Origin of the sequence: Cupriavidus sp. DF5525 (assembly GCF_040149425.2) — a bacterium.
Classification (GTDB): domain Bacteria; phylum Pseudomonadota; class Gammaproteobacteria; order Burkholderiales; family Burkholderiaceae; genus Cupriavidus; species Cupriavidus pickettii_A.
In genome coordinates this window covers 1,302,445-1,412,929 of the sequence record NZ_CP168266.1, presented here as the reverse complement: position 1 = coordinate 1,412,929, position 110,485 = coordinate 1,302,445, and the positions used below count along the sequence as shown (strand labels likewise).

The 110,485-nt window shown below is 65.6% G+C and carries 106 protein-coding genes and 2 pseudogenes (2 of these 108 running past the window's edge); 54 read left to right on the top strand and 54 right to left on the bottom strand.

Translation table 11 applies throughout. The features are described from left to right. Positions 1-225: the 5' end (the start) of a tripartite tricarboxylate transporter substrate binding protein gene (locus ABNX08_RS27755; RefSeq protein WP_022538911.1), read on the bottom strand. It extends 765 nt beyond the left edge of the window; only the first 225 of its 990 coding nucleotides appear in the window; it begins with the start codon at positions 223-225; its stop codon lies beyond the left edge, outside the window. 109 nt (positions 226-334) lie between these two features. Then, positions 335-2,329, bottom strand: a complete 1,995-nt coding sequence (locus tag ABNX08_RS27750) for a PAS domain S-box protein (RefSeq protein ID WP_349607038.1) — start codon at positions 2,327-2,329, stop codon at positions 335-337. 381 nt (positions 2,330-2,710) lie between these two features. Here ABNX08_RS27750 and ABNX08_RS27745 point away from each other — a divergent pair, with 381 nt between their 5' ends. The 3 genes from ABNX08_RS27745 (at position 2,711) to ABNX08_RS27735 (ending at position 4,725) form a co-directional block, all read left to right on the top strand. Next, positions 2,711-3,418 carry a helix-turn-helix domain-containing protein gene (locus tag ABNX08_RS27745; protein ID WP_349607039.1) on the top strand — a complete coding sequence of 236 codons (708 nt, stop codon included), beginning with the start codon at positions 2,711-2,713 and terminating at the stop codon, positions 3,416-3,418. 38 nt (positions 3,419-3,456) lie between these two features. Then, the gene (gene flhD, locus ABNX08_RS27740) at positions 3,457-3,786 is read left to right on the top strand and encodes a flagellar transcriptional regulator FlhD (protein WP_041682123.1); all 330 of its coding nucleotides are present in this window, start codon (positions 3,457-3,459) and stop codon (positions 3,784-3,786) included. 165 nt (positions 3,787-3,951) lie between these two features. Next, positions 3,952-4,725 (top strand): hypothetical protein, encoded by a 774-nt coding sequence (locus ABNX08_RS27735; RefSeq protein ID WP_349607040.1) that lies wholly within the window; start codon positions 3,952-3,954, stop codon positions 4,723-4,725. A gap of 25 nt (positions 4,726-4,750) precedes the next feature. On the opposite strand, the gene gabD is transcribed toward ABNX08_RS27735, so the two are convergent. Continuing rightward, positions 4,751-6,199 carry an NADP-dependent succinate-semialdehyde dehydrogenase gene (gabD, locus tag ABNX08_RS27730; protein WP_022538906.1) on the bottom strand — a complete coding sequence of 483 codons (1,449 nt, stop codon included), beginning with the start codon at positions 6,197-6,199 and terminating at the stop codon, positions 4,751-4,753. Between the two features lie 245 nt (positions 6,200-6,444). Between gabD and ABNX08_RS27725 the strand changes: the two genes are divergently transcribed. After that, positions 6,445-7,617 carry a zinc-dependent alcohol dehydrogenase gene (locus ABNX08_RS27725; RefSeq protein ID WP_022538905.1) on the top strand — a complete coding sequence of 391 codons (1,173 nt, stop codon included), beginning with the start codon at positions 6,445-6,447 and terminating at the stop codon, positions 7,615-7,617. 31 nt (positions 7,618-7,648) lie between these two features. Here ABNX08_RS27725 and ABNX08_RS27720 read toward each other — a convergent pair whose 3' ends face one another. The 3 genes from ABNX08_RS27720 to ABNX08_RS27710 form a co-directional block, all read right to left on the bottom strand. Further along, positions 7,649-7,849, bottom strand: a complete 201-nt coding sequence (locus ABNX08_RS27720) for a DUF3079 domain-containing protein (protein ID WP_022538904.1) — start codon at positions 7,847-7,849, stop codon at positions 7,649-7,651. 114 nt (positions 7,850-7,963) lie between these two features. After that, positions 7,964-8,179 (bottom strand): hypothetical protein, encoded by a 216-nt coding sequence (locus ABNX08_RS27715; protein WP_022538903.1) that lies wholly within the window; start codon positions 8,177-8,179, stop codon positions 7,964-7,966. A 121-nt stretch (positions 8,180-8,300) separates the two neighbouring features. Then, on the bottom strand, positions 8,301-9,581 hold the full coding sequence (locus ABNX08_RS27710; RefSeq protein WP_041681809.1) for an AI-2E family transporter: 1,281 nt from the start codon (positions 9,579-9,581) through the stop codon (positions 8,301-8,303). A gap of 398 nt (positions 9,582-9,979) precedes the next feature. On the opposite strand from ABNX08_RS27710, the gene ABNX08_RS27705 reads away from it, so the two are divergent. Beyond that, positions 9,980-10,603, top strand: a complete 624-nt coding sequence (locus ABNX08_RS27705; protein WP_349607042.1) for a GntR family transcriptional regulator — start codon at positions 9,980-9,982, stop codon at positions 10,601-10,603. After that, complete coding sequence (locus tag ABNX08_RS27700) at positions 10,579-10,758, top strand: hypothetical protein (RefSeq protein WP_349607043.1); 180 nt, start codon at positions 10,579-10,581, stop codon at positions 10,756-10,758. Before ABNX08_RS27705 ends, ABNX08_RS27700 begins: the two co-directional genes overlap by 25 nt. A 212-nt stretch (positions 10,759-10,970) precedes the next feature. On the opposite strand, the gene ABNX08_RS27695 is transcribed toward ABNX08_RS27700, so the two are convergent. The 3 genes and pseudogenes from ABNX08_RS27695 to ABNX08_RS27685 form a co-directional block, all read right to left on the bottom strand. Further along, positions 10,971-12,392: an aldehyde dehydrogenase family protein gene (locus tag ABNX08_RS27695; RefSeq protein WP_349607044.1), complete on the bottom strand. Its 1,422-nt coding sequence runs from the start codon at positions 12,390-12,392 to the stop codon at positions 10,971-10,973. 35 nt (positions 12,393-12,427) lie between these two features. Beyond that, positions 12,428-13,336, bottom strand: coding sequence for a TauD/TfdA family dioxygenase (locus ABNX08_RS27690; protein WP_022538900.1), 909 nt, complete (start codon positions 13,334-13,336; stop codon positions 12,428-12,430). Positions 13,337-13,405: 69 nt separating this feature from the next. After that, positions 13,406-15,105, bottom strand: a pseudogene (locus ABNX08_RS27685) (GMC family oxidoreductase). Positions 15,106-15,253: 148 nt separating this feature from the next. Between ABNX08_RS27685 and ABNX08_RS27680 the strand changes: the two are divergent. Next, positions 15,254-15,964 (top strand): GntR family transcriptional regulator, encoded by a 711-nt coding sequence (locus tag ABNX08_RS27680; protein WP_041681807.1) that lies wholly within the window; start codon positions 15,254-15,256, stop codon positions 15,962-15,964. A gap of 207 nt (positions 15,965-16,171) precedes the next feature. On the opposite strand, the gene ABNX08_RS27675 is transcribed toward ABNX08_RS27680, so the two are convergent. The 4 genes from ABNX08_RS27675 to ABNX08_RS27660 form a co-directional block, all read right to left on the bottom strand. Next, a complete protein-coding gene (locus ABNX08_RS27675) occupies positions 16,172-16,696 on the bottom strand; it encodes a host attachment protein (protein WP_041681806.1) in 525 nt (174 codons plus the stop codon). A 167-nt stretch (positions 16,697-16,863) separates the two neighbouring features. Continuing rightward, positions 16,864-17,796 (bottom strand): arginase, encoded by a 933-nt coding sequence (gene rocF / locus ABNX08_RS27670; protein WP_022538896.1) that lies wholly within the window; start codon positions 17,794-17,796, stop codon positions 16,864-16,866. A 67-nt stretch (positions 17,797-17,863) separates the two neighbouring features. Further along, positions 17,864-19,420: a sulfatase-like hydrolase/transferase gene (locus tag ABNX08_RS27665; RefSeq protein ID WP_022538895.1), complete on the bottom strand. Its 1,557-nt coding sequence runs from the start codon at positions 19,418-19,420 to the stop codon at positions 17,864-17,866. 25 nt (positions 19,421-19,445) lie between these two features. Beyond that, positions 19,446-20,423, bottom strand: a complete 978-nt coding sequence (locus ABNX08_RS27660; protein WP_022538894.1) for a Bug family tripartite tricarboxylate transporter substrate binding protein — start codon at positions 20,421-20,423, stop codon at positions 19,446-19,448. Positions 20,424-20,516: 93 nt separating this feature from the next. On the opposite strand from ABNX08_RS27660, the gene ABNX08_RS27655 reads away from it, so the two are divergent. From ABNX08_RS27655 to ABNX08_RS27635, 5 genes are all read left to right on the top strand, one after another. Next, positions 20,517-21,089 (top strand): MarR family winged helix-turn-helix transcriptional regulator, encoded by a 573-nt coding sequence (locus tag ABNX08_RS27655; protein WP_022538893.1) that lies wholly within the window; start codon positions 20,517-20,519, stop codon positions 21,087-21,089. 242 nt (positions 21,090-21,331) lie between these two features. Beyond that, on the top strand, positions 21,332-22,882 hold the full coding sequence (locus ABNX08_RS27650) for a 4-hydroxyphenylacetate 3-hydroxylase N-terminal domain-containing protein (protein ID WP_041681805.1): 1,551 nt from the start codon (positions 21,332-21,334) through the stop codon (positions 22,880-22,882). Between the two features lie 196 nt (positions 22,883-23,078). Further along, the gene (locus tag ABNX08_RS27645; RefSeq protein ID WP_022538891.1) at positions 23,079-24,533 is read left to right on the top strand and encodes a sorbosone dehydrogenase family protein; all 1,455 of its coding nucleotides are present in this window, start codon (positions 23,079-23,081) and stop codon (positions 24,531-24,533) included. A gap of 230 nt (positions 24,534-24,763) precedes the next feature. Further along, entirely contained in the window at positions 24,764-27,670 is a 2,907-nt protein-coding gene (dctP, locus tag ABNX08_RS27640) for a TRAP transporter substrate-binding protein DctP (RefSeq protein WP_022538890.1), read from the top strand. Between the two features lie 26 nt (positions 27,671-27,696). After that, the gene (locus ABNX08_RS27635) at positions 27,697-29,373 is read left to right on the top strand and encodes an amidohydrolase family protein (protein ID WP_022538889.1); all 1,677 of its coding nucleotides are present in this window, start codon (positions 27,697-27,699) and stop codon (positions 29,371-29,373) included. A gap of 52 nt (positions 29,374-29,425) precedes the next feature. Here ABNX08_RS27635 and ABNX08_RS27630 read toward each other — a convergent pair whose 3' ends face one another. Then, on the bottom strand, positions 29,426-30,205 hold the full coding sequence (locus ABNX08_RS27630; RefSeq protein ID WP_022538888.1) for a class II aldolase/adducin family protein: 780 nt from the start codon (positions 30,203-30,205) through the stop codon (positions 29,426-29,428). Continuing rightward, positions 30,202-31,185, bottom strand: coding sequence for a tripartite tricarboxylate transporter substrate binding protein (locus tag ABNX08_RS27625; protein WP_022538887.1), 984 nt, complete (start codon positions 31,183-31,185; stop codon positions 30,202-30,204). Before ABNX08_RS27625 ends, ABNX08_RS27630 begins: the two co-directional genes overlap by 4 nt. Positions 31,186-31,382: 197 nt before the next feature. On the opposite strand from ABNX08_RS27625, the gene ABNX08_RS27620 reads away from it, so the two are divergent. Beyond that, positions 31,383-32,282 carry a LysR substrate-binding domain-containing protein gene (locus ABNX08_RS27620; RefSeq protein ID WP_022538886.1) on the top strand — a complete coding sequence of 300 codons (900 nt, stop codon included), beginning with the start codon at positions 31,383-31,385 and terminating at the stop codon, positions 32,280-32,282. A 78-nt stretch (positions 32,283-32,360) separates the two neighbouring features. Here ABNX08_RS27620 and ABNX08_RS27615 read toward each other — a convergent pair whose 3' ends face one another. The 7 genes from ABNX08_RS27615 to ABNX08_RS27585 all read right to left on the bottom strand — a co-directional run bounded on the left by ABNX08_RS27615 (position 32,361) and on the right by ABNX08_RS27585 (position 38,624). Beyond that, the gene (locus tag ABNX08_RS27615; RefSeq protein ID WP_022538885.1) at positions 32,361-33,569 is read right to left on the bottom strand and encodes an aminotransferase class I/II-fold pyridoxal phosphate-dependent enzyme; all 1,209 of its coding nucleotides are present in this window, start codon (positions 33,567-33,569) and stop codon (positions 32,361-32,363) included. 37 nt (positions 33,570-33,606) lie between these two features. Next, complete coding sequence (locus ABNX08_RS27610) at positions 33,607-34,251, bottom strand: 4-carboxy-4-hydroxy-2-oxoadipate aldolase/oxaloacetate decarboxylase (protein ID WP_022538884.1); 645 nt, start codon at positions 34,249-34,251, stop codon at positions 33,607-33,609. A gap of 70 nt (positions 34,252-34,321) precedes the next feature. After that, positions 34,322-35,596 (bottom strand): NAD(P)/FAD-dependent oxidoreductase, encoded by a 1,275-nt coding sequence (locus ABNX08_RS27605; protein ID WP_374063724.1) that lies wholly within the window; start codon positions 35,594-35,596, stop codon positions 34,322-34,324. Then, positions 35,593-36,321 (bottom strand): amino acid ABC transporter ATP-binding protein, encoded by a 729-nt coding sequence (locus ABNX08_RS27600; protein ID WP_041681803.1) that lies wholly within the window; start codon positions 36,319-36,321, stop codon positions 35,593-35,595. Before ABNX08_RS27600 ends, ABNX08_RS27605 begins: the two co-directional genes overlap by 4 nt. Beyond that, complete coding sequence (locus tag ABNX08_RS27595) at positions 36,296-37,045, bottom strand: amino acid ABC transporter permease (protein WP_022538881.1); 750 nt, start codon at positions 37,043-37,045, stop codon at positions 36,296-36,298. Before ABNX08_RS27595 ends, ABNX08_RS27600 begins: the two co-directional genes overlap by 26 nt. 3 nt (positions 37,046-37,048) lie before the next feature. Next, a complete protein-coding gene (locus tag ABNX08_RS27590) occupies positions 37,049-37,747 on the bottom strand; it encodes an amino acid ABC transporter permease (protein ID WP_022538880.1) in 699 nt (232 codons plus the stop codon). Between the two features lie 55 nt (positions 37,748-37,802). Then, positions 37,803-38,624 (bottom strand): ABC transporter substrate-binding protein, encoded by an 822-nt coding sequence (locus ABNX08_RS27585; protein ID WP_022538879.1) that lies wholly within the window; start codon positions 38,622-38,624, stop codon positions 37,803-37,805. 165 nt (positions 38,625-38,789) lie between these two features. Here ABNX08_RS27585 and ABNX08_RS27580 point away from each other — a divergent pair, with 165 nt between their 5' ends. Genes ABNX08_RS27580 through ABNX08_RS27570 form a run of 3 tightly spaced genes read left to right on the top strand, consistent with a single transcriptional unit; the run spans position 38,790 to position 40,826 of the window. After that, complete coding sequence (locus tag ABNX08_RS27580; RefSeq protein WP_022538878.1) at positions 38,790-39,710, top strand: LysR family transcriptional regulator; 921 nt, start codon at positions 38,790-38,792, stop codon at positions 39,708-39,710. A 13-nt stretch (positions 39,711-39,723) separates the two neighbouring features. Beyond that, complete coding sequence (locus ABNX08_RS27575) at positions 39,724-40,644, top strand: LysR family transcriptional regulator (protein WP_022538877.1); 921 nt, start codon at positions 39,724-39,726, stop codon at positions 40,642-40,644. Then, positions 40,644-40,826: a hypothetical protein gene (locus ABNX08_RS27570; RefSeq protein ID WP_022538876.1), complete on the top strand. Its 183-nt coding sequence runs from the start codon at positions 40,644-40,646 to the stop codon at positions 40,824-40,826. Before ABNX08_RS27575 ends, ABNX08_RS27570 begins: the two co-directional genes overlap by 1 nt. 63 nt (positions 40,827-40,889) lie before the next feature. Here the strand turns inward: ABNX08_RS27570 and ABNX08_RS27565 are convergent, their stop codons facing one another. The 6 genes and pseudogenes from ABNX08_RS27565 to ABNX08_RS27540 all read right to left on the bottom strand — a co-directional run. Beyond that, positions 40,890-41,591, bottom strand: a complete 702-nt coding sequence (locus ABNX08_RS27565) for an RraA family protein (protein WP_022538875.1) — start codon at positions 41,589-41,591, stop codon at positions 40,890-40,892. A gap of 10 nt (positions 41,592-41,601) precedes the next feature. Further along, positions 41,602-42,594, bottom strand: a complete 993-nt coding sequence (locus tag ABNX08_RS27560; RefSeq protein WP_022538874.1) for a tripartite tricarboxylate transporter substrate binding protein — start codon at positions 42,592-42,594, stop codon at positions 41,602-41,604. A 33-nt stretch (positions 42,595-42,627) separates the two neighbouring features. Further along, positions 42,628-43,188, bottom strand: a complete 561-nt coding sequence (locus tag ABNX08_RS27555) for an aminotransferase class I/II-fold pyridoxal phosphate-dependent enzyme (protein WP_374063723.1) — start codon at positions 43,186-43,188, stop codon at positions 42,628-42,630. Then, complete coding sequence (locus ABNX08_RS27550; RefSeq protein WP_374063722.1) at positions 43,188-43,448, bottom strand: hypothetical protein; 261 nt, start codon at positions 43,446-43,448, stop codon at positions 43,188-43,190. Before ABNX08_RS27550 ends, ABNX08_RS27555 begins: the two co-directional genes overlap by 1 nt. 174 nt (positions 43,449-43,622) lie before the next feature. Then, positions 43,623-44,639 carry an IS110 family transposase gene (locus ABNX08_RS27545; protein ID WP_374063721.1) on the bottom strand — a complete coding sequence of 339 codons (1,017 nt, stop codon included), beginning with the start codon at positions 44,637-44,639 and terminating at the stop codon, positions 43,623-43,625. A 59-nt stretch (positions 44,640-44,698) separates the two neighbouring features. Continuing rightward, positions 44,699-45,382, bottom strand: a pseudogene (locus tag ABNX08_RS27540) (aminotransferase class I/II-fold pyridoxal phosphate-dependent enzyme); the annotation flags it as partial. A gap of 155 nt (positions 45,383-45,537) precedes the next feature. On the opposite strand from ABNX08_RS27540, the gene ABNX08_RS27535 reads away from it, so the two are divergent. The 3 genes from ABNX08_RS27535 to ABNX08_RS27525 all read left to right on the top strand — a co-directional run bounded on the left by ABNX08_RS27535 (position 45,538) and on the right by ABNX08_RS27525 (position 48,901). Then, positions 45,538-46,458 (top strand): LysR family transcriptional regulator, encoded by a 921-nt coding sequence (locus ABNX08_RS27535; RefSeq protein ID WP_349608191.1) that lies wholly within the window; start codon positions 45,538-45,540, stop codon positions 46,456-46,458. A 196-nt stretch (positions 46,459-46,654) separates the two neighbouring features. Then, positions 46,655-47,659, top strand: a complete 1,005-nt coding sequence (locus tag ABNX08_RS27530; protein ID WP_022538871.1) for a tripartite tricarboxylate transporter substrate-binding protein — start codon at positions 46,655-46,657, stop codon at positions 47,657-47,659. Between the two features lie 201 nt (positions 47,660-47,860). Continuing rightward, positions 47,861-48,901 (top strand): tripartite tricarboxylate transporter substrate binding protein, encoded by a 1,041-nt coding sequence (locus tag ABNX08_RS27525; protein WP_349608193.1) that lies wholly within the window; start codon positions 47,861-47,863, stop codon positions 48,899-48,901. A 21-nt stretch (positions 48,902-48,922) separates the two neighbouring features. On the opposite strand, the gene ABNX08_RS27520 is transcribed toward ABNX08_RS27525, so the two are convergent. Then, positions 48,923-49,852 (bottom strand): LysR substrate-binding domain-containing protein, encoded by a 930-nt coding sequence (locus ABNX08_RS27520; protein ID WP_022538869.1) that lies wholly within the window; start codon positions 49,850-49,852, stop codon positions 48,923-48,925. Between the two features lie 135 nt (positions 49,853-49,987). Here ABNX08_RS27520 and ABNX08_RS27515 point away from each other — a divergent pair, with 135 nt between their 5' ends. The 9 genes from ABNX08_RS27515 (at position 49,988) to ABNX08_RS27475 (ending at position 57,423) form a co-directional block, all read left to right on the top strand. Then, complete coding sequence (locus tag ABNX08_RS27515) at positions 49,988-50,521, top strand: thiamine pyrophosphate-binding protein (RefSeq protein ID WP_022538868.1); 534 nt, start codon at positions 49,988-49,990, stop codon at positions 50,519-50,521. A 4-nt stretch (positions 50,522-50,525) separates the two neighbouring features. Next, positions 50,526-51,131, top strand: coding sequence for a thiamine pyrophosphate-dependent enzyme (locus ABNX08_RS27510; protein ID WP_022538867.1), 606 nt, complete (start codon positions 50,526-50,528; stop codon positions 51,129-51,131). Between the two features lie 32 nt (positions 51,132-51,163). Beyond that, positions 51,164-52,633 (top strand): aldehyde dehydrogenase, encoded by a 1,470-nt coding sequence (locus tag ABNX08_RS27505; RefSeq protein WP_022538866.1) that lies wholly within the window; start codon positions 51,164-51,166, stop codon positions 52,631-52,633. Positions 52,634-52,683: 50 nt separating this feature from the next. Continuing rightward, the gene (locus tag ABNX08_RS27500; RefSeq protein ID WP_022538865.1) at positions 52,684-53,574 is read left to right on the top strand and encodes an amino acid ABC transporter substrate-binding protein; all 891 of its coding nucleotides are present in this window, start codon (positions 52,684-52,686) and stop codon (positions 53,572-53,574) included. Positions 53,575-53,661: 87 nt separating this feature from the next. Then, positions 53,662-54,372 carry an amino acid ABC transporter permease gene (locus tag ABNX08_RS27495; protein WP_022538864.1) on the top strand — a complete coding sequence of 237 codons (711 nt, stop codon included), beginning with the start codon at positions 53,662-53,664 and terminating at the stop codon, positions 54,370-54,372. Then, positions 54,369-55,037, top strand: coding sequence for an amino acid ABC transporter permease (locus tag ABNX08_RS27490; RefSeq protein ID WP_022538863.1), 669 nt, complete (start codon positions 54,369-54,371; stop codon positions 55,035-55,037). The genes ABNX08_RS27495 and ABNX08_RS27490 overlap by 4 nt, the downstream gene beginning before the upstream one ends. Before the next feature lie 11 nt (positions 55,038-55,048). Beyond that, entirely contained in the window at positions 55,049-55,783 is a 735-nt protein-coding gene (locus tag ABNX08_RS27485) for an amino acid ABC transporter ATP-binding protein (RefSeq protein WP_022538862.1), read from the top strand. Between the two features lie 110 nt (positions 55,784-55,893). Continuing rightward, positions 55,894-56,874, top strand: a complete 981-nt coding sequence (locus ABNX08_RS27480; protein WP_022538861.1) for a threonine/serine dehydratase — start codon at positions 55,894-55,896, stop codon at positions 56,872-56,874. An 87-nt stretch (positions 56,875-56,961) separates the two neighbouring features. Next, on the top strand, positions 56,962-57,423 hold the full coding sequence (locus ABNX08_RS27475) for a RidA family protein (RefSeq protein ID WP_022538860.1): 462 nt from the start codon (positions 56,962-56,964) through the stop codon (positions 57,421-57,423). On the opposite strand, the gene ABNX08_RS27470 is transcribed toward ABNX08_RS27475, so the two are convergent. Then, entirely contained in the window at positions 57,413-58,336 is a 924-nt protein-coding gene (locus ABNX08_RS27470; RefSeq protein ID WP_022538859.1) for a LysR family transcriptional regulator, read from the bottom strand. The two genes, ABNX08_RS27475 and ABNX08_RS27470, sit on opposite strands and share 11 nt — an antisense overlap. 236 nt (positions 58,337-58,572) lie before the next feature. Here ABNX08_RS27470 and ABNX08_RS27465 point away from each other — a divergent pair, with 236 nt between their 5' ends. The 3 genes from ABNX08_RS27465 (at position 58,573) to ABNX08_RS27455 (ending at position 64,156) form a co-directional block, all read left to right on the top strand. Next, positions 58,573-59,751: a CaiB/BaiF CoA-transferase family protein gene (locus tag ABNX08_RS27465; protein ID WP_022538858.1), complete on the top strand. Its 1,179-nt coding sequence runs from the start codon at positions 58,573-58,575 to the stop codon at positions 59,749-59,751. Positions 59,752-59,846: 95 nt separating this feature from the next. Then, positions 59,847-60,665 (top strand): CoA ester lyase, encoded by an 819-nt coding sequence (locus ABNX08_RS27460; protein ID WP_022538857.1) that lies wholly within the window; start codon positions 59,847-59,849, stop codon positions 60,663-60,665. A 44-nt stretch (positions 60,666-60,709) separates the two neighbouring features. Then, entirely contained in the window at positions 60,710-64,156 is a 3,447-nt protein-coding gene (locus ABNX08_RS27455; protein WP_022538856.1) for a pyruvate carboxylase, read from the top strand. A 13-nt stretch (positions 64,157-64,169) separates the two neighbouring features. On the opposite strand, the gene ABNX08_RS27450 is transcribed toward ABNX08_RS27455, so the two are convergent. Beyond that, entirely contained in the window at positions 64,170-64,775 is a 606-nt protein-coding gene (locus tag ABNX08_RS27450) for a hypothetical protein (protein WP_022538855.1), read from the bottom strand. Positions 64,776-64,982: 207 nt separating this feature from the next. Between ABNX08_RS27450 and ABNX08_RS27445 the strand changes: the two genes are divergently transcribed. Together ABNX08_RS27445 and ABNX08_RS27440 are read left to right on the top strand one after the other, a co-directional pair. Next, a complete protein-coding gene (locus ABNX08_RS27445) occupies positions 64,983-65,831 on the top strand; it encodes a MaoC family dehydratase N-terminal domain-containing protein (RefSeq protein ID WP_022538854.1) in 849 nt (282 codons plus the stop codon). Between the two features lie 28 nt (positions 65,832-65,859). Beyond that, complete coding sequence (locus tag ABNX08_RS27440; RefSeq protein ID WP_022538853.1) at positions 65,860-67,020, top strand: acyl-CoA dehydrogenase family protein; 1,161 nt, start codon at positions 65,860-65,862, stop codon at positions 67,018-67,020. Between the two features lie 69 nt (positions 67,021-67,089). Here ABNX08_RS27440 and ABNX08_RS27435 read toward each other — a convergent pair whose 3' ends face one another. Beyond that, a complete protein-coding gene (locus ABNX08_RS27435; protein WP_349608200.1) occupies positions 67,090-67,683 on the bottom strand; it encodes a TetR/AcrR family transcriptional regulator in 594 nt (197 codons plus the stop codon). Positions 67,684-67,857: 174 nt separating this feature from the next. Here ABNX08_RS27435 and ABNX08_RS27430 point away from each other — a divergent pair, with 174 nt between their 5' ends. The 17 genes from ABNX08_RS27430 to ABNX08_RS27350 all read left to right on the top strand — a co-directional run bounded on the left by ABNX08_RS27430 (position 67,858) and on the right by ABNX08_RS27350 (position 84,817). Beyond that, positions 67,858-68,679 carry an alpha/beta fold hydrolase gene (locus ABNX08_RS27430; RefSeq protein WP_022538851.1) on the top strand — a complete coding sequence of 274 codons (822 nt, stop codon included), beginning with the start codon at positions 67,858-67,860 and terminating at the stop codon, positions 68,677-68,679. Between the two features lie 4 nt (positions 68,680-68,683). After that, on the top strand, positions 68,684-68,980 hold the full coding sequence (locus tag ABNX08_RS27425) for a hypothetical protein (RefSeq protein WP_022538850.1): 297 nt from the start codon (positions 68,684-68,686) through the stop codon (positions 68,978-68,980). Between the two features lie 10 nt (positions 68,981-68,990). After that, entirely contained in the window at positions 68,991-69,830 is an 840-nt protein-coding gene (locus ABNX08_RS27420; protein ID WP_022538849.1) for a hypothetical protein, read from the top strand. Between the two features lie 22 nt (positions 69,831-69,852). After that, on the top strand, positions 69,853-70,197 hold the full coding sequence (locus ABNX08_RS27415; RefSeq protein WP_022538848.1) for a non-heme iron oxygenase ferredoxin subunit: 345 nt from the start codon (positions 69,853-69,855) through the stop codon (positions 70,195-70,197). A 12-nt stretch (positions 70,198-70,209) separates the two neighbouring features. Beyond that, positions 70,210-71,613 (top strand): aromatic ring-hydroxylating dioxygenase subunit alpha, encoded by a 1,404-nt coding sequence (locus ABNX08_RS27410; protein WP_022538847.1) that lies wholly within the window; start codon positions 70,210-70,212, stop codon positions 71,611-71,613. Next, the gene (locus ABNX08_RS27405) at positions 71,610-72,161 is read left to right on the top strand and encodes a 3-phenylpropionate/cinnamic acid dioxygenase subunit beta (protein ID WP_022538846.1); all 552 of its coding nucleotides are present in this window, start codon (positions 71,610-71,612) and stop codon (positions 72,159-72,161) included. Before ABNX08_RS27410 ends, ABNX08_RS27405 begins: the two co-directional genes overlap by 4 nt. A 2-nt stretch (positions 72,162-72,163) precedes the next feature. Further along, positions 72,164-72,979 carry a 3-(cis-5,6-dihydroxycyclohexa-1,3-dien-1-yl)propanoate dehydrogenase gene (hcaB, locus tag ABNX08_RS27400; RefSeq protein WP_041681802.1) on the top strand — a complete coding sequence of 272 codons (816 nt, stop codon included), beginning with the start codon at positions 72,164-72,166 and terminating at the stop codon, positions 72,977-72,979. 14 nt (positions 72,980-72,993) lie between these two features. Next, positions 72,994-74,010, top strand: a complete 1,017-nt coding sequence (locus ABNX08_RS27395; protein WP_022538844.1) for a nitronate monooxygenase family protein — start codon at positions 72,994-72,996, stop codon at positions 74,008-74,010. An 82-nt stretch (positions 74,011-74,092) separates the two neighbouring features. Further along, positions 74,093-74,872, top strand: a complete 780-nt coding sequence (locus ABNX08_RS27390) for a 2-keto-4-pentenoate hydratase (RefSeq protein ID WP_022538843.1) — start codon at positions 74,093-74,095, stop codon at positions 74,870-74,872. Positions 74,873-74,926: 54 nt separating this feature from the next. After that, positions 74,927-76,090 (top strand): ABC transporter substrate-binding protein, encoded by a 1,164-nt coding sequence (locus ABNX08_RS27385; protein WP_022538842.1) that lies wholly within the window; start codon positions 74,927-74,929, stop codon positions 76,088-76,090. After that, positions 76,087-77,940: a feruloyl-CoA synthase gene (locus ABNX08_RS27380; RefSeq protein WP_022538841.1), complete on the top strand. Its 1,854-nt coding sequence runs from the start codon at positions 76,087-76,089 to the stop codon at positions 77,938-77,940. The genes ABNX08_RS27385 and ABNX08_RS27380 overlap by 4 nt, the downstream gene beginning before the upstream one ends. Positions 77,941-77,973: 33 nt before the next feature. Then, a complete protein-coding gene (locus ABNX08_RS27375) occupies positions 77,974-78,927 on the top strand; it encodes an acetaldehyde dehydrogenase (acetylating) (protein WP_022538840.1) in 954 nt (317 codons plus the stop codon). A 21-nt stretch (positions 78,928-78,948) separates the two neighbouring features. Further along, a complete protein-coding gene (gene dmpG / locus ABNX08_RS27370) occupies positions 78,949-79,971 on the top strand; it encodes a 4-hydroxy-2-oxovalerate aldolase (RefSeq protein WP_022538839.1) in 1,023 nt (340 codons plus the stop codon). A gap of 4 nt (positions 79,972-79,975) precedes the next feature. Then, on the top strand, positions 79,976-81,046 hold the full coding sequence (locus ABNX08_RS27365) for an FAD-binding oxidoreductase (protein WP_022538838.1): 1,071 nt from the start codon (positions 79,976-79,978) through the stop codon (positions 81,044-81,046). Positions 81,047-81,169: 123 nt separating this feature from the next. Beyond that, on the top strand, positions 81,170-82,219 hold the full coding sequence (locus ABNX08_RS27360) for a branched-chain amino acid ABC transporter permease (RefSeq protein ID WP_022538837.1): 1,050 nt from the start codon (positions 81,170-81,172) through the stop codon (positions 82,217-82,219). 105 nt (positions 82,220-82,324) lie between these two features. Beyond that, positions 82,325-84,064 (top strand): ATP-binding cassette domain-containing protein, encoded by a 1,740-nt coding sequence (locus ABNX08_RS27355; RefSeq protein ID WP_374063729.1) that lies wholly within the window; start codon positions 82,325-82,327, stop codon positions 84,062-84,064. A 9-nt stretch (positions 84,065-84,073) separates the two neighbouring features. Then, positions 84,074-84,817: an ABC transporter ATP-binding protein gene (locus tag ABNX08_RS27350; protein ID WP_022538835.1), complete on the top strand. Its 744-nt coding sequence runs from the start codon at positions 84,074-84,076 to the stop codon at positions 84,815-84,817. 81 nt (positions 84,818-84,898) lie between these two features. Here the strand turns inward: ABNX08_RS27350 and ABNX08_RS27345 are convergent, their stop codons facing one another. Then, a complete protein-coding gene (locus ABNX08_RS27345; protein ID WP_041681801.1) occupies positions 84,899-85,846 on the bottom strand; it encodes a PDR/VanB family oxidoreductase in 948 nt (315 codons plus the stop codon). A gap of 4 nt (positions 85,847-85,850) precedes the next feature. Then, positions 85,851-86,906: an aromatic ring-hydroxylating dioxygenase subunit alpha gene (locus ABNX08_RS27340; RefSeq protein ID WP_022538833.1), complete on the bottom strand. Its 1,056-nt coding sequence runs from the start codon at positions 86,904-86,906 to the stop codon at positions 85,851-85,853. Positions 86,907-87,006: 100 nt separating this feature from the next. On the opposite strand from ABNX08_RS27340, the gene ABNX08_RS27335 reads away from it, so the two are divergent. After that, positions 87,007-88,011: a LysR family transcriptional regulator gene (locus ABNX08_RS27335; protein WP_022538832.1), complete on the top strand. Its 1,005-nt coding sequence runs from the start codon at positions 87,007-87,009 to the stop codon at positions 88,009-88,011. A 12-nt stretch (positions 88,012-88,023) separates the two neighbouring features. Here ABNX08_RS27335 and ABNX08_RS27330 read toward each other — a convergent pair whose 3' ends face one another. From ABNX08_RS27330 to ABNX08_RS27315, 4 genes are all read right to left on the bottom strand, one after another. Next, positions 88,024-89,028, bottom strand: coding sequence for a tripartite tricarboxylate transporter substrate binding protein (locus tag ABNX08_RS27330; protein WP_022538831.1), 1,005 nt, complete (start codon positions 89,026-89,028; stop codon positions 88,024-88,026). 69 nt (positions 89,029-89,097) lie between these two features. Further along, a complete protein-coding gene (locus ABNX08_RS27325) occupies positions 89,098-90,168 on the bottom strand; it encodes a hydroxyacid dehydrogenase (RefSeq protein WP_022538830.1) in 1,071 nt (356 codons plus the stop codon). Beyond that, positions 90,165-90,842, bottom strand: coding sequence for an RraA family protein (locus ABNX08_RS27320; protein ID WP_022538829.1), 678 nt, complete (start codon positions 90,840-90,842; stop codon positions 90,165-90,167). Before ABNX08_RS27320 ends, ABNX08_RS27325 begins: the two co-directional genes overlap by 4 nt. Then, on the bottom strand, positions 90,839-92,011 hold the full coding sequence (locus ABNX08_RS27315) for an alpha-hydroxy acid oxidase (RefSeq protein ID WP_022538828.1): 1,173 nt from the start codon (positions 92,009-92,011) through the stop codon (positions 90,839-90,841). The genes ABNX08_RS27320 and ABNX08_RS27315 overlap by 4 nt, the downstream gene beginning before the upstream one ends. 247 nt (positions 92,012-92,258) lie before the next feature. Here ABNX08_RS27315 and ABNX08_RS27310 point away from each other — a divergent pair, with 247 nt between their 5' ends. Continuing rightward, the gene (locus ABNX08_RS27310) at positions 92,259-93,161 is read left to right on the top strand and encodes a LysR family transcriptional regulator (RefSeq protein WP_022538827.1); all 903 of its coding nucleotides are present in this window, start codon (positions 92,259-92,261) and stop codon (positions 93,159-93,161) included. A gap of 229 nt (positions 93,162-93,390) precedes the next feature. Here the strand turns inward: ABNX08_RS27310 and ABNX08_RS27305 are convergent, their stop codons facing one another. The 10 genes from ABNX08_RS27305 to ABNX08_RS27260 form a co-directional block, all read right to left on the bottom strand. After that, positions 93,391-93,810, bottom strand: coding sequence for a hypothetical protein (locus tag ABNX08_RS27305; protein WP_022538826.1), 420 nt, complete (start codon positions 93,808-93,810; stop codon positions 93,391-93,393). 1 nt (position 93,811) lies between these two features. Beyond that, a complete protein-coding gene (gene accC, locus ABNX08_RS27300; RefSeq protein ID WP_022538825.1) occupies positions 93,812-95,170 on the bottom strand; it encodes an acetyl-CoA carboxylase biotin carboxylase subunit in 1,359 nt (452 codons plus the stop codon). After that, positions 95,163-95,630 (bottom strand): acetyl-CoA carboxylase biotin carboxyl carrier protein, encoded by a 468-nt coding sequence (gene accB / locus ABNX08_RS27295; protein ID WP_022538824.1) that lies wholly within the window; start codon positions 95,628-95,630, stop codon positions 95,163-95,165. The genes accC and accB overlap by 8 nt, the downstream gene beginning before the upstream one ends. A 7-nt stretch (positions 95,631-95,637) precedes the next feature. Beyond that, positions 95,638-96,417 carry a 5-oxoprolinase subunit PxpA gene (locus ABNX08_RS27290; protein WP_041681799.1) on the bottom strand — a complete coding sequence of 260 codons (780 nt, stop codon included), beginning with the start codon at positions 96,415-96,417 and terminating at the stop codon, positions 95,638-95,640. 44 nt (positions 96,418-96,461) lie between these two features. Continuing rightward, positions 96,462-97,439, bottom strand: coding sequence for a biotin-dependent carboxyltransferase family protein (locus tag ABNX08_RS27285; RefSeq protein ID WP_022538822.1), 978 nt, complete (start codon positions 97,437-97,439; stop codon positions 96,462-96,464). Continuing rightward, complete coding sequence (gene pxpB / locus ABNX08_RS27280; protein ID WP_349606697.1) at positions 97,436-98,143, bottom strand: 5-oxoprolinase subunit PxpB; 708 nt, start codon at positions 98,141-98,143, stop codon at positions 97,436-97,438. The genes ABNX08_RS27285 and pxpB overlap by 4 nt, the downstream gene beginning before the upstream one ends. A 44-nt stretch (positions 98,144-98,187) precedes the next feature. Then, complete coding sequence (locus tag ABNX08_RS27275) at positions 98,188-99,159, bottom strand: tripartite tricarboxylate transporter substrate binding protein (RefSeq protein ID WP_022538820.1); 972 nt, start codon at positions 99,157-99,159, stop codon at positions 98,188-98,190. Between the two features lie 187 nt (positions 99,160-99,346). Beyond that, on the bottom strand, positions 99,347-100,159 hold the full coding sequence (locus ABNX08_RS27270) for an alpha/beta fold hydrolase (RefSeq protein WP_041682105.1): 813 nt from the start codon (positions 100,157-100,159) through the stop codon (positions 99,347-99,349). A gap of 65 nt (positions 100,160-100,224) precedes the next feature. Then, positions 100,225-101,472: a pyridoxal phosphate-dependent aminotransferase gene (locus ABNX08_RS27265; RefSeq protein ID WP_022538818.1), complete on the bottom strand. Its 1,248-nt coding sequence runs from the start codon at positions 101,470-101,472 to the stop codon at positions 100,225-100,227. Then, a complete protein-coding gene (locus ABNX08_RS27260; RefSeq protein ID WP_022538817.1) occupies positions 101,469-102,137 on the bottom strand; it encodes an RraA family protein in 669 nt (222 codons plus the stop codon). Before ABNX08_RS27260 ends, ABNX08_RS27265 begins: the two co-directional genes overlap by 4 nt. Before the next feature lie 103 nt (positions 102,138-102,240). On the opposite strand from ABNX08_RS27260, the gene ABNX08_RS27255 reads away from it, so the two are divergent. Then, a complete protein-coding gene (locus tag ABNX08_RS27255; RefSeq protein WP_022538816.1) occupies positions 102,241-103,182 on the top strand; it encodes a LysR family transcriptional regulator in 942 nt (313 codons plus the stop codon). A 34-nt stretch (positions 103,183-103,216) separates the two neighbouring features. Here the strand turns inward: ABNX08_RS27255 and ABNX08_RS27250 are convergent, their stop codons facing one another. From ABNX08_RS27250 to ABNX08_RS27230, 5 genes are all read right to left on the bottom strand, one after another. Next, complete coding sequence (locus ABNX08_RS27250) at positions 103,217-104,653, bottom strand: sensor domain-containing diguanylate cyclase (protein WP_349606701.1); 1,437 nt, start codon at positions 104,651-104,653, stop codon at positions 103,217-103,219. Positions 104,654-104,879: 226 nt separating this feature from the next. Further along, a complete protein-coding gene (locus ABNX08_RS27245; RefSeq protein ID WP_022538814.1) occupies positions 104,880-105,857 on the bottom strand; it encodes a tripartite tricarboxylate transporter substrate binding protein in 978 nt (325 codons plus the stop codon). A gap of 95 nt (positions 105,858-105,952) precedes the next feature. Beyond that, a complete protein-coding gene (locus tag ABNX08_RS27240) occupies positions 105,953-106,339 on the bottom strand; it encodes a VOC family protein (protein ID WP_022538813.1) in 387 nt (128 codons plus the stop codon). Between the two features lie 22 nt (positions 106,340-106,361). Beyond that, positions 106,362-107,324 carry a hydroxymethylglutaryl-CoA lyase gene (locus ABNX08_RS27235; protein WP_022538812.1) on the bottom strand — a complete coding sequence of 321 codons (963 nt, stop codon included), beginning with the start codon at positions 107,322-107,324 and terminating at the stop codon, positions 106,362-106,364. Positions 107,325-107,337: 13 nt separating this feature from the next. Beyond that, positions 107,338-108,540, bottom strand: a complete 1,203-nt coding sequence (locus ABNX08_RS27230; protein ID WP_041682104.1) for a CoA transferase — start codon at positions 108,538-108,540, stop codon at positions 107,338-107,340. A gap of 224 nt (positions 108,541-108,764) precedes the next feature. Between ABNX08_RS27230 and ABNX08_RS27225 the strand changes: the two genes are divergently transcribed. Then, complete coding sequence (locus ABNX08_RS27225; RefSeq protein ID WP_022538810.1) at positions 108,765-109,667, top strand: LysR family transcriptional regulator; 903 nt, start codon at positions 108,765-108,767, stop codon at positions 109,665-109,667. A gap of 18 nt (positions 109,668-109,685) precedes the next feature. Here the strand turns inward: ABNX08_RS27225 and ABNX08_RS27220 are convergent, their stop codons facing one another. Then, positions 109,686-110,485: the 3' portion of a LysR family transcriptional regulator gene (locus ABNX08_RS27220; protein WP_022538809.1), read on the bottom strand. 94 nt of this gene lie beyond the right edge of the window; only the last 800 of its 894 coding nucleotides appear in the window; its start codon lies off the right edge, out of view; its stop codon occupies positions 109,686-109,688.

Genomic DNA, 110,485 nt, shown 5'->3' with positions numbered 1-110,485 from the left:
GGCGCCAGGCCGATTGTCGATCACGACCGGCTGGTGCAGGCGCACCGACAGCGCATTGCCAATCTCGCGCGCGAGCAGGTCGGTGGCGCCGCCCGGCGGGAACGGCACCACCAGCCGCACCGGCTTGTCCGGATAGTCCGCCAGCGCGGTCCCCGCCGCGGTGGCGGCGAACGCCAACAGCAGCCCCGTGGCTGCGCGCCTGATCCCAACCTTCCAACCCTGCATCGCTGTCTCCTTTCTGTGTCTTGTGCGATGGAACGGCTGTCAGTGTGTCGCAGCGCGAGCGGCCGCGGGTTTGGCATTGGCGAAGGTGGGGTTTGGCGCGTGGGACGCGTCACTCCGGATGCTGCAGCCGGGCAATGGTGCCGAACAGCGTTTCCAGCTCCACCGGCTTGACCAGGTGCGCGTCAAAGCCTGCCTTTTCGGTTTGCTTCCGGTCGGCCGGCTGGCCAAAGCCGGTCAGCGCCACGAAGCGGGTATGCTCGGTCCCGGCCGCGCCGCGCATGGCGCGCACCACCTCGAAGCCGTCCATGCCCGGCATGGCCAGGTCGATCAGCGCGATTTGCGGGCGGCAGCGCCTCGCCACGTGCAGCGCCTCGGCGCCGTCGTAGGCGATGGTCACTTCGTGGCCGCACATCTCCAGCAGCATGGCCAGGCTGTCGGCGGCGTCGCGGTTGTCGTCGACCAGCAGGATGCGTTGCGCCTGCAGCGCCTGCGCGGCGGGTTGGGACGGCTGCGGCGCAGAGCTGTCATGTTGGGCCGGCAGCGGCAGGCGCAGCGTGAAGGTGCTGCCCAGCCCCGGGCCGGCACTGCTGGCGGCAATGGTGCCACCGTGCAGCTCGACCAGCGAGCGGCACAGCGACAGGCCGATGCCCAGCCCGCCCTGCGTGTCTGTGCCCGGCCGGCTTTCCTGTACGAACAGGTTGAAGATGTCTTCGAGCGCCTCCGGTGCGATACCGCGGCCCTGGTCGATCACCTGCACCAGCAGCGTCCGCTTTTGCATGGTGGTGACGATCGCAATCGACGATCCCGGCGGCGAGAACTTCGATGCGTTGAGCACCAGGTTCTGCATCACCTGCACCAGCCGGGTCGTGTCGGCGTTCATCGGGATGGCGCTGGCATGAGTCTGCACATCCACTCGCTGCGACTTGGCTTCCAGCGCCGGCAGCGCGGCCTCGATGCCGAGCGCGACGATCTCGTTGAATTCGACCGGCTCGGTGCGCAGCTCGATCCGCCCGGAGGTGATGCGGCCGATATCGAGCAGGTCGTCGACCAGTCGGCTCAGGTGGCCCACCTGCCGTTCGATCAGGCGCAGGCTCTTGTCGGCGACCGAGTCGTCGTCGGGGGCCAGGCGCATTGCGCCCAGCGCGCTACGCACCGGCGCCAGCGGGTTGCGCAACTCGTGCGAGAGCGTGGCGAGGAACTCGTTCATGCGCTGGCTGGAGCGCTCCAGCTCCTCGCGGCGACGGCGCTCGCTCATGTCGCGCGTGACCTTGGCAAAGCCGCGCAGCGAGCGCGATTCGTCGTAGACGGCGGTCAGCGTGACATTGGCCCAGAACAGCGAACCGTCCTTGCGCACGCGCCAGCCCTCGTCTTCCATGCGCCCGCCGCGCCGGGCCCGTTCCAGGTGCCGGGCCGGCTTGCCGGCGGCGACGTCCTCGGGCGGGTAGAACAATGAGAAATGGCGGCCGATGATCTCGTCGCGGCGGTAGCCCTTGATGTACGACGCGCCGGCGTTCCAGCTGATGACATGGCCGCCGGGGTCGAGCATGAAGATCGCGTAGTCCTTCACGCCTTCGACCAGCAGGCGCAGCGTCTCTTCGCTCTGGCGCAGCGCCTCGGCATTGCGGCGCTGCTCGGTCATGTCGCGCGTGACCTTGCCGAAGCCGATCAGGCGGCCGTCGGCGTCCCTCAACGCGGTGATCACCACGTTGGCCCAGAAGCGGGTGCCGTCCTTGCGCACGCGCCAGCCTTCGTCCTCGAAGCGGCCCATTTCCGCGGCGGCCTTCAGTTCGGCCTGGGGCCAGCGCCGCGCGATCGCGTCCGGCGTGTAGAACTGCGAGAAGTGCTTGCCCAGGATCTCTTTGCGGGTGTAGCCCTTGATGCGTGCCGCGCCCTTGTTCCAGCTGGACACGTGGCCGTCGACGTCGAGCGTGAAGATGGCGTAGTCCTGGATGGATTCCACCAGGGTCCGATAGGACGCATCGGCGGACAGATCCGGTTGCGCATTGTGCGGCGCGTCGGCCGGGATCTCCGCCGACACCGAGCCGGTGGCTTGACCCCGGGCGGTTCCGGCAAGGTCCTGCGGGTCGGCGGGGGCTTTTTTCATGGCATGTCCTGAACGGCGTTTTCCCGACATGTGTTCGCGGGAGGGCGCCCGGTGCGCGATCCTCGTCGTGCTGCAAGCATACGCCAGCCGAAACCCGGCAGGGCTAGCGCTGCGCCCTGGTGACTGCAGTGACGCAGCATGATTCGCGCCAGGTGTCCCCGGCGTTTGCCGCGCGGGGCGGGATTCGCGGCCTCCGCGCAAAGTCGGACGATTCCGAATGGAGATTGGGAATGTACAGATTGTTCCGAATTCCTCCGTCCGCAAGAATGCGTCACAGGTTTTTTACGCTGTCAATATTTGTCACGGAATGATGCATCCGATCCCGCACCCTGTCAGAAACATGTCATTTATCCGCCCTCCGGGCGCTTGCAAGAGGCGCCAATGACCCAGCTCCGCGAACGCCCCCTGCTGCGCAAGCGCCAGTCGCTGTACCTGCTCGGCGACCCCGTTAGCGCGCTGTACGCGATCCGTGTCGGTACGGTGAAGACGCATGTCACGACCGAGGACGGGCGCACCCAGGTGGTCGGCTTCCACTTCCCCGGCGATATGGTGGGCATGGATAGCCTGGCCCGTCCGCAATACGCGTCTTATGCAACAGCGCTGGAAGACACCAAGTTGTGCCGGATCCCGGTGGCGGTGCTGCGCGCCGCTACCGCGCACACGCCCGCCCTGGGCAACCAGCTGTTCCTGGTGCTCGACCGCCAGGCGCAGCGTGCGCGGGCGCTGCAGACCATGCTGGCACTGATGACGGCCGAGGAGCGGCTGGTGACCTTCCTGCTGTGGCTGGCCGACGGCTTCGCGGCGCGGGGCTTCTCGTCGACGGCGTTCCTGCTGCGCATGAGCCGGGAGGAGATCGGCAGTTATATCGGGCTGACGCTCGAGACCGTCAGCCGCCAGTTCTCTCGGCTGGCTGACGGCGGGCTGGTGCGGGTGCGCCACCGCAGCGTCGAGCTGCTCGACAAGCACGCGTTGCGGGCCATCGCCGAGCGCCCGACGATCTCGGCGCGTACGCTTGCGCCGGGGCACGGGGCCGCCGCCCTGCCATCGGGGCCCGTCGCGTGTGCCGGCAACGGATCGCGCCTCGAATGACGGCGCCGGTCAGCCAGAGCGGGGCGATGGGTATCGCCATGGAGCCCGGGCCAGGCGCCAGCGGGATCGTCAGCGAAATCAAGGCGCTGAACCTGTCCTACCTGATGCTGGTGCAGCGGCTGATGCGCGAGAACGAGGCCGAAGCCCTGTTCCGGCTCGGTCTCGGGCGGGAGATGGGCTGCGCGCTGGCGGCGCTGACGCCGGCGCAGATGGTGGCGCTGGCGCGCTCGAACCTGGTGCTGTGCCGCTTCCGGCTGGATGACAGCCGGCTGCTGGCGGGCCTGACCGGGACCGGATCGCCGCACGCCCTGCAGAACATGCATGCGGCGATCGTGACGACGTCGCAAGACAGCGGCGATCACGCATGACGCCGCTGCCGTCGGCAGGCGTGCTGGTCAACATCGGAACATCGCCCGGCAGGCCGGGCACAGGACTCGACTTCGGAGGGCTATATGACGGGCAATGCGATCACCCATGTCGGGATGAACCTGCATGCAGCCTTGGCGGGCCGGTGCGGGCGCGGAGGCGCCTTCATGCCCGCGGCGATCCGTACGGAAATCGTCGGCCCGCTGCAGGCCGAGGACATCGTGCAGGCGCTGTGCGGCGAGGGCGACGCCCACGCCCACGGCTGCGCCGACGCCGCGCTGGCAGTGCTGGCCACGGCCAGGCGCCTGCCCGCGCGTACCGTGGTGTCGAAGGGGCAGGGCCAGCCGGCGTTGCTGGAGTTCTACGTCGACGCGGACGTGCCCACCTGCTGCGAACTCGACGGTGCGCTGCAGCGGGCCATCGCCAGCCACTACAGCAGCGTGCTGCCGCCGGGGCTGGCGGCCTCGGTGCGGCCGCTGGCCGCTTATGCCGCTTCTGCGCAGGAAACCGTCAGCGGCGGCGAGCCGTATGCGGCCGAGCACTTTCGCGCGTGCGCGCAGCAGTTGCTGCGGCTCGGCGGAGAGATGAACCAGCGGTTGTCGGCCGTGTGCGCCTACCTGTCGGCACTGCATGACGCGCTGGAAACGGCCGAACGGCTTGGCTACCTCGACCAGAGCCTGCTGGGACCGGGCCAGGAGTCCTTGTCGTGGCGGCTGCGCCGGCACCGCAGCGTGGAAGGGCGCGCACTGGCGCAAGCGCTGGAAGCGCTGTCGCGCGGCGCCGATGACGCGCTGCACGGGTTCGGCACGCGCTACAGCTTCGAGCGGGCCAGCTACCAGTTCGAGCAGATGCAGCGCTTCCACGACCAGGTCGCGCGCTTACGCGGCGACAGCCGGCCCGGGCCGGTCGGCAGCGCTGCCGGTCCGCGCGCCGCGCGCTGAGGGCAGGCGCGGCGCGGCGGCGGCCTCAGATCCCCGCCATGCAGGTGTACTTGATGACCAGGTAGTCGTCGATGCCGTAGTGCGAGCCCTCGCGCCCCACGCCCGATTGCTTGACGCCGCCGAACGGCGCCACCTCGGTGGAGATCAGCCCGGTGTTCACGCCGACGATGCCGTATTCCAGCCGTTCGGACACGCGCCAGACACGGCCCAGGTCGCGCGCGTAGAAATAGCTGGCCAGGCCGAACTCGGTATCGTTGGCCATGGCCACGACCTCGTCCTCGGTGTCGAAGCGGAACAGCGGCGCCAGCGGACCGAAGGTTTCCTCGCGCGCCACCAGCATGCCGGGGGCCACGTCCGCCAGCACGGTGGGCTGGAAGAACGAATGGCCGAGCGCGTGGCGTTGCCCGCCCTGCAGCACGCGCGCGCCCTTGCCGATGGCATCGGCAATATGCTCCTCCACCTTGGCCACGGCCTTGTCGTCGATCAGCGGGCCGATGCGCACGCCGTCCTCCATGCCGTTGCCGACCTTGAGCGCCGCCACTGCGGCCACAAGCTTCTGCGCGAAGGCCTCGTACACGCCGGACTGCACGTAGATGCGGTTGGCGCAGACGCAGGTCTGGCCGGCGTTGCGGTACTTCGAAACGATCGCGCCTTCCACGGCGGCGTCGAGATCGGCATCGTCGAACACGATGAAGGGCGCGTTGCCGCCCAGCTCCATCGACACCTTCTTGATCGTCGACGCGGTCTGCGTCATCAGCACGCGGCCGACCTCGGTCGAGCCGGTAAAGGTCAGCTTGCGCACCAGCGGGTTGCTGCTCATCTCGCCGCCGATGGCGCCGGCCGAACCGGTCACCACCGACAGCACGCCGGCCGGAATGCCGGCGCGCTCGGCCAGCGCCACCAGCGCCAGCGCGGACAGCGGCGTCTGCGAGGCGGGCTTGAGCACCATGGTGCAGCCCACCGCCAGCGCGGGGCCCGCCTTGCGCGTGATCATCGCCGCGGGGAAGTTCCAGGGCGTGATGGCCGCGCACACGCCCACCGGCTCCTTGGTAACGACGATGCGCTGGCTGTTGACCGGTGCGGGGATGGTGTCGCCGTAGACGCGCTTGCCTTCCTCGGCAAACCATTCGATGAACGAGGCCGCGTAGGCGATCTCGCCGCGCGCCTCGGCGATGGGCTTGCCCTGTTCCGCCGTCATGATGCGCGCCAGGTCTTCCTGGTTGGCCATGATCAGCTCGAACCATTTGCGCAGCAGCGCCGAGCGTTCCTTGGCGGTGCGCGCGCGCCAGGCCGGCTGCGCGCGGTTGGCGGCCTCGATGGCCTGGCGGGTTTCTTCCGCGCCCAGTTGCGGCACCTGGCCCACGCGCTCGCCGGTGGCGGGGTTGGTCACGTCGATGCGGCGCTCGCCATCGATCCAGCGGCCGTCGATATAGCACTGCTGCCGCAGCAGTGAAGCATCTGTGAGGTTCAGCATGGTCGTCTCGGTGGATCCCCGGTGCGTATGCCCGGTGTCTCGGTGAAAAGGTGTGAAGAGGATTGTAGTCCTCCTGTGCGTTGTAGTTCTTTCTGCGACCCGCGTGTAAAACCTCAGGGCCGGCCACGCGCCGGCACGCATGTGAGCTTGCCGCGCCTGCGGCGGCGCATTGGAACAGAGCTTGCGTCAGCCCGCATCATTGGCACGGCCACCGGCTGCGAGCCCGGACTACGCAAGGAATCCCAATGAAAGCACTCTGCTGGCATGGCAAGCACGACATCCGCTGCGACACGGTTCCCGACCCCGTCATCGAGCATCCGCGTGATGCCATCGTCAAGGTATCGAGCTGTGCCATCTGCGGCTCAGACCTGCACCTGTACAACGGCTTCGTGCCGGGCATGGAAAAGGGCGACATCCTGGGCCACGAGTTCATGGGCCAAGTGGTCGAGGTCGGGCCGGAGAACCGGCGCCTGCGCGTGGGTGACCGCGTGGTGGTGCCCTTCACGATCTGCTGCGGCGAATGCGACCAGTGCCGCCGCGGCAACTTCTCGGTGTGCGAGCGCACCAACCGCAACAAGGCGAGCGCGGAGAAGGTGTTTGGCCACAGCACCGCCGGCCTGTTCGGCTACACCCACCTGACCGGCGGCTATGCCGGCGGCCAGGCGGAATATGTTCGCGTGCCCTATGCCGACGTCGCGCCGGTGAAGATACCGGACGGGCTTTCGGACGAATCGGTGCTGTTCCTGGGCGATATCCTGCCCACCGGCTGGCAGGCTGCGGCGCAGTGCGATATCCAGCCCGAGGACATTGTCGCGGTGTGGGGCGCGGGCCCGGTGGGGCAGTTCTGCATCCTGAGCGCGTTGCTGCAGGGTGCGCGGCGCGTGATCGCGATCGACCGAGTGCCCGAGCGGCTGGCCATGGCCGAGGAGCTGGGCGCGACGCCGCTGAACTTTGAGCAGGTCAGCATCCCGGAAGCCCTCAACGAGCAGACCAAGGGCAAGGGCCCGGACAAGTGCATCGACGCGGTCGGGCTGGAGGCGCATGCCACCGGCTCGCTCGATTCGGCCTATGACCGGGTCAAGCAGGCCGTGATGATGGAGTACGACCGGCCCCATGTGCTGCGCGAGATGATCTACGTCTGCCGCCCCGCCGGCGTGTTATCGGTGCCGGGCGTCTATGGCGGGCTGATCGACAAGGTCCCGATGGGCGCGCTGATGAACAAGGGCCTGACCGTGCGCACCGGGCAGACCCACGTCAACCGCTGGACCGACGACCTGCTGCGGCGCATCCAGCGTGGCGAGTTCGATCCATCGTTTGTGATCAGCCATCGCGTGACGCTGGAGGAGGGCCCGGGCATGTACCAGATCTTCCGCGAAAAGCAGGACGGCTGCGTCAAGGTGGTGATGCGCGTCGGCTAGCAGCTAGCGGCACCAGGCCGGCGGCCGGGGCTCAGGCGCCGGTGCTGGTCTTGGCCGGGGCCTCGATGCCCCAGTCGCCGAATTCCAGCCAGTCCTCGCCGAGCAGTTCGATGGGATGCTGCGTGCGGCTGGAGCCGTTGCCGCATCCCATGGCGTCGGTGGGGCAGTACTTGTCGCAGCCCCAGCAGACGCGCTCGGGGTGGCTGGGATGCAGGGGGAATTTCTTGGCCATGGCGTGTGGTGGGCGGCCGGTGGATGGTCGCTGGGGCCATTATGTCCAAGCGCGCGCGACGGGGTCTTGCGCGCCGTCAAGGCGGCCCGCAAGGCCCACCCTCCTGGGCGCTCGTCAATTCCATCCATCCGCGTCCAGACGCGTCCAGCGGTCGGGTGCTACGCCATCTTCCGACGCCAGCAGCAAGGTCTGGCCGCAGTGATCGCACCGGTACACGAACGCGTTCTGGCCGCTGGCGGTGCTCAGCGTCGCGGATATTGCCAGGTTCGGATGGGGCGGCACATGGCCCGGCCGGTCCAGTTGCGACAGGCAAAGGTCGCACAAAGACATATTGGTTTCCTCCAGCGCGAATTCCACAGCAAGAAATGCTGTGGTGCAGCATTCACGATTCCAGTATAGGTGCGGCGAGCGCGGGGGACAGGCCGATAGGGGAGCGACTAAAGGGCAAGGGCTATTCGCCTAGGAACTCCGCCACCATTTCCAGCCCTTCGATGTGATCGGCAACCACCTTGACGATGGTGATCAGCGGGATCGCGAGCAGCATGCCCCACACACCCCATAGCCAGGTGAACAGAAGGAGTGCGACGAAGACCGCGACGGCGTTCATCTTGGCCATGCGCCCCGTCATCCACGTGGTGATGACCGAACCGATCAGCGTCGCAATCAGCAAGGAGCCGCCCGCCGCCGCGGCGGCCATGCCCAGCGTGCCGAACTGCATGAAGGTCACCACGCCCAGGCACACCGCGATCGCCATCGCCCCGAAGTAAGGCACCAGGTGCAGCGCCGCCGCCGCGATCGACCAGCTGCCGGCGTTGTCCACGCCCAGCCATTTGAGCAACAGCCAGGTGCAGAAGCCCAGGCCGACATTGGTCGCCAGCAGCATGCCCATGTAGCGGCGGATCGACAGGTTGACCTCATCCAGCATATGCACGCTGATTTTCTTCTCCGAGATGGTGCCGCCCACCATCTTGATGAACTTGCGCTTGAAGGTGTCGCCGGCCAGCAGCAGGAAGTACAGCAGAAACACCACCACCACCGCCTGTCCGGCCATGGTGAAGACGCTGACTGAGCCGGCCAGCAGCATGTTGTTGATCTGGTCCGGATGCTCCACCACCACACGCGCGCCGCGTGCCGGCGGCTGCCCGGTGCCGCTGAGCACGGTGGCGGCGCGCCTTATCTTCTGCCACATCGAGTCGTCGCCGCTGAGCAGCGCGCCGACCGAGCGCGAGATCTTGCTGGCCGCCTCCGGCAGGCTGTTGACGATGGACTCCACCTGCCCCTGCAGCAGGTAGGCGCCGCTGAGCAGCGCGCACAGCAAGGCCAGCACCACCACGGTGCCGGCCAGCACGCGCGGCAGGCCCAGCCGCTGCAGCGCGCATACCAGCGGATCGAGCAGGTAGGCCATTACGATGGCGATGACCACCGGCACCAGGAAGTCGCGCGCAATGTGCAGCGCATACAGCGAGAACAGGCAGGCCAGCACCACCAGCGCCGTGCTGGCGCGGTGCAGCGCCGCGCTGACCGCGTCGGAGGGGGCCACCACCACCGCCGGCGTTTCGACCGGAAGCCCGGCGGTGCCTTCCGCGTCATCTGCGGCCGCTTCCGCAACGGCGGCGGCCGCATCATCGCCGTTGCCGGCTACGCGCACGCGCAGGGCGTTATCGGCTGACATGGGTTCCGTTGGCGGGGCGGGCGGCAGCGGGGAGGGATTGGGATCGGGAATGCTCGACATAGCCAGGCGCCGGCAAAAGGCCTGGCGCTGTCTATGAAGCTTAGCTGGCCCGCAGCCGCCGGCTGTCGGACGCCGCCGCCAGCTGGTGTCAGACAAGTGCGGCAGGTGTCCGCCCATGGCCCGCCGGGTAATTCCGCAAACCGGTGCAGCCATTGCCTGGCATGCCATTTTCGCGTGAAGTATTTAATAAAAATCAACGCCAGGGAATATGGCAGGATTCTCCATTTCTGTTGTATTTCCGAAAACTATGAAAATGTTCCATTTAATGTCCCATTGAGGCCAACGGAAATCCTGCGATATCGTTCGGGCTACTTCGGACCTTGCCCCGTAGGCGCCGCCGTCCCAACGGACAATTCTTACAGATCAAGGCGTTGCAATCAGGTTTCATCCGGACGACCATGGCGAAATCCAGTTCTCCTGTGCCACGTTATCACCAGATCTACCTCATACTGCGCCAGCAAATTGCCAGCGGCATTTTCGACCAGACCGGTCTGCCCCCTGAATTAAAGCTGGTGGACCAATATAAAGTGGCGCGGGTAACCATGCGGCGCGCGCTTTCCGAACTGGTCAAGGAAGGGCTGGTATATCGGCGCGCCGACCACGGAACCTTCGTCAACAAGGACCATGGCAGCCGCGCGCCTGGCCTGGCGCGGACCTGGCGGCTGGCGGACAACATGGTGGAGGACAACGGCGAAACCGCGATCCGGCTGATCGAGTACGGCATGCTGCCTTGCCCGGCCGAAGTGGCGCCCCTGCTGGATGTGCCGCCACAGCAGGCGGTGTTGCGCATCGTGCGCGTGCGCAGCCGGGAAGGGCGCCCGGTTTCGTGCGTGACCATGTACACCCCGCCGGAACTGGCGTCCCTGCGAACGCCGCAGGCGATTACCCAGACCTCGGTGCTGGCCTTGCTCGAGCGCGGCGGCGTGCGCATCAGCCAGGCGGACCAGAGCATCTCCAGGGGGCCGACGCGCACGTGGCGCCGCTGCTGGAAGAGCCCATGGGCGCCGCACTGCTGTCGGTGATGCGGCTGGTGCGCGACGGCGACGGGCGTCCGGTGCAGTGGCTGCGCGGCGTGTACCCGCCGCACTACTACGACCACCACATGGTGCTGGCCCGTGCCGGCGAAGACAGTGCGCGCATCTGGATCCCGCGCGACATCACGACCTCCGTGCGCTGAGGCGTGACCATGCTGGCACTGCTTGCCGCCCATGGCGTTTCCCTGCGCTTCGGCGGCTTGCCGCGGTGCAGGACATCAGCCTGCAAGTGGTGCCCGCCAGCATCACCGCGCTGGTCGGATGACAGCCGGGGGCAACGAGAAATCGCCCGGCCGGCAGCAGGGTGCTGCCTGGCCGGGGGGCGGCTGCGACGACAGTGATTTCTGCCCGCCGGTCAGCCGGTCACCGTCTTGGTCTCAAGGAACTCGGCAATGCCTTCCGGGCCGAACTCGCGCCCGTTGCCGGAGGTCTTGTAGCCGCCGAACGGGGCGGTGATATCCAGCATCGCGCCATTGATGCGCACGCAGCCGGCGCGCAGTTGCGCGGCCAGCCTGCGCGTGCGCGCCGGGTCGGACGAGGCGATGTAGGCCGCCAGCCCGTACTCGGTGTCGTTGGCGATCGCCACGGCCTCTTCCTCGGTGTCGTACGGCAGCATGCACAGCACCGGCCCGAAGATTTCCTCGCGCGCGATGGTCATGTCGCTGCGTACGTCGGCAAAGATGGTGGGGCGGGCATAGAAGCCGCGCTCCAGCCCCTTGGGGCGGCCCGGGCCACCCGCCGCCACGCGCGCCCCTTCTTCGATGCCCACGCCGATCAGGCGCTGCACCTTGTCGTACTGGCCGCGGTTGGAGATCGGACCCATCTTGGTCTCCGGATCGGAGGGATCGCCGACCTTGACCGCATTGGCGACGGCGGCCGCGATCTGCACGGCCTGCTCGTACTGCGCGCGCGGCACCAGCATGCGCGTCGGCGCGATGCAGGTCTGTCCAGTGTTGGACATGACCTGCGCCACGCCGCTGGTCACCGCGGCCCGCAGGTCGGCATCGTCCAGGATGATCAGCGGCGACTTGCCGCCGAGTTCCTGCGCCACGCGCTTGACCGTGGGCGCGGCGCTGATCGCAACTTCCACGCCGGCGCGGGTCGAGCCGGTGATCGACACCATGTCGACGTCGCGGTGCGCCGACAGCGCGGCGCCGACCACGCGGCCCTCGCCGAAGACCATGTTGAACACGCCCGGCGGCGCACCGGCCGCGTCCATGATCTCGGCAAAGATCTGCGCATCCAGCGGCGCGATCTCGGACGGCTTGAGCACTACGGTGCAGCCCGCCGCCAGCGCCGGCGCGACCTTGGCGGTGATCTGGTTCAGCGGCCAGTTCCAGGGCGTGATCAGCACCGCCACGCCGATGGCCTCGCGCAGGAGGTAGCTCTTGCCGCGCGCGGTCTCGAACTCGAACTCGCGCAGCGCCTGCAGCGTGCCCTGCAGCTGCGCCAGGCCGATTGCGGCCTGCACGTTGGTGGCCAGCGTGACCGGCGCGCCGATCTCCTCGCGCACCGCCACGGCCAGGTCGGGCAGGCGCGCCTGGTAGGCGGCGATGATGCGCTCGAGCAGCGCGATGCGGTCTTCGCGGCTCGACGCGGACCATGCCGGGAAGGCCGCGTGCGCGGCGGCCACGGCGTGGTCCACGTCCGCGGCGGTGCCCATGGCGAGTTTGCCGGCGACGGCTTCGGTGGTCGGGTCGATGATGTCGGCCTGGGTCGCCCCCGCTGCGGGCTGCACCCAGCGGCCGTTGATGTAGAACTTGTCGACGATTTTCATGTGCGTTATGTCAAGGGTCGGTGGATTGGCGCGGCTCATACCGGGCGGTCGCCGATGATGGTGGCGCGGTTCATGTGGCGTACTGCCGGGAAGTAGTCCTGCACGGCGTAGTGCTGCGTGGAACGGTTGTCCCACAACGCGATCGTGTCCGGCTGCCAGCGCAGGCGCACCTGGTATTCCGGCGCGGCGGCCTGGCGATACAGGTACTGCAGCAGGTCGAGCTCGGCCGGGCGGTAGTCCGAGCCGATGCGATACGGCTCCTCCTTGGCGAAGTTGGCGAAATGCGTGGTGAAGCCCTCGTTGACGAAGAGTATCTTCTCGCCGGTCTCTGGATGGGTGCGCACCACCGGATGCACCATCGGCGGGTACTTGGCACGCATTTCCGCGTACTTTCCCTCGCTCAGCTTGCTGCCGAAGGTCGGCATCGCGTCATGCACCGCCTTCAGGCTGGCGATACGGGCCTTCACGTGCTCCGGCAGGTTCTCGTAGGCCGCGGCCATGTTGATCCAGATGGTGTCGCCACCCACCTCGGGACACGTCACGCAGCGCAGCATCGAGCCCATCGACGGGATCTCGCGCCAGCTCACGTCAGAGTGATACAGGTTCTCGCGACCGCGCTGCTCGCCGTCGCGGCCGAAGACCACCAGTTCCGGGTGCTCAGGATGGCTGGCGAGCATCGGGTGTACTTCCAGTTCGCCGAAGCGGCGTGCCGCGGCCACGTGCTGCGCCGGCGAGATCGCCTGCTTGCGGAAGAACAGCACCTTGTACTTCAGCAGCGCGGCGCGCAGCGCCAGGTAGGTGTCGTCATCCAGCGGCTCGCGGAAGTCGATGCCGTCGACTTCCGCGCCGATGGCCGGGGTGCAGCGGCGCACGGAGAACGGCCAGGATTCCCGAGCCTGCGCGCGGAATGCTTCCGGGTTGAGGGTGAGGGCGGTGGCTTGCATGTGTTGTCTCCTTGGTTGGTGTCTGGCGATGCAGGAATGCCGCCCGTGCCCCGGGCGGCGGAGGGCGACTCAGCGCAGCGAGGCCTTGATCAGGTCCGCCGCCTTCTCGCCGATCATGATGGCGGGCGCGTTGGTGTTGCCGCCGACCAGCGTCGGCATGATCGAGGCATCCGCTACGCGCAGGCCTTGCACGCCGTGCACGCGCAGCTCCGGATCGACCACCGCCATGCTGTCGACGCCCATCTTGCAGGTGCCGGCCGGCTGGTAGACCGTGTCCGCATGCGTGCGCACGAAATGGCGGATGGCGTCTTCATTGCCGCTGTCGGGGCCGAACGCGTCGGTCAGCACTTCGCGCCCGCCGTACTGCGCCAGCGCTGGCTGGGCAAAGATGCGCCGGATCGCGCGCACGCCCTCGACCATGCCCGCCATGTCTTCCTCGGCGGACAGGAAGCGCGGGTCGATCAGCGGCGCCTCGCGCATGTCGGCGCTGCGCAGGCGCACATGGCTGTGGCTCTTGGGGCGCAGCACGCAGGCGTGGCAGGAATAGCCGTGGCCGAGGTTGCCCAGGTTTCGGTTGCCGAGCAGCGCCACCGCGAAGTGCAGCTGCACGTCGGGAATCTCCAGGTCCGGGCGGCTGCGCAGGAACGCGCCGGCCTCGGCGATGTTGGATGACTCCATGCCCGTGCGCGTGCGGCGGTAGCGCATCACCTCGCGCGCCAGGCGCAGCATGCCGCGTGGGGTCTTGCCGAACAGCTCGGTGGTCTGCAGTTGCTTGTTGACGATGATGTCGAGATGGTCCTGCAGGTTCTCGCCGACGCCAGGCAGGTCATGGACCACGTCGATGCCGAGGCTGCGCAGTTGCGTGGCCGGGCCGATGCCAGATGCGAGCAGCAACTGTGGCGAGTTGAAGGCGCCGCCGCTGACCACGATCTCGCGGCGGGCGCGCAGCACTTGCATCGTGCCGTCGCGCACCACCTGCACGCCGACCGCGCGCTTGCCCTCGAACACAATGCGCAGCGCCTGCGTGTCCGTCAGCACCGCCAGTCCGGAGCGGCCGCCGTTCAGCGCCTTGTCGGCCGCGTTGCCGCTGTGCAGGAAGGCGCGCGCGGTGTTCCAGCGTTCGCCGTTGCGCTGCGTCACCTGGAACATCCCGACGCCTTCCTGGCTGTGGCCGTTGAAGTCGTCGTTGCGCGGCAGTCCGGCCTGGATCGCGGCCTCGATGAAGCGCTGCGAGAACGGATTGGGCGAGCGCAGGTCGCTCACGTGCAGCGGCCCGTCGTTGCCGTGCAGGGTGGTGTCGGTGCCGGCAAGGCGCGCGTTGCGCTCGCTGCGGCGGAAGTAGGGCAGCACGTCGTCGAAACCCCAGCCGCGGCAGCCCAGCGCGGCCCAGTCATCGTAGTCGCGGCGATGGCCGCGAATATAGACCATGCCGTTGATCGAGGAGCTGCCGCCCAGCCCGCGCCCGCGCGGCTGGTACGAGCGGCGGCCGTTCAGGCCGTCCTGCGGCTCGGTGTAGTAGGCATAGTTGCGGGGCCGGCCTTCGGCACGACCGCGGCAATGCCCACCGGCGCCCAGATCGAGAAGTGATGGTCATGCGGCCCCGCCTCGAGCAGCACCACCGTTGCGTTTGGTTCCTCCTCCAGCCGCCCTGCTACGGCGCATCCCGCCGACCCTGCGCCGATCACGATGTAGTCGAACTCCGCCTGTTGGCTGGTGATGCCTTGTGATGCCTTTTTGCTCACTTTCCGAGTCTCCTGTGTAGCTCGCATGCAGTGGTCGTCGGGGGCGCGCGCATGCGATGACGTCGGATACTGCCATTACCTGTTATAACAGGTCAATGGATTCGCTCGGCAACCTGTCATGATAGGTATAATCCCGAATCCCCCGCATCGGAGCCGCCGCCAGGCGGAAAGCAACGTGGCGCTGCCCAGGTTCAAAGAGATCGAGAACGAGATCCGTCAGCGGATCGTCAGCAATACCCTGGGCCCCGGCGCCAAGCTGCCGTCCGAGGCGGAGCTGATGACGGAGTTTTCCGTCAGCCGCATCACCGTGCGCCAGGCCCTGGCGGGGCTGCACAACGCGGGGCTGATCGAGAAGGTCAACGGTAAGGGCAGTTTCGTCACGCGGCCCACCGATACGCCCAGCCTGGGCGCGCTCGCCGGCTTCTACGAGACCGCGCGCGCCCGCGGCAAGCTTGCCTACGGCAAGCTGGTTGCGGTGCGGCTGGTGCGCGCGCCGGCCTTCGTGGCGGCGGCGCTGGACCTGGATGCCTCAGAAAAGGTGCTGAGCGTTGCCACAGTGCGCTACTGGGACGATGCGCCGGTGGCCTACTTCAACCTGATGGGACGCGAGCCGCTGATGCGGCGCCTGGCCCAGGAGGACCTGGAAACCAACGACGCGATGTCGTTGTTCGAAAGCCGGCTGGGCTACCGCTTCAAGGAAGTGACGATGGAATCCAGCGCCGTGGCCGCGCCCGCCGAAGTGGCGCGGCGCCTCGGCGTTGCCGAGGGCGATCCGTTGCTGCGCCTGCGCAGCACGCCGTATGACATCGAGGGCGCGCCGCTGTTCTGCGGGGAACTGCTGTTCCGTCCGGACCGCTATGCCTACAAGTGGACCCTGAGGCGCTAGGCGGAGGGCGCGCACGTCGCAACGCCAGCGTGCCTGCCGGCGCTTTCAGCACGCATTGAACATCGCTGCCGGTGCCGGGAGCCGCTACCAGCACCACCACCCGAGCGGCACCTCCAGCGGTTCCACTGGCTCCAGCAGCGGCGCCGCGGGCAGCCGCTGATATCGTTGCGGCCGCCCACGCAGTGGCGTGGCGGCCGCGCACCCGTGCTATCGATCGCGGCCCATATTGATGCGTTCCACCCGGAGCGCGGGCACGACGCCCTCATCGGTCAGCCGCTGGTGCAGGTTGTTGTGGGGCACGTGGGCAAAGTCCTTGTCGATTTCCTTGGTGACAGTGTCGCTTACGGCGCTGGGCAGGGTCTTGCGCAGCAGGCCCAGGAAGCGCGGCGCAGCGATCAGCACCAGCTCCTCGTAACGTTGCTTGTTGCGCGCATCGGAAAGGTAGTCCGACACGCGGTGCGCAAACAACTGCGCCTCCTGGTGCAGTTCATCCTCGCCCGCGGATGAGGTGACCGTGGACGGCCCGCTCTGGTGAGTGCCGGGGCGGCCTGCGCCGCCCTGCATGGATGCATGCCCGCGGCGGCCATAGGCATCGCGGCGCAGGTCGGCACGGTCTGCGTGCGCGGCGGCATCGGTGATTTCCTCGACCACCGCCAGCGGCGCGCCGTCGCCATGCGAGGCAAGAATGCGGGCGACGGATTCGTCCGCCACAAGAATCCAGATGTTCTTCATGATCGCTCCGGTTGCGGGCCCGAATGCCGGGCCTTGTTGACCACGTTGTAAGGCGTACGCCATCGCCACACGCATCGCCGGACTGGTTGCCCGCGCCACCGCCGCGTCACCCGCGTGGCGCATGCGCCATGCGGTTGCAGTATCGACAGGCACGCTGTGCAACTTTTTCAGGCAGATGTATCGGGCGCAGGCGGGCGCCACAAGGTGGATTTTCCGAACACGCTTTCAATCAAGTCTACTGCGAGGTGCGCAGTCTGGTTGCGCACGTCGCAGGCCGGATTGAGTTCCATCACGTCGAGCGAAGCCAGGCGGCCGGTGTCGGCGATCATCTCCATGCACAACTGGGTTTCACGGTAGGTAGGCCCGCCCGGCACAGTGGTGCCAACGCCGGGTGCGATCGCGCAGTCGAGGAAGTCCACGTCGAAGCTGACGTGCAGGTGTGTATTGGCGTCGATGCCGGCCAGCGCCTGCTGCATGGTGTGGCGCATGCCGTTCTCGTCGATGTAGCGCATGTCGAAAACGGCCAGCTGCAGTTCGTGCAGGCGGCGCTTCTCCTCGGCGTCGACGCTGCGGATGCCGATCTGCCGGATCGCGCTGGGCGGCACCGCCGGCGCCTCGCCCGCCAGTGTGGTCAGCGATTGCGGGCCGTGGCCGCACAGGCAGGCCACCGGCATGCCGTGCAGATTGCCGGTCGGGGTGGTGGTGCCGATATTGGCATCGGCGTGCGCATCGAGCCACAGCACCATCAAAGTCTTGCCGGTGGCCCGGCAATGCCGCGCCACCGCGCTGATCGAGCCGATCGCCAGGCAGTGGTCGCCGCCCAGCAGCAGCGGCACGCGCCCCGCCTGCAGCACACGCAGGCTGGCATCATGGACGGCGTGGTTCCATGCCACCACTTCGTCCAGGTGGCGCAGGCCGTCGCGCGGCGGTTGCCAGGGGTTGTCGGGGCCGGCGAGGTTGCCGCCGTCTTCGACGTCCAGGCCGGTGCGCACCAGCGCCGGCACGAGGCCGGCTACGCGCAGGGCCTCCGGCCCCATCGAACAACCGCGCGTGCCGGCCCCGACGTCGGTGGGGGCGCCAATCAGCGTGACAGGTTTCATGGCGGGTTATCGTGAGTACGGACGTAATCTCTTTGCAGGTTCCGTACCCGACGGGTTCGCCACACCTTCACCACACGCCGAAGAACACGCCTGCCTGCTTGTACACGTTGGTCTTGGCCGCGACTTCCGCATTGGTCACGGTCACGCGCGGCTTGAGCGTGCAGAACCAGTCCAGCAGCCGCAGGCGCATGGCGCTGCGCACAGCCTCGTGGCCGGGATCGCTGCCCAGGTCGAAGTACTCGTCCGGGTCGTTCCGCAGATCGAAGAGCTGCGGCCGGAAGCCCTGCCAATGCACGTACTTCCAGCGTGTATCGCGCACCATCCATGCGCGGCATTCGCCGGGATGGCGGCCCAGCGCCACGCGCGCGCCGCGGTAGGCGTAGTCCAGCTCCGATACGACAAAATCCCGCCAGCCATTGCCTCGCCCGCGCGTCAGGTCGAGCAGCGAGCGGCCCTCGATGCGGTGGTCCGCCGGCGGCAGCTCCAGCGCGTCAAGCACGGTCGGCACCACGTCGACCGCCGAAACCATGTCCGCCTGCGCGGTGCCACGCGTCGCATCGGCCTCGGGCGAAGGGTCGTAGACGATCAGCGGGATGTTCTGCACGGTGTCGTAGAACTGCTCCTTCTCGCCCAGCCAGTGGTCGCCGAGAAAGTCGCCATGGTCGGCGGTAAAGACGATCAGCGTGTCCTGCCAGCGGCCCAGGCGCTCCAGTTGCTCCCACAGCAGGCCGAGCCGGTCGTCGATCTGCTGGATCAGGCCCTGGTAGGCGGGGCGCACGGTGTCGGACACCTCCTGCCGCATGAAGTTGGCGCATTCCTCCTGCGTGCGGTAGGCCGACAGCACCGGGTGCGGGTCTTCCAGCTCGGCCTCGTGGCGGCGCAGCGGCAGGCAGTCGTCGAGCTTGTAGGCAGCGTGGTAGGGCGCGGGCGCCAGGTAGGGCCAGTGTGGCTTGACCAGCGACAGGTGCAGCACCCACGGCTCGTCGCCGCGCGCGCCGATGTACTGCATCGCCTGGTCGACGGTGTAGGCGGTCTCGGAATGTGGCTCGTCCACGCGTGCGGGCAGGCCGGCGTTGCGCATCTGCCAGCCGGAGACGATCTCGCCGCGCTCGTTCTCGGCGCTGATCACGTAGTCAGTCCACGGGTCGGCGCTGTCGTAGCCTTGCCGGCGCAGCCACTCGGCATAGGCGCTGCGCGGCTCGGCGTGGTGGCCGTCATGGCGGTCGACCTCGCTGAAATGCCCGCTGCGCAGCAGCATTTCCAGTTCGGTGCCGCCGTCCAGGTGCAGGCGCTTCAGGTTGGCGTTGTCGGGCATCACATGGGTCTTGCCCGCCAGCGCCAGTGCGCGGCCGCTGTCCTTCAGGTATTCGCCCAGCGTGACTTCGTCCACCGACAGCGGCACGCGGTTCCAGGTGGCGCCGTGGCTGCTGACGTAGCGGCCGGTGTAGAAGCTCATGCGGCTGGGGCCGCAGACACCGGAGGTGACGAAGGCGAGGTCGAAGCGCACGCCACGTGCGGCGAGTGCGTCGATATTGCGCGTGCGCAGCGTGGGGTGCCCGTAGCAACCGAGGTGGTCGCGACGCAACTGGTCGCACATGATGAAGAGGGTATTGCGGATCGCCATGGTCGGTCGCCGGCCCGGTTGCTGATCAATCGCCGGTATAGCCGGAGGCCTTGACTACCGGCGCCCACCGGGCCGCATCCGCTTTCAGCACGCCTGCGAAAGCTTCGGCCGGGCCGGTGGCGGGTTCCAGCCCCAGCTTCAGGAACTTGTCGCGCACCTCGGGCGACTGCACCGCCTTGACGATGGCGGCGTTGAGCTTGTCCAGCACCGCGCGTGGCGCGCCCGCCGGCGCGAGCAGGCCGTAGCGGCCTTCGCCCTCGATGCCCTTGTAGCCCAGTTCGGTAAACGTCGGCACGTCCGGCAGCGCCACCGAGCGGTGCGTGCCCGAGGTTGCCAGTACGCGCACCTTGCCGGCGCGGTGCATCTCGGTCAGGTCGGCCAGCGTGTCGACCGAGGCCGGCACCTGCCCGCCGACCAGCGCGCTCATCAGCGGCGCCGAGCCGTTGAACGGCACGTGCAGCATCTCCACGCCGACCTGTTTGCCGATCATCAGTCCGAAGAAATGCGGGATGCTGCCGAGCGCTGGCGAGGCATAGGAGTTGTTCTGCGGACCGGCCTTCAGCCACGCCACGTAGTCCTTCAGCGTACGCGCCGGGCTGCCCGGACCGGTGGCCAGCGCCAGCTGGAAGTTGGCCGCCTGCGCCACCGGCGCGAAATCGCGCTGGATGTCGTAGTTCAGCTTGCGGTAGACCAGCGGCGCGATGGTCATCACCGCCGAATTGGCCACCACCAGCGTATTGCCGTCGGCCGGCTGCGTGCGCGCGTAATCCATCACCAGCCTGCCGCCCGCGCCGGGCTTGTTCTCGATCACCACAGTCTGGTTCAGCGTCTCGCGCAGCTTGTCGCCGACCAGGCGCGCGGCCAGGTCGGCGGTGCCGCCGGCGGGGTAGCCGACCAGGATGCGCAGCGGACGCTCGGACTGGGCGCCGACGGGGGCGGCCCAGGCAGCGGCCGCGGCCACCAGGCAGGCAAGCAGGCGGGGAAGGAAGGGGCGAGGGCTCACGATGTCTCCTGTTTATGTGCCGGCGGCCGGCATGGATGGCAAGCTAACACCCGTCGATATAATTAACAAAATCAACTAATTCGTGGGCGTGGCATGGCGCAAGGACAAACGCAGGGCAAGGCAACCGACGGCGGCGTGCGGCTGCAGCGGCCGAGGCGGCTGGCCGACTTCATCAACTACCGGGTCTATCACCTGAACCGCGTCGCGCTGGGCGCGGCGGGGCTGCACCTGCGCGCCACCGCGGGCGTCACCCGACGCGAATGGCGCATGATCGCCTTCCTTGGCGAGCAGCCGGGCACCCGGCTGACCGAGCTGGCCGCCAGCGCCGGCCTGGACAAGGTGCTGGCCAGCCGCGCTGTGCATGCGCTGGTCGAACGCGGGCTGGTGCGCCGCGACACACGCGCACAGGACCGGCGCGCGGCCGCCTTCACGCTCACGGAGGAAGGCGAAGCGGTCTACCGCACCGCCTTCAGGCAAGCCAGGGGCTTCAATACCAGGCTGGCCGCATGCCTGACGGCGGAAGAAGCGCGCGTGCTGTCGCGCTGCCTGGACAAGCTGCAGGCGCAAGCGCAGGCGATGCTGGCCGAAGCGCAGGCGCTGCCGCAGCCGCAAGACGCTGCGCCGGCGTGGGATCCGCTGCAGGTGTGGCGAGGAAGCCGGGCGTAGCGCGGCGCTGAGCCGCCGGCTGGGACAGGTGTCCGCATCACGTGGCGTGCGCGCCAGATCCTGGTCGGTTTGCCGGCACACCTACATTCATCCGTTTCAGTGGGGTAGGTCACAGAGCCGCGGTGGCGTGCGTGTATCTTCAATGCAGCGCCCGGCGCGGGTTTTTCCCGCGTGACCGGAGACGCCTGAGCGCCCGGAGGCATCGCGCCGCCGGGGCCGACGCGTTCCTGCAAGGTTCACACATGTCCGACGATCTGCGCAGTACATACAACAAGGCGTACGTCCCCTTCAACGCCAGCGAATACCTGCAAAGCCTCGACGATGAACGCGAGGTCTGGATCTATGGCGAACGCGTGAAAAACGTGGCCGAGCACCCGGCGTTCCGAAACGCGGCGCGGATGATCGCGCGGATGTACGAGGCGCTGCACGATCCCGTGCGCCAGCCGGTGCTGACCATGCCGACCGAGTGGGGCGGCTTTACCCAGCGCTTCTTCCGCGCCCCCCGCGACGTGGCCGAGCAGGTGGCGCAGCGCGATGCCATCGCCGACTGGCAGCAGTGCGCCTGGGGCTGGATGGGCCGCTCGCCCGACTACAAGGGCTCGTTCCTGGGCACGCTCGGTGCCAATGCGGAGTTCTACAAGGGCTACGAGGACAATGCCCGCTACTGGTACCGCAAGGCGCAGGAGAAGACCTGGTACATGGGCCACGCGGTGGTCAACCCGCCGGTGGACCGCGAACTGCCGCCCTCGGCCACCTCGGACGTGTTCGTGCGCGTGGCGCGCGAGACCGATGCCGGCATCTACGTCAGCGGCGCCAAGGTGGTGGCCACCGGGTCGGCGCTGACGCATTACACCTACGTGGCGCATGTCGACACCGTGCCCGCGCGCGGGCCCAAGTTCATCGTGGCCACCAATGCGCCGGGTGTGAAGCTGTTGTGCCGGGTCTCCAACGAGTACCGCGCGGCGGTGCTGGGCAGCCCGTTCGACTATCCGCTGTCGTCGCGCCTGGACGAGAACGACGCCATCCTGGTGATGGACAACGTGTTCGTGCCGTGGGAGAACGTGTTCATGCACGGCGAGGTGGAGCTCGGCGAGAACGCGCAGAGCGGCTCGGGCTACCTGGAGCGCGCCTCGTTGCACGGTTGCACCCGGGTGGCGGTCAAGCTGGACTTTATCGTCGGCCTGCTGGCGCGCGCGCTGGAAATCACCGGCAGCAAGAGCTTCTACGGTGTGCAGGTGCAACTGGGCGAGGTCATCGCCTGGCGCAACGCCTTCTGGGCCTTGTCCGACGCCATGGCCAAGAGCGATGTGCCGTGGCACGGCAATGTCCGCCCCGATTCGCATTTTGCCGGCGCTTACCGCGTGCTGAACCAGGAAGCGCTGCCGCGCGTGCGCAATATCATCGAGCAGGTGGTGGCCAGCGGCCTGATCTACCTGAACTCGCACGCGTGCGACTTCAACGTGCCGGAGATCCGCGCCTACCTGGACAAGTATGTGCGCGGCTCCGGCGGCGCCAGTGCCGAAGAGCGCGTCAAGGTGATGAAGATGCTGTGGGACGCCATCGGCACTGAATTCGGCGCGCGCCATGAGCTGTACGAGATCAACTACATCGGCAGCAACGATGCCACGCGGCTGACCAACCTGTCGGCGGCGCAGTCCAGCGGCAACCTGGAGCGGATGAAGGCGTTCGCGCGCTCGGCCATGGACGAGTACGACCTGAACGGCTGGACCGTACCCGACCTGGTAAATCCGGACGATGTCAGCGTGCTGCGCCGCGGCGGCCCCCTGCGCTAGTTGCGCGTCAGCACCCGGACCGGCCCCTGCCGGTCCAGCACGTCTACCACCGCACACTCGCCGATGCCGCGCGCATGAAGTATCTTTTACAAAGGCGAGGCGCGCCTGCCGCAGGAAAGGCCGGCGGGACTTGTGCGGGCGCCGTGGATCGGTTCTTGCATGGCAGCCAGTGCCGCAGCCGTGACAGGAGCGCGCTATGTCCGACGCACTACGATCCTCGCTATGCCGATTCTTCATCGCCTGTTGCCTGGGCGTCGCAGCCTGCGGTGGGGGCGGGGGAGACGGGGGCAGTGACGGCGCCAGCGGCACGGGCACGCTGACGCTCTCCATCTCCGGCCTGCCGTCCGGGACGTCGGCGGCCGTCACGGTATTGGGGCCCGGCCAGTTCCGCCAGACCGTGACCCAGTCGACCACGCTGTCCAACCTGCCTGCCGGCAGCTATACGGTCAGTGCCGCCAGCGTGCTGACGAGCACCGCGCTCTTCGAGCCGCAGCCGCCCTCGCAGACCGTGGCGGTGAGCGCGGGCGCCGGTGCTTTGGCCAGCGTGGCCTACGGTGCGCCGGAGACGTTGCAGTTGTCGCTGACGCAGGTTGCCGGCGGGTTGTCCGCACCGATCTTCCTGACCGCGCCCGCCGGCGATTCGCGCCTGTTCGTGGTCGAGCGCGCCGGTCGCATCCGGATCGTGCGCAACGGCGCGCTGGTCGCCACGCCGTTCCTCGATATCGCTGCGCTGACGACGACCGATGGCGAGCGCGGGCTGCTGTCGATGGCGTTCGATCCCGGCTATGGGACCAACCGCCGCTTCTACGTCTATTACACCGACGCCAACGGTGCCATCACCATCGCCCGCTACAACGTGTCGGCCGCGAACCCGGATATCGCCGAGGTATCGGGCACCGTGCTGCTGTCGATCCCGCACGGCACCTTCTCCAACCATAACGGCGGCCAGCTCGCGTTCGGCCCGGACGGCATGCTCTATATCGGCACGGGCGACGGCGGCGGCGGTGGCGATCCGGCGGGCAACGCCCAGAACCCGGGAACGCTGCTCGGCAAGATGCTGCGGATCGACGTCAGTGGTGCGTCCGGCTACGGCTTGCCTGCCGGCAATCCGTTCGTCGGCCAGTCCGGCCGTCGCGGTGAAATCTGGGCCCTCGGCATGCGCAACCCGTGGCGGTTCTCGTTCGACGCCGGGTTGTTGTATATCGCCGATGTCGGCCAGGACCAGCGCGAGGAAGTCGACGTGGCGCCGGCCACCAGCGCGGGCCTGAACTACGGCTGGAACCGGACCGAGGGCACCGCCTGCGTGGGTGCGGCCACGTGCGACAAGACCGCGCTGACCATGCCGGTCTTCGAATACGGCCGTGACGCGGGCGGCTGTGCCATTGTTGGCGGCTATGTGTACCGGGGCAGTGCCAATCCGGCGCTGCATGGCCGGTATTTCTATTCCGACCTTTGCTCGGGCAAGCTGTTGAGCTTCGTGTACCGCGATGGCGTTGCCGCCGAACAGGTCGACTGGAACGTGACCATTCCTGGCAGTGTGTTTTCCTTTGGCGTGGATGACGGGCAGGCGCTGTACGTGCTGGCCGATCCAGGCACGTCGGCGACGAGCGGGCGGGTGTATCGGATCGATGCGTCGGGCGCCACGCCGTGAAGCCATCCGGCCAGTCGACCAAGGCCATCGCGCCGCAATCTGAATCAAAACCTGTTGATTCGTGAGAGCGTCCGGCGAAACTGGCGGCAATTGCAAGGTTGTGCGACTGCCGCGCCAAAGCGCTGCCGGCAGCTTGATGCATGGCCGGCAAGACCGTAGCCTGTCCCACTCCCAAAGTTGGCATTGACACCGTTCTCCCCGTGAACGATCTATAAGAGGGGGAGGGCGAAATGAACCAAAGACACCGGGCCTGGCATCGGGCTTTCTGGGACTTCGTTCGCACCGGCAGAGCGTTCCTGGTCGGGTTGCTGCTGGCGCTCGCCGTTCCGGCGAGCATGGCGCAGGTCTACAGGTGGCGTGCCGAGATTCCTGCCGGGCTGCCAGACCCCGAAGTCGCGACTGTCGCGAAGCTCACGGCGCGCTTCCGCACGCGCCCCTCGCGTGCGCTCCGGATAACGCCAGCCACCGCTTCCACGGTCCCTCCCCAGCAACTGATGGAGCTGGTGAAGCGCGGTGACGTACAGCTGGCGGTGATCCCGATCGATGTGTTGGCCGCGCAAGTGCCTGACTTTGCCATCTTCGATTCGCTTTTCCTGTTCAAGAGCCTGGAGGCGGTGGAGCAATACGAGCGCAGCATGGATGGCCTGCACCTGCTGTCGCAGCTTGGGGCTCAGGGCTTGACCGGGCTCGGATACCTGCATGGCGGGATGCTGCAGATCGTGTCGAGCAAGCCCATACAGGCGCCAGCCAACCTGAAAGGACTAAGACTGGGTACCCGCAGGGCAGGCGACATGGCGCAGCAGTGGTCCCGGTTTGGTGTGTTTCCCGTCCCACTGTCGAAGGAGGCGTTCCCGTCTGCCTTGCGGCAAGGCATGGTCGATGCCGCTGAGGCACCGTGGTCAGAACTGATGAATGTGCCCGGCGGCGGGTGGACCATCACGGAAAGCAACCATCGGTATCGCGGCTATGTACTGGTCGTCAACCGCGCGGCACTCGATGCGCTTCCGGGCCTGGTGAAGCAAGGCTTGCTGGGTGACGCCCGTACGATCATCGACCGGCACAATGCCGGCGTCAGGTCCGCGCATGCCTTGGCGCGCAACAACGCACTCGGTGCCAGCCCGCGGCCAAATACGCTGTCGCGATCCGACTATGACCAGTACGTCGGTCGCCTGAAGGGCTATGTCAAGGACAGCCAACCCGATCGATCCCGGGTGGTGGCCAGGGCCCTTTCGGTGAGTAGCCTGCAGCTTGCCCAGAAGTACTTTCCTGATGATGCACCGGTGCTCGCGCTGGAGCCACTCAATCTCGTCTCGGTGGCGGTCGCGGCCACCAGCGTCCCGAATCCCACGCAGCCGCCTGCGGCGGGTGCATCGTCGCCGGGTCCTCCAACCCCTGTTTCCTACAACGCCAGCTTGTCGCCGCTGTCACCAAAGAACAGTGCCTATCCGCAGCGGCAATCACTGCAGTCGCGTCGGCTTGCCACGCTTCGATTTCATCTCGGACCCTACGACCCCGCATCGATCCTCGCCGCCAAGCCTGCGGCGGAGGATATCCTGCGCAGCAAGGTGGATGTCCCGCTGAGCGTGGTGCTGGACTGTTCATTCTGCGAGCCGCGTGCCGAGTCGCTCAAGCGCATCATCTATAAGCCCGGGGAACGCCGGTCGACGGAAGCCAGCTTCGCCTTCACGCCGGCACAGGATCCCGATGGAAAAACCTATGTCGGCACGCTGCAGATCCTGGTGCTCAATGACGCGACGGGAACGGTGCAAGATCGCATCCCGGTCGATGTCGTCATTGATGCGGCTGACGCCATGCCTGCAGCCGCACCACAGCCTGCGCGGCCCATCAAGGCGATCGAGCCATCGGTGGAATCAGCGTGGAAGCCGGATATCCTCTTGTATGCCAGCGAGGAACTGGGACGCGATGTCAGTATCGAGTTCGAGCCGGTGAGTGCGGAGATGAAGGCTTTGATCGGCAAGCTGGCCTTCGACGAACAAGGCAGGCGCAGGAAATTCCGCTCAGGGATCGAGGACAAGGCACTCGTAGAAGCCATGACCAGATCCGCCTACGGCGTGATGTCGGCGGTGAGCCTGCAAGGACCATTCCTCAAGCGATTGAGCGCCACGGGAACGGACGCTGCCGTCTCCAAGGCTTCGCAGGCGAGCCTCAGCCTGACGGATGCTGAAGCCGCAGCAGTCGCGGAGACGATTGGCGAGATCGGCATGCAGTTGTATCGGAACCTGTTCATTTCCTCAACAGAGGCGGACTTGCGCACCATCATCCGTAAGCTGGAAGATGCTGCCGATGCGCCGCGGACCGTTCCGTTGCGACTGAAGGTCGTGACGGACCGGATCTCGTTGCCATGGCAGTACCTCCACCACCTCGGCCAGGAAACCGACCCGAGGAAATTCTGGGGCATGCGCTTCAGCCTGAGCGTGTCGCGGGCAAGCAGCGGCGGGCCGGGCAGGGCGGCTCAGCCTGAGCAGATGCTGCCGCGCAAAGTGGTCTTTGCCCGCTATGGGAGCAACGCGGACCCAACCGTGCCGTTGGCCCGCGAGCAGATGCTGCAACTGCGCCAGATCCCGGTTCCGAACCTGATGGAGGTCGATTCAGGGCGGACGTTGCTGAACCAGGTGCTCACGCAGGACAGAAAGCGCATTTCGGCCATTGTTGCCTTTCTGCACGCGTCGACTGGCGAAGCCCAGCCCGGTGATCCCTATAGCGCCGGCCCGCAACTGAAGTTCAATGAGGGCGACCTGGTGACAAGCAACAAGCTCGAAATGCTGCTGAACAAGCAGTCTGAGGAGGAGCTGGTTGCGCGCCTCCCCTACCTGACGAGCGCCCCGCTGGTCATTCTCAACGCCTGCGAGACCGGGCCTTCTGCCCATCTTCCCCATGTCAGCCTGGGGGACGTCATCGTCCGGCTCGGCGCCCAGGGCGTGGTCGTCACGGAGGTCTCGATATGGATCCCTCTTGGACATGAGGTGGCGAAACGCCTGATCGGCAGGCTCGGCAAGGGCGAGGCGGTCAGTGACGCCCTGACGGCGATTCGTCGCGAGCTCTATGCCGAGAAGAAGAACCCGCTGGGCCTGCTGTATACCTACTACGGGGATCCGGCCGCCACGCTTCGCTACTGATTGCGCCACCACCGAGGATCACAATCATGCCGCTGAATCGCCGGAGCTTCCTGGCAACACTTGCCGCCGCCTTGTCCCCGCTTCCGTCAGGCGCGGATCCGCTGTGCCCGGGAGATCCGGCGATCTCTGACCGCAATGCGCCACTGACCATCGACGTGCATGCCCACATCTTCAACGGGCGCGACTTGCAGATCCGCGCGTTCCTGGCGAAGACGACGGTCGGCGAGGACTCCGAACTGTACCCGCTCGTCAACGGCGCGGGCGCGCTCTTGCAGGCGCTGGGCTGGCATTTCGCGCCAGACGCCCAGAGCGAACGCAGGGCCATTCAACGCTACGCGGCGCAGCTCATCCGGTGCAAGGATGCCGGGCAGATGCGAAGCCTGGCCGCGCCGGCATTCGAGGAGGGCTATGCCGTCGGCCGGCGTGAGCTGAAAGCTGCGTCGGACGCGGTCTACCAGACGCCGGAAGGGGCCGCCGTCCTCGGGCCGAGGGACGCAGGCGCGGTCGGGATGGGCGCTGCCATCGAAGCCTTGCCGCCTACCTACGATGAGTTCGAGCGACAGCAGTCCGATACGGCGAGCATCCTTGGCAGCCATCCCACCTTTCGCGGGTACATCCGGTTCATCCTGCACAACTTCAACCATCGCCATGTCAACGCGATCGACTACCTGACGACCTATTCCAGCAACCCGGTGCGCAAGGTGGACCTGGTCGTCGCCAGCATGGTGGACTATGACTGGTGGCTGGCGCAGGGTGCGCAAACGCCGACCACGCTGCTGGAGCAGGTGGAGCTGATGGGACAGATATCGGTGCTGATGGGCGGGCGAGTCCATGGTTTCGTGCCGTTCTGCCCGTTCCGGGAGTCCGTGACAAAGGGCGCCGACGGAAGCGGTGCGTCGCTGCGCCTGGTCAGGTACGCGATCGAAAAGCAAGGATTCCTGGGGGTCAAGCTCTATCCCCCGATGGGCTTTGCGGCATGGGGCAATGCCGGCAAGACAGTCTGGCAGGGCAAGGTGGGTTTACCGGCTGCCGCGTCGGATCCCCGTTTCGGAGCCCGGCTTGATGCCGCCATGGGTGCGCTGTTCCGCTATTGCCTGAAGAACGACGTGCCGATCATGGCGCACACGAATCACTCCAACGGACCATACGAAGAATTCCGGGAACTGGCAGGGAGCGAGTATTGGTTTCGGGCACTGCGCAGATTCCCGGGCCTGCGTGTTAGCTTTGGCCACTTCGGCGACACCGACCCGGAAGACCATCACGGCGACAAGTCGCGCAAGTTCCTCAACCTGATTACTGCCGCGAAGGGCTCTGCCGGCGCGAATACCTTCGCGGACAGCGGCTATTTTGCCGGCGTGCTGCTTAATCAGCCAAGGATGACTGAGCTGCTGCGGACGCTGTACGCTGCCTCGGACAATGAGATCCTGCGTGAACGGCTGATGTACGGCACCGACTGGACCATGATCCTGCCTCAGCACAACGTGGAGCGATACCTGTCGGATTTCATGGATGTGATGGCACGGGTCGAGGCGGCAGAGCCGGGTGTCGCCGTGCGCCAGACGTCCTTGTCGAACGCCTTCTTCGGCCAGAACGCGGCCAGCTTCCTCGGACTGCGACCGGGCATGCGGAACCGCAAGCGGCTTGAAGCCTTCTACGCGGCGAGGCAGGTTCCGCAGCCGGACTGGATGCACAAGCTGGGGTAGCCCTGGTTTCCGGCGAGCTTTCATCCCGGCCGCCGGCGTGGCGGCCAGTGAGTCAGGTCTTGTACGACGGATCGCGGCGGTCGAGATAGCGCCGCATCGCCGGCCACTCCATTTCGCCGAAGGGCCGCCTGACATGCGGCAGGTAGAGGTTGTAGGTCTTCTCGATGACCTCGGGCGGGGGCATGGTCAACTCGGCCCCCGTGCCCATGGCATCGAGCTGGATCTTGCAGGCCATTTCCAGCCAGTACATTAGGTTGAACGCCTGGGCGATACTCGCGCCGGCCGTCAGCAGGCCGTGGTTCCGGAGAATCAGCGCTTCATGGTTGCCCAGGTCGCGCACCAGGCGTTCGCGTTCGTCCAGCTCCAGCGCCACGCTCTCGTAGTCGTGATAGGCAATGTGCGCAAAGCGCATGGACGTCTGCGTAAGGGGCAGCAGCCCGCACTTCATCGCGGAAACCGCGGAGCCCGCGCGCGTATGCGTGTGCAGCACGCATTGCACGTCGTGGCGAGCGGCATGGACGGCACTGTGGATGACATAGCCTGCCTGGTTGACGCTGAACCGTCCGTCGCCGCCATCGTGCACGTTGCCGTCCAGGTCGATCTTGATCAGGCTGGAGGCGGTGATTTCCTCGTACATCATCCCGTACGGATTGATCAGCAGATGGTCGGGCGTTCCGGGGATGCGCGCGGTGATGTGGTTGTAGATGAGGTCGCTCATGCCGTACAGCGCCACGAGGCGGTAGCAGGCAGCCAGGTCGACGCGCGCCTGCCATTCGGCCGCGTCGAAGTCGCTCGGACGCCTGGCGCCGGCATTGATCTTGGGGGCGCTCATTTTTGGGTCACCTTCTGGGGTTCGCGCAGGGAATCTGCGATGGGTTGAAGTTCTTTCCGGTTGCCGGCCAGCGCTGCCGTCCAGGCGGCGCCGGACAGGTAGGCGAGCACTGGTGCGTCATTGCGGGCGGCCGCGATGAACTCGGGGTCGCGCAGGCTCTCTTCGATGGCCTTCTCAAGCCGTTGCGCGATGCCCGCGGGCAGGCGCGCCGGCGCGGCAACACCGCGTTCCGAACTCATGACGATGGGCACGCCGGCCTCGCCCGCGGTGGGCACGGTGTCGATGGGCTTCAGGCGTGCCTTGCTCATCTGTGCGACGCCCTTGAACGGGCCGCCCGCGAGGCTGAGTTCGCGCATCTCGCCCGCGCTGACATAGGTGAAGTCGACATGCCCGCCCATCAGCGCCGTCTTCGCCTCGGCTGCGCCCTTGAACGGGATGCTGTTCGCCTGCACACCGGCGATCCGCTGCAGTTGCTCCAGCGCCAGGTGGCCATTGGTGCCCACCCCGCTGTGACCGAAGGAGAGCGAGCCCGGCTGCTTCCTGAGCGCCTGGACCACGCTCCGCAGGTCGGTGTACTTGCTGTCTTTGCGCGCAATCAGCACCGTCGGGTCGTCGACGAGCCGGGCAATCAGGCGCAGGTCCTCGGCCTTGTACTGCGCATCCTTGTACATCGGCAGGAAGATAAAGCCGGGGACATTGACGATGCCGATGGTGTAGCCGTCGGGTTTGGCGCGGGCGACGTGGGCCACGGCCAGTTCGCCGGCCGCACCGGGCTTGTTGGTGACGACGATGCGGGCGTTGGCGCCGAGGCGCTTGGACACGAAGGGCGCGAGGACGCGGGCCATCTGGTCGGTGCCGCCGCCGGCGGCAAAGCCCACCACCAGCTCGATGGGGCGGTCGTCCGGCCAGGCGGCGAGCGCCGGGCCGCAAGCGACCATGGCAACGGAAAGCGCCAGTCGGCGCAGAAGGGGCATCTGCATTGCTGTCTCCATGGGTTGTAGTTGTGGGCCCCGGCCTGATCGGCGTCCTTATGTACTCCGCGCATGAAACCTTGGGAAGATCCGGCTGGTGCAGCGGGGCCGCCCTGAACGGTGAGGGCTATACTGTGTCGACATTTTGCGAGCTAGGCGGGGCGCTCACAAGCGACTATTTGTTGCCCTGTTGATGAGTTTTTGGAATGAATCCACGACGCCTTACCCCCTCGATGTCGTCCCTGCTGGCGTTCGAAGCCTCCGCCCGCACCGAGAGCTTTACCCGGGCCGCACAGCAACTGTCCCTGACCCAGAGCGCGGTCAGCCGGCAGGTGCAGACGCTGGAAGAACTGCTGGGCGTGGCGCTTTTCCAGCGGATTGGCCGGCGGGTGGTGTTGACCGATGTCGGCCGCATGTATCTGCGCGAGCTGACGGGGCCGCTGGAGCGAATCCGCAGCGCGACCATGCAGGCGATCGCGTTCCAGGCTGGCGGCGGTACGCTGCACCTGTCCGTGTTGCCGACCTTCGGGTCCAAATGGCTGATGCCCCGGCTGCCGGGTTTCTATGCCAGGCACCCCGAGGTGCTGATCCACATTCATTCGCGCACCTATCTCGACCTGGACCTGTCCGGCATGGACGCTGCCATCGTGGTGGGAGACGGGCAGTGGCCAGGGGCCGTGGCGTACCAGCTCGTCGCGGAAGAACTGGTCCCGATCATCGGTCCCAGGCAGGCAAAGCGGGACAAGATCAAGGGGATCGAGGAGTTGCTGCGGTATCCGCTGCTGCAGGTCGTCACGCGGCCGACGGCGTGGCGGGACTGGTTTGCCAGGCACGGCTATGCCGGCGATGCGCTCAAGCTGGGCCCCCAGTTTGAAATGACCTCCCACCTGATCCAGGCGGTGTCTGCGGGGATGGGCATCGGCCTGGTGCCCAGGGTGCTGGTCGAGGACGAACTCCGGGCCGGCACGCTGGCGGTGCCGGTCAAGGTCGGCAGTGATGCGAGTGGCAATGCCTACTACCTCGTCGTCGCAGCCAATCGCGAATCGTATCCGCCCTTTACGCTGTTCAGGGACTGGTTGCTTGGCGTGGCCGGCGATGCGCCATGAATGGCGCCCGCCGTTTGTGATTCTGTATGGGGGATGCCGCCGTACGTTGGCAGGTGCCAGCGCACGGCGGGAGTCGCATTACCGCAGCGTCGCCACGGCTCGCATCAGGCGCTCGCAGCCTTCTTCGATCACCTCCAGCGAGGTGGCGAAGGAGAACCGCAGATAGGGCGAGAGGCCATATGCCGTGCCGTCGAGCACCGCCACGCCGGCCTTGTTCAGGAAGAACATCACCACGTCCAGATCGGTCTCCAGGAACTTGCCCGTATCCGTCTGCTTGCCGAGCAGGCCCTTGACGGACGCGTAGAGATAGAAGGCGCCTGCCGACGGCGTGCAGGCAATGCCGGGGATCTCGTTCAATAGCGCCGCCATGCGATTGCGCCGATGCTCGAAGATGCCGACCATCTCGCCCACGCACGCCTGGTCGCCCTCCAGCGCCGCCACGGCGGCGGCCTGGGACACGGAGCTGGTGCACGTCGAGCTTTGCGACAGGATGGTGCTGATGGCCTTGACCAGTTCCCGCGGGCCGGCACCATAGCCGACGCGCCAGCCGGTCATGGCATAGGCCTTGGACATGCCGTTGATCAGCAACGAGCGCTGCTTCAGCGCCGGCATCAGCGTCAGCGGGGAAACGGCGGTGCCGCCGTCATACACATAGGGCTCGTAGATCTCGTCGCTCATCAGCCAGACGTGCGGATGGCGCTCCAGAACCGCGCACAGGTCGCGCAGTTCCGCGGCCGTGTAGACCGCGCCGGTCGGATTGTTGGGGCTGTTCAGGATCAGCCAGCGGGTGCGCGGCGTGAGGGCGGCTTCCAGCGCGGCCGCGGTCAGCTTGAAGGCGACGTCGGCATCGCACCTGACGATGACGGGCGTGCCGCCGTTCATCGTGACCATGTCGGGATAGGAGACCCAGTACGGCGCGCTGATGATGACCTCGTCGCCGTCTTCCAGCGATGCGGTCAGCGCGCTGAAGATCACCTGCTTGGCGCCGCAGCCCACCACGATCTCGTCCGCGCCGTAGTCCAGGCCGAGGGTGCGGCCGAGTTTGGCGGCGATGGCGCGCCGTAGCACGGGGGTGCCCAGCGTGCTGGTGTACCTGGTCTCGCCGCGGGCGATGGCGGCGTTGGCCGCGGCGCCGATATGCGCGGGCGTCGGCAGGTCGGGCTCGCCGATGGTGAAGTCGAGCACGTTCTGGCCCTGGGCGCGCAGATCGTCCACCAGTGCCTTGGCGGCGATGCTGGGCGACGGCTTGATCAGGCCCATGCGGCTGCTGATGATGGATTGATGCATTTGTGAGGGTCCTTGCGTTGGCGGTTGATCGAGGGCTTCAGGCGAGGCCATGGCGCCTGAGCGTTTCCTGCAGGCCCAGCAGTTCGACCATGGTCGCGCCGCTCTCCAGGCGCTCGCGGATGGCGGCTTCCTTGCGCTCGCGCTCTTCGCTGGCCGCGATCACTTGTTCGACCTCTTCATGTGCCACGGCAACGACGCCGTCGCGGTCGCCCATGATGATGTCGCCGGGACGCACGACCACGCCGCCGACGGTGACCGGCACATTGACCTTGCCCGGCTGGAACTTGTTGGTGCCCTTGATGCAAAGGCCGCGGCAGAACACGGGGAAGCCCATGTCGACAATCGCGCTGGCATCGCGTACCGCGCCGTCGATCACCAGCCCGGCGATGCCGATCTTCTGCGCCGCCAGCGTCAGCAGGTCGCCCCAGGGGCCGGCATCGACAAAGCCCTTGGCGTCGATGACCAGCACGTCGCCGCGCTTAGCCCTGGTCAGGGCATAGTGGATCATCAGGTTGTCGCTGGGCCGGATATCGATGGTCAGGGCAGGGCCGGCCACGCGCATCGACGGATCCAGCGGGGCGATGCGGGGATCGACGGCGCCGCGCTGGCCCTGGGCCTCGTGGATGGTGGCGGCGCCCAGGCGATTGAGCGTGTCGAGTTGCGATTGGGTGATTTCGGTCATGGTTGTCTCCGGGTGGTCGAGTGCGACCCTCCTGCGGGAGGGCGAGGCAGGTTTAATCGTCAGTGAGCGTTCAGTGAAAGCGTTCGAGCCGAAACGCCGAGAGTTCCAGCGGCGGCGGCATGTCGCGGACCAGGCTCGACATACACCGTGCGGTAATCGCCGAGGTCGTGAGGCCGCTATGGGCATGGCCGAAGGCATAGAACACGGACGGGGCGTGGCCGACGCGGCCGATCGCGGGCATGCCGTCCGGAAAGGACGGGCGCACGCCCATCCACGGCCTGGCGACGGTGCCGCGAATGCCGGGGAGGTATGCGCGGGCAAGCCGGAGCAGCATTGTGGCGCGACGCATATCCGGCTTTGCGTCGGCATGAGCGAATTCGGCAGTGCCGGCCAGCCTCAGTCCTTCGTCCATCGGCGTTGCAGCGAAGTAGGGTTCGCCGAAAACGACCGGGCGGCGCAGCGAGATGCCCGCGTCCGGCAGCATCAGGTGATAGCCGCGCTCCGCCGCCAGCGGTACCCGATAGCCGAGCTCGGCCAGCAAAGGTCCCGACCGGTAGCCCGCTGCCACCACGACGCTCGCGGCGGAATGGGTTCCGTGTGCGGTGACCACTTCCGCACGACCCGGAGCCGCCTGGCGGACAGCGCGCACTTCATCGCGCAGGATCGCGCCGCCCAGCTCAACCAGCCGCCGGGCGTAGTGCTCGCCCAGGGCGCGCGGGTTGCTGCAGCGCCCGGCGTTCGGGTAGAAGATCCCGCCTGCGATGTCCTGGCACAGCGCTGGCTCAAGCTCCCGAACGCTGGCAGCCGACACGCGTTCCGCAGCGAGGCCATAGCTGTTCCACACGGGCAGGGCGCGGCATTTCGCATCCAGGGCAGCTTCGCTTCGGAACGCGACCAGTCCGCCGTCACGGCTGACAAGATGCTGCGCCGATGCCTCCCGCGTCAGTTCGTCGAAAGCCGCGATGGCCTGGCCCGTGAGCGCTGCCATGTTCGACAGCACGGCCTGGTACGGTTGCGGCCGCAGCGCTGCCACGGCGCGCCACGCCCACGGCAACAGCCGCAGCGCATAACGCGGCTGCACGACCAGCGGACCGTCCTTGTCGAGCAGCAGCCGTGGCAGCCTGCGCAGCAGGTCCGGTGTCGCCGGCGGAAAGATGTTCGCTTCCGACAGATAGCCGGCGTTGCCGGACGAGACTCCGGACATCGGCGCGTTGTTATCGATGACCGTGACCGGATGCCCATCCATGCGCAGCCGCAAGGCGATGGAGAGTCCGACGATCCCGGCGCCGACCACGATGGCGGAGCCCGGCGCATTATTGTGTTCCATGATCCGGTGCGTCCTCAATGCGAGCGCAGGTCAGAGAGGAAGGCGCGCGCCCGCGGATGCTGGGGCGAGGCAAAGAAGTCAACCGGCGACGCTTCCTCCAGGATCGCGCCCTTGTCCATGAACCAGACGCGATCGGCGACTTCCCGCGCGAAGTTCATCTCGTGCGTGACGCAGACCATGGTCATGCCGTCCTTGGCCAGCCCCTTCATCACGTTCAGCACTTCGCCGACCATTTCAGGGTCGAGCGCGCTGGTCGGCTCGTCGAACAGCATCACCGGCGGGTCCATCGCCAGCGCCCGCGCAATCGCAACGCGCTGTTGCTGGCCTCCGGAGAGCTGCTGTGGGTAGGCCTCCGCCTTGTGTGCCAGGCCGACGCGCTCAAGCAGCGACATGGCCTTGCTTTTTGCCTCGCTCTTGCTCTTCGCCGCGACTTTGACCGGCGCCAGGCAGACGTTGTCGAGCGCGGACAGGTGCGGAAACAGGTTGAACTGCTGGAACACGAACCCAACGTGGCTGCGGAACTTGTTCAGGTTCAGCGCCGGCGAGTGGATGTCCTGGTTGTCGAGCCGGATGGTGCCGTTCTGGATGTCTTCCAGGCGGTTTACCGTGCGGATCAGCGTCGACTTGCCCGACCCCGAGGGGCCGCACACCACCACGACCTGGCCGCGGCCGACTTCAGCGGTCACGTCCACGAGGGCGTGATAGTCGCCATACCACTTATTGACTTTGGAGAACTGAATCATTTTGAATGCTCCGTGCGGGGGCGGTCTTGCCGCTGGTCTTTCCACTCCTTCTGCGTGTGACGCGACGCTCCAGGGCGTGCGCCAGCTGGGTCAGGCAGAAGCAGACTGCGAAATAGGTCAGGGCCAGGATCAGGAAGACTTCGAACGGCCGCGTCAGCAGGTTGGTGTTCACTTGGTTGGCGGAGAAGGTCAGCTCCTGCACGCTGATGACATAGCCGAGCGAGGTCTCCTTGATGGTCGACACGAACTGGCTGACGATGCTCGGGATCATGTTGTAGAGCGCCTGCGGCAGGATCACCTTCGTCATCGTTTGGGCATGGCTCAGCCCGAGCGCGCGGGCCGCTTCGGTCTGGCCGCGCGGCAGCGCCTCGATGCCGGCGCGGATCACTTCGGAGAGATAGGCTGCCTCGTAGATCACCAGCGTGCACAGCAGCGTGGTGAAGCCCGTCACGCTGTGGCCGAGCAGCAGTGGCACCAGGAAGTAGCTCCAGAAGATCAGCATGACCAGCGGCACGCCGCGGACGATGTAGACCAGTACCGTGGCGGGCACCCGGAACACCTTCCAGGGCGAGACCCGCGCCACCGCCAGCAGGAGGCTGATCGGGAACGAGAGCACCAGTCCCAGCACCGACAGCAACAGCGTCAGGGCCAGGCCGCCGAGCGGTCCGTTGGGGTATTGGCCGAGCAGCAGCAGGTGCCAGTTGTCGCGAAGAATATCGATCATGGTTTATCTCGCCGGAATGCGCGTGCGTTGGGCCATCGCCGCGCCGATCGCCATCAGGCCGAGGGACACCGCCAGGTAGAACGCGGTGGCCAGCATGTAGGCCTCGAACGTGCGGAAGGTGTGGTTCTCGACTTCGCGCACGGCATAGGTCATCTCCGCCGCGCCCACCGCCATCGCCAGGCTGGTGTTCTTGAACAGCAGCACGGTGTGGTTGATAAAGGGCGGCAGCGCGATGCGGAAGGCCTGCGGCAGGATCACGTGGCGCATCGAGCCCAGGTAGCTCAGGCCGAGCGAACGCGAGGCCTCGTGCTGCCCGAACGGGATGGAACGCAGCCCGCTGCGAATGTCCTCGGAGAAGTAGGCGGCCATGCACAGGCCGATGGCGATGCTGGCGAAGATCATCTCGCCGCCGTTGGCGTTGGCCCAGTTCTGGGCCGCTTCGGGCAGCAGCGTCGGGATGCCGAAGTACCACAGCAGGATATGGACCAGCATCGGCACGTTCTGGTGGTAGGCGACGTAGCCGGCCACGAAGCGTTCGGCGACGGGGTTGCCGGAGACGCGGACGGTGGCGAGCACGGTGCCCAGCACGAAGGCAAGCGTCCAGCTCGAGATGGTGAGCCACGCGGTCAGCTGCAGGCCCTTGAGCAACTGCTCGCCGTATGGCGCGGCCAGGATCGCGGTGAAGTTGAAGTGGGAAAACATGGCTTGCTCCTGGAGCGGGGCCCATATCAGCCGATACGGCCCCGCCTTTGTGTTCTCAGCCCTTGATCGGCTGGATGCGGAACTCCCGCTTCATCTGGAACAAGGTCTTGGGTCCCAGCCACTTGTCGAAGATCTGCTGCGCTTCGCCGGACTTCTCCATATCGGCCAGTGCGGTGTTGACGGCCTTTTCCAGGGCCGGCTCGCCCTTCTTGAGGCCCAGGCCCCAGGCTTCCTGCCCCAGGGCGGGGGTGATCACCTGGATATTTCCGGACGGTCCCAGCTTGGCGATGAAGCGGCGCAGCATCGACTCCGACAGGCCGAAGCCATCGACCTTGCCTTGCACCAGTGCCATGAACGCGGACGGAGCGTCGTCGTAGCTGACGAGCTGGGCCGACGGCAGTACCTTTTGTACGAAGTTCTGCGTGCTCGATCCCTTGATCGTGCTGATCCGCTTGCCGGCGAGGTCATCGCGCTGCTTGAACGCGCCACTGGCCTTGACCGCCAGCTTCTGCTCGCTGACGAAGTAGCTGTCGGAGAAGGCAATCTGCTCGGCGCGCGCCGGCGTATAGCCGAGCACCGCGGCCAGCAGGTCCACGCGACCCTGGCTTAGCTCGGGGATGCGCGCTTCGAGCGATATCACTTTCAGCTCGGGCTTCACGCCCAGCGATTTGGCGATGGCCTTGCAGAAGTCGACGTCGTAGCCGGCCAGTTCGCGGGTGGACGGGTCCTGGAAGCCGAACGGCTCCAGGTTGCTGAGCACGCCGCAGACCAGCGTGCCCCGGGATTTGATGTCGGCCAACTGGTCGGCGTGGGCAGGTGCGGCCATGGCCGCGGCACAGGCCAGTACGGCAAAGCTCGCTTTGATGATGGACTTCATGGTTTCTCCAGGGGCAGTGTCTGTGGGTCTTCGTCGTCAGGTGCGCAGGTCCGGTTGCGCAACGTGAAAACGATTCTTGCAGATGGATATAATTAGTTAAAGCGACATTTTCAGGCGCTATCTCATTCAAAATTGTGACGGAACGATGGGGTTACCCCTAAGGCCATGACGACGCTCAAGCAACTGGAGGCCCTGGCTGCGATTGCGGACACGGGTTCGGTGGAGGCGGCCGCACGGCGCCTCGGTGTGGTCCATTCGGCGGTGTCCCGGCACATCCGCGACTTCGAAGAGGATTTCGGCTATCCGCTGCTGGACCGCGCCGGACGCACGGTGCGGCTCACGGTGGAAGGCGTGGAGGTGCTCAACCGGGCCAAGGCCGTGCTGATGCAGCGCGACCTGCTGCTGGAGCGGATCGCCAGCAAGGAGGTGCTGACCCGCAAGCTACGCCTCGGCGTGACCGAGCTGACGGCGCTGACCTGGCTGCCGAGGTTGCTGGAGGCCATCCAGGCGGCATATCCGCGCGTCACGATCGAGCCGGAAGTCGACTACAGCGTGCATTTGCGCGAGCGGCTGCAGGCCGGGCAACTTGACCTCGCTATCCTCCCGGACGCGTTTGCTACCACGGGCTATGTGAAGGATAAGCTGGCCGAGGTACAGAACGAGTGGTTCTGCACGCCGGGCTTGCGACCTGGTATGGGCCGCATGTCCTTGTCCCGTATGAGCGAATACACGTTGCTTACGCAGGGCAACCTGTCGGGCTCCGGCATCCTGATCGGCGAATGGCTGCGACGGCACGGCGTGGTGCCGCGCAATACCATCTCAAGCAACAGCCTGGTCGCGCTGGTCGGCATTGCCGCCTCGGGGCTCGGCGTGGCGTACCTGCCCCGCTCGGTGATCGGGAACCTGCTGGAGTCAGGGCAGCTGGTGGAGCTGAACGTCACGCCGAAGCTGCCGCGCGTGCGCTACGTGACGTTGATTCGCTCCGATGTGGCGATGCCATTCCTGCGCAGCGTGGTCGAACTCGCGCGCAGCACTTGCGACTTCGAGCATTCCTATCACGCACCCGTCAGGGACATCGAACGGTGAGAGAGGCTGCTGCATGATCACCATCAAGCAAGTGGAAGCGTTCTACTGGGTCGCGAAGCTGGGAACCGTGCAACGGGCGGCGTCCAAGCTGCACGTGACGCAATCGGCGGCAACCAAGCGCCTGCAGGAACTGGAGCGGATCTCGGCGGCGCCATTGTTCGACAGCTCAGGCAGGAAAGCCGCGCTGACACCGAAAGGGCAGGAACTGCTCGAGCTGTGCGAGAACTTCCTTGCGGCAACCGCGCGCCTGGAGGAGGTCAAGGCGTCCGCGAAGCACGTCGCTCGCGTCCTGCACATCGGCATTACGGAACTCGTCGCGCTGACGTGGTTCCCGGGCCTGGTGCGAAGGCTCAACGGCGTGTATCCGCAGGTCACGCTGCAGCCGGACGTCGACCTGTCCGCCTCGCTGCGCGACAAGGTGCTGGATGGACGACTGGATCTGGCGGTGCTGCCAGAAGCCTATATCGTGCCGGCCATGGCGTCGGTCAGGCTGCAATCCGTGCCGTTCGGGTGGATTTGTCCGAGCGGCGCTTTCGATGGCAATGCGGTCATCTCGCTGCAGGACCTCGCGGCACTGCCGCTGATCGAGCAGGACGCGGGCTCCGGCCTTACGGCGCTTTGCGAGACCTTGTTTGCGCAGGCTGGTATCCAGCCCCATCGCGTGTCAGGCAGCAACAGCCTGGTCGCGCTCGCCGGTCTCGTGGAAGCCGGCATGGGGGTGAGCTGCGTGCCTCTGCACTTGTTCGAACAGGAGATCAGGCAGAAGCGCCTCCAGCACGTGCGCACCGACCCGCCTGCGCCGGGCATTACCTACTTTGCAGTGTTCCTGAAGCAACACCAGGCGGCACTCGGCTATGCCGTTGCGGACATTGCCCGGCAGTGCTGCGATTTTGGTGCGAGGCACAGGCAGACAAGGCGCCGGGGCGCGCCGTAGTGCGGACCGAAGCGGAGGCCGGCGCCGAAGCGGTGTTCGGAACGCTGGCGGACACTGGCCTTGACTTTATCCACGTGACTGAATTCGAAGCGTGGCGGCCGGCTTTCGAAGGAGAGAGCCTGGTGCGGCTCGCCCGCAAGCATGCGCCCGGGGTGATCAAGGCCTCGGAACTCGCCGCGTGATCGCGCGCTAGACGTCAGCCGTATGAAAGCTGGCAGGACTTCCGCCGCCACCTCATTGCGTGCTTATGAGAGACTTTCTCCAGCCTTGAGCACGCCTGCTGCCTGCAGCGATGCGTCCAGCCACGATGGGCGTAGCGCCTTGCCGGAGCGGATGCCGTCGATGCGGTTGCGTTCCGCGGCAACCTTGTCGGATGCCTTGGCGAGCAGGGCAGCTACGTGCTCGCGTTGGACCACGACGACGCCATCCGCATCGCCGATAACAAGATCGCCCGGATGGACCGTTACGCCCCCGCATTGGATCGGGTGGTTCACCCGGCCTGGCACGAGCTTGGTCGGTCCGTTCGGATTGGTGCCCACCGAATACATCGGGAACCCTAGTTTGCGGATCTCTTCGGCATCGCGGGCCGCGGCATCCAGGACGACGGCAGCCACGCCGATCGCCTTGCATTGGTTTGCCATGATGGCACCCATCAATGCGCAGGACTGGTCGCCCTTGCCGTCCACCACGATGACATCGCCCGGCCGGGAGATAGCCATTGCGGCATGAATCATCAGATTGTCACCGGGCCGCACTTCGACCGTGAGCGCCGGGCCGCAGAACCGGCTGCCGCTGTCCAGCGGCGCGATGCGGCCATGCATGCCACCTCTGCGGCCGGCAACATCGGCGAGGATCGATGACGCGAACCGGGAAGCCTGCGCGACCAGCTCAGGCGAGACCCGCTCAAAGTCACGCTGGATATCGTTAGCTTTGTCTTTCGTTTCCATGCCTGACCTCTCAGTTCAGCGTAACGTTGGCTTCCTTGATGACCCCCGACCACTTGCGCTTGTCGGTGATCAGGAACTCCCGGAACTTCTCTGAAGAACTGGCTACCACCTCCATGCCGTCCTGGCTCAGCCGCTGTGCAATATCCGGCTGGTGCAGGACTTGCTGGATCTCGCGTTGCAGGCGGGCGATCACGTTGGAGGGCGTGCCTTTCGCAGCGCACAGGCCTGTCCATGCCACCGGGTCGAAGCCGGGGACACCCGCCTCAGCGAACGTGGGGACATCAGGCAGCGATTTCAGCCGCTGCGTCGCGGCCACTCCAAGGACCCGCAGCTTGCCGGATTTTGCATAGGGCAGGGAACTGATCGGCTGGTCGAAAATCAGCGAAACCTGGCCGCCGAGCAGGTCTGTCATGGCTTGCCCGGTGCCCTTGTATGGGACGTGGACGATGTTGATGCCCGCGCGCAGCTTCAGCATTTCCCCCGCGAGATGGCCTGCGGTGCCATTGCCCGACGAAGCGAAGTTCACTTTCCCGGGGTTTGCCTTGGCATACGCGACCAGCTCCTTGACGTTGTGCACGGGAAGGGACGCATTGACCAGGGCGATGTAAGGCGTATTGGCGATCAGGGAGACGGGGATGATGTCCGTCTGCGGGTCATAGGCCATCTTCTGCAGGAAGGGCTGGATCGACAGCATCCCCGTCGTGCAGATCATCAGGGTATGGCCATCCGCCGGCGCTTTCAGCATGGTGTCGGCGGCAATGTTGCCGCCTGCGCCTGGCCGGTTGTCGATCAGGACTTGCTTGCCCAGCGCCTCGGCCAGCCTGGGGGCGATCAACCGGGCCACGATATCGTTCGACCCGCCCGGAGAAAAGCCCACAAGGATTCGAACCGGTTTGGACGGATATGGCTCTTCGGAATGCGCGGCAGTGGCAAGCAGCGACAGGCTTGCCGCTACGATTCGCAGGGCGCTCGGGGAGCGCAGACGCTTCAGCAGTGAGTTCATGGCGGGGGCGGAAAGTGGGATTTGTGGAAGGACTTATCGGATCAGTGCTGCAGCGGCCGCGTCGATTCGACGCGCGCCTTCGGCCAGCTGGTCCATGCTGGTGGCGAACGACAGTCGGAAGTGGGAATCGACGCCATAGGCGGAGCCCTGCAGGACTGCGAGGTTCTGCGATTCCAGCACCCAGGAAACCCAGTCGTCGCTGTTGCGGATCACTCGCCCGTCCGGCGTGCGCGAGCCGAAAAGCCCTTCGCACGAGGCAAAGACATAGAACGCGCCTGCAGGCGCTTCACAGGCGATGCCGTCGATCTTGCCCAAGGCCTCGATCACCGCATCCCGGCGCGCCCGGAAGATGTCCCGGTTGGCGGAGATAAAGTCCTGGGGCCCTTCGAGGGCTGCGACGGCGGCGGCCTGGGCAACGGCGTTCGCGCCGGATGTGCTCTGGGATTGCAGCTTGACCATTGCCTTGACCAGTGCGGCGGGGCCACCGGCGTACCCGATCCGCCAGCCCGTCATTGCATAGGCTTTGGACACGCCGTTGATGGTGAGCGTGCGATCCTTCAGCACGGGCGCGGCCTGCGCCATCGTGACACCCATTAGCCGGCCGAAGTCAAGGTGCAAATCCTCCCCATCGCCAGATTGCCATGATGATGAAAATAACCATCATCATGGCAATCTGGCGAAATTCCTTCCATTATCCTGTCGCGGCTGCCTGCAGGGGCGGTATCGCATCCGTTTTCTCGCGGCTGGTTGCGAACCGGATCGCACCAGACACCCATCGGGATCAAGCGATCGGCGATGAATTGTCGATCACCCTGGCGGCGGTGCCGCCCCAGAGAAACGTTGGTGCCAGACAAGGTCCAATGGGTTTCAAAACCGTGGCTGTTGCCTGCGCAACGCCAGTCAAGCGTGGCTCATTGTCTAGGCGACCCGGCTATCTGCAAACAGGAGGCGGGGCAAAGGGAGGACCCAATCAAAACCATGGCTTTTCACCAGTCACGTTACCGGGCTCGTTCCCCTTGCACCGCCTTTTAGCCAAAGCAGCGGGTTACGTCAAATGGCTTGTGCTCCCGAAGCATGTGATAGCAGGCGCGCGCCAGCTTGTGCGCCAGCGCCTTGATCGCGATAATCCCGTTACGTGCGCGTTTCTTGCGCTCGTAAAAGCGTCTAGCTTCCGGGCACGAACGCATGGCGAAGTTGGCCGCCTCGACAAATGCCCACGCCAGATACTTGTTGCCGTTCTTTGTGTTGCCTTCGCCTTTCTTCCTGCTGTTGCTTTCGCGCCGGCTGTCCACACAGCGGCAGTACGAACTGAAATCACCAACCTCGGTGAAACGCGAGATGGTTCCGGTTTCCAGCATGATCGTGGTTGCGAGAACCGGACCAATGCCAGGCACCGAGTTCAGCAACACGTAGTCGGGTTGCAGTTTCACCCGCTCCATGAGACGCTTCTCGAGGATTCCGATCTGCTCCTGCAAGGTTTGCATCACCGCCAGATTGGCCTTCATCGCGAGCGCTACGTCCGGTGCAAAGCCGAATTCGCTGACCTGTGTCTTATCCAGATGCTTGACCTGTTCACCCCGCATCTGCCCACCAGTGTGGCGTGAGAACAGGTTCTCGATCGCGAGGATCTGGGCCGTACGACACTGCACCAGTTGCATGCGCTTGCGCGAGAGATCGCGCACCGGACGTTCTTCTGCTGGATAAATGTAGCCTTCTGGCAATAGCCCCAGACGCAGCAGTTGTGCGAGATGGGCTGCATCCGCGAAGTCCCCACTATATTTCAGCCCCTCGTACTGCTTGATCGCTGCGGGGTTCGCCAGATGCACCTGGTAGCCATCTTTCATCAGGTCATCAACCAGCCAGTACCAATTAAACGTGGCTTCGATTACCACCCCCACCAGCTCGTCACGATGCGGCGCCAGGGCCGTCCGGATCTGGACCGGATCGTTTGGTAACCGCCGCTGGTAGATAACCCGGTCAGCTTCATCGCTGACCACAACCACACTGTTGTTCGAGTGCAGGTCGATTCCACTAAACTTGTTCATGCCGGCCTCCTGTGCGTCACGTCGGTGTTCGCATCTCGACTCTACGCCAGCCGTTCGACCCGAACGGAGGGGAGGCCGGCTATATGATTATCAAAGCCGGAATCGTCATACATCAGGTGCTCGTAGATGTCGTCCGTCATGACCCAGACATGGGGATGGCGCTCCAGCACGGCGGCGAGCGCGACCAACTCTTCGCGGGAATATGCGGCACCGCTCGGATTGTTCGGTGAATTCAGGATCAGCCAGCGGGTCCGCGGTGAGATGGCGCGTTCGAGCTCCTCCGGCGTCAGCTTGAAGCCGTTCTCCGCCTTGCAGGGCGCGAACACCGGGACGCCGCCTGCGAACAGCGTGATATCCGGATACGAAACCCAGTACGGTGCGGGAACAATGACCTCGTCGCCTTGCTGCACGGTGCAGAGGATCGCGTTGAAAATCACTTGCTTGGCGCCGGTGCTGATGATGATCTCATTGGCGCTGTAGCTCAGCCCGTTCTCACGCCTGAACTTGCGCGCGACAGCCTCGCGCAGATCGGCAGTGCCGCCGACGTCGGTATAGCGTGTCTTGCCTGCGACCATTGCTTCCCACGCGGCTTCCCGGATATGAAGCGGTGTTTCGAAATCGGGTTCCCCCGCCGTCAGGCCAATGACGTCGCGGCCGGCGGCACGAAGCTCGCGCACGAGTTGCCCTGCCATGGAGCTCGGGGAAGGCTTGATTCTGTTGAGGCGGTCGGTGAGATGAAGCATGGATACTCGCGTTGGGCTGAACTTGCGAAAAAGTATCTGCTATCGGTTTCTGTCCAACAAACGAGGAATTGGATGGCTGAGGTATTCCTTTTTTTCGTGGGTTGCGCCCTCCAGGTGCGAGAATAGGGAAGGTTGATTCAGCCCCATCCACCATCATGAATGTGACGTTCAAGCAGCTCGAGGCGTTCTACTTCAGCGTAACGCTCGCCTCGTTCAGCGCTGCAGCCACCAAGCTCCATACCACGCAGTCCGCGATGTCAAAGCGGATCAACGAACTCGAACAGGCGCTGGGCGTGCAGCTTGTCCACCGCATGCCAAAAGGCCTGGTACCAACCCACGCGGGTTCGCGACTGTTGATCCTTGCGCAGGACGCGATGCGCCTCAGGGAGCGGATCGCGGCCGAAGTGGGGCAGGCGGACGAGGTCGCGGGGACGTACCGCATCGGCGTCACCGAGCTGATTGCCCTGACCTGGCTGACGGAACTGATACGGGAACTCAAGCGCAGGTATCCGGCGCTGCAGGTAGAGCCGGTCGTGGACGCCGGCATGAACCTGTTCGATGACCTGGAGGCCAACAAGATCGATCTGGCCATCCTGCCCGGGACGTTCTGGGGCGATGCCTACAAGACCGTCGAGGTGGGGCGCGTGGAGGACTTGTGGATGGCAAGCCCGCGGCTGGCATTGCCGGACAGGCCACTGAAGCCGGAGGAGTTTGCCGACTATCCCGTCCTGGAACAGTCGGTCGGCTCCGCCAAAAATACCTACTACGGCCCATGGCGCCGCGAACATGGATTCCGGTTCAGGAAGGTCTTTTTGACCAACAGCCTGACCGTGCTCAGGGAACTGACCATCGAAGGCCTTGGCATCAGCCAGCTGGCTCTCGACTACTTCGCCCCGGATATTGAAAGGGGCCTGCTGCGCGTCGTGCGCAGCGAGCCGATGCCCCCGCCGCTGGTGTACTCCGCGGTGTTCCGCAACGACGCCTTTACCCGCGCACTCGATGTGATCGCAGAGGTCAGCCAGCGTGTCTGCGATTTCCGGCGTGGTCCACACGATCTCGCGGCTGCCGCAAGCTAAGCCGTGCCGGCGGCTCCGCGGGCTGGACTCGCGCGAACCTGGGCCTCGCGGCGCAGCCCTGCGTTCGGCCGGGCCGTATGACCCATTCGATAAATCCGGATTCCCTCCGGTGCAGTTATGCCGCACTCTAGTCTCCGTTTGATAAACCGACCGGTGCGACACAGCAAGCACGCGCCGGCGACATGGAGACGGATATATGCGCGTTCAAGCGGGTAAGGCCATGCTGGCCGGTATGAAGTGGATCACGGGCGGGGCGCTCGGATTGGCGTTTTCCGCGGGGGCGCTGGCAGCGGATGCTTATCCGTCGAAGCCGATTACGCTGGTGGTGCCGTTCTCGGCCGGCGGCCCGACCGACGTGGTGTCCAGGGCACTGGGGCAGGCCATGTCGAAGGAGCTGGGGCAGAGCGTTGTAGTGGAAAACAAACTCGGCGCCGGCGGCACGGTGGCGGCCGCATTTGTGGCGCGGGCGCAGCCTGACGGCTACACGATCCTGATCCACCACAACGGGATGGCGACGGCGCCGGCGCTGTACAAGAAGCTGTCCTACAGCCCGCTGAAGGATTTCGAGTACATCGGGCAGGTGGCGGATGTGCCGATGACGCTGCTGGGCCGCAAGGACCTGCCGCCGGCAAACGCGGCGGAGCTGATCAAGTACGTGTCGCAGAACAAGGAGAAGGTCTCGCTGGCCAATGCCGGCCTCGGCGCGGTTTCGCAGCTATGCGGCCTGCTGTTCGAGGAGGCAGTCAAAGTCAAGATGACCTCCGTTCCCTACCAGGGCACCGGCCCCGCGCTGACGGCCTTGCTGGGCGGGCAGGTGGACCTGTTGTGCGACCAGACCACCTCGACGCTGTCGCATATCAACGCCAACCGCGTCAAGCTGTATGGCGTGACGACACCGAGCCGCATCAAGGCGCTGCCCAATGCGCCGACGCTGCAGGAAGGGGGCCTGAAGGGCTTCTCGATGAAGGTCTGGCACGGGATCTATGCGCCCAAGGGCACGCCGCCCGCGGTCACCGCCAGACTGACCAAGGCGCTGCAGCAGGCATTGAAGGATCCTGCCGTCGCCAAGCGGCTTGACGACCTGGGTGCCGAGGTCGTGCCGGTAGACAAGCAGACGCCGGAAGGACTGCGGACCTGGCTCAAGGCGGAAAGCGACAAGTGGCAGCCGTTGCTGAAGACCATGAAGGTGGAAGCCGACTGACGTCCTGCTGCCGGTAGCGCGGCAGCGCTTCCCTTCCGTTGGACCTTGAATGTACGCCGCGCGGCGATGGCTGCGCGGCGTACTTGCGTTTACGCGGCGATTTCGTCGGCGCGGCGCTTCGGGTTAACACCGCAGTAGTAGCCCCAGGCATGCCACCCCTTGATAGCAGCAGCGGAATTTTCTATTTCACCGTCGCCACGGTTGCTCGCTACCATCGTTTTAAAGGGTGCCGACGCGCAATGCGCCACCCAACCAAAATATCTACCTGGAAGAGACATGAAACGCTTGCTGGCTCAAGTGGGGATCGGTGCGCTCATTTCGTTCAGCGCGCACGCCCAGGCTGCTTATCCTGACCATCCCGTCCGAATGGTCGTCGGCTTCGCCGCCGGCGGCAGCACCGACGTGGTGGCGCGCATCGTGGCGAACAAGCTCGGCGCCTTGCTCGGGCAGTCGGTCGTGGTGGAAAACAAGGCAGGGGCCGGCGGCACCATTGCGACCGATGTGGTCGCCAAGAGCCCGGCGGATGGCTACACGCTGTTGTTCGGCACCAGTTCCCACGCCATCAACGCCACGCTTTACAAGAAGCTGCCGTATGACCCCGTCAATGCGCTGGTGCCGGTATCCGTGGTGGCGGGGGTGCCGATGGTGCTGGCGGTCAATCCTTCGGTGAAGGCGAATACGGCCAAGGAACTGGTCGAGGACATCAAGAAAAATCCTGGCAAGTACAGTTACGGTTCCGCAGGGAAGGGTAGCGCCGTCCATATGGCGGTCGAGTTGCTGCAGTTCCAGGAGCACCTGAAGCTCACCCATGTTCCGTTCCGTGGCGCCAGCCAGGCGATCCAGTCGGTGATTTCCGGCGACGTCCAGTTCATTACCGATGCAGTGTCGACAGCTGCGCCCATGATTCAGTCCGGTCGCCTGAAGGCGCTCGCGGTCACGACTGCCACGCGTTCCAGCGTGCTGCCAGACGTGCCGACGATGAAGGAAGCGGGCTACGCGAACTATGAAACGTCGCTGTGGAATATGGTGATGGTGCCAAAGGGCACACCGGCCCCGGTCATTGAAAAGCTGAGCGCTGCCTTGCAGACGGCTGTCAAGGACCCTGAGGTGCGTCAGCGCATGGAAAAGATCGGCGTGCAGCCCATCGTCGATTCCACCCCGGACAAGGCGGCCAAATTTGTCCAGGCCGAGACGCGCCGGTGGGCCGAGGTCATCAAGGCCGCCAACATCGAGCTTGACTGACTCACCGACGCCGTCGCCGCGTCAGGCGCTGACCCACGTTGCCCCCGGCCATGCCCCGTCGACCACCAGCCGCTTCATCAGCGCGACCAGCTCCGCGGAAACGAAGCCGGCCGCCGGTGTAAGCCGCCGCGTGGCGGCGTGCGCCAGCACGATGCGGCGCGAGAGGTTGGGCGAGACGATCGGCGCGCCGGCAAGGATGCCGTCCTCCATCTCCTCGGACACCGCGGAACTCGGCAGCACGGTGTGGCCGAAGCCCTTTGCCACCAGGTTCTTCTGCACGGCCAGGGAGTTGGTCTCGACGGCGATCGTGGGGCTGAAGCCGGCGACCGCGCAGGCATGCTCGACCACGCTGCGCAGCCCGTGCGGGGCGTTGGGCAGGATCAGCGGCAGGTCGCGGAAGCGCTCGACGGTTTGTTCCTCGCCTGGCGCAAGGGTGCCGGCCGGCCCCACCAGGTAGAGCTGTTCATCGAGCAGTGCTTCGACCTGCAGGCCGGGAGAGCTCTTGGTGTCGTAGAGCAGGGCGACCTGGACATCGCCGGCCTCGAGCCATTGCAGCAGGTTTCCTGCGTAGCCCACGTTGATGCGCACCACCAGTTGCGGATGCCTGGCTTTCACCGTGGCAACCAGCTCCGCCGCCAATAACTCACAAGTGCTGGGGAGAAGCCCAATGACGGCCGTGCCAGTAATCGCGCCCCTTGCCGGAGTGATCTCCGCCTTGGCGCGGTCGAGCTCCTGCATCGCCCTGCGGCCGTATTCGACCAGGGTGCGGCCGGCCTCGGTCAGGACCATGCCATGGCGCTCGCGCTCGAACAGTTCCACGCCGAGCTCCTCCTCGAGCAGGCGCACGTGCCTGGAAACCGCCGGCTGCACGATGCGCAGGAGCTCGGCCGCCTTGGTGGCGCTCCCGGTCTCGGCGATCGCTAACAGGGCGCGAAGCTGCTTGATGTCCATATTTGTAGAGGCCCCTGGCCGGCATTCAACTTCGTGATTGCAGGCATCAATTAATTGTATTTCAGCCTGCTAGCTAGTCAACTCTATGATAGCAAACGTTGTCCCCTTCGTTGTCCCCCTTCCTAACTTGCGACTATGACGACAAACAACTCTGAGCCCCTTGCCTGGCAAGAGGACATCTTCCAGGTCTTCAAACAGAACGGCGTGCGCCAGGTGGCCTACGTGCCCGACGCCGGACACTCCCATGTCATCCGACGCGCCAAGGCGGATCCCGAAATCCGCGACGTGGTGCTGACCACCGAAGAAGAAGGCGTGGGCGTCGTCAGCGGCGCCTGGCTCGGCGGGGACCGCGCCGTGCTGCTGATGCAGAGCAGCGGCGTCGGCAACTGCGTGAACATGTTCTCGCTGCTGGAGAGCTGCCAGTTCCCGTTCTTCACCCTGGTGACCATGCGCGGCGAGTACGCCGAGTTCAATCCCTGGCAGAACCCGATGGGCCAGGCCACCCAGCGCGCGCTGGAGCTGATGGGCATCACGGTCTATCGCGTGAACTCCCCGGACGAAGCCGCCGAGCTGGTCGACGCCGGCCTGGTTTCCGCCTTCGACGCTGGCAACCGCGTTGCCGTTCTCCTGTCCCAGAGCCTTATCGGCCGCAAAAAGTGGATGCGCTGATCCTATGACTACCTCTACCTCCAAGGCCGCCAAGCCCGGCATCGACCGCCGCAAGTTCGTTGCCGAACTGCTGACGCAATTTCCTGACGCGCTCGTGGTATCGGGCCTCGGTTCTCCTTCGTACGACGTGTTTGCTGCCGGCGACCGACCCGGCAACTTCTACCTGTGGGGCGCGATGGGCGGCTCGACTTCGCTGGCGCTCGGCCTTGCCATCGCCCGGCCCGAGAAGACCGTGATTGCCATCACCGGCGACGGCGAGCAGCTGATGGGCATCGGCAGCCTGGCGACGGCCGCGGCGCAACAGCAGAAGAACCTGAACATCGTGATTCTCGATAACGGCCACTTCGGTGAGACCGGCATGCAGCAGAGCCACACCAGCCTGGGTACCAACCTGGCTCAGGTGGCGAAGGCTGTCGGCGTGCCGACGACGCTCGAAATTTCCGATATCGATGAGCTGGGCAAGCTCGCACAAGCCATCAGGAAGGCCGACAGCATGACCGTTGCGCAGGTCTACATCTCGACCGACGAGCCGCAGCGGGCGCTGCCGCCGCGCGATGGCACCTTCGTCAAGAACCGTTTCCGCGAGCATCTCGGCTTCGCGCCGTTCTAGTCTGCCAACCCGAACCCGGAAAGCCCTGCGCCATGAAGCAGTATCAAATGTTCATCGACGGCACCTTCGTCAATGCGAGCGACGGTCGCTGGTTTGAAACCCAGAACCCCTACACCGGCAAGACCTGGGCCGAAGTGGCCCGCGGCACCGAAGCGGATGTCGACCGCGCAGTGCAGGCGGCCGACGCGGCGTTCCGCTCCGGCCCGTGGTCGGAGATGACGGCAACGCAGCGTGGCGCGCTGCTGCGCAAACTCGGCGACCTGATTGCCAGGGACGCCGAGCGGCTGGCCGAGTTCGAGGTGCAGGACAACGGCAAGCTGCTGGCGGAAATGGGCGCACAGCTCAAGTACCTGCCGCAGTGGTTCTATTACTTCGGGGGGCTGGCCGACAAGATTGAAGGCACGGTCATTCCCCTGGACAAGAAGGGCTACTTCAACTACACCCGGCGCGAGCCGCTGGGCGTGGTGGCGGCCATCACGCCGTGGAACTCGCCGCTGATGCTGCTGGCGTGGAAGATCGCGCCGGCTCTCGCGGCGGGATGTTCCGTGGTGGTGAAGCCGTCGGAGTTCACCTCCGTGTCGGCGCTTGAGCTTGCGCTGCTGTTCGAGGAAGCAGGCTTTCCCGCGGGCGTATTCAACGTCGTGACCGGGTTTGGCGCAGAGGTCGGCTCGCCGCTGGTAACCCATCCGCTGGTCAAGAAGGTGACCTTTACCGGATCGGACGCAACCGGACGCGTCATCAACCAGCAATGCGCGGCGCAGTTCAAGCACGTGAGCCTGGAGCTCGGCGGCAAGTCGCCGAACATCGTCTTCAACGATTCCAACCTGGATGACGCCGTCAACGGCGCCGTCTCCGGCATCTTTGCCGCGAGCGGCCAGACCTGTATCGCCGGTTCACGGCTGCTGCTGCAGGAAGACATCCACGATGTCTTTGTCGAGAAGCTGCTGGCGCTCGCCGGCACGGCAAAGCTCGGCAACCCGATGAATGCCTCCACGCAGGTGGGGCCCATCACGACGCCGGCGCAGTATGAAAAGGTGCTGTCGTATATCAAGATCGCACAGGACGAAGGCGCGGAACTGCTGCTCGGCGGCAAGCCGGCGTCCTGCGGCGAGGGATGGTTTGTCGAGCCGACCATCTTCGCCAGGGTCTCGCCGAAGATGCGTATCGCGCAGGAGGAGGTGTTCGGGCCGGTGCTGTCCATCCTGAAGTTCAGGGACGAAGCCGAAGCCATCGCGATTGCCAACGACAGTTGCTATGGGCTTGGCGCCGGGGTCTGGACCTCCGATATCGGTCGGGCCTTCCGTATGTCGGAGAAGATCCAGGCGGGCACGGTCTGGGTGAACACCTATCGTGCCGTCAGCTTCATGTCGCCGTTCGGTGGGTACAAGGACTCGGGCCTCGGCCGGGAAAACGGCATCGCCGCGATCGAGTCGTACCTGCAGACCAAGAGTGTGTGGATCAACACCGGGGCCGCCACCGGCAATCCGTTCACCATCCGGTGAGCTGGTGCGGTTCGACGTGGAAAATATGTATAGAAATAAGGAGACACTAAATGAAACTGCCTATCTCTTTGATCGCGCTTTGCTCGTTGCTTTGCGCTAGCCCCATCCAGGCCCAATCCAAAGACACCTTGCAGAAGATCAAGGAGTCCGGCGTCATTGGGTTGGGTGCCAGAGACGCGTCCTTCCCGTTTTCATACAAGACGAGCGCGGACGCGAATCCGGTCGGGTTTTCGGCGGATCTGTGTCTAAAGGTGGTCGATGCAGTCAAGAAGAAACTGCAGATGCCGAACCTTAAGGTGCAGTACACGATAGTCACGCCAACCAACAGGATCCCATTGCTGCAGAACGGCACGATCGATCTCGAGTGCAGTACCACCACAAATACCACTGCACGTGCCCAACAGGTGGAGTTCGCGCCTACACATTTCGTCAGCAGCATTGCAGTTGCCGTCAAGAAGCAATCCGGAATCAGCTCGATGACGCAGCTCGAAGGCAAGACGGTTGCCACGGTTACCGGATCCACCACGATTCAGCTACTTCGTAGCTATCGGCGGACCGAGAAGAAGGACTTTCAGGAGTTGTACGGCAAGGACATTGCCGATGCGTTCCTGTTGCTTTCGTCTGGCCGTGCGAACGCAATGATCCTGGAAGATGTGCAGCTAGCCGGTTTGATCGCGACCTCGGCAAGTCCGAATGAATACAAGATACTCGACGAGAGACTCCGGGATGAGCCCTATGGCTTGATGTTCCGCAAGGACGATCCGGCCTTCAAGGAATTGGTCAATGACACCATCGGCGCCGTCATGAAGAGCGGAGAGATCAACGAGCTGTATGCAAAGTGGTTCTCGCGCCCGGTCCCTCCGTCGGGAGTCAACCTGAATTTCCCAATGTCGAAAGCGCTGAAGGACACCTATAGCAGTCCCAACAACCGCGGCATCTGAGAGCGAAACGATTGGCGTCCGGCGGCGAAGCATACCGCCGGACGCCATCTGCAGGTGAGTTCGCAACTGTAGCGGAAGGAGACATCGTTGAGTAATTATTGGGATTGGCAGGTGTTTCTTCAGGACACCGGCGGAGGCGAGACGTATCTGGAGTGGATGCTGTCGGCCTGGGGATGGACGCTTTCCGTTGCGCTGTGCTCGCTGTTTCTGGCGTTGCTGGTTGGTGCCATCGTGGGCGTGTTGCGTACCACTGGCAATCGTGCGGTAGTGGCGCTCGGCAATGTCTGGACCGAGGTATTCCGCAATATTCCGCTGCTGCTTCAGATCTTCCTCTGGTACCACGTCATTCCCGGGCTTATCCCGAGCCTGCGCGCGGTGCCTGGCTTTTTCCTGGTGGTCATGGCGCTGGGACTTTATACCTCCTCTCGTGTTGCGGAGCAGGTAAAGGCGGGGATCCTGGCATTGCCGCGAGGCCAGCGCCATGCGGGCCTGGCAATGGGATTCACCCCGGTCCAGACATATCGCTACGTCATCTTGCCGGTGGCGCTGAGAATTATCATTCCGCCGCTTACCAGTGAGTCGATGAGCATCATCAAGAACTCTTCGGTGGCATTCGCGGTGAGCATCGCCGAACTGACAATGTTCGCGATGCAGGCGCAGGAAGAAACCGCCCGGGGTATCGAGATCTACCTGGCGGTGACCGGCTTGTATTTCATCTCCGCCTTTGCCGTCAACCGCATTGCGCACATTATCGAGCGCAAAGTCCGTGTACCTGGCATGCCGGGGGCAGTCAAATGAATACTCTGGATTTCAGTTTCTTCAACTGGAGCGTCGTTTCGGGATTCGTGCTGAAAGGGCTCTATTTTTCAGTGCAACTCACGCTGGTCGCAATGCTCGGGGGGATCGTACTCGGAACCATTCTCGCGTTGATGCGATTGTCCGGCAAGCGATGGCTGGAGGTGCCGGCCGCCGCTTACGTCAACACGCTCAGATCCGTGCCGCTGGTGATGGTGATCCTGTGGTTCTTCCTGCTGATACCCCTGCTTTTGAAGCGACCGCTTGGTGCAGAGCTCTCTGCGATTATCACCTTCACCGCATTCGAAGCGGCTTACTACTCGGAGATCATGCGGGCGGGCATTCAAAGTGTGCCACGGGGACAGGTGTTTGCCGGATATGCGATGGGCATGACCTATGCACAGACCATGCACCAGGTGGTTCTGCCGCAGGCCTTCCGCAACATGCTGCCTGTGCTGCTGACACAGACGATCGTGCTGTTTCAGGACACGAGTCTGGTTTATGCGATCGGTGCGCATGATCTGCTCAAAGGGTTCGAGGTGGTCGGAAAGAACCTCAACCGGCCGGTAGAAACCTACCTGATAGCGACGGTTGTTTATTTCGCTATCTGCCTTTCCCTGTCCATGCTCGTGAGAAGGCTGCAGAGAAAGGTGCAAATCATTCGCTGAGGAGACGCGTCATGATCAGTATCAACAACATTAGCAAATGGTACGGAAGCACGCGAGTGCTGACGGACTGCACGACGGGGATCAGCAAAGGAGAGGTGGTCGTCGTATGCGGGCCGTCCGGCTCCGGAAAAAGTACGTTGATCAAGACGGTCAACGGCCTTGAACCGGTACAGAGCGGCGATATCGTCGTCAATGGCTTCTCCATTACCGATCCCAAAACCAACCTCCCCAGGGTTCGCTCCGGTGTAGGCATGGTCTTTCAGCACTTTGAGCTCTTCCCGCATCTCTCCGTGACCGAGAATCTGACGCTCGCCCAGGTGAAAGTCCTGGGCCGTGATCGCGCTGACGCGAAGTGCCGGGGCCTGAAGATGCTGGAACGTGTAGGGCTGCTTGCACACAAGGACAAGTATCCGGGACAACTGTCGGGAGGGCAGCAGCAGCGCGTCGCGATTGCCCGGGCGCTGTCGATGGATCCGACTGTCATGCTGTTTGACGAGCCAACTTCGGCGCTGGACCCGGAGATGGTAGGCGAAGTGCTGGACGTCATGGTGCAACTGGCGAATGAAGGCATGACCATGATGTGCGTGACCCACGAAATGGGCTTCGCCAGGAAGGTGAGCGACCGCGTGATCTTCATGGATGGTGGAAGAATAATCGAGGATTGCGCCACGGACGAATTCTTTGGCAACGCCGAGACTCGGTCGCCGCGCGCGAAGGATTTTCTTTCCAAGATCCTGCAGCACTAGGCGGAGCTCCCGTTTCCGGTGTCACTGGCGGGAACGATATTCGCATTGGCGGCAACATCAGCCGCGCCTGGTTGCGCATGTCAGTGCGCTTCACATCGAACTGAAATGAAATGAAAAACTTCGACCTGGACGACATTCGCCGCGCTGCGGACCGCATCAACCTTCATATTGTCCGGACGCCGCTGCTGAGCACGCCAATGCTTGACGAGGCGGCGGGTTGCAATTTGTTTGTCAAGGCGGAACCGATTCAGCTGACCGGCTCGTTCAAGATCCGAGGGGCGCTGAACAAGGTACTTTCGCTTGATGCCGGACGCCTCGAACGTGGGGTGGTTACGTACTCGGCCGGCAACCACGGTCAGGGTGTTGCCGCGGCCGCCAGGTTGGTGGGCTGTCCCGCGGTAATCGTGCTGCCGGAAACAGCGCCTGCAATCAAAATCGATAGCTGTCGCTGGTGGGGCGCGGAGATCGTACTGTACGACCCCCAGACCCAGCAACGCGAGGCCGTCGCGGACAAAATCATCGAGCAAAGGGGCATGACATTCGTTTCTCCCTTTGACGACTTTGATGTCATGGCCGGGCAAGGCACCGTTGGCCTGGAGATTTGTGAGCAACTCGAGGAGCGCGGCGTGTCGCTCGACGCGTTGCTCGTGAATTGCAGTGGTGGAGGGCTATCGTCAGGGGTCATCACCGCGGTAACAGCCAAGTACCCGCAGGCTAAGTGTTACATCGTGGAGCCCCAAGGCTTTGAGAAGATGGCGCATTCGCTGGTCAGCGGAAGTCCTGAGAGAAATACCTCGGTTCCAAAGACGGTCATGGATGCAATTTCCGGCCCGGTTGTGGGTACCAAACCACTGAGTGTGCTTCTTCGACACCGTCTCGCCGGCATCAGCGTCAATGACGAAGAGGCCCTGCGCGCAGTATCTGCTGCCTTTCGCCTGCTGAAACTTGTGGTCGAGCCCGGCGCGGCCGCGAGCCTGGCTGCAGTAATCGAGAAGAAGGTCGACCTGGCCGGTAAAAATGTGGCGATCGTTTGCTCAGGGGGGAACGTCGACCCGGCCATCTTCGCACGCGCGCTGACCGGGCGCCAGTAGGCTAGGGAGCGCTGCTGGCGGTGCAAGGCTATGCTGCCACAGGCAGGCGACGCGTTACTTTCAGATAGTCCAACGGAGATTTTTTGTATGAAACCTGAAGAAAGACTTGCGGAACTAGGATTCGAGATTCCAGTAGCCTTGCCGCCTAACGGTACCTATATTCCGTATCGATTGCTTGGAAACACCCTCTACCTGTCGGGGCACGGCCCTCGGTTACCGGACAATTCGTACCGATTGGGGCGTCTCGACTCAGACGAGCAGGTGCCTGCCGGGTATGCCGACGCTCAACTTGCAGCGCTGAACATGCTTGCAACGATAAAGCTTGCCGTTGGCGAACTAAGTCGCGTCGAAGCGGTGGTCAAGCTATTGGGCATGGTTCATGCGGGCACAACGTTCCGCGGCCACACGAAGGTCATTGACGGCTGCTCGGACATCCTCGTCAAGGCATTTGGGGAAAAGGGAATGCATGCTCGCTCAGCCGTGGGCGTGAACTCTTTACCCCATGGTATGACGGTGGAGATTGAAGCCATTCTGCACATCAGAGATTGAGTCCGGCCGGGCTCCCGCCCGCCGCCTGCGCCACTTCGATCAGTTCATCGATCAATGCCTTCGCGCAGCCAGGCAACCCTTCCAGTTCCCGCACGATCACCGCACGCTCCCGGATCGCCCACGGTTCGTGCAGTTCGATGATTTCGATCTTCATCGTCTGCTTGTGACGCAACGCCGCCGACAGCGGCACCACGCCAATGCCGACGCCGGCCTCGATCATCCGGCACATGGCTTCAAAGCTCCGGATCTGGATGCGGATCTGGAGCTTGCGCCGTTGGTCGCGTACCAGTTCGGTCAGAAAGGCGTGCAGGGTGCTGCCTTCATGCAGGCTGACGTGCTCGTAGTCGAGCGTGTCGTCGAAGGAGAGTTCTGGCTTCTTGGTCAGGGGATGGCCGACCGGTGTCGCCAGCACGAGCTTGTCCGTACTGAAATGGATGACCTCCAGCCCTTCCGAATTCAGCGGCCCGGAGATGATGCCGAGATCCGCGCTGCCATCCAGGACACCGCGGATGATGTCCCGCGTCAGGCGTTCCTGCAGGTCGACGGTGACGGCAGGGCGCTCTGCCATGAAGCGCGCCAGGACCTCGGGCATGAACTCGGTGACGGCGGTGGTGTTTGCAAAGATGCGGATATGACCGACCGTGTCCTTGGAATACTCCTCGAATTCGCTTTTGACATGCTCGAACTGGCGCTCGATCACGCGGGTATGCCGCAGCAGGCGCTCGCCGGCGGGGGTCAGGGCGAGGCCCTTGCTCTCCCGATAGAACAGGCGGGTCCCTAGCTGGTCCTCCAGGGCCTTGAGTCGTGCGCTGGCCGCGGCAGGCGACAAAAATGCCTTCTTCGCCCCGCGCGACAGGTTTTCTTCCTCGGCAATGCGTGCAAACAGCCTGAGGTCGGCAAAGTCAAAATGCATATGTGCTCCTTGCCTCAACTGTATCAAGGCGTCACATATGTCGCAAACCGGGTCATGCCGGTCCCGGACGCCCGTGCTTTCGCCGCAGACGAACGGCCGCTTCGAGAAAACGAGATTTACCGACTCTCCAAGCGCTGGGAGACTTGCTGGCAGGCGAACTCGCGTCGCGCACCCAATCCCGGTCGTTTGTTCCTGCAAAGGCAGTTCGAACGCTACCTCTCTCGAAAAAGGCTGTTATGCGTCCCCTCGATGGCATTACCGTGGTTTCCCTGGAGCATGCAATCGCTGCGCCGTTCTGTACCCGCCAGCTCGCCGACCTGGGCGCGCGCGTGATCAAGATCGAACGGCCCAAGGTCGGCGACTTTGCCCGCGGCTATGACGAGAGAGTGGACGGCATGTCGTCGCACTTCGCCTGGACCAATCGCTCCAAGGAGAGCCTTGCGCTGGACCTGAAACACCAGGAAGCGCCGGCCATCCTGCAGAAGATCCTGGACAAGGCGGACGTGCTGGTCCAGAACCTGGCACCGGGCGCCGCCGATCGCCTCGGCCTGTCCTACGAAGCTCTGTCGCAGCGCTATCCCGGCATCGTCGTCTGCGATATCTCCGGCTATGGCAACGACGGTCCCTACCGGGACAAGAAGGCCTATGACCTGCTGATCCAGGCCGAGTCCGGCTTCGTCTCCATCACCGGCACGCCGGAGAGCCCGTCCAAGGCAGGCTGCTCGATCGCGGACATCGCCGCCGGCATGTATGCGTACACCAATATCCTGGCGGCCCTGCTGCAGCGCGGCAAGACGGGCAAGGGCGCCCATATCGACGTATCGATGCTGGAAAGCATGGTCGAGTGGATGAGCTATCCCCTCTACTACGCCTTCGACGGCGCCACGCCGCCGCCGCGCGCCGGCGCCTCGCATGCGACCATCTTCCCCTATGGCCCGTTCACGGCCGGCGATGGCAAGACCATCATCCTCGGCCTGCAGAACGAGCGCGAGTGGGAGGCGTTCTGCCGGGTCGTGCTGGAACGGCCGGAGCTCGCCACCGACGCGCGCTTCGTCACCAACTCCCTGCGCGCCAAGAGCCGCGAGGAGCTGACGCAGATCATCACCGATGTCTTCTCCGCGCTGACCATCGACCAGGTGGTCGAGCGCCTGGAGCGCGCCCAGATCGCCAACGCCCGCATGAACGACATGCGCGATGTCTGGAACCACCCGCAGCTCAAGGCACGCGAGCGGTGGACGTCGGTTTCGTCGCCGGTGGGCGTGATTCCGGCACTGTTGCCGCCCGGCATGCCAAATGCCTTCGACCCGCGCATGGACGCCATCCCGGCCCTGGGCGAACACAGCGAAGACATCCTGCGCGAACTCGGCTACACCACCGACGACGTGTCGCGCCTGCGCACCGAAGGCGCCATCTGATCCCCCGGCCGGACCGCGGCCGTTCCCTGCTCCGCCTCTTCGCGGCCATCTGAAGGCCGGGGGAGGCGCTCGCCTATCTGCCAGACAGTGCTCCCATGACCACCACCGCTATCGCCCGCTCCTACCTCTTCGTTCCCGCCAACCGGCCGGAGCGCTTTGCCAAGGCCCATGCATCGGGCGCCGATCGCGTCATCCTGGACCTGGAGGATGCCGTCTCTGAGAGCGACAAGGACCGCGCCAGGCAACTGCTGGCGGACTACCTTGCCGCAGGCGGCACCGGCCTGGTCCGCATCAACGCCACGCAGACGAAATGGTTCGAGGATGACGTGCGCGCCTGCCTGAAGCCAGGCGTGCAGGGCGTCGTGCTGCCCAAGGCGGAGAGCGCGGCGCAAATCGGCGAGGTCGCGAAACACCTGCCGCCGGAAATCAAAGTTCTGCCGCTGATCGAGACTGCCGCCGGCATGACCAACGTGGCGGAAATCGCCGCCGCGCCGGGCGTCGAGCGCCTGATCTTCGGCACCGTGGATTTCCGCACGGAACTGGGTATCGAAGGGGACGACCAGGAACTGCTCTTCTTCCGCTCCATGCTGGTCCTGGCCTCCCGGGCCGCGGGCATTGCCGCGCCGGTGGACGGGGTAACGGTCTCCATCTCCGATGTGGATGAACTGCGCGCTGCCAGCACCCGTGGCCGCCGGCTGGGATTCGGCGCAAAGCTTTGCATCCATCCGGCGCAGGTAGCGGAGGTCAACGCGGCATACCGGCCTACCGAAGCACAACTGGCGTGGGCGCAGCGGGTCATCGATGGCGCAAAGTCGAGCCCCGGTGCGTTCCAGCTGGATGGCGAAATGGTAGACGCGCCCGTGATCGCACGTGCTGCGGACCTGCTGAGGCAAGCCGGTCGAGGCACCTCCTGACAGGCGCGAGTAAATTCCAAGATTCCTGGGTTCCTACAAGCAAGATGAAGAAAATCCGCAGTCTCCTGATCGCCAACCGAGGCGAGATCGCCATTCGCGTGATGCGCGCAGCCAGTGAGCTTGGCATCCGCACCGTCGCCATCTATTCCTACCAGGACCGCTTCGCGCAGCATCGCTTCAAGGCTGACGAAAGCTACCTGGTCGGCCAGGGCAAGAAGCCCGTCGACGCGTATCTCGATATCGAAGATATCCTGCGCGTGGCCAAGGGGGCGGGCGTGGATGCCATCCATCCGGGCTACGGCTTCCTCTCCGAGAATCCGGACTTCGCCGAGCGCTGTGCGCAGGAAGGCATCGCGTTTATCGGCCCGAAGCCCGAGGTGATGCGGGAGCTGGGCAACAAGGTTGCCGCACGCGAACTGGCGCAGCGGGTGGGAGTGCCGGTGGTGCCCGCCACCGGTGCGCTCCCCAATGACCTGGCGCAGGCCGGCAAGCTGGCAGCGGAGATCGGCTATCCGCTGATGCTCAAGGCGAGTTGGGGCGGTGGCGGTCGCGGCATGCGCGCCATCCACAAGGAAGCCGACCTGGCGGACGCCATTGCCGCGGCGCGGCGCGAAGCCAGGGCCGCCTTCGGCAACGACGAGGTCTATCTCGAGAAGTTCATTGCGCGGGCCAAGCATGTCGAGGTGCAGATCCTGGGCGACACCCACGGCAATATCGTCCACCTGTTTGAGCGCGATTGCTCGGTGCAGCGGCGCAACCAGAAGGTGGTCGAGCGGGCGCCGGCCCCTTACTTGGACGATGTCAGGCGCCAGGCGCTGTGCGGGGAAGCGCTCAAGCTCGCCAGGGCCGTCTCGTACACACATGCGGGTACGGTCGAGTTCCTGATGGACGCCGACACGGAGGATTTCTACTTCATCGAAGTCAATCCCCGCGTCCAGGTCGAGCACACGGTGACCGAGGAAGTCACCGGGGTCGATATCGTGAAGGCGCAGATCCGCATCACGGAAGGCGCGCAGATCGGGGATGCCGCTTCGTCCGTGCCACGCCAGGAGGAGATCAGGTTGCGCGGGCACGCCGTCCAGTGCCGCGTAACCACTGAAGATCCGGAGAACGGCTTCGCGCCGGACCACGGCAAGGTGACCGCCTATCGCAGCGCCGCCGGTTTCGGCATCCGGTTGGACGCCGGCACCGCCTATACCGGGGCCGTGGTGACGCCTTACTACGACTCGTTGCTGGTCAAGGTGACGTGCAAGGGGCGCGATGCCGGCGAGGCCAACGAGCGTATGAGCCGCGCGTTGCGCGAGTTCCGCGTTCGCGGCGTGGCCACCAACCTGGCCTTCCTCGAGAACGTGATCGAGCACGAGGAATTCCGCTCGGGGCGCTGTACCACGCGCTTTATCGACAACACGCCCGAGCTGTTCAACTTCCGCCAGCGCCGGGACCGGGCGACCAAGCTGCTGAACTTTATCGCCGACGCCAATGTCAACGGCAACCCGGACGTCAAGGGGCGCGCCGCGCCCTCCCGGATCGTGCTGTCGCATCCGCTGCCGGCTACCGACCCTGCCGCCGTGGTTCCGGAAGGCACGCGTACGCGGCTGTCGAACATCGGACCGCGGGCGTTTGCCGAATGGATGAAGGCGAGCAAGGCCGTCCTGCTGACCGACACCACCATGCGCGACGCCCACCAGTCGCTGCTGGCGACTCGGATGCGGACCGGCGACATGACCGCCATCGCTCCGTACTACGCGCGGCAGTTGCCGGGCCTGTTCTCGATGGAGTGCTGGGGCGGGGCCACTTTCGACGTGGCGATGCGGTTCCTGAAGGAAGATCCGTGGCAAAGGCTGGAAGCGCTGCGCGAGGCCGTCCCCAATATCCTGTTCCAGATGCTGCTGCGCGGCTCCAACGCGGTCGGCTATACGAACTACGCGGACAACGTGGTCCAGTACTTCGTCAAGCGGGCTGCCGCCAGCGGGGTTGACCTGTTCCGCGTGTTCGACTCCTTCAACTGGGTCGAGAACATGCGCGTGGCGATCGATGCGGTGCTCGACACCGGGGCGCTGTGCGAGGGCACCATCTGCTATACGGGCGATCTGTTTGACCGCTCGCGCGCCAAGTACGACATCCGCTACTACGTCGAACTGGCCAAGGCGCTCGAGAAGGCAGGCGTGCACGTCCTGGGCCTCAAGGACATGGCCGGCGTGTGCCGCCCGCAGGCAGTCCACGCGCTGGTGAAGGCGTTGAAGGAGGAGGTCGGCCTGCCGGTCCACTTCCATACGCACGATACCAGCGGTGCCTCGGTGGCCTCCGTGCTGGCGGCGGTCGATGCCGGCGTCGACGCCGTGGATGGTGCCATGGACTCGATGAGCGGGCTCACTTCGCAGCCCAGCCTCGGCGCCATCTGCGCGGCGCTCGAGCACAGCGCACGCAAGCCCGCGGTCGGCTACCGTGACCTGCAGCCGTTCTGCACCTACTGGGAGTCCGTGCGCAGGAACTACGAGCCCTTCGAGGCGGACATGTGCGCCGGCACGTCGGACGTCTACCGGCATGAAATGCCGGGCGGCCAGTACACCAACCTGCGCGAGCAAGCGCGCTCGCTGGGGCTGGCGTCGCAATGGCCAGAGGTCGCGCAGGCCTATGCCGACGTCAATGTGATGTTCGGCGACATCGTCAAGGTGACGCCATCGTCCAAGGTCGTGGGCGACATGGCGCTGCACCTGGTCGCCAACAAGCTGTCGACGGCCGATATCCTCGACCCGGCCAAGGAGGTCTCGGTACCGGACTCCGTCATCTCGATGTGCCGGGGCGAGATGGGCTATCCGGCGGATGGCTTTCCTGAAGCGCTGCAGAAGAAGCTGCTGCGCGGCGCCGCGCCGATCGAGGGCAGGGCCGGCGCGCATATCCCGGCGGTCGACCTGGAAGGGGCCCGCAAGCAGGCGGAAGGTGAGGTTGGCCGGTCCCTGTCCGACAACGACCTCGCCTCCTGGCTGATGTATCCGAAAGTCTTCAAGGATTTCTGCGCGCACCAGGAGCAGTACGACGATGTCTCCATCCTGCCGACGCCCGTGTTTTTCTATGGCCTGGAAGCCGGCCAGGAGATTGCGGTCGAGCTCGAGAAGGGCAAGACGCTGTACGTAGGCCTGAACGCCCAGGCCGAGGCGGATGCGCAAGGCGGCGTGCGCATGTACTTCGATGTCAACGGCCAGCCGCGCCCGATCCGCGCATTGAAGCGCCAGGAAGGCAAGGCTGCCCAGGCTGAGCGCATGGCGAATGCGAATGACCCGATGCAGGTGGCCTCGCCGATGCAGGGCAGCGTGATTTCGGTGGGGGTCAGTCCGGGCCAGACTGTCGCCAAGGGCGACACGCTGGCAGCCATCGAGGCGATGAAGATGGAGACCAGCGTCGTCGCCGAGGCCGGTGGCGTCGTGAAGAGCATCCTGGTCCAGCGCGGTACGCTGGTTCGGGCCGGCCAGTTGCTGATCGAGCTGCAATAGTCCGTTAGCGGCCCTAAAGGCTGTCTTCCCGCAGGCGCGAAACCGTCTGCAGGGAGACGCCGAACCAGTCGTAGAAGGACGCTTCCAGGTCCTGGCTGTCCGCCCAGCCCACGCGCGCTTTCAGGTCGGCCACGGACAGGTTGCACCGGATCGACTCGAACAGCGCCCGCATCAGACGCTGCGTCCGGCAGATCTGGGTAAAGGCGGCTCCCTGCCGGAACAGCGCGGTGCGGATCCTGTCCGGTGTGGTCTGGAGTGCGCTGGCCATCACCCGCGCATTCCACTCCTGCTGCGGGTGGTGGAACACGGTCCCGGAGATCAGTTCCCGCAGGTACTCGACCTTGGGAGCCGTTGTCCCGACCTTCATGACGGTGCGCAGGTCCACCGCGGCGTCGTCCAGCACGAGGTCGCACGCGCTGGGGCTGAACAGGCTGCCCGCCAGGTGCAGGTCGATGGACGCGAAGGCGGGAATGCTGACGGTCTGGCCTTCGCGCAGGGTGCGTGAGAAGCCGCGCGCGGCGAGTATGTGCTGTCCGCGGGACGCGGTAATCCGCAAAGGGAAGGCCGGGATGAGCCGATGCAGGGACACACGGCTGCGGCAACGAATCTGGACTTGCATGGAAAGCAGTTCAACGCTCTGTCGTGCCCAGATGCTCGCTGCACTTTGATGCGCAGTAAATCCGTTTATTCCGAACACTGCATTCGGATATGCGGCAGTCCCAGTGCTTTCTGTCGAAGCGAATGGCTCGTTCCGAACTTTCGAATTGGAAGCGGCGGCGGCACCGTGCATAGTGGAGCCCAGGCAATCAGACCACAGAGAGACGCGATGGACGTTGTGAAGTTGAAAGAATGGGTCGGGAAGACGACCGAAAGCCAGGACGAGGTCACGGCGTTTCCCGTCAAGGCGCTCGCGGCGACGCTTGACTACGATGACCCGGCGCCCGTTCGCGGTGACGCCATCGCGCCGCTCTGGCACTGGCTCTATTTCCTGCCGCTGCACCGGCAGTCCGAAATCGGTGCGGACGGTCATGCAAGCCGCGGCGGCTTCCTGCCGCCGGTGCCGCTGCCGCGCCGCATGTGGGCCGGCGGCCGTCTCTGGTTCCACCAGCCGCTGCGCATCGGCGATGCCGCGTCCAAGGTGTCGCGCATCCTCGATGTCAGCGCCAAGAGCGGACGCAGCGGCTCGCTGGCCTTTGTGACGGTGGAGCACAAGTACTACGGCGGCAACGGACTGGCGGTCACCGAAGAACACGACATCGTCTACCGCGAGAACGCAACGCCGAACGCGCCCGCCCCGGAGCCGGTGCCGGCGCCGACTGGCGAAGAATGGGTGCACGAGGTGGCGACCGACCCGGTGCTGCTGTTCCGTTTCTCAGCGCTGACTTTCAACGGCCATCGCATCCATTACGACAAGCAATACGTAACCGCGGTCGAGCACTACCCGGACCTGATCGTCCACGGCCCGCTGCAGGCGATGCTGCTGCTCGAACTGGTGCGCAAGAACCTGCCGGACGCAGTGGTCAAGAGCTTCTCGTTCCGGGGCGTGCGACCGACCTTCGTGCCGCAGCGCATTTTCGTCTGCGGCAAGCGCAGCGAGGACGGCAAGACCGTCGAGCTGTGGATCCGCCATGAAGATGGCGCCCTCGCGATGAGCGCGACCGCTGAACTGAACTAACCCCGCAAAGATTTTTGGAGACAAGGCTGTGCAGAACAGAATCGATGAATACCAGGAAATCCGTGAAGCCGTGCGCGATCTGTGCGGCCAGTTCTCGTCGGAGTACTTCCGCAAGATTGACGAGGTCCGGGGCTACCCTGAAGAGTTCGTGAATGCGCTGACCGCCGCCGGCTGGCTGGCTGCGCTGATCCCGGAGGAGTATGGCGGCTCGGGCCTGGGCCTGACCCAGGCGTCCGTCATCATGGAAGAAATCAACCGTGCCGGCGGTAACTCGGGCGCCTGCCACGGCCAGATGTACAACATGGGCACGCTGCTGCGCCATGGCTCGGCCGAACAGAAGAAGCTGTACCTGCCCAAGATCGCCAGCGGCGAACTGCGCCTGCAATCGATGGCCGTGACCGAGCCGACCACCGGCACCGACACGACCAAGATCAAGACCACCGCCGTGCGCAAGGGCGACAAGTATGTCGTCAACGGCCAGAAGGTGTGGATCTCGCGCGTCCAGCATTCGGACCTCATGATCCTGCTGGCCCGCACCACGCCGCTGGCCGAGTGCAAGAAGAAGTCGGAAGGCATGTCGATCTTCCTGGTCGACCTGCGCGAGGCCATCGGCAAGGGCCTGACGGTCCAGCCCATCATCAACATGGTCAACCACGAGACCAATGAGCTGTTCTTCGACAACCTGGAAATCCCGGCGGAGAACCTGATCGGCGAGGAAGGCAAGGGCTTCAAGTACATCCTCGACGGGCTCAACGCCGAGCGCACGCTGATTGCCGCCGAGTGCATCGGCGACGGCTACTGGTTTATCGACAAGGTGACCAAGTACGTGAACGAGCGCATCGTCTTCGGCCGGCCGATCGGCCAGAACCAGGGCGTGCAGTTCCCCATCGCCAAGGCCTTCGTCAACGTGGAAGCGGCCAACCTGATGCGATTCAAGGCGGCGAAGCTGTTCGATGCGCACCAGCCGTGCGGCGCCGAAGCCAACATGGCCAAGTTGCTGGCGGCTGATGCGTCGTGGGAAGCGGCCAATGCCTGCCTGCAGTATCACGGCGGCTTTGGCTTCGCGGCGGAGTACGACGTCGAGCGCAAGTTCCGTGAAACCCGCCTCTACCAAGTGGCGCCGATCTCGACGAACCTGATTCTTTCCTACGTCGGCGAGCACATCCTGGGGATGCCGCGCTCGTTCTGAGGTTTCGCTTCAGTGGTCTCCTGGACCTTGCGACCCGCCTTCGAGCGGGTCGTTTTTTTCCGCGTGCGGTTAATTCGGCGTCAGCAGCAGCTTCTCCATGAACGCCCGGCGCTCCGCCTTCTGCTCGTCGGTACCCTGGTGCGAAAGCAGGGACTCCGACAGTTCATAACTGTATAGTGCAAACGCCCGTGCCCTCGCCTCGGCAATGCCGAACCCCAACGCGCTGAAGCACTGGGAAATATAAGAGAGCCGCTTGGCATCGACCTCGTCCAGCACCTGGCGCACGCGCTCGTCGCGGCGCGCCCAGGCGCGGATGGCCAGTTCCGTCGACGCCGCCTCCTGCGCCGGCACGCCCCGGAACGGCAGCGACAGCAGGTCGCGGATCAGGTCGCGCGGGGTCAGGTTGCGACGTTCAAAGCGATAGATGATCTGCTCCGTGGCCTCGTCGCGCCAGGATTCGAGCATCCGGCGCAGCAGGTCGTCGCGATCCTTGAAATGCCAGTAGAAGCTGCCGCGCGTGACGGCAAGTTCCTTTGACAGGACCTCCACCCGGACCGCGTCCACGCTCCGGCTCACCAGCAGGTTGCGGGCGGCCTTGATCCAGTCCTCAGGCGTCAGTTGGTTGCGCGCAGGGGCTGCCGCACCTGGCGTGGCTTTCGTCATCAGGTTCTCCATATGCAATGTGCACGATTCTACTACTGCGTGGAAATGCACTTGTGTATGGTCGGCAAGCCGGTGCATTGCGCGTAAACCCTCATGCTTTTTGCCTGTATTCGTTCTTGACCTGGATCAACTCACTCCATACCATACACATACGTATGTGTATGGAGAAACGCGATGGGCAAGTTTGGAGGTGTGGGTTCGACCCTGGTTGCCGCTGGCCACCAGACCAATTACTTCGACCAGGGATCGGGCAAGCCTTTGTTCTTGCTGCACGGTTCGGGTCCGGGGGTGTCCGGCTGGGGCAACTGGAAGGGCGTGATGAACGAGCTGGCGCAGTCGTTCCGCGTGATCGTGCCGGACATCGCCGGCTTCGGCTTTACCGAGTTCAAGGACGGCACCAGATACGACATCAAGCTGTGGGTCAGCCACCTGGTCGGGATCATGGACGCGCTGGATATCGAGCGCGCCTCGTTCGTGGGCAACTCGTTCGGCGGCGCGTTGTCGCTGGGCCTGGCGGTGTTCGACCCGAAGCGGGTCGAGAAGCTGGTGCTGCTGGGCACGCCGGCCGGCGAGTTCGAGCAGACCCCAGGGCTGCGCTCGGCCTGGGAATACGAGCCGTCGCTGGAAAACATGGAAAAGACCATGCGCCTGTTCCCGTATGACCAGTCGATCATCACGCCGGAAATGGTGCAGTCGCGTTATGAGGCCAGCGCGCGTCCCGGCGCCCAGGAGGCGCTGCGCAAGCTGATCCCGCAGCCGAATGCGGAGGGCCCGACCCTCGTCAAGGGCTTCCCCGAGCATGTGGTGTCCAGGATCGAGGCCCCCACGCTGGTGCTGCACGGCCGCGAAGACCGCGTGGTGCCGCCAGCCTGCGGCCAGCTGCTGGCGCGCGCCATCCCGAATGCCGACCTGCACCTGTTCGGCCGTTGCGGGCACTGGGTCCAGACCGAGCGCCGCGCCGACTTCCTCAAGCTGGTCTCCGACTTCATCGCCTGACGCCATGAGCCGCAACGTACTCGAGCGGGTGCTGCACCAGCTGACCGTGGACCGGTCCGCCAAGCAGCGTTTCCGCGAAGACCCGCAGGCCTTCCTGCAGCGCTTTGCGCTGACCGAGGCCGAGCGCGCGATGCTGACTGGCTTTGACGTGCTCGGGCTGCAGCAGGCCGGCGTGAACCCCATGCTGACCATGGGGTTCTGGCAGGAACTCTCGCCCGAGCGCGACATGCGCGCCTACATGAAGAAGCTGCGCCCGGTGGGCGCGTCCGAGGCGCTCCACAGCGCTGCCCTGAAGCAATAGGTGAACAGAGATGGGACAAATCGTAGGCGGCTTCCTGGTGCCGCATGACCCGGTCATGTTCGTAGCGCCGCAGGCGCCGGCACCGGCCGTACAGGACCGTATGTGGGGGGCGTTCGCCACCTGTGCCCGGCGCCTGGCTGAACTGGAGCCGACCAGCGTCATCGTGGTGGGCGCCGACCACTACATGCTGTTCGGCACGACCTGCCTGCCGAGTTACCTGATCGCCACGGGCGATGTCGACGGACCGCTGGACGCCATGCCGGGCCTGAAGCGCGGGGTCATCCCGAACAGTGAAGGCCTGGCGTCGCATATCGCGGGGGACGGTCGAGCGCGCGGCATTGACTGGGCGGTCGCCCGCGCCCTGACGGTCGACCACGCCATCGCCATCCCGAACCAGCTGATGGTCGAGCCGATGCGCGAAGCCGGCCGCAAGGTCGGCACGGTCCCGGTCTACCTGGCTGCCGGCGTGGATCCGTACATCCGGATCGCGCGGGCCATCGAAGTGGGGCGGCAGATCCGCGAAGCGGTGGAGTCGTTCGACGCCAGCGAGCGCGTGGCGGTGATCGGCAGCGGCGGCATCAGCCACTGGGTGGGCACCGCGGAAATGGGCCGTGTCAACCCGGATTTCGACCGCCAGATCCTGGACTACGCCGAGCGCGGCGACCTGGATGCGCTGGCCGCGCTGAGCGACGAATACATCCTCGCCAACGGTGGCAATGGCGGCATGGAAATCCGCAACTGGGCCTGCGCCATGGGCGCCCTCGAGGGCGCGCGCGGCGAGGTGATCGCCTACGAGGCCGTGCCGGAATGGGTGACCGGCCTTGGTTTCGTGCAACTGCACCGGCAGTAATGCACGCAGACGGAAAGCAGAGATGAGCAAGAAAGTATTCCTCCTGAAGCGCGATGCGCTCGAGCCCGGCCAGGTGTGCAAGGTCGAAACCAACGGCTGCCCGCTGGCGGTCTACAACGTCGACGGCATCTTCTATGCCACCAGCGATGTCTGCACGCATGCGACCGCCTCGCTGTCCGACGGCGAGATCGTCGACGGCGACCTGATTGCCTGCCCGCTGCATGACGGGCAGTTCCATATCCCCACCGGCCAGGCCATGGCATTTCCCTGCACGGTGGACCTGCGCACCTACAAGGTGATCGAGGACGGCGACGAGATCTACGCCGACCTCGAGCAGGAGTCCGAAGCCGCAACGTCGGCCATCTGAGGAAAGCGAGCCATGACACACGACTGCACAGGCAACTGCGAACGCCTGCGGAAAGACCCCGTCAGCGAACCGCTGAGCGGCCTGGATCGCCTGATCGACCTTGACGTCGGCCGCCTGTCGCGCCGCGTTTACTGGGACCACCGCATCTACGAGCAGGAGCTGGAAAAGATCTTCGCGCGCAGCTGGCTGTTCCTGGCGCATGAATCCCAGATCCCGAGGGCCGGCGATTACGTCACCACCTACATGGCGGAAGACAACGTCATCGTCGTGCGCCAGAAGGACGGATCGGTCAAGGCGTTCCTCAACACCTGCCCGCATCGCGGCAACAAGCTGAACTTCACCGACGCCGGCAATGCCCGGACCTTCGTCTGCAACTATCACGGCTGGGCCTTTGGCATCGACGGCGCGCTGCGCGGCATGGCCGGGCAGGAACTGTTCGAGGACAGCGGCATGAATCGCGCCGAGCATGGCCTGCACCCGGTGGCACAGGTGGCGACCTACAAGGGCCTGGTGTTCGGCAACATGGACCCGGATGCGCCTTCGCTCGAGTCTTACCTGGGCGACTTCCGCTACTACCTCGACGTGATGCTCGACATGGACGGAAAGGGCACGGAGTTTGTCGGCGGCTGCGTGAAGTCGGTGATCAACTGCAACTGGAAGGTTCCGGTCGAGAACTTCATCGGCGATATCTACCATGCGCTGTGGACGCACGACTCGGCCGCGCGCGCAATGCTGGGCGGACCGGTTGCCGAGGTCTACAAGGATCCAGATTCCTACCACGTCAACTTCAACGGCCACGGCTGGGAGTTCAACCTCGACGTGGTCGGCAACGCCGCGACGCTGGGCGACAAGGAAATCCGCAAGTACCTGTACACCATCCAGCCGAAGGTGGCCGAACGCCTGGGCGAGTTCCGTTCCAAGATGATCGGTTCGATCTCCTCGGTCAGCGTGTTCCCGAACCTGTCTTTCCTGCCGGGGCAGAACACCTTCCGGGTATGGCATCCGCGCGGCCCGGGCAAGATCGAACTGCACACCTGGACCATCGTCAACAAGAGCGCGCCGCAGGACATCAAGGACCGCTGGCTGAAGGGAACCATGATGACCTTCTCGCCGTCGGGCGTGTTCGAGATGGATGATGGCGAGAACTTCGAGTTCTCGACACGCACCAATGCGGGCTTCGTCACGCGCCAGCAGGACCTGTACATGGGCCTGGGCCGCGGCACGCGTCTCGACGACAGCGGGCTGCCGGGCAACGTCTACCGCAACCAGGTGAACGAGGCCAACCACCGCGCGTTCTACCAGCGCTGGCTGGACCTGATGCGCGCGTGCAGCTGGGATGAAGTGCCGGCGCGGGACCAGGCCAGCCTGGACGACATCGCTTTCGCCTACCAGAACAGCGCCAAGGAGGTCGCATGAGCGCGGTGCCGCAATCCTTGCCAGCAGTGAAGGGCGAACAACCGGTGGATCGCGAGACCGCCCACCGCGTCGAGCAGTTCCTGTTCCGGGAAGCGCGCCTGCTGGACAGCGAAGCCTGGGAGCAATGGCTGGCGCTGCTGACGGACGACATCCATTACTGGATGCCGGCGATCGAGAACCGCCGCCGCGCGGACAAGCTGGGCGCCTATGCGCCGGGCCGGGGCGCCTTCTTCGATGACAATCACCTCGACCTGGAACGACGGGTGGCGCGTTTCAAGCAGCCCTCGGCGTGGGCCGAGGATCCGCCGACCCGGCACGTGCATGTGATCAGCAACGTCGAAGCACTGCATGGCGCGGCGCAGGACGAGTTCATCGTGCATTCGGTCTTTGTCAACTACCGCAGCCGCGGCGAAGCCGACAACGATCTCCTGCTGGGCCGTCGTGAAGATGTGCTGCGCGTAGTGGATGGCGACTTCCGGATCGCGCGTCGCAAGATCGTGATTACACAGTCGCTGTTCATGTCCAAGAACCTCAACACCTTCCTGTGACCATGGGCTGGCTAAATGACGATGTGGCGCTGGTCACCGGAGCAAACTCCGGGATCGGACGGGCGGTGGTGCGGCGCTTCCTGGATGAAGGCGCGAAGGGGATCGGCGCGCTGGTGCGCAATGCAAGCGGCGCCGACAGCCTGCGCAAAGAGTTTGGCGACCGCGTGGCCGTCACGGTTGGCGACGTGCGCTCGCCGGAGGCCAACGCCGAGGCGGTGACCCATACGCGCAAGGCATTCGGCAAGCTCGATACGCTGGTCGGCAATGCAGGGGTGTGGGACTACTTCGCGCCGCTGCGCAAGTTTGCCGACGGGCAGCAAGTGGCCGATACCTACCGCGAAGTCTTCGACATCAATGTCCTTGGCTACCTGCTGGCCGCCTATGCGGCAGCGCCCGCGCTGCGCGAAAGCCGCGGCAGCATGATCTTCACGCTGTCCAACGCGGCCTTCTATGCAGGCGGCGGAGGGCCGGCGTACGTGGCCTCGAAGCACGCCTGCGTCGGGCTGATCAAACAGCTCGCGTACGAACTGGCGCCGGATGTGCGCGTCAACGGCGTGGCCCCGGGCGGCACCGTGACCCCTTTGAAGGGACCGGAGTCGCTGGGCAAGCAAGGGTCAAAGCTCTCCGAGATCCCCGGCTTCGGCGATGCCGTGGCGGACGCGGTGCCGCTCGGCTTCATCGCGCAGCCGGAGGACCACGCCGGCCACTACGTACTGCTGGCTTCCCGTACCAACTCGCCGGCCACCACGGCTGCCATCCTGCAGAGCGATGGCGGCTGGGAGGTACGCGGCCGCCCGGCGCGGCGCCCGCGCGACTGATCACTGACACAACGATGAACGCCCCCATCTCCCATTCCGCTTCCGCGCACGCCTCGCTGCGCGCCACCTTCGCCGGCGCCCGCCTGCCGGTGATGGCAGCACCGATGTTCCTGGTCTCCGGCCCGGAGCTGGTCTGCGCCAGCCTGAGCGCCGGCATCGTCGGCACCTTTGCTGCCCCCAATGCGCGCAATACCGAGGCGCTCGACCAGGCGCTGGCACGGATTGCCGACCATGCACAGGATTGCCCGACGGTTCCGTGGGCGCTCAACATGATCGTGCACAGCAGCTACGACCGCTTCGAGGCCGAGATGGTGCTGGTCGAGCGCTATCGCCCCGGCATCGTCACCACCGCGCTCGGCAGTCCGCGCCGGGTGCTGGACCGCGTGCATGCCTACGGTGGCCTGGTAATGGCCGACGTCATCTCGCCGGCGCTGGCGCGCAAGGCCATCGATGCCGGCGTGGATGGCCTGGTGCTGGTGACCAGCGGTGCCGGCGGCCATACCGGCCAATACCACCCGTTCTCGTTCCTCGCCGAGGTGCGCGAGTTCTGGGACGGCCCGATCGGGCTGGCCGGTGCCATCTCCAGCGGCGCGCATATCCGTGCCGCACAGTTGCTCGGCGCCGACTTCGTGGTGGTCGGGACGCGGCTGATCGCCACGCCGGAAAGCATGGTGCCGCAGCCATACCGCGACCTGCTCGTGGCAAGCCGCATGGAGGACCTTGCGCTGTCCAGCGCGGTCTCGGGCGTGCCGGCCAACTGGCTGAAGCCGACGCTCGCGGCAGCTGGCTTTACGCCGGATCAGATCAAGGCGGAAGGCAAGATCGATTTCTCCGGCGATATCGTGGCCGCGCCCAAGGCCTGGAAGGACGTCTGGTCCGCCGGGCATGGCGTCGGTGCGGTGCGCTCGGTGGCTACCGTGGCCGAGGTGGTGGCGGAGCTCGAGACGGACTACGTCGCCTGCCTGCGCGCCGAGCAGGCGGCCACGGCGGCGCTGATGCACCGCTATCCGCTGAGCCGGGCGCCGGCCTGACTTTTCCTGAAGTGCAGCAACGGGACGGACAGACGCGAGCACGCGCGGCGTCCCTGGAATCAAACGACAAGGTAGACACAGGATGACAGCCCCTCATACCCAGCAGGCAGCCGACGCGCTGCACCAGGCCCGGCAAGACCGCGCACCGATCCCACGCATTTCCGAGTCGTATGGCATCACCGGTCTTGACGATGCCTATGCCGTTGCCGACATCAACACGCAGCGTGCCCTGGCGGCGGGCCGCGTCATCAGCGGCAAGAAGATCGGCCTGACCTCGGTGGCCGTGCAGAAGCAGCTCGGCGTCGACCAGCCCGATTTCGGCGTGCTCTTCGCCGACATGGAGTACGTCAGCGGCATGGCCGTGCCCGTCTCCACGCTGATCCAGCCCAAGGCGGAAGGGGAGGTGGCCTTCGTCATGGGCAAGGATCTGGAAGGCGACCTGACCTGGGGCCGCTTCCTGAGCGCGATCGAATATGCCCTGCCTGCCATCGAGATCGTCGACAGCGCGATCCAGGACTGGCGCATCACGCTGGTCGATACCGTCGCGGACAACGCCTCTTGCGGCCTCTACGTGCTGGGCGCGGATCCGAAGCGCCTGAGCGACGTGACCCTGCCGGAATGCAGCATGCGCTTCCTGCGCAATGGCGAGCTGAGCTCGGAGGGCAGCGGCGCTGCCTGCCTGGGCCACCCGCTGAATGCGGCCTGGTGGCTGGCCAGGACGATGCTGAAGGTGGGTGCGCCGCTGCGCGCTGGCGACGTAGTGCTTTCCGGGGCGCTGGGGCCAATGTTCCCGATCCGGGCAGGGGAGGGTTTGCAGCTGGAAGTGGAGGGGCTCGGACGGGTGGACTGCCAGACCGAGTAAACAGACCATCGCGATCACCGTTCCCGCCTTGCAGAGCGGGACGTAGGAGACAACATGAAACAGGCAATCTTCAAGGCGGCAGCCATCGTGCTTGCCACCTCGGCAGCGCTCACCCATTTTTCCGGCGCGGCACAGGCGCAGACAGCCGAGATCACCATCGGCGTGACGCTGTCCGCGACCGGCCCCGCCGCGTCGCTGGGCATCCCCGAGAAGCAGGCGCTCGGCATGCTGCCGAAGACGCTGGGCGGCAAGCCCGTGCGCTATGTAATGCTCGATGACGGCACCGATCCGGCGGCAGCATCGAAGAATGCGCGGCGGCTGATCGAGGAAGACAAGGTCGACGCGATCATCGGCTCCTCCACGGTGCCGACCTCCATCGCGGTGGCCACCGTGGCCGCCGAGGGCAAGACCCCCGCGATCGCGCTGAGCCCGTTCGTACCCAAGCCGGGCTGGATCGCATGGTCATTCTCGCTGCCGCAACCGGTGGGCGTCATGTCCGCCGCGCTGCTAGACGACATGGCCAAGCGGAAGGTGGGTTCGCTTGCCTTCATCGGCTACAACGACTCCTACGGCGAGGCCTGGCTGAAGGACATCCAGCCGCGCATCGAGGCCGCCGGCATCAAGCTGGTGGCGACCGAGCGCTTTGCCCGCACCGACCAGTCCGTGGCCGGGCAGTCGGTCAAGGTGGCGGCGTCGCGGCCCGACGCGGTGCTGGTCGTCGGCAGCGGCACGCCGGCAGCGCTGCCGATGACGGCGCTGCGCGAGCGCGGCTTCAAGGGCGCCATCTACCAGACGCACGGCGTGGCCAATAACGACTTCCTGCGCGTGGGCGGCAAGGCAGCCAATGGCGTGGTGCTGCCCGCCGGTGCCCTGCTGGTTGCCGAGCAGTTGCCGGCGTCGCACCCGAGCAAGGCCGTGGCCGCCGACTTCGTCACCCGCTATGAGGCGAAGTACGGCGCCGGCTCGCGCGACCTGTTCGCCGGCTATGCCTATGACGCCTACTTGCTGCTGGACAAGGCCGCCGCCACGGCTGGCAAGACCGCGCAGCCCGGTACGCCGGCGTTCCGCCAGGCACTGCGCGACGCCATCGAAGGCACGACCAACCTGCCGGCCACGCATGGCGTCATCAGCGTCAGCAAGACCGAGCACACCGTCTATGACAACGCCAGCCGCGTGCTGGTCCGGGTCCAGGATGGCGGCTGGAGGATCGTCCAATGAATGCCGTAGCTTCCCGCCTGCTGGGCGACTGCCCGGCTGAAGCCACTCCGGTTGCGCTGGCCGCCCCCGATATCGCGATCGACCGGCGCAAGGACGGCAGCTTCGTAATGCGCTCCACCCAGCCGCTGCAGCCCTACGTGCGCTGCATCGGCGACTGGCTGCAGTACTGGGCGCAGGAGGACGGCAGCCGCACCTTCCTGGCGGAGCGGCAGGGCGAAGGCTGGCGCCGCGTCAGCTACAGCGATGCCCTGGCCGCGGTGCGCCGTATCGGCCAGGCCATCCTGGACCTCGGTGTCGCCGCGGATGCGCCGGTGGTGGCGCTGTCGGACAACAGCGTCAACCTGGCATTGCTGTCGCTGGGTGCCATGCACGTCGGCCGTCGCATCGCGGTGGTGTCGTCGGCCTATACCGTGGTGGCCAAGGATCACGGAAAGCTGCACGCCATCCTGGACCGGCTGCAGCCGGGCCTGCTCTATGCGGAGAATGGGACCCAGTACTGCGCGGCAATCTCGGCGTGGCAGCCGGGGTGTCCGGTGGTCTTCACCCACGGCGCGGAAGGCGATGCACTGCCGTTCGCCAGGCTGCTCGACGCCACGCCGGGCGCGGCCGTCGAAGCAGCCTTCGCGGCGGTCAGCGGGGATACCGTCGCCCGCATCCTGCTGACATCCGGTTCGACCGGCGTGCCCAAGCTGGTGCCGAACACCCATCGCATGCTGTGCGCCAACCAGCAAATGATCGCGCAGTGCTGGCCCTTTATCGACAAGGCGCAGCCGGTGGTGCTCGACTGGCTGCCCTGGAGCCATACCTTCGGCGCCAACCACAACTTCAACCTGGTGCTGCGCAACGGCGGCACGCTGTATCTCGATAACGGACGTCCGGCACCGGGAGCGATCGAGTCTACCCTCAAGGGGATCCGTGAAGTCCGGCCCACGCTGTTCTTCAATGTCCCGCGCGGCTACGACGTGCTGCTGCCGTACCTGGAGGCCGACGAATCGCTGGCCCGGGCGCTGTTCGAACGCCTGGACATGCTGTTCTTCGCTGCCGCCGCACTGCCGCAGCAATGCGCGGAGCGCCTGCGCGCGGTCGCGGCGAGGGTCCGTGAAGTGCCGCTGTTCTTCACCACCGAGTGGGGCTCGACCGAGACCTCGCCGGTTGTCACCAGCGCGCACTTCCGGACCACGGAGACTCGCAATATCGGCGTGCCAGTGCCTGGCGTGGAACTGAAGTTCGCTCCGTGTCAGGACAAGTACGAACTGCGCGTCCGGGGCCCCTCGATCTTTCCCGGCTATGTCGGCGACGAAGCTAAGACACGCGAGGCCTTCGACGAAGAGGGGTTCTATTGCATGGGAGATGCCGGCAAGCTTGCCGATCCGGCGGACCCGAACGCCGGCGTCATCTTCGACGGGCGCGTATCCGAGGACTTCAAGCTCACCACTGGCACGTGGGTGTCGGTCGGTACGCTGCGTATCGCGGCGGTGTCGGCGATGGCGCCCTATGCCCAGGATGCGGTGGTATCCGGCCATGACCGGGGAGAGGTCGGCCTGCTGCTCTTCCCCACGCCGGCACTGCGTGCGCTGGCCGGCGACGGCGAGGGCCGCCTGTGCGGCAAGTCCCTGGGACAGCATCCGGCCGTGCGGCAGGTGCTCAGCGAGATTCTGGCCGGTCTGTGCAAGGGCGCCGGCAGTTCGCAACGGCCGGCCCGCGCGGTGCTGCTTTCCACGCCACCCTCGATCGAGCAGGGCGAGATCACCGACAAGGGCTACATCAACCAGCGCGCCGTGCTGACGCTGCGCGCCGATGACGTCGAGCGGCTGTACTCCGGCTGCACGTCGGTCATCTATCCAATCTGAACCGTCCGGACAGGAACACACAAGGAAGCAGTCATGACTCGAAAACTGAAGGCCGCCATCATCGGCTCGGGCAACATCGGCACTGACCTGATGATCAAGATTCTCCGCCATGGGCGGCATATCGAGATGGGAGTCATGGTCGGCATCGATCCCGCCTCGGATGGCCTGGCGCGCGCCGCGCGCATGGGCGTGGCCACGTGCGCCACCGGCGCCGCGGGGCTGAAGGCGATGCCGGAGTTCGCCGATATCGACATCGTGTTCGACGCCACCTCGGCCGGCGCGCATGTGCAGAACGAAAAGCTGCTGCGCGAGGCCAAGCCTGGCGTCCGCATGATCGACCTGACGCCGGCCGCGATCGGCCCGTACTGCGTGCCGGTAGTCAACCTGGAGGCTCATCTGGACGCGACCAACGTCAATATGGTCACCTGCGGCGGCCAGGCAACCATCCCCATGGTGGCGGCGATCGCCGCCGTGACCAAGGTGCACTACGCCGAGATCGTGGCCTCGATCTCGAGTAAGTCGGCCGGCCCGGGCACTCGTGCCAATATCGACGAATTCACGGAAACGACCTCGCGCGCGCTGGAGGTGGTCGGTGGCGCGACCAAGGGCAAGGCCATCATCGTGCTGAATCCCGCCGAGCCGCCGCTGCTGATGCGCGATACCGTCTACACCCTCTCCGAGCCCGCCGATACCGACAACGTGGAGCGTGCCGTCGAGGCGATGGTGGCCGCGGTCAACCGCTACGTGCCCGGCTACCGCCTGAAACAGCGCGTGCAGTTCGAGCACTACGGCGCCGATCGTCCGCTGAACATCCCCGGTGTCGGCAAGCTGCCGGGCCTCAAGACGACGGTGTTCCTGGAGGTGGAGGGCGCCGCGCACTACCTGCCGGCCTATGCGGGGAACCTCGACATCATGACTTCCGCCGCGCTCGCCACCGCCGAAAAACTGGCCGAGCGCCAGATCGCTGCCGCCGCCGCCGCGGCTTGACCGTCCAGACAGGAAACCAAGATGGCAACCAAGCTCTATATCTCCGACGTGACGCTGCGCGACGGCTCGCACGCAATCCGTCACCAGTACAGCATTCCGCAGGTCCGCGCGATCGCGAAGGCCCTGGACGAAGCCCGCGTCGATTCGATCGAGGTGGCGCACGGCGATGGCCTGCAAGGTTCATCGTTCAACTACGGCTTCGGCGCGCATACCGACCTGGAATGGATCGCCGCCGTGGCGGAAACCGTCACCCACGCCAAGGTGGCCACGCTGCTGCTGCCGGGCATCGGCACCATCCACGACCTGCGCGCCGCCTATGACGCCGGCGCCCGCATCGTGCGCGTGGCGACGCATTGCACCGAAGCCGACATCTCGCGCCAGCATATCGAGTACGCCCGCGAGCTCGGCATGGACACGGTCGGCTTCCTGATGATGAGCCACATGACCACGCCGCAGGTGCTGGCGCAGCAGGCCAGGCTGATGGAAAGCTACGGCGCAACCTGCATCTACGTCGTTGACTCCGGCGGCGCCCTCACCATGGACGGCGTGCGCGACCGCTTCCGGGCGTTCAAGGACGTGCTCGATCCCGTCACGCACACCGGCATGCACGCCCACCACAACCTGAGCCTGGGTGTGGCCAACTCCCTGGTTGCCGTGGAAGAGGGCTGCAACCGCATCGATGCCAGCCTGGCCGGCATGGGTGCCGGGGCCGGCAATGCGCCGCTGGAAGTCTTTATCGCCGCGGCCGAACGCATGGGCTGGAACCACGGCACCGACCTGTACAAGCTGATGGACGCCGCCGACGACCTGGTGCGCCCGCTGCAGGACCGCCCGGTGCGCGTGGACCGCGAGACGCTGGCGCTCGGTTACGCCGGGGTGTACTCGAGCTTCCTGCGTCATTCGGAAGTGGCCGCGGAGCGCTATGGTCTGAAGACCGTCGACATCCTGGTCGAGCTCGGCCGGCGCCGTATGGTCGGCGGCCAGGAAGACATGATCGTGGACGTGGCCCTCGACCTGAAGTCGCAACAGAACGCAGCCGGATAATCCTATGTCGCAGGAACAGACCCTGGAGCGTCCCGGCATGCCGGACGAAGTCAAGGCCCAGGCCGAACACCGTATCACCTTTGCGCCGGCCGGGGTCACGCTCGACTGCGCGCCAGGCCAGTCCGTGCTGGAAACGGCGCTGGGGGCGGGCTTCTTCCCGAAGCACAGTTGCCGGCGCGGAGAATGCCATGCCTGCTGCGCGCCGGTCCGGAGCGGGTCCGTCTCCTATCCCGAGGGCTTCGAGCCTGAAGGCGTGCCGGAAGGGCACTGCCTGACGTGCATGGCCAGGCCCGAGGGCGACGTGGTGATCGAGGCGCCGGAGGTGTCGGCGGTGCCCGGACGTCGCGTGGTGCAGGCCGGCGCCCGCGTGCTGTCGGCGGACCGGGTCAGCCATGACGTGACCGTGGTGCGGCTGCAGGTGCCGCCTAATGCGGGTTTCGATTTCAAGGCGGGGCAGTACTGCGACGTGCTGCTGCGCGACGGCACACGCCGCAGCTACTCCATGGCCAACGCGCCGGACGGCGGCGGGACGATGGAATGGCATGTCAGGGCGCTGCCCAAGGGGCGGTTTTCGACGCATGTGTACCAGGCGCTGAAGCCCCGCGACATGCTGCGGGTGGAGGGCCCCTTCGGTGCCTTCGTGCTTTCCGAAACCGACAAGCCCGTCATCCTGCTGGCGTCCGGCACCGGCTACGCGCCGATCGCTTCCCTGATGAAGACCCACGGCCAGGCGCTGCAGGCACGCGGCGCCGTGTTGTACTGGGGCGGCCGCAGACGCGAGGACTTGTATGCGATCGACGAGGCGCAGGAGTGGGAGGCGCTCGCGGCGCGGCTCCGCTTTGTTCCGGTGCTGTCCGAGCCGGATGCCGACTGGCAAGGGCGCAGCGGCTTCGTGCATGAAGCGGTCGCGCATGACTTCCCGGACATGAGCGGCATGGAGGTCTATGCCTGCGGCAACCCGCTGATGGTGGACGCCGCCAGGGCAACCTTCACGCGCGAGCACGCCTTGCCGGACGGGGCCTTCCTCAGCGATGCCTTTATTACGGCGGTGACCGACCCCAGGCCTGCCCCATAGCCCGCCACGCGGGCAGCAAGAAGTACCACCAGAAGTCCAGGGCGCCCGCACGGCGCCGAAGGACTCAGCTTTCGATTGCAGCGCGCCCGTGCGGGGCGCCTGACCGAGGTACGAGGAGACAACATGGATATCACAACCGCCGCCCTGCTGGCGCAGGACGGCATCACTTCAGGCGCGGTGTACGGCCTACTCGCGCTGGCCCTGGTGCTGGTGTTTTCCGTCACGCGGGTCATCTTCCTGCCGCAGGGCGAGTTCGTCGCCTATGGCGGGCTCACGCTGGCCGCGATGCAGGCGGGGCATGCACCGCAGACCAGCCTGCTGCTGGTCGGCATGGGCGTGCTGACCTTTATCTTCGATGCCGTGGCCGTGATGCGCAGCCGCGATTTGCGCCGGGCTGCGCCGCGCCGCATCGCCGTGTTGGCGGTGAAGTACCTGCTGTTTCCTGCTGCGGTGCATCTGGCCGCGCAGGCCTGGGGCGGCCAGCGGGCGCCGATGGCGGTGCAGGTCGCGCTGACGCTGCTGATCGTTATCCCGCTCGGGCCGATGCTGTACCGAATCGCCTACCAGCCGCTGGCCGAGGCCAGCACGCTGGTGCTGCTGATCGTCTCGGTCGGCGTCCACTTTGCGCTGGTGGGGCTGGGCCTGGTGATGTTCGGCGCGGAGGGCTCGCGCACCGTTTCATTCTCCGAAGCGTTTTTCGAACTGGGCTCCATCAACGTCTCCGGCCAGAGCCTGTGGGTGGTGGGCGTGGCGGGCCTGCAGATCGCGGCACTTTACTTCTATTTCGAACGGACCCTTCCCGGCAAGGCACTGCGTGCCACGGCGGTCAACCGGCTGGGTGCCCGGCTGGTTGGGATCGGCACCACGCAGGCGGGGCGGCTGTCGTTCACGCTGGCCGCCGCGATCGGCGCGCTGTGCGGGGTCCTGATTTCACCGCTGACGACCGTGTACTACGAGTCCGGCTTCCTGATCGGCCTGAAAGGCTTTGTCGGCGCCATTGTCGGCGGGCTGGTCAGCTATCCGCTGGCGGCGGCCGGCGCGCTGCTGGTTGGGCTGCTCGAATCCTATTCCTCGTTCTGGGCCAGCGCCTACAAGGAGGTCATTGTCTTCACGCTGATCATCCCGGTGCTGCTGTGGCGGTCCGTGGTCAGCAAGCCGGCTGAGGAGGAATAATCCATGGAAATCGCGACGAACAAAGACCAGCGTGTCGCTGGCGTACCCGGCACGCGTGCAAACGCGATCGCCGCGCGGCGCCTCGCCTGCTGGTTGCTGCTGGCGATGCTCCTGCTGCTGCCGGTACTGCCCACGCCGGAATTCTGGATCACGCTGGGCAACTACATCGGGCTGTACAGCATCGTGGCGATCGGGCTGGTGCTGCTGACCGGCGTGGGCGGCATGACCTCGTTTGGACAGGCCGCATTCGTGGGGCTGGGAGCGTACAGCACCGCGTACCTGACTACGCAGTTCGGGCTGTCGCCGTGGTTCGGGCTGCTGGTGGGGCTGGTGATCACGGTGGCCTCGGCCTATGTCATCGGGCTGATCACGATGCGCATGTCCGGGCATTACCTGCCGCTGGCGACGATCGCGTGGGGCCTGTCGTTGTTCTTCCTGTTCGGCAACCTGGAATTCCTCGGCAAGTATGACGGGCTGAACGGCATCCCGGTGCTGTCGTTCCTTGGCATCGAGCTGCAGTCGGGCCGCTCGATGTTCTACCTGATCTGGGCCGTGGTGCTGGTGTCCGTGCTGGCGATGCAGAACCTGCTGAACTCGCGCCCGGGACGTGCCATCCGCGCGCTCAAGGGCGGCGGCGTGATGGCCGAGGCCATGGGTGTGAACACGGCGTGGATGAAGGTGGTGATCTTCGTCGTGGCGGCGATCCTCGCGTGCGTGTCGGGCTTCCTGTACGCGCATCTGCAGCGCGCGGTGAACCCGACGCCGTTCGGGCTGAACTACGGCATCGAGTACCTGTTCATGGCGGTGGTTGGCGGCGTGGGCCACGTGTGGGGCGCGGTGCTGGGTGCAGGCATCCTGACCATCCTGAAGGACGTGCTGCAGGGCGTGTTGCCCAAGCTGCTCGGTGCCAACGGCAACTTCGAGATCATCGTCTTCGGCGTGCTGCTGGTGCTGTTGCTGCAGTACGCGCGCGATGGCATCTGGCCGTTCCTGCGTCGTCTCTTTCCTTCGGGCCCGGCGGTGTTGGCACCGGCGCAAGCCGAGGCGTTGGCCGTGCGGCAGAAGCCTGAGGCCGGCGAGCTGATCCTGGACGTGCGTGCCGCGCGCAAGGAGTTCGGCGGACTGGTCGCGGTGAACGATGTCAGCTTCCAGGTACGGGCCGGCGAGATCATCGGCCTGATCGGTCCCAACGGCGCCGGCAAGTCCACCACCTTCAACCTGGTGACGGGCGTGCTGCCAGTCACGCGCGGCGAAGTGCGCTATCGCGGCGAGGTGATCTCGGGCCTGCCGTCGCGCGAGATCGTCAAGCGCGGCATCGGCCGCACCTTCCAGCATGTGCACCTGCTGCCGACCATGACGGTGCTGGAGAACGTCGCCATCGGCGCGCACCTGCGCGGCGACTTCCGCGCGCAGGGCGGCGTCTCCGCTGCGATCCTGCGCATGAACAAGGCCGAGGAAGAGAAGCTGCTGTTCGAGGCGAAGCGCCAGCTCGAACGCGTAGGCCTGGCCGACTGCATGTACATGGAAGCCGGCAGCCTGGCGCTGGGCCAGCAACGCATCCTGGAGATCGCGCGCGCGCTGTGCTGCGACCCGGCGCTGTTGCTGCTCGACGAACCGGCCGCCGGCCTGCGCTACAAGGAGAAGCAGGCGCTGGCCGAGCTGCTGCGCAAGCTCAAGGGCGAGGGCATGAGCGTGCTGCTGGTCGAGCACGACATGGACTTCGTGATGAACCTGACCGACCGGCTGGTGGTGATGGAATTTGGCACGCGCATTGCCGAGGGCGTGCCCGAGGAAGTGCAGAAGAACCCCGCGGTACTGGAAGCCTATCTCGGTGGCGTGGAGTAAGGACCCGACATGAGCCTGATTCTCGAAGTGAAGGACCTCCACGTCCGCTACGGCAAGGTGGAGGCGGTGCACGGCGCCAACCTGAAGGTGGAAGCCGGCAAGATCGTCACCGTGATCGGCCCCAATGGGGCCGGCAAGTCGACCATGCTCAATGCGATCATGGGCGCGCTGCCGGTGAACGGCTCGTCAAGCGGATCGGTCAGCTACCTCGGCCACGACATGGCCGGCATCCCGGTGGAGGGGCGCGTCGCGCGCGGCATGTGCCTGGTGCCGGAGAAGCGCGAGCTGTTCGCGTCGATGACGGTGGAGGACAACCTGCAGCTTGGCGCCTTCCGCCGCAAGCGCGCGGGCGAGAAGAACTATCTCGACCAGATGGATGTGGTCTACGACTTGTTCCCGCGCCTGCGCGAGCGCGCGCGACAGGAGGCGGGCACGCTGTCCGGCGGCGAGCGCCAGATGCTCGCGGTGGGCCGCGCGCTGATGGCCAAGCCGCAACTGCTGATGCTGGATGAACCCAGCCTGGGGCTGGCGCCGCTGATCGTCAAGGAGATCTTCCACATCATCAGCAACCTGCGCACGACGGGCGTGGCGACGCTGCTGATCGAGCAGAACGCGCGTGCCGCGCTGCAGGTGGCGGACTATGGCTATGTGATCGAGACCGGGGATATGTCGATGGAAGGGCCGGCCGATGAGCTGGCGAGCGATCCAAAGGTGATCGAGACCTATCTGGGGCTGGCGAAGAAGGCGGCGTGATCCGGCGCGACAACGACGGAAGCGTCTTTTGACACATCCAGACGTGGACCGCAGCAGGCACCGCGGTCCATGCCTGTGCGCTCAGAGGTCAAGCACCAGCTCCCCGCCTTGCGCCCTCGAAACACAGATCAGGATGGATCGGTTCGCGGCCCGCTCGTCCTCGCCCAGCACGTAGTCGCGATGGTCCGCGGCGCCGGCAACCAGCGGAACTTCGCAACTCCGGCACAGGCCTTCGCGACACGCTGACGGCAGGCACAGGCCATTCGCTTCCAGCACGGACAGGATGCTGTCACCGGCAGGGATGGTGAAACGCCCGCCATGCCGCAGCAAGCTGACTTCGAACGCGCCGTCAGGCTTGTCACTCCGGTCGGTATCGGCGCCAAAGTGCTCGAAGTGTACGGCGCCGGACCCGATTCCGGCCTCCCGGGCACAATCCGACACGGCGTCCATCATCGGCCCGGGGCCGCAACAATACACATGCCAGCCGGCAGGCATCTCGCGCAGTGCAGCGCCCAGGTCGACCCGTTCGCCGCCATGCTCGTCATCGGCATGGACGACAAAGCGATCAGCATGGGAGGCGAGCCGGTCGAGGTAAGCGGCGGCGCCGCGCGAGCGCACACAATACAACAGACGCCACTCGCGTCCATGCTCAACGCACCAGCGGATCATGCTGAGGATCGGTGTGATGCCGATGCCGCCCGCAATAAACAGATGTGCTGGCGCGGACGTTTCCAGCCGAAACAACGATCGCGGCGTGCCGACCTGCAGGCGATCGCCCACTCGCAGTTGCTCATGTGCATAGCGCGATCCGCCGCGGGATGCTGGCGCCAGGCCAATGCCAAGGCAATAGCGTCCGATATCGGCAGCCGAGCTGGCAATCGAGTATTGCCTCGTCAGGCCGTTGGGAAGCGCCACGTCGACGTGTGCGCCGGGATCAAAGCCTGGCAACGCTGCACGCGACGGGCAGCGCAACTCGACGCCCAGCACGCCCTCTGCTTCCGCGCGCAATCCGGTGACAACCAGTTCCATCACGTCAGGCCTCCTTCAGTTGCCGCACCTGCCCGCGCTGGGCGGCTTCTTCTTCCAGTCGACGTGCGACCACCCAGCGGAACTGGGACAGGGCCGCGTCAATGGAGAACGGAACCATCTTGAAATCAGGCGCGAGTGCCAGCGAGCGCTGCTGAGCGGTGATGATGTCGCGGTCCTCGTCGAACGCTGCCACTACGCTCTGGTGGATGGACCGGGTGACCTCGGGCTGGTCGATCGCGAAGTTGTGCGGATGGGCAAAGAAGTAGTGTGTGGAGTTCTCGGTTTCCGGCGTCAGTGCCTGGCAGCCACGGAATTCCGCGGCGTCGACGCGCCTGCCTTCCGGTGCCCCGGTCCCGGTCGGTGCCATGCCGGAGTCCATCAGCAGGATTGCCGGCAGCGTGAAGTTGTAGATGTTCCAGCGGTCGACCTTGCCCGGCCAGTCCTTGACCTGCTTCGCAAACGGCGGGGCCTCGGTGTCGATGGTCCAGCGGATAATGCGCACGCCATCGTCGAGACGCTCGACCTTCGGCTGCACGCCCGCGTAGTCCTCGCTGCCCCCGAGCGTGGTGGGATGAACGAAGGGCAGGTGCGAGAAGTCGAGCAGGTTGTCGGCGATCAGCAGGTAGTTGACGTCGTAGTGGATGTAGCCATCGAGGCTGCGCCACGCCGAGTCGTCCAGCCAGTGGGTGTCAGGGATCAGCGCCGGATCAGCCGCTTCCGCGTCACCCATCCAGATCCAGATCCAGCGATTGCGCTCGACCACGGGGAAGGTCCGCACGCGCGCTTGCGGCGGGATCCGCTGCTGCGCCGGCGCCTCGATGCATTGGCCGGTGGGATCGAACTTGAGCCCGTGATACATGCAGCGCACGCAGTCGCCTTCGCGCCGGCCCACCGACAGCGGAGCGCCGCGATGGCAACAGCGGTCTTCCATCGCCACCAGCGTTCCGTCTTCCGCGCGGTACATCAGCACGGGGATGCCGATGATGGTCCGGCTGAACAAGTCGCTGGGCCCGACTTCCTTGTCCCAGCCCGCCACATACCAGGTGTTCCTGACAAACATCTTCTGTCTCCTGTATCGATTTGCGGCCTCTCTGGGCCGCCTTGACAGGAGATTAGGCAGGGGCTCACTATGCGTCAATCGCATGCAGAACATAGTAAGGATGTACGCCGTGCATAACGCTCCATTCGACTACAACCTGCTTGCCGTATTCGACGCCATGCTCCGCGAGCGCAATGTGACGCGTGCGGCCAAGCAGCTCGGCCTGACGCAAAGCGCGATGAGCCATGCGCTGAACCGGCTGCGCAGCTATTTCGATGACCCGCTGTTCGTCAAGACCGCGCACGGGATGACGCCGACGACCAAGGCCGAGGGCCTGGCCGGGCCGATCCTCGACGTCATGACGACCATGCAGACGCGCGTGCTGCCACAGTCCAGCTTCGACCCGGCGACCATGCAGCGCACGTTCACGCTATGCATGACGGACATGGGCGAGCTGGTATTCCTGCCGCCGCTGATGCAACGCCTGCGCGCCATCGCGCCGCGCTGCTCGCTGCGCACCTTGCAGGTACCGATGCCGCAGATCGAGGCGCTGCTCGCCTCGGGCGAGGCGGATCTGGTGCTGGGCTCAGTGCGCATGGCGCCCGAGGCGCTGTTCCAGCAGCAACTGTTCATGCATGGATTCGTGACCATCGTCAGCAGTCGCAACAAGATGGTTGGCGACACGCTGACTGTCGAGCAGTTCGAGACCATGCCGCACATTGCGGTCAGTTTGGCGGGGCGCGCGAGCCCCGCCTACGACGCCGCATATGAAAGCCACGGGCTGAAGCGCCGCGTCTATATTCACACCCCGCACTTCCTGACCGTGCCGCTGCTGATGGACCGGGAGCCGGACCTGATCGCCACGGTGCCCGAAGAGCTTGCCAACGTCTTCAGTCGCTATGGCGTGGTGCGCGTGGTGAAACCGCCGGTGGCCTTGCCACCGTTCGCGTTGAGCCAGTACTGGCACCCGCGCTTTCACCACGATCCCGCGATCGTCTGGTTGCGGCAGCTCGTCAAGCAGACCTTCGATCAGTATCCGGCGATCCCCGCATTGCCAGCAGATGACGCCTCGCCGAAGCGACGCAAGGATGCGGGGCGCAAGCCTGCAAAGAGTACTAAGCGATAGCCGCCAGCACGCTCAGTTCTCCTGCCACGGCATCTCCTTCCACAGCTGGCGGAAGCCCGCCTCGCCGCGCTCCAGCTCCGCGCTGTAGGCCGCCGGCGCGAGATAGCGCAGCGGCGCATACATCGCCTCGGCCTGCTGGCGGAACTGCGGATCGGCGACCACGCGCGCCATGGCATCCACCAGTTTCTTCTTGACCGGCTCAGGCAGTCCCTTGGGCGCCGCCAGGCCGCGCAGCGAATTCAGCTCGATGTCGAAGCCCTGCTCGCGGAAGGTGGGCACATTAGGGGCGAGGGCTGCTCGTGTCGCACCCATCTGGCCGATGAACTTGATCGGCGAGCCGCCTTTCTGGTACTGCAGCGCCTCGCCCACGTTGATCGCGCCGATGGTGAGCTGCTGCCCCACCAGCGCCGCACGCACGTCGCCGGCGCCCTTGTAGCCGACATGGGTCAGCTTGACGCCCGCGGCCTTTTGGAACAGCAGCATGGCGAGGTGGTCGTCCGAGCCTACGCCGGTGGTGCCGACCGACACCTCTCCCGGATGCGCCCTGGCATGGCGCACCAGCGCCGCCAGCGAGTCGATGCGGTCGCTGTTGTGCACGGTGAAGGCGCCCGGATCGTCGACCAGGTTGCCGATCAGGTCGAAGCTGCGCCAGGTGAAGGTGGTCTTGCGCTCGATCGGAATGGTCAGCAGGTTCGGCGTGTTGATAAAGCCGATGGTGTAGCCGTCCGGTGCGGCCCGCGCCAGTTCGGCAAAGCCGATGGCGCCGCCCGCGCCGGGCTTGTTCTGTACCACAACCGTGGCGCCGCCGAGCTGCTTCTCCAGGTGGCGGGCCAGCAGGCGGGCCACCAGGTCGGTACCGCCGCCGGGACCGTAGGCCACGATCATCTGGATTGGGCGGTTGGGATAGGGCGCCTCTGCCTGTGCGCCGGTTGCGGTGGCGAGGCAGCAGGTCAGCGCGAGTGCGCCGGCCACACGAAGGGTGATGCGCCGGCGCCTTTGATTGGAAGTGGGGTGCATGGTAGGTGTCTCCTCGCCGGTCTCTTGCGCCGGCCTGTTATGAGTGAAGAATAGTTCGCGGCCTGTTGGCTACGGTGTGACCGATGCCTCCATCGCAGCCGCGATGCGCATGCGCGCACGCGGCCAGACTTCGGGGTTGACCAGCCGCTCGGGCCGCTCGCCACTGGCCAGCAGTGCGACGATTTGAGTGGCGGCCAGTTCGGCGTTCCTGCGCCGCGCTTCGTGCGTGACGCCAGCGGTGTGGAAAGTGGCGACAACGTTGTCCAGCACGAGCAGCGGGTTCTCGCGCGGCGGCGGCTCCTGCTCCCACACATCCAGGCCGGCCCCGGCAAGATGGCCACTGGCCAGCGCCCCATGCAGCGCGCCCTCGTCATGGATGCCGCCACGCGCGGTGCTGACAAAGATGCTGCCCGGCCGCATCGCGGCGAAGGCCGCGGCGTCCATCATGCGCAGCGTGGTGGCGTCGCGCGGGCAATGCAGCGAGACCACGTCGGCACTGCGAAGCAATTCTTCGAAGGACACCGCCTGTGCGCCACGTGCGGCCAGTTCCGCCGCATCCAGCGCCGGATCGCAGCCGATCACGTGCATGCCGAAGGCGCGGCCGAGCGCGGCGACGCGGCGGCCCGCGTGGCCCACGCCGACCAGGCCGAGCGTGCGGCCGCGCAGTTCGTGGCCCATCAGGTCCTCACGGCTCTCGCAGTTGTGCGCGCGCAGAAGGCGGTCGGATTCGGCGATGCGGCGCAGCACAGCCAGCATCAGGCCCAGCGTCATCTCTGCCACCGAGTCGGCGTTGCCGCCGGCCTGGTTGAGCACCGCGACGCCCGCTTCGGTGCAGGCATCGATGTCGATGGTGTCGCAGCCGGAGCCACTGGACGACACCGCCAGCAGGTCGGGGCAGCGCGCCAGCAGCGCGGCGTCGGCGAACCAGCGGCGGGGGATCTCGTCCTTGGCGGCCGAGATCTGGTAGACATGGGCGGTGGACAGCCGGGCCCACGCTGCCGCGCCGGCGCCTTCGCGGGCACAGGTGTGCAGCGTCAGGCCAGGCGTGGCCGTGATGATGCGGTCGAAGGCCGGGTCCAGCCAGTGGTCGAAACGGACCACCGTGCCGGTGGCGGGCATCGGCAGGCGGGGCGCGTTCATACCACCCCCTTCTCGCGCAGCGTGCGCTCGACCCAGCTGCGATCGGCGCGGCCTTGCGCGATCGATTCGAGCACCGCTGCTTCGGTGCGCTGTACGTCCTCCACGCGCGCGGCGATTTCCTCGGCGTCTTCGGCCGCAACGACCAGCAGGCCGTCGCCATCGCCCAGGACCAGGTCACCGGGGCGCACCACCATGCCGTCAATGCAGACAGATACGTGCAGTTCGCCGGGGCCATCCTTGTACGGGCCGCGATGCGAGACCCCGCGCGCATACACCGGCAGCGTTTCCTTGCCGATGGTGTCGCTGTCGCGGATCAGGCCGTCGATCACGAAGCCCGCTGCGCCGCGCGCGATCGCCAGCGCCAGCATGATCTCGCCGATGATGGCATTCGGACCGGCGCCACCGGCATCGACGACGATCACATCGCCGGGGCCGCAGAGGTCGAGGGCCTTGTGAACCATCAGGTTGTCGCCAGGCCGGGTGCGCACCGTGAGGGCGCGGCCGGCCATGACGCCATCGCGCCGGTGATAGGGCCGCAGTTGCGTGGTGCCGACGGTGCGGCTCATTGCGTCGCTGACATTGGCCACCGGGAAGCTGCGGTAGCGCTCCAGCAGCGCGTTGCTGACGGTTGGCGCCGGCTTGGGGTGGATGCGGAAGCCGTGTAGCGTGCTCATCGATAAGTCTCCGGGTGAGGGGGCATGTGCGGGGAGGTGGCAGGTCGGATGCAGGCAGAGCCGATGTCTGCCAGCCGGGTAAGGCCGAGCATCGCCATATCGCGCGAGATCTCGGCCTGCAACAATTCGATGGCGTGTGCCACGCCGGGGGTGGACCCTACTGTCGCCGCGTAGGCGAATGGTCGGCCGACAAAGACGCAACGCGCGCCGAGCGCGAGGGCCTTGATCACGTCCGTGCCGCGGCGTACGCCGCTGTCGAGCATCACTGGCAGATCGGGTACGGCGTCAACGATCTCAGGCAGGACACGCAGCGGTGCGATGGCGCCGTCCAGTTGCCGGCCGCCGTGGTTCGAGACGATGATCCCGTCCACGCCGTGCCGGCGCGCCAGCAAGGCGTCTTCCGCGGTCAGGATGCCCTTGACCACCAGCGTGCCTTTCCAGCGCCGGCGGATGGCTTCAAGGTGTGTCCAGGTGAAATGCGCGCGGTCGGAGAAGTCGCGCAGCACGCGCGACGACAGGATGGGTGCGCCGCGGTGCGCATAGGCATTCTCGAAATGCGGCATGCCATACCGCAGCAGCGTGCGCGCGAAGGTGCCGAGCAGCCAGCGCGGATGCGCGATGCCTTGCCATGCGAGGCTCAGGCTCGGCCGCAGCGGTGTCGAGAAACCGGCGCGCACATTGTTCTCGCGATTGCCCGCAACGGGCGTATCGACGGTGATCACCAGCGTCTCGACGCCTGCCGCCTCGATGCGCGACAACAGCCCGTCGATCTGCGCCAGGTCGCCGGGCAGGTAGGCCTGGAACCATGTCCCGGGCGCGGCCGCCATCACTTCTTCCAGCCGGATCAGCGACGAACCGCTCATGATCGCCGGCACCGCGGCCTGTTGCGCGGCCTGCGCCAGTACGATATCGCCGCGGTAGGCGAACAATGCCGCGATGCCCATGGGCGCAACGCCGAAGGGTGCTGCATAGCGCCGGCCGAACAGCTCGAAGCCCAGTTCACGCGTGGCCACGCCGGCAAGCACGCGCGGCCGCAGCGCGATCTCGGCGAAGGCACGGCGGTTCTCCGCCAGCGAGACGCTGTCCTCCACCGCGCCGCTGACGTAGGCGTACAGCGGCCGGGGCAGGCGGCGGCGGGCGAGCGGTTCAAGGTCGTTCAGCGAAAGCACTTGCCTGCGCAGCGCGGCTGCGCCTCGGGCTGGCGCGGTCGGCGCAGCGGCGGCAATTGAGGCACTTTCCGCACTGGCGGAAGGCGCTGCTGCAGGGGCTTGGATGGCTGGCATGGTCGATGTGAGATGGCTAGGCGACGACTAGGCACCAATCTAGCAACCGCGAAGAGACGATAAAAGCGAAAAATAACGAAGCTATAATTTCGCTTTTAGGAAACAGACAATCGCCACTCGCGGCCCTGACCCCATGACCCTCAAGCAACTGGAAGCCTTCTACTGGGCCGCGACCTGCCTCAACTTTTCAGTCGCCGCAGAGCGCTGCCACCTGTCCGTGTCCTCGCTGTCCAAGCGGGTGGCCGAGCTTGAAACCTCCCTCGGCGTGCAGCTGTTCGACCGAAGCGGCCGCCGTGCCGAACTGACGGCGCAGGGCGAGCAGATGCTGCCGCGTATCCGCGAGCTGCTGCGGGTTGCGGCTGAGCTGCAGCAGTCGGCGGGGCAGAGCCGTGGCCTGCAAGGCCGTTGCCGCGTGGGGTTGGGCGAACTGAGCGGCCTGACCTGGCTGCCCCGGCTGGTACGGCAGGCGGCCATCCGGCATCCGGAGCTTCAGCTTGAGCCCTACGTCGATATCGGTCAGGTGCTGGAGCAGCGCCTCGAGGATGGCGAACTCGACCTCGCGGTGATCGCCGGGCCGTCATCGCGCAGCAGCCTCGCGTCGGAACGGATCGCACAGGTCGACTTTGTCTGGGTTGCGACCGAGCCCTTCATCGAAAAGACCGGCACCGACGATCCGCGGCGGCTGATGGCGGAGCAATTGCTGCTATCCCTGCCGGTCGGCGCGGGCGGCACGCGGGTGCTCGACCAGTGGCTGGCGAGCCGCGGCATGGCGGTCAACCGTCGTCTGGTGTGCAACAGCTGGGGCGCCGTGGTCGGCATGGTGGCGGAGGGACTGGGTTTCGCCTTCATGCCGAAGCAATGGGCAGAGGCGCTGGAAGCGCGCGGGGTGTTGCAGATCCTGAAGAAGGGGGGCGCGCTGGAACCGCTGCACTATGTCGTGCAATGGCGTCGCGACGATGCGCGCCTGCTGATCACGGAGATGCGCGACGTCATCAAGGACGTGATCGAATTCCAGGCGCCGCGTTGCCTGGTGTAGACCGCGTCAATCGCAGGGTAGATTTGGCGCAGGGTGCGCAGATTTCGCACGCGGCCGTACTACGGGCGCCCCTGTGAGTGGTGGCGGACGCACGAGTGGCAAGCCTGGAACGGCATTTGGGTGGATGTCATGCTTTGAACCACCATTTGGTTGCTCCCTCTCCCGCAAGCGGGAGAGGGAGCAACCCGGCCGCATGTGAAGAAGCTATCGGGCAGAGAGCTGTTGGCGCCTATGACGCCTTCTCGAACGCGAAAAGCGCCTGCCCAAAGCCAACCAACGTACCGCTTTCGGCAAGCTGCTCCCCTGGCACGCCGCGCTCTCCGGCGTTCACCGCACTGAGCACTGAACCGACACGCAGGTAGCCCACTGCCTCGCCGGCCTCGACGGTGCGGTCGGCCAGCGCGAAGGTCTCTTCCGCCAGCGGGTGACTGGCGTAGAACACGCCTGCCGCGGGCGCTCGTATGCAATCGAGCGCCGCGCCCGGGGTTTCTGCCTGAGGCATACCTTGACTGGCGCCATCAGACCCCACCCCGTCGCCGTCCGCCGGACGTTGCAACACCAGGTGCTTCCCTTCCAGTTCGAGTTCCAGCCTGGCAATCGGCTTGCCATCAAGGCGCTGAACCAGCCGCTCGATATCTTCCAGATTCATGTCAGTTCGCCTCCCCAAGGCCCTGTGCCAGGCATCGTTCCAGATGATGGATGTCATATCCGCCTTGGGTGAAGCCAGGCTCGTCCATCAGTACCCGGTGCAGCGCCACGTTCGAGTCGATGCCGCCCAGCACGATTTCATCCAGCGCCACACGCATGCGCGCGATCGCTTCCTCGCGTGTGGCGCCATGTGCCAGCAGCTTTGCAACCAGCGAGTCATAGTTCGGTGGCACCGCGTACCCGGCATAGAGATGGGATTCCACGCGTATCCCGGGACCGCCAGGGGGAATCCACGCCGTGATGCGCCCGGGAGCCGGCGTGAACCGCCATGGATGTTCCGCGTTGATGCGGCATTCCACGGCATGCCCGCGAAACACCACATCCTCCTGCCGGAAGGAAAGCGGTTCCCCGCGTGCGATGCGCAATTGCTCGGCGACGATGTCGATCCCCGTGACCAGTTCGGTGACCGGATGCTCGACCTGCACCCGGGTGTTCATCTCGATGAAGAAGAAGGCGCCATCCTCATAGAGAAACTCAAAGGTGCCAGCGCCACGGTAGCCGATATGCCGGCACGCCCGGGCACATTGCTCGCCGATCCTGGCGATTTCCTCGCGTGAAACGCCGGGTGCCGGGGATTCCTCGATGACCTTCTGGTGGCGCCTCTGCATCGAGCAGTCGCGCTCGCCCAGCCAGACGGCATTGCCGTGGGCGTCCGCAAGCACCTGGATTTCGATGTGCCGGGGATGCTCGAGGAACTTCTCGATATAGACCTCCGGGTTGTTGAAGGCCCGCCCGGCTTCCTCCCGGGTCATCGCGACCGCCTGTGCCAGCTCATTGGCGGCGCGCACGATGCGCATGCCGCGCCCACCACCGCCACCTGCCGCCTTGACGATCAGGGGATAGCCGACCGTTTCGGCCAGTGTAGCGGTTGCCGGCAAGTCATCCGTCAGTGCTCCCTCGGAGCCGGGAACGCAGGGGACACCGGCTTCGATCATGGCCCGTTTGGCGCTGACCTTATCACCCATGCGCCGGATCGAGGCCGCGGTGGGCCCGATGAATACCAGCCCGGCGTTCTCCACGGCTTCAGCAAAATCCGCGTTCTCCGACAGGAACCCATACCCGGGATGGATGGCCTCGGCCCCCGACAGCCTGGCGGCCAGCAGCAGTTCGTTCTGGTCCAGGTAACTGCGGCCGGCTGGCGCTGGTCCGATGCACAACGCCTGGTCGGCGAGGGCGACGTGCCGCAGGTTCGCATCGACTTCCGAGTGGACGGCAACCGTCCGGATGCCCAGCTTGCGGCAGGCCCTCAGCACCCGCAGCGCGATCTCGCCGCGATTGGCGATCAGCACCGATTCAAACATCGCCGTCTCCGGCAGGCTCGATCGCAAAGAGCGGGGCGCCTGCTTCTACCGCTGCACCATCCGCGGCAGCAACGCGGACCACCCGCCCCTTAAGATCGGCTTCCACGGCATTCAGCATCTTCATGGCCTCGATGATGGCAAGCTGTTGTCCCTCTTCAACCAGGTCACCGACCGCCACGAACGGAGGCTGGCCTGGCGCAGGGGCGCAATAGAACAAGCCCGCAAGCGGCGCCGATACGGTTCGTGCCTTCGGCTCGACCTGGATGGGGGAAGCGGTAAGGGCCTGGGCGGGCGCTTCCTGCACTGGCGTCGCCAACGCGGGCGACGTTCCGGCTGTCCCCTGGTTGCTTGAGCGCACCAGCCGGATGCGCCCGCCATCCTCGGCGTACTCGAGTTCCGACAGCGTCGAACGCTCCAGGATGCCGATAAGCTGCTCCACGAAATCGATGTCCATCGTCATGGCCACCTCAGCTAAAGGACCGTACGGTGACGCCAGCCTCTTCCAGCGTGCGCCGCACCTCCGCGGCCATGGCAATCGCCCCCGGCGTATCGCTGTGCACGCAGATCGACTCGATCGGCGCGGGTACCAGCTTGCCGGAGATGGTTTCGATGGCGCCGGCGCGAACCATCCGCAGCATTCGTGCCGCGGCCTCGTGCGCGTCGTGCAGCACCGCGCCGGGAATCTTGCGATGCACGAGGTGGCCCTCGTCGGTGTAGGCGCGGTCTGCAAACACTTCAGCGCACACGCGCAGGCCCATCTCCTTGCCGATGCGTTCAAGATGGCCATTCGCGAATGTCAGGCAAACCAGCTTCGGATCCACCGCCTTGATCGCCCGGGCGATGGCGGTAGAGACCTCGGCGTCGGTCTGGGTCAGGTTGCCCAAGGCGCCGTGAGCCTTGACGTAGGTGATGGGATGGCCCGCGTACGCGGAAAGCGCTTGGGCAGCGCCAATTTGATAGGCGACCAGCCGCTCGATCTCGCCGGTGCTGAACGGAATGATGCGCCGGCCGAAGCCCCACAGGTCCGGGAAGCCGGGGTGGGCGCCCACCGCAACCCCGCGCTCCCTGGCCAGCGCGAAGGTCTTCGCCATGATCTCAGGATCGCCCGCGTGCAAGCCGCAGGCGATATTGGCGGAGCTGACGATATTCAGGATGGCTTCGTCGTCGCCCATGTGATAGGCGCCGAAGCCCTCGCCCATGTCGGAGTTGAGGTCGACGCGCAAGGATGCTGCATTCTGCCTGGTCATGGTTGAGCTGTATGTGGATGTGATTGGAAGGCGGGAAGGGTGGCTTAGCTGCGTCGCGTCATCAGCGCGATGTTGCTGCGCAGGGACGCACGTTCTTCGGCTTGCGCTTTCGAGGCGGCGATGGCCTGGTCCTGGTCGACGGTCGTGAATCGCACGCTGCAACCCACAGGCGCTTGTGCAAGCCGCCAGAGGTCTGCCTCGATCACGGTGGCGATCTTCGGATAGCCGCCGCAGGTATTCGCTTCCGCGAGCTGGATGATGGGTTGTCCGGAGGGCGGGACCTGGATCGTTCCTGGCACGATGCCGTGCGAGAGCAGTTCCAGCGGGCGGGTCAGCGTCAACGCTGTGCCGACCAGGCGATAACCCTGCCGGTTGGCGTCGGGCGTGACCTTGTAGTCGGTGGTGGTGAACGCCGTTCTTGCCTCGTCGCTGAACATCTCGTATTCGGCGGCTGGCACTGCCCGCACCGTGATGCATCCTCGGGATAGCTCTTGCCAGAAGGGCGGAATATCGTTGGGGATCAGGCCCAGACCGGACGCCTGCAGCACCGGATTCCCTGCTTTCCCGAGCGGCAGCACGTCCCCGCGCCGCAGTCCACGCCCCTCCCAGCCTCCGAATCCGCCCTTGAGGTCAGTGGAGCGAGAGCCCAGCACGGGGGCAACGTCAATGCCGCCCGAGAAGGCCAGGTATGCGCGTGCGCCCCGGCGGGGACGTTCGACGACCAGGACCTGGCCGGCCCTGGCGCGTCGGCCCCACCAGGGCGCCAACACGTGGTCGTCCAGCAGCAGGCGGCTGTCCGAGCCGGTACAGGCGAAGACAGTGTCGGACTGAAAGCGCATGCGGAACGGAAACAGGCCGATCTCGATCCCGGCTTCGCCGTCGTCGTTGCCAACCAGTGCGTTGGCGAGGGACAGCGCCATGACATCCATGGCGCCACTACGGCCAACCCCGATGCCGAGATGGCCCGGCCTGCCCAGGTCCTCGACGATATTCGGCGCGCCCGTGGAGAGGACTTCAATCATGATTCGATTCCCTTCACCCGAAAATGCACCCGGTCCCCGGGGGAGAGCAGGCAAGGCACGCTGCGGCTCGGGTCGAACATGCTCAACTCCGTCATGCCGATCAGATGCCAGCCGGACGGCGCGGTACAGGGCATGACCCCGGCCTGGCTGCCTCCGATTGCCACCGAACCTTTCGCCACCTGCATCCGCGGCACCTGCCGGCGGGGTGTGGCGAGCCGCGCAGGCAGGCCGGTCATGAAGGCAAAGCCAGGGTATGCGCCAATGCAGGCGACCGAGTAGACAGCGGCGCTGTGCTGGCCGACAAAGGTTTCGATGTCGAGGCCGGCGCCTGCGGCCAGGGCCGGCAAGTCTTCGCCGGTTTCCCCGCCATAGACCACGGGGATCTCGATCTCCCGGCCCTGGCGCACACTGACTTCCAGCGTCTCCCAGAGTGCAGGCAGGCATTCACGAGCCTTGGCCGGATGCAGCAGCATGGGGTCAAAGACGACAAGGAGGTTGTTGACGCCGGGAACGGTTTCCCGAATGCCATCAAGCACCTTGCCCGCCGAAAGCAGCGCAGAAAGCGCCCAGACACGTTCCTGTGTCGCCGGGTCGAACGCACCGGCGCAGGCATCGAGAAGCAGTGCGCAGGTACCTGCCGCGTGCACCCTCAGCGTTCGCCGGGCGCCGCCTGCCATCGGCGGCGCTTGTTCCTCGGCTGCCATCGTTGTGATATCCACTCGTACACTCCGTTACGCTGCTGCTGGTATCAATCGAGCTGGATGCCGGCGTCGTCGACGACCTTCTTCCACTTGACGGTCTCGCTCTTCATCAGGGAACCCAGTTGCTCCGGAGTCCCGCCGGCGGGTTCCAGGCCCATCTCGACCAGCTTGGCCCGGGTTTCCTTGTCGCGGAGGATTTCATCGATGGCCTGGTTAAGCTTGGCCACCACGTCCTTGGGCGTACCTGCCGGCGCGACAAAGGCCTGCCAGAAGATCATTTCGAAGCCTTGCATGCCGGATTCGGATACGGTGGGCAAGTCGGGGTACTCGGCGGACCGCTTCGTGGTGGTGATGGCCAGGGCCTTCAGCTTGCCGGCCTTGACCAGCGGCATCGCCTCGGGCACGAGCGCCATCATGACCTGCACCTGGCCGGCCATCAGGTCCTGGAGCGCGGGCGCGCCGCCTTTGTAGGGCACATGAACCACATTGGCGCCGGTGACCCGCTTGTAGAGCTCCATGCCCAGGTGGCTTGGCGTACCGTTGCCAGCCGAGGCATAGCCCTCGCTGCCGGGTTTGCCCTTCAGGAACTTGAGCAGGTCCGCCATGGACTTCGCCGGTACGTTCGGGTTGACCACGACAACGCTGGGGATGGTCGTGGTCTGGATGATGGGCGCGAAGTCTTTGCTCGGGTCATACGAGAGCTTGCTGTACAGACTCGGGTTGACCGAGAGCCCCGTCATCGTGGCCAACAGGATGTTGTAGCCGTCCGGTGCCGATTTCGCCACGAAGCTCGCGGCAATGGCTTCGCTGGCGCCGGGCCTGTTCTCCACGACGACGGGCTGGCCGAACTTCGCCGTCAGCTTATGCGCGACCATGCGCGCAACGGCGTCCGTGGAGCCCCCGGCAGGATATGGAACGACGAGCCGGATTGGCTTGGTCGGGTAGTCGGCGGCGCTTGCGGTGGGGGTGTTCGAGGCAAGTGTCAGGCAGGCGACCAGGCAGGTAATAGCGAACTTCATGACAGTCTTCCTTTTGTGGGGGCAAGAACAGATCGTGGGGGCACAGCACGCAACAACGCTCACACGCCGGAGTGGTGTAGATACAAGTCTTGGCGTTGGTTATGGATATGTAAATTCCAAAGTTCGTAGCGCTTTCATACGCGGAGGCTCTCGAACCCGTCTGGAGCCAGTCGATGACGGCTGGGCATCACACACACACACGGGCCAGGAACCTGGCAATCCGCTCCCACATCGCGGGTGCGTTCGAGTACATCGGAAAATGCCCGCACAGCGGAATCTCCGCCAGTTCCACGCCATGGCTTTGTAGTTGTTCCAGGTAAGAAAGCGAGGCGTTCTGCTCTCCGTACATGAACATCCTGGGGCAGGGCAATTCCAGGAACTTCGTCATCAGGTCGGCGTTGTCGGACAGGTCGACCATCGATTCGAATATCCCCCGTACTGCGCCGGCGCGCACCTTGTGGCGCAGGCTTGCCGCATACAGCGGACTGGAGAAATACGGGGAATGCCAGGTACGGTCGATGAACTCGTCAAGGAAGTGATCCGCGTCCTCGCTGTGATGCGAGACGATCTGCCGGCTGAGGAAGCAATCCTCCGGGGCCACGTTGCCCTCGATGTCGACGAAGCTCAGCACGCGCTCCGGCACGCGGTGGGCCAGCATCAGTGCAGTCAGGCCGCCCATGGAATGCCCGACCAGGTGAAACCGGTCCATGCCGAAATGGTCGAGTGCCGCGAGCGCGGTTTCTACCAGGAAGGGAATCGAGATCCGGGACAGGTCCCGGCATTCCGTTTCGCCGCAACCGGGTGCGTCGTAGGCGAGGACTGCGCGATCTGCGAGTGCGGGATGTAGGACCACGTCCGCATAGTCCTCCTTGGTCGAGCCAAAGCCATGCAGGAAGACCAGGGGAGGGTGTTTGCCGGGCCGATGGAGGGCGGACAGTTCGATGTCGGTTCCGTTGACTGACAGGTGGACGCGTTCCTTGGTGAGTGTGCTTGGTGACACGCTGGCGAACTCCATGGTGGGGGCGAATATGACGGTCGACCTAGTTGGTCCGCCATTGCGGCAGTTCAATCTCGCAGGGACTGACAGAACTTCCGGATTGCCTCGCACGCCTGCCGCAGCGACTCGGTGTCGAGTGCGTAGGCGATCCGGATGTATGGGCCCAGCCCGAATGCACTGCCATGCACGACCGCCACATTGGCCTCATCCAGCAGCGCCCCCGCGACATCCTCATCGGTACCGAGCAGCGTCCCGGCAGCCGTACGCCGCCCCAACAACCCCTCGCACGACGCAAACGCATAGAACGCGCCTCCAGGCACCAGGCATGACAACCCCGGCGTCTCATTGAGCATGCGGACCATCATGTCCCGCCGCTCCTCGAAGACGGCACGCGACTCACGGATAAAGTCTTGCGGTCCGTTCAGCGCGGCCAGCGCGGCATGCTGGGAGATGGAGCAGGTGCCGGAGGTCTGTTGTCCCTGGACCTTCTCCATGGCTTCCAGCAGCCAGCGAGGGCCGGTGCCGAAGCCGATGCGCCAGCCGGTCATGGCGTAAGCCTTGGAAACGCCGTTCATGGTCAGGGTTCGCGGCGCGAGGCGCGGCTCCACCGCGGCGACCGTGTGGAAGCGCGCGCCGTCGAAGGTCAGGTGCTCATAGATATCGTCTGACAGCACCAGCACATGCGGGTGTGCCAGCAGCACCTCGGCGAGCGCAGCCAGTTCCTCCCGCGTATAGACGGCACCGGTGGGATTGGACGGCGAGTTCAGGATGAGCCAGCGCGTCCTGGGGCTGATGGCGCGCGCGAGTGCGGCCGGGGTCAGCTTGAAGCCGACATCTGCCCCGCACGACACAATCACCGGTGTCGCGCCGGATAGCTGGACCATCTCCGGGTAGCTGACCCAGTAAGGCGCGGGCACGATGACCTCGTCGCCAGTGTTCAAGGTGGCCGACAAGGCGTTATAGATCACCTGCTTGCCGCCGGTGCAGACGATGGTGTCCTGCCAGCCGACGTCGAGGCCGTTGTCGCGCTGGAACTTGGCGGCAACGGCTTCACGCAGCGCGCGCATGCCGGCCACTTGCGTGTAGCGGGTATGGCCAGCGCGAATCGCTGCGATGGCGGCATCGCACACATGCGCCGGGGTGTCGAAGTCCGGCTCGCCGGCGCTCAGCGAAATGACTTTGGCACCGGAAGCCCGCTTTGCAGCCACCCGGTCCATCATCCGGTAGGTCGCCGAGGCCTGGGCACTGGCCAGGTTGACGTTCAGGCGTTGGACGTCGAGCGCCGATTCGAAGAACCCTTTGTCTGCCGCGCTCATTTTGCTTCCTTGCTGTGGATGGCTTCGAATTCCTTGTCGTGCATCACTTCCTCAACGGAGCGGCCGGCGCGTACGGCCTGGACCATGCCGTCCTGGCGGCGGGCGATGCGCTCGCCCAGGTCCAGCACTTCTTCAATGCGCGCTGCCGGGACGAAGACCGTGCCACAGCGGTCGGCGATGACATAGTCGTCCTGGCTCACGACCACGCCGGCGAAGACCACGGGCTCCCCGGCGCCGAGCTGCACCACCCGATTGCGCGCGCTGATCATGGTCACGCCGCGACCAAAGACCGGATAGCCGATGGATTCGCTGCCTTCGATATCGCGGCTCAGGCCGTCGATGACGGTGCCGCGCACCTGCCTGGCGTTCGCGGCATTGGCGAGGATGTCGCCCCAGCAGGAGATGCCTTCGAGCCCGCCGGCGATCACCAGGATGCGGTCGTCGCTGCGGATCTCTGCGATGACGGGGGTGATCAGATGTGCCGTCGGCGCGGCATCGGTCTTGGCGCCAAGCTGGACGGTGCTCGCCCTGCCGACGATCCTGGGGCAGTCCCAGAGGGGGCGGATGCTGTACGTTGCGCCGGGCAGGTTCAGGAAATCCAGCGCGTCCGATACCGTGTTGGTATCGAGGGCGGCAAGGCGGTCGAGCAGGGTTTGCGGGTGCATTCCGGCGTCCTCAGTGGTTGCTTGGCTTGCACTATCGGCGCTAGAGTTCGATATGTAAATTCCGAAGAACGTAAGCTTTTCATACGCCAAAGCTATCAAAGCCATGATCAACTTCAGACTGGTTCGGCATCTATGGCTGTTCCTGGCCGTTGCTGAGGAGGAGCACTTCGGCCGCGCCGCCAAGCGGCTGGGAATGTCCCAGCCGCCGCTGACCGAGCAGATCCAGGTGCTTGAGCACGCGCTGAAGGTAAAGCTCTTCGATCGGTCCAGGAGAGGCGCGAAGCTCACGCCCGCGGGCGCGGCGATACTGCCGGCGGTACGCAAGTTCGCGGAGCAGCTGGAGCGGCTCGAGCTGGCGGTGCGCGAGGCCGTCCAGGGGCAGAGCGGCCTGCTGACCATCGGCGCGATCTCGTCGGCGATGGTCGACACGCTGCCCCCGCTGATCGACCACCTGAAGGCGCAACACCCGCAGCTGACCGTGTCGGTCAAGGAGATAGACAGCGTGGATGCGGTGCCGGCGCTGGAGCGGGGGGACGTAGACCTGGCGTTCGCCCGACTTGAAGGCGACCTGGGGCCGTCCATCAAGTCCATCGCGCTGAAGCAGGACCGGCTGGCTGTCGCGCTGCCCAGGTCTCACCCTCTGGCAGAGATGCCGCGTGTCCGCCTGGCGTCGCTTGCGGATGAGGAGTTCGTGATGTTCTCCCGGCAGGTGAGCCCGGTCTACTACGACAGCCTGATCACGACCTGCAGGGCGGCTGGCTTCTCACCCCGCGTGCTTCACGAAGTACGGACCGTGTCGTCCCAGATTGCCTTTGTCGGCTGCGGACAAGGGATTGCACTGGTGCCGGCGTCGTTGAAGAAGGCCGCCTCCGACAACGTGGTGGTCAGGCCGCTGAAGGAAGCGGTCAATGTGGTCACGACGGCGATGGCATGGTCGACCAGCCGCGAAAACCCGATGATCGAGGCGGCGATCGCAGCGCTGGCAGCGGGAAAGATCGTGGAGCGCAGGCCGCGGCGTCGGGGTGCGGCAGCATCCGCTGGCTGAATCGCCGAGGAACGTGGTCCTCAGGCAGGATAGTTCAAGACGCCAGCGCCGCGGCCGTGGCGCTAAAGGTCGCCACGCAATTGCGCCCCGAGCGCTTGGCCAGGTAGAGCGCTTCATCGCCGGCGCGCAGGAAGGCGCGCAGCTCGCCGAAGGTTTCATCACTGCCCGCGCGGTTGTCGTAGGTCACCACGCCGACGCTGACCGTCAGCTGCCCGTCAAGCCCCGCGGCGTTCGGGATCCGCAGGGCCTGGACCGCCGCGCGCACGGCTTCTGCGATGACGGCCGCGCCGGACGCGTCGGTGTGGGGCAACAGGATGGCGAACTCTTCGCCGCCATAGCGGCCCGCATAGTCGCCGGGGCGCCGCACGTGCCGCTGGATGCAGGCGCCGACCGCGGCCAGGGCGTCGTCGCCGGCCTGGTGCCCATACCGGTCGTTGAACTGCTTGAAGTGGTCGACGTCCAGCATCAACAGCGACAGCGGCTCGCAGTGCCGCCGCGCGCGCCGCCATTCCACGTCGGCGGCGTCGTCGAGCGCGCGCCGGCTGCCCAGCCCGGTCAGGCCATCGGTGTTGACCATCCAGCGCAGGTGTTCTTCCATGTCGACGCGGCGGCGCCACTGGCGCGACAGCAGCACCGACAGCGCAATGATGGCCGCGTCCATGGCGCCAATCAGGGATGCAAAGAGCCACGCGCGGCGATACCAGGGAGCCAGCACGTCGTCGGTGGCACGCCCCACCACGACGATCAGCGGGTAGCCCGGGATACGCCTGAAGCTGTAGAGGCGCTGCACGCCGTCCACCGCGGCGACGCCGATATACGAACCTTGCGTGCCATGCAGCAGCGGGGCGAACGAAGGGCTGCCGGAGATGTCGCGTCCGATCGAGGCCGCGTCATAGGGACGCCGCATGATGATGGGCCCGTCGGTGCGCACCAGCGTCAGCGTGCCGCCCGGGCCAAGGCTCACGCCGTCGAACAGCTTGCGGAAGTAGTTCAGTCGCAAGGTGCCGACGACGATGCCGGCAAAGCTGCCATCCGGCGCGGAGAACCGGCGGCTGATGCCGATGGACTTGTTCTCCGGCGTCAGGCGCGGCTGGAACGGCCGGCTCAGGAACAGGCCGGCGTCAATGCCGTTGCGATGCGCCTGGAAGTAATCGCGGTCGGCCACGTTGACCGGACGCGGCGGCCACTGGTGCGAATCGAACATGAGGTTGCCATTGGCATCGGTGACCAGCAACGAGCCCACGTCTTCGGCGTTGATGGACCGGTCGAACAGCAGGCGCTGGCGCAGCCCCGGGGCCAGCGCCATGATCGACGGATCGTGCAGGGCCTCGACCACCCCGCCAATCGCCAGTGCGTGGATCTGCAGGTTGCGCGTGATGCTGCGCTCCAGCGTCAGCGCCAGGTTGGCGGACGCTTCGCTGGCATTGTCCAGTGCATCCCGGCGCATCTGCACCAGGGCGAGCCCGCCCATGGCGGCGATCATGCATACGAGGACAAGGCTGGCGGCGACAATGAGGGACGCCGGGCGGTAAAAGGGTCTGCGAGCGGGAAAGTGGATCATGTGGCGCACGAAGGAAGGCCCTTCTTCTTATATGCGCACATTGTAGTACCTGGCCACCGATTCGAACGGCAGCCCGCCGGTCCGGCGAACCGTATCCGGCACTTTGGTTCGCCGTTCTCCCAAGAAAAGCCAGGGTTCAGTCCGCGCGAATATTGGAGTCCTTGACCACCTTTGCCCAGGTCGCCAGTTCCTGGTCGACAAACCTGCCCAGCTCCTGCGGCCCCATGTAGGCAGCGAAGGCGCCTTGCTCCTCGACCTTCTTCTTGTAGGCATCGCTGGCCACGATCTTCTTCACCTCCTGCGACAGCCGCTCGACGATGGCCGGGGGCGTGTTGGCCGGGGCGAACAGCGCGAACCAGGACTCGACCTCATACCCCGGCAGGCCGGCCTCCGCGGTGGTCGGCACGTTGGGTAGCGAGGGATGGCGCTTCGGCCCGGCGTAGGCAAGCGCCTTGATCTTGCCGGCCTGCACATGGCTGATGACGCTCGGCGGCGTGGTGATGAACATATCGACCTGCCCGCTGATCAGGTCGGTGACGACCGGCCCGGCGCCCTTGTACGGCACGTGCGTCATCGGGACCTTGGTCTGGCGGCCAAACATCTCGCCGGCGATATGCTGGATCGAGCCATTGCCGGACGACGCGTAGAACAGCCCCTTGCCATTCGACTTGCCATAGTCCACCAACTCCTTCAGCGACTTCGCCGGGAGCTTCGAACTGACCGCAATGACGTGCGGTGCGCGCATGACCAGCGCTACCGGCGCAAAGCCGGACGGTTTCCAGCGGATCTGCGGGAACAGCGCCGGATTGCCGACGTGGTAGCCGGAATACTGGAGCAGCAGCGTGTACCCGTCGGGGGCGGCCCGTGCGACCGCCTCGGTGCCGATATTGCCGCTGGCGCCGGGCCGGTTGTCGACGACCACCGGCTGCCCCAGCGCGGCCTGGAGCTGTTCGCCGATCAGGCGCGCCACGATATCGGTCGAGCCGGCCGGCGCGCTGGGCACGATCAGCGTGACCGGCTTGCTCGGGTATGCGCTGCCGCTATACGCCGGCGCTGTGGCGACCATGGTTGCCATGGCCAGTAGGGTTGCTGCAGCGATATGGATTCGCTTCATGGTTGTGTCTCCTCGACCGACTTCTGCGGTAGGTGTTGCCATTTCTGGTCTGTAGCCTCCGGCGCAAGGCCGGGTGCCGCTTGCGCTGGCCCGTCTCAGTCGACCAGTTCCGAAATCTCGATCAGGTTCAGGTCCGGGTCGCGCACATAGACCGAGCGGATCTTCTGCGTGGCGCCGGTGCGCGCCACCGGGCCTTCAACGATCGGCCACTGGCAGCGCAGCAGATGCGCGATCACCTCGTCGAGCGGAACCGACGCGATAAAGCACAGGTCGAGCGCGCCGGGCACGGGAAGGTGGGCCTTGGGCTCGAATTCGGCACCACGCTGGTGGAGATTGATCTTCTGGTTGCCGAAGCGGAAAGCCAGGCGGCCGTTGCCGAAGGTTTCGAGCTTCATCTGCATGACTTCCGTGTAGAAGTGCCGCGTGGCTTCCACGTCGACGCAGGTCAGGACAAGGTGATCGAGATGGTCGATAAGGGACATGATCGTTTCCTCGTGGGATGTTCTAGGCCGCAGGCGCGCGGAAGGCCTGCTGCTCAGGCACGGCATCCGCCGCCGGCATCGGATGCAGGTCAAGGCGACGGCCTGCCTTGAGCAACTGGCTCGGGACGTCGTGGCCGATCAGGCCGGGCAGCCGGGCGGATGCGCCCAGGATCCTCGGCAGGTCGACGCCGGTGTCATAGCCATCCAGCTCCAGCATGTGGACCAGTTCCTCGGTGCAGACATTGCCGGTCGCGCCCGGCGCATAGGGGCAACCGCCGAGGCCGCCAAGCGAAGCGTCGAAACGGTCGATGCCCTGGTCCAGCGCGGCGAGCGTGTTGGCAAGCGCGAGTCCGCGGGTGTTGTGGAAGTGCAGCGTCAGTTCGAGCCCCGGGAATTGCCGGCGCGCGGCCGCGCACAGCGTGCCGACCTGCGACGGAAAGGCCATGCCGGTGGTGTCGCACAGCGTCACGCCGTGTACCCCCAGGTCCGCGAAGCGCTGCATCCAGCCGAGCACCTGCTCCAGCGGCACGTCGCCCTCCATGGGGCAGCCCATCGCCGTTGACAAGGACACATTGATCGCGGTCGGCGTTGCGCGCACGACGCGGATCACGTCCGCGAGCTGCGCGAACGATTGCTCGCGCGACATGCGCAGGTTGGTGCGGTTGTGGCTTTCGCTGACCGACATCACCAGGTTGACCTCGTCGACCTGGCAGGACAGCGCGCGTTCGGCGCCGCGCACATTGGGGACGAGCACGGTATAGACCACGCCCTCGCGCCTGGTAATGCGATGCATCACGGCTTCGGCGTCGCGCAGCGCAGGGATCGCCTTGGGCGAGGTGAAGGAGGTGACCTCGATCTTGGCGTAGCCGCACGCGCTCAGGTCGTCGATCAGCGCGACCTTGTCGTCGGTTTCGACAAACCGGGCCTCGTTCTGGAAGCCGTCGCGCGTGGCGACTTCCTGGATATGTACTCGCTTGGCATGCATGCCGGTCTCCTTGTCAGATGATGCCCGCGGCGCGCCAGGCGGCGCGTTGCGCGGTGCCGATGCCCAGGCCCGCGAGCACCTCATCGGTGTGCTGGCCGAGCGTGGGCGCGGGGTTGGGCAGTTCGCCGGGGGTATCGCTCAGCTTCGGGACGATGCCCGGCAACTGGACGGGCGTGCCGTCGGGCAGTTGCGCGTCGAGGATCATGTCGCGCGCACGGTAGTGCGGATCGCCGGCGATATCGGCGATGTCGTAGATCCTGCCGGCGGGGATGCGCGCGGCATTGAGCGCGTCCAGTGCCTCGTCCAGGCCGCGTTGTGCCGCCCATTCGCCGATGGCGGCATCGAGCCTGCCGACCTGGGCGACCCGGCCGTCGTTGTGCGCCAGCGCGGGATCGTCGCGCAGGTCGGGCCGGCCGATCATCTCCATCAGCCGCCGGAAGATGCCATCGCCATTGCCGGCAACCAGCACGTACTTGCCGTCGGCGCAGCGATAGGCGTTGGTGGGCGCAATGCCCGGCAGGCTGCTGCCCGCCGGCTCGCGCACGGCGCCGAACACCGAGTATTCCGGCAGCAGGCTTTCCATCATGTTGAAGACCGACTCGTACAGGGCGACGTCGACGACCTGGCCCTTGCCGTCGTTCTGCTCGCGGTGGCGCAGCGCCAGCAGCACGCCGATCACGCCATGCAAGGCGGACAGCGAGTCGCCGATGGAAACCCCCACGCGCACCGGCGTGCGGCCGGGCTCGCCGCTCAGGTGGCGCAGCCCGCCCATTGCCTCGCCGATGACCCCGAAACCGGGACGGTCCCGGTAAGGGCCGCTCTGGCCATAGCCGGAAACCCGCAGCATCACCAGGCCCGGATTGAGCGCCTGCAGCCGGTCCCAGCCCAGACCCCAGCCTTCCAGCGTGCCGGGGCGGAAGTTCTCGATCAGCACGTCGCATTGCGCCGCGAGGTGGCGCGCGACGTCCTGGCCTTCCGGTGTGCGCAGGTCCAGGGTGACGGACTGCTTGTCGCGCGACTGCGCTTCCCACCAGACCGAAGTCCCCTGGTGCAACATCCGCCATTTGCGCAGCGGATCGCCGGTGCCCGGCGGTTCGACCTTGATGACTTCAGCGCCGAATGCGGCCAGCATGCGTGCGGCAAACGGCCCTGCAATCAGCTGCCCCAGTTCCAGCACGCGTATGCCTGCAAGGGGCTTTGACTTCGTTCGTTCCATGACCATGGCTCCCACTGTGTGCAGGCGATAGTGGGTCAAAAACCGGCGCTTGATAATCAATGGTTTTTCAACCAACCTTTCCTGTGGGGAAAGGGAAGTACGGCCATTCTGGCGCTGGCCCCCAATTGACAAGCCAAAAGCGCTTCACTAGCCTTTCCGGAATTTCAATGCTGCTGGCCGCGTCAGCCAGGACAACGGGCTCCTGCATGGAGCGAAGGCCGTCCATGATCAATCCCGCCCATTTCGATCTCCAGTCGCTTCGCATCTTCCTGCTGGTGGCCCAGACCGGCGGCCTGACCCAGGCCGCGAACAAGTCCCACATGACGCTGTCGGCGCTGAGCAAGCGGATCGCCGACCTGGAGCGCACGGTGGACTGCGCCCTGTTCCTGCGGGTCCGGCGCGGGCTCGAACTCACGCCCGCGGGGCATGAGCTGGTCCACCATGCGCGCAGCGTGCTGGACCAGGTCAACCGGATGGCGGGCGACATGAGCGACTTCGCCATCGGCGTGCGCGGGCACGTCAAGGTCTGGGCCAATACCTCAGCGGTGATCCAGTTCCTGCCCGGCGATATCGCGGCCTTCCTCGCCGCGCAGCCCATGATCCGCATCAGCCTGGAAGAGCGCCTGAGCCAGGACGTGGTGGCGGCACTGGTTTCCGGCGAGACCGATCTCGGCGTCTTTGCCGACAACGTGCCCGCATATGACATCGAGAAATTTGCCTACCGGCATGACCGCCTGGTCGTGCTGGTGCCTCGCGGCCACCCGCTGGCGACACGGTCCGAGGTGAGCTTCGAGGAGACCCTCGAGCATGACTATGTCGGGCTGAACCAGGGCAGCTCCCTGCTGCAGCGCCTGACCGATGCCGCTTCCGCACTGGACAAGGTCGTGAAGCTGAGGATCCAGGTCAGCAGCTTTGATGCCATCTGCCGGATGATCGAGGCCGGGCTGGGGATCGGAGTGCTGCCGGATGGCGCGGTGCGGCCGGAGCTGTTGGGTACCGGCCTGCAAGCGATCTACCTGTCCGACGCCTGGGCGTCGCGCACGTTGTGGCTGGGGGTGAAGACGGAAGCAGGAATGCTGCCCGAGGCGAAGAAGCTGCTTGATCACCTGCGTGCAGCGGGGGCGTAGCGCACCACGCCCAGTCCTTCAGTCACGCGCATCGGCCTGCAGCGCGGCAAGGAATGAAGATACCAGCGCGCTGTCGTCGCCCTTGCGCGTGACCGCGACAATGGTCGCCGTGCCCTTGAGCCCCGTGATCGGGACAAAGGCGATATCGGAGCGGTTGCCATCGGCCACCGAACGCCCGACCAGCGTAAAACCCAGGCCCGCGGCCACGAGGCCAAGCGCGGTGTGGATCTCGATCGCCTCGTGTCCCGCCACGCATTCCACGCCGGCATCGCGCAGCAGCGCCATCATGTGCGCCGCGAAGCCGCTCTGCGGGTCCTTCGGATACCGGATCAGCGACATCCCGTTCAGTTCGGCCGCGCGTATCGTCTTGCGCCTGCCCAGGCTGCTGCTCGCGGGCACGGCGGCGACGAACGGATCATGGAACAGCGGCGTGTACGACAGGTCCGGCGCTTGTTCGAAGACGCCGACATAGCGCGAGATGCCGATATCGATACGCCCGCGCCTCAACTGCTCCGGCTGGTGTTCCGACAGCAGCTCCAGCAGGTCTACCTTGACATTGGACCGCGCCGCGCGAAAGCGCCGTACCGCAGCGGGCAGGATGCTGAAGATCGCCGAGCGGGTAAAGCCGATGCCGAGCCAGCCGCCGCTGCCCGTTGCAACGGCGCGCGTTTCCTCCTCCAGCCTGCCCAGCATGGTCAGCACATCTTTAGCCCGCGGATAAAGAAAACGGCCCACTGCCGTCAGCGTCATGGGCCGGTGCGTGCGGTCGAACAGTGGCGCGCCCACGCTTTCCTCCAGTTGCGCAAGCTGCATGCTGA

Excerpts from the sequence above, each read along its gene's own strand:
- ABNX08_RS27750 (WP_349607038.1), bottom strand. The coding sequence starts at position 2,329 with ATGAAAAAAGCCCCCGCCGACCCGCAGGACCTTGCCGGAACCGCCCGG.
- ABNX08_RS27745 (WP_349607039.1), top strand. The coding sequence starts at position 2,711 with ATGACCCAGCTCCGCGAACGCCCCCTGCTGCGCAAGCGCCAGTCGCTG.
- flhD (WP_041682123.1), top strand. The coding sequence starts at position 3,457 with ATGGAGCCCGGGCCAGGCGCCAGCGGGATCGTCAGCGAAATCAAGGCG.
- ABNX08_RS27735 (WP_349607040.1), top strand. The coding sequence starts at position 3,952 with ATGCCCGCGGCGATCCGTACGGAAATCGTCGGCCCGCTGCAGGCCGAG.
- gabD (WP_022538906.1), bottom strand. The coding sequence starts at position 6,199 with ATGCTGAACCTCACAGATGCTTCACTGCTGCGGCAGCAGTGCTATATC.
- ABNX08_RS27725 (WP_022538905.1), top strand. The coding sequence starts at position 6,445 with ATGAAAGCACTCTGCTGGCATGGCAAGCACGACATCCGCTGCGACACG.
- ABNX08_RS27720 (WP_022538904.1), bottom strand. The coding sequence starts at position 7,849 with ATGGCCAAGAAATTCCCCCTGCATCCCAGCCACCCCGAGCGCGTCTGC.
- ABNX08_RS27715 (WP_022538903.1), bottom strand. The coding sequence starts at position 8,179 with ATGTCTTTGTGCGACCTTTGCCTGTCGCAACTGGACCGGCCGGGCCAT.
- ABNX08_RS27710 (WP_041681809.1), bottom strand. The coding sequence starts at position 9,581 with ATGTCGAGCATTCCCGATCCCAATCCCTCCCCGCTGCCGCCCGCCCCG.
- ABNX08_RS27705 (WP_349607042.1), top strand. The coding sequence starts at position 9,980 with ATGGCGAAATCCAGTTCTCCTGTGCCACGTTATCACCAGATCTACCTC.
- ABNX08_RS27700 (WP_349607043.1), top strand. The coding sequence starts at position 10,579 with ATGGGCGCCGCACTGCTGTCGGTGATGCGGCTGGTGCGCGACGGCGAC.
- ABNX08_RS27695 (WP_349607044.1), bottom strand. The coding sequence starts at position 12,392 with ATGAAAATCGTCGACAAGTTCTACATCAACGGCCGCTGGGTGCAGCCC.
- ABNX08_RS27690 (WP_022538900.1), bottom strand. The coding sequence starts at position 13,336 with ATGCAAGCCACCGCCCTCACCCTCAACCCGGAAGCATTCCGCGCGCAG.
- ABNX08_RS27675 (WP_041681806.1), bottom strand. The coding sequence starts at position 16,696 with ATGAAGAACATCTGGATTCTTGTGGCGGACGAATCCGTCGCCCGCATT.
- rocF (WP_022538896.1), bottom strand. The coding sequence starts at position 17,796 with ATGAAACCTGTCACGCTGATTGGCGCCCCCACCGACGTCGGGGCCGGC.
- ABNX08_RS27665 (WP_022538895.1), bottom strand. The coding sequence starts at position 19,420 with ATGGCGATCCGCAATACCCTCTTCATCATGTGCGACCAGTTGCGTCGC.
- ABNX08_RS27655 (WP_022538893.1), top strand. The coding sequence starts at position 20,517 with ATGGCGCAAGGACAAACGCAGGGCAAGGCAACCGACGGCGGCGTGCGG.
- ABNX08_RS27650 (WP_041681805.1), top strand. The coding sequence starts at position 21,332 with ATGTCCGACGATCTGCGCAGTACATACAACAAGGCGTACGTCCCCTTC.
- ABNX08_RS27645 (WP_022538891.1), top strand. The coding sequence starts at position 23,079 with ATGTCCGACGCACTACGATCCTCGCTATGCCGATTCTTCATCGCCTGT.
- dctP (WP_022538890.1), top strand. The coding sequence starts at position 24,764 with ATGAACCAAAGACACCGGGCCTGGCATCGGGCTTTCTGGGACTTCGTT.
- ABNX08_RS27635 (WP_022538889.1), top strand. The coding sequence starts at position 27,697 with ATGCCGCTGAATCGCCGGAGCTTCCTGGCAACACTTGCCGCCGCCTTG.
- ABNX08_RS27630 (WP_022538888.1), bottom strand. The coding sequence starts at position 30,205 with ATGAGCGCCCCCAAGATCAATGCCGGCGCCAGGCGTCCGAGCGACTTC.
- ABNX08_RS27625 (WP_022538887.1), bottom strand. The coding sequence starts at position 31,185 with ATGCAGATGCCCCTTCTGCGCCGACTGGCGCTTTCCGTTGCCATGGTC.
- ABNX08_RS27620 (WP_022538886.1), top strand. The coding sequence starts at position 31,383 with ATGAATCCACGACGCCTTACCCCCTCGATGTCGTCCCTGCTGGCGTTC.
- ABNX08_RS27615 (WP_022538885.1), bottom strand. The coding sequence starts at position 33,569 with ATGCATCAATCCATCATCAGCAGCCGCATGGGCCTGATCAAGCCGTCG.
- ABNX08_RS27610 (WP_022538884.1), bottom strand. The coding sequence starts at position 34,251 with ATGACCGAAATCACCCAATCGCAACTCGACACGCTCAATCGCCTGGGC.
- ABNX08_RS27600 (WP_041681803.1), bottom strand. The coding sequence starts at position 36,321 with ATGATTCAGTTCTCCAAAGTCAATAAGTGGTATGGCGACTATCACGCC.
- ABNX08_RS27595 (WP_022538881.1), bottom strand. The coding sequence starts at position 37,045 with ATGATCGATATTCTTCGCGACAACTGGCACCTGCTGCTGCTCGGCCAA.
- ABNX08_RS27590 (WP_022538880.1), bottom strand. The coding sequence starts at position 37,747 with ATGTTTTCCCACTTCAACTTCACCGCGATCCTGGCCGCGCCATACGGC.
- ABNX08_RS27585 (WP_022538879.1), bottom strand. The coding sequence starts at position 38,624 with ATGAAGTCCATCATCAAAGCGAGCTTTGCCGTACTGGCCTGTGCCGCG.
- ABNX08_RS27580 (WP_022538878.1), top strand. The coding sequence starts at position 38,790 with ATGACGACGCTCAAGCAACTGGAGGCCCTGGCTGCGATTGCGGACACG.
- ABNX08_RS27575 (WP_022538877.1), top strand. The coding sequence starts at position 39,724 with ATGATCACCATCAAGCAAGTGGAAGCGTTCTACTGGGTCGCGAAGCTG.
- ABNX08_RS27565 (WP_022538875.1), bottom strand. The coding sequence starts at position 41,591 with ATGGAAACGAAAGACAAAGCTAACGATATCCAGCGTGACTTTGAGCGG.
- ABNX08_RS27560 (WP_022538874.1), bottom strand. The coding sequence starts at position 42,594 with ATGAACTCACTGCTGAAGCGTCTGCGCTCCCCGAGCGCCCTGCGAATC.
- ABNX08_RS27555 (WP_374063723.1), bottom strand. The coding sequence starts at position 43,188 with ATGGGTGTCACGATGGCGCAGGCCGCGCCCGTGCTGAAGGATCGCACG.
- ABNX08_RS27545 (WP_374063721.1), bottom strand. The coding sequence starts at position 44,639 with ATGAACAAGTTTAGTGGAATCGACCTGCACTCGAACAACAGTGTGGTT.
- ABNX08_RS27535 (WP_349608191.1), top strand. The coding sequence starts at position 45,538 with ATGAATGTGACGTTCAAGCAGCTCGAGGCGTTCTACTTCAGCGTAACG.
- ABNX08_RS27530 (WP_022538871.1), top strand. The coding sequence starts at position 46,655 with ATGCGCGTTCAAGCGGGTAAGGCCATGCTGGCCGGTATGAAGTGGATC.
- ABNX08_RS27520 (WP_022538869.1), bottom strand. The coding sequence starts at position 49,852 with ATGGACATCAAGCAGCTTCGCGCCCTGTTAGCGATCGCCGAGACCGGG.
- ABNX08_RS27515 (WP_022538868.1), top strand. The coding sequence starts at position 49,988 with ATGACGACAAACAACTCTGAGCCCCTTGCCTGGCAAGAGGACATCTTC.
- ABNX08_RS27510 (WP_022538867.1), top strand. The coding sequence starts at position 50,526 with ATGACTACCTCTACCTCCAAGGCCGCCAAGCCCGGCATCGACCGCCGC.
- ABNX08_RS27505 (WP_022538866.1), top strand. The coding sequence starts at position 51,164 with ATGAAGCAGTATCAAATGTTCATCGACGGCACCTTCGTCAATGCGAGC.
- ABNX08_RS27500 (WP_022538865.1), top strand. The coding sequence starts at position 52,684 with ATGAAACTGCCTATCTCTTTGATCGCGCTTTGCTCGTTGCTTTGCGCT.
- ABNX08_RS27490 (WP_022538863.1), top strand. The coding sequence starts at position 54,369 with ATGAATACTCTGGATTTCAGTTTCTTCAACTGGAGCGTCGTTTCGGGA.
- ABNX08_RS27485 (WP_022538862.1), top strand. The coding sequence starts at position 55,049 with ATGATCAGTATCAACAACATTAGCAAATGGTACGGAAGCACGCGAGTG.
- ABNX08_RS27480 (WP_022538861.1), top strand. The coding sequence starts at position 55,894 with ATGAAAAACTTCGACCTGGACGACATTCGCCGCGCTGCGGACCGCATC.
- ABNX08_RS27475 (WP_022538860.1), top strand. The coding sequence starts at position 56,962 with ATGAAACCTGAAGAAAGACTTGCGGAACTAGGATTCGAGATTCCAGTA.
- ABNX08_RS27470 (WP_022538859.1), bottom strand. The coding sequence starts at position 58,336 with ATGCATTTTGACTTTGCCGACCTCAGGCTGTTTGCACGCATTGCCGAG.
- ABNX08_RS27465 (WP_022538858.1), top strand. The coding sequence starts at position 58,573 with ATGCGTCCCCTCGATGGCATTACCGTGGTTTCCCTGGAGCATGCAATC.
- ABNX08_RS27460 (WP_022538857.1), top strand. The coding sequence starts at position 59,847 with ATGACCACCACCGCTATCGCCCGCTCCTACCTCTTCGTTCCCGCCAAC.
- ABNX08_RS27455 (WP_022538856.1), top strand. The coding sequence starts at position 60,710 with ATGAAGAAAATCCGCAGTCTCCTGATCGCCAACCGAGGCGAGATCGCC.
- ABNX08_RS27450 (WP_022538855.1), bottom strand. The coding sequence starts at position 64,775 with ATGCAAGTCCAGATTCGTTGCCGCAGCCGTGTGTCCCTGCATCGGCTC.
- ABNX08_RS27445 (WP_022538854.1), top strand. The coding sequence starts at position 64,983 with ATGGACGTTGTGAAGTTGAAAGAATGGGTCGGGAAGACGACCGAAAGC.
- ABNX08_RS27435 (WP_349608200.1), bottom strand. The coding sequence starts at position 67,683 with ATGACGAAAGCCACGCCAGGTGCGGCAGCCCCTGCGCGCAACCAACTG.
- ABNX08_RS27430 (WP_022538851.1), top strand. The coding sequence starts at position 67,858 with ATGGGCAAGTTTGGAGGTGTGGGTTCGACCCTGGTTGCCGCTGGCCAC.
- ABNX08_RS27425 (WP_022538850.1), top strand. The coding sequence starts at position 68,684 with ATGAGCCGCAACGTACTCGAGCGGGTGCTGCACCAGCTGACCGTGGAC.
- ABNX08_RS27420 (WP_022538849.1), top strand. The coding sequence starts at position 68,991 with ATGGGACAAATCGTAGGCGGCTTCCTGGTGCCGCATGACCCGGTCATG.
- ABNX08_RS27415 (WP_022538848.1), top strand. The coding sequence starts at position 69,853 with ATGAGCAAGAAAGTATTCCTCCTGAAGCGCGATGCGCTCGAGCCCGGC.
- ABNX08_RS27410 (WP_022538847.1), top strand. The coding sequence starts at position 70,210 with ATGACACACGACTGCACAGGCAACTGCGAACGCCTGCGGAAAGACCCC.
- ABNX08_RS27405 (WP_022538846.1), top strand. The coding sequence starts at position 71,610 with ATGAGCGCGGTGCCGCAATCCTTGCCAGCAGTGAAGGGCGAACAACCG.
- hcaB (WP_041681802.1), top strand. The coding sequence starts at position 72,164 with ATGGGCTGGCTAAATGACGATGTGGCGCTGGTCACCGGAGCAAACTCC.
- ABNX08_RS27395 (WP_022538844.1), top strand. The coding sequence starts at position 72,994 with ATGAACGCCCCCATCTCCCATTCCGCTTCCGCGCACGCCTCGCTGCGC.
- ABNX08_RS27390 (WP_022538843.1), top strand. The coding sequence starts at position 74,093 with ATGACAGCCCCTCATACCCAGCAGGCAGCCGACGCGCTGCACCAGGCC.
- ABNX08_RS27385 (WP_022538842.1), top strand. The coding sequence starts at position 74,927 with ATGAAACAGGCAATCTTCAAGGCGGCAGCCATCGTGCTTGCCACCTCG.
- ABNX08_RS27380 (WP_022538841.1), top strand. The coding sequence starts at position 76,087 with ATGAATGCCGTAGCTTCCCGCCTGCTGGGCGACTGCCCGGCTGAAGCC.
- ABNX08_RS27375 (WP_022538840.1), top strand. The coding sequence starts at position 77,974 with ATGACTCGAAAACTGAAGGCCGCCATCATCGGCTCGGGCAACATCGGC.
- dmpG (WP_022538839.1), top strand. The coding sequence starts at position 78,949 with ATGGCAACCAAGCTCTATATCTCCGACGTGACGCTGCGCGACGGCTCG.
- ABNX08_RS27365 (WP_022538838.1), top strand. The coding sequence starts at position 79,976 with ATGTCGCAGGAACAGACCCTGGAGCGTCCCGGCATGCCGGACGAAGTC.
- ABNX08_RS27360 (WP_022538837.1), top strand. The coding sequence starts at position 81,170 with ATGGATATCACAACCGCCGCCCTGCTGGCGCAGGACGGCATCACTTCA.
- ABNX08_RS27355 (WP_374063729.1), top strand. The coding sequence starts at position 82,325 with ATGCTCCTGCTGCTGCCGGTACTGCCCACGCCGGAATTCTGGATCACG.
- ABNX08_RS27350 (WP_022538835.1), top strand. The coding sequence starts at position 84,074 with ATGAGCCTGATTCTCGAAGTGAAGGACCTCCACGTCCGCTACGGCAAG.
- ABNX08_RS27345 (WP_041681801.1), bottom strand. The coding sequence starts at position 85,846 with ATGGAACTGGTTGTCACCGGATTGCGCGCGGAAGCAGAGGGCGTGCTG.
- ABNX08_RS27340 (WP_022538833.1), bottom strand. The coding sequence starts at position 86,906 with ATGTTTGTCAGGAACACCTGGTATGTGGCGGGCTGGGACAAGGAAGTC.
- ABNX08_RS27335 (WP_022538832.1), top strand. The coding sequence starts at position 87,007 with ATGTACGCCGTGCATAACGCTCCATTCGACTACAACCTGCTTGCCGTA.
- ABNX08_RS27330 (WP_022538831.1), bottom strand. The coding sequence starts at position 89,028 with ATGCACCCCACTTCCAATCAAAGGCGCCGGCGCATCACCCTTCGTGTG.
- ABNX08_RS27325 (WP_022538830.1), bottom strand. The coding sequence starts at position 90,168 with ATGAACGCGCCCCGCCTGCCGATGCCCGCCACCGGCACGGTGGTCCGT.
- ABNX08_RS27320 (WP_022538829.1), bottom strand. The coding sequence starts at position 90,842 with ATGAGCACGCTACACGGCTTCCGCATCCACCCCAAGCCGGCGCCAACC.
- ABNX08_RS27310 (WP_022538827.1), top strand. The coding sequence starts at position 92,259 with ATGACCCTCAAGCAACTGGAAGCCTTCTACTGGGCCGCGACCTGCCTC.
- ABNX08_RS27305 (WP_022538826.1), bottom strand. The coding sequence starts at position 93,810 with ATGAATCTGGAAGATATCGAGCGGCTGGTTCAGCGCCTTGATGGCAAG.
- accC (WP_022538825.1), bottom strand. The coding sequence starts at position 95,170 with ATGTTTGAATCGGTGCTGATCGCCAATCGCGGCGAGATCGCGCTGCGG.
- accB (WP_022538824.1), bottom strand. The coding sequence starts at position 95,630 with ATGACGATGGACATCGATTTCGTGGAGCAGCTTATCGGCATCCTGGAG.
- ABNX08_RS27290 (WP_041681799.1), bottom strand. The coding sequence starts at position 96,417 with ATGACCAGGCAGAATGCAGCATCCTTGCGCGTCGACCTCAACTCCGAC.
- ABNX08_RS27285 (WP_022538822.1), bottom strand. The coding sequence starts at position 97,439 with ATGATTGAAGTCCTCTCCACGGGCGCGCCGAATATCGTCGAGGACCTG.
- pxpB (WP_349606697.1), bottom strand. The coding sequence starts at position 98,143 with ATGGCAGCCGAGGAACAAGCGCCGCCGATGGCAGGCGGCGCCCGGCGA.
- ABNX08_RS27275 (WP_022538820.1), bottom strand. The coding sequence starts at position 99,159 with ATGAAGTTCGCTATTACCTGCCTGGTCGCCTGCCTGACACTTGCCTCG.
- ABNX08_RS27265 (WP_022538818.1), bottom strand. The coding sequence starts at position 101,472 with ATGAGCGCGGCAGACAAAGGGTTCTTCGAATCGGCGCTCGACGTCCAA.
- ABNX08_RS27260 (WP_022538817.1), bottom strand. The coding sequence starts at position 102,137 with ATGCACCCGCAAACCCTGCTCGACCGCCTTGCCGCCCTCGATACCAAC.
- ABNX08_RS27255 (WP_022538816.1), top strand. The coding sequence starts at position 102,241 with ATGATCAACTTCAGACTGGTTCGGCATCTATGGCTGTTCCTGGCCGTT.
- ABNX08_RS27250 (WP_349606701.1), bottom strand. The coding sequence starts at position 104,653 with ATGGGCGGGCTCGCCCTGGTGCAGATGCGCCGGGATGCACTGGACAAT.
- ABNX08_RS27245 (WP_022538814.1), bottom strand. The coding sequence starts at position 105,857 with ATGAAGCGAATCCATATCGCTGCAGCAACCCTACTGGCCATGGCAACC.
- ABNX08_RS27240 (WP_022538813.1), bottom strand. The coding sequence starts at position 106,339 with ATGTCCCTTATCGACCATCTCGATCACCTTGTCCTGACCTGCGTCGAC.
- ABNX08_RS27235 (WP_022538812.1), bottom strand. The coding sequence starts at position 107,324 with ATGCATGCCAAGCGAGTACATATCCAGGAAGTCGCCACGCGCGACGGC.
- ABNX08_RS27230 (WP_041682104.1), bottom strand. The coding sequence starts at position 108,540 with ATGGAACGAACGAAGTCAAAGCCCCTTGCAGGCATACGCGTGCTGGAA.
- ABNX08_RS27225 (WP_022538810.1), top strand. The coding sequence starts at position 108,765 with ATGATCAATCCCGCCCATTTCGATCTCCAGTCGCTTCGCATCTTCCTG.